The sequence below is a fragment of the Rubellimicrobium roseum genome, from assembly GCF_006152145.1.
GTDB lineage: Bacteria > Pseudomonadota > Alphaproteobacteria > Rhodobacterales > Rhodobacteraceae > Rubellimicrobium > Rubellimicrobium roseum.
In genome coordinates this window covers 57,672-165,512 of the sequence record NZ_VDFV01000001.1, presented here as the reverse complement: position 1 = coordinate 165,512, position 107,841 = coordinate 57,672, and the positions used below count along the sequence as shown (strand labels likewise).

At 71.3% G+C, this 107,841-nt stretch carries 111 protein-coding genes and 1 riboswitch (2 of these 112 running past the window's edge); of the genes, 63 read left to right on the top strand and 48 right to left on the bottom strand.

Features of this window, described 5'->3' with window-relative positions; translation table 11 throughout:
- Positions 1 to 253, top strand: partial view of a homospermidine synthase gene (locus tag FHG71_RS00785; RefSeq protein ID WP_246045286.1) — the final stretch only. The gene continues 1,214 nt to the left of window position 1, outside the view; the window shows 253 of its 1,467 coding nt (coding positions 1,215-1,467); its start codon lies off the left edge, out of view; it ends in the stop codon at positions 251 to 253.
- Here the strand turns inward: FHG71_RS00785 and FHG71_RS00780 are convergent.
- Positions 250 to 519, bottom strand: coding sequence for a WYL domain-containing protein (locus FHG71_RS00780; protein WP_139079700.1), 270 nt, complete (start codon positions 517 to 519; stop codon positions 250 to 252). The two genes, FHG71_RS00785 and FHG71_RS00780, sit on opposite strands and share 4 nt — an antisense overlap.
- 94 nt (positions 520 to 613) lie before the next feature.
- Positions 614 to 1,789: a calcium-binding protein gene (locus tag FHG71_RS00775; protein ID WP_176559222.1), complete on the bottom strand. Its 1,176-nt coding sequence runs from the start codon at positions 1,787 to 1,789 to the stop codon at positions 614 to 616.
- 207 nt (positions 1,790 to 1,996) lie between these two features.
- Between FHG71_RS00775 and FHG71_RS00770 the strand changes: the two genes are divergently transcribed.
- The 5 genes from FHG71_RS00770 to FHG71_RS00755 all read left to right on the top strand — a co-directional run bounded on the left by FHG71_RS00770 (position 1,997) and on the right by FHG71_RS00755 (position 6,423).
- Positions 1,997 to 2,593, top strand: coding sequence for an NAD(P)-dependent oxidoreductase (locus tag FHG71_RS00770; RefSeq protein ID WP_139079699.1), 597 nt, complete (start codon positions 1,997 to 1,999; stop codon positions 2,591 to 2,593).
- Between the two features lie 3 nt (positions 2,594 to 2,596).
- On the top strand, positions 2,597 to 3,199 hold the full coding sequence (locus FHG71_RS23900) for a hypothetical protein (protein ID WP_218013999.1): 603 nt from the start codon (positions 2,597 to 2,599) through the stop codon (positions 3,197 to 3,199).
- 85 nt (positions 3,200 to 3,284) lie between these two features.
- Entirely contained in the window at positions 3,285 to 4,337 is a 1,053-nt protein-coding gene (gene hisC, locus FHG71_RS00765) for a histidinol-phosphate transaminase (protein WP_218014011.1), read from the top strand.
- Complete coding sequence (locus FHG71_RS00760; RefSeq protein WP_281281927.1) at positions 4,334 to 5,248, top strand: prephenate/arogenate dehydrogenase family protein; 915 nt, start codon at positions 4,334 to 4,336, stop codon at positions 5,246 to 5,248. Before hisC ends, FHG71_RS00760 begins: the two co-directional genes overlap by 4 nt.
- Positions 5,245 to 6,423, top strand: coding sequence for an extensin family protein (locus tag FHG71_RS00755; RefSeq protein ID WP_139079696.1), 1,179 nt, complete (start codon positions 5,245 to 5,247; stop codon positions 6,421 to 6,423). Before FHG71_RS00760 ends, FHG71_RS00755 begins: the two co-directional genes overlap by 4 nt.
- Here FHG71_RS00755 and FHG71_RS00750 read toward each other — a convergent pair.
- Positions 6,420 to 7,358, bottom strand: a complete 939-nt coding sequence (locus tag FHG71_RS00750; protein ID WP_139079695.1) for a DUF2125 domain-containing protein — start codon at positions 7,356 to 7,358, stop codon at positions 6,420 to 6,422. The genes FHG71_RS00755 and FHG71_RS00750 overlap by 4 nt on opposite strands.
- A gap of 56 nt (positions 7,359 to 7,414) precedes the next feature.
- On the opposite strand from FHG71_RS00750, the gene FHG71_RS00745 reads away from it, so the two are divergent.
- The 3 genes from FHG71_RS00745 (at position 7,415) to FHG71_RS00735 (ending at position 11,443) form a co-directional block, all read left to right on the top strand.
- Positions 7,415 to 7,954 (top strand): gamma-glutamylcyclotransferase, encoded by a 540-nt coding sequence (locus FHG71_RS00745; RefSeq protein WP_139079694.1) that lies wholly within the window; start codon positions 7,415 to 7,417, stop codon positions 7,952 to 7,954.
- Between the two features lie 179 nt (positions 7,955 to 8,133).
- A complete protein-coding gene (locus FHG71_RS00740; RefSeq protein WP_139079693.1) occupies positions 8,134 to 9,309 on the top strand; it encodes a biopolymer transporter ExbB in 1,176 nt (391 codons plus the stop codon).
- A 4-nt stretch (positions 9,310 to 9,313) separates the two neighbouring features.
- Positions 9,314 to 11,443 carry a peptidoglycan -binding protein gene (locus tag FHG71_RS00735; protein WP_139079692.1) on the top strand — a complete coding sequence of 710 codons (2,130 nt, stop codon included), beginning with the start codon at positions 9,314 to 9,316 and terminating at the stop codon, positions 11,441 to 11,443.
- Positions 11,444 to 11,654: 211 nt separating this feature from the next.
- Here the strand turns inward: FHG71_RS00735 and FHG71_RS00730 are convergent, their stop codons facing one another.
- The 4 genes from FHG71_RS00730 to gloB all read right to left on the bottom strand — a co-directional run bounded on the left by FHG71_RS00730 (position 11,655) and on the right by gloB (position 17,160).
- Positions 11,655 to 12,080 carry a DUF6766 family protein gene (locus FHG71_RS00730; protein ID WP_139079691.1) on the bottom strand — a complete coding sequence of 142 codons (426 nt, stop codon included), beginning with the start codon at positions 12,078 to 12,080 and terminating at the stop codon, positions 11,655 to 11,657.
- 71 nt (positions 12,081 to 12,151) lie between these two features.
- Positions 12,152 to 13,117, bottom strand: coding sequence for a M23 family metallopeptidase (locus FHG71_RS00725; protein WP_139079690.1), 966 nt, complete (start codon positions 13,115 to 13,117; stop codon positions 12,152 to 12,154).
- 720 nt (positions 13,118 to 13,837) lie between these two features.
- Entirely contained in the window at positions 13,838 to 16,165 is a 2,328-nt protein-coding gene (gene clpA, locus FHG71_RS00720) for an ATP-dependent Clp protease ATP-binding subunit ClpA (protein WP_139079689.1), read from the bottom strand.
- 218 nt (positions 16,166 to 16,383) lie between these two features.
- A complete protein-coding gene (gene gloB, locus FHG71_RS00715) occupies positions 16,384 to 17,160 on the bottom strand; it encodes a hydroxyacylglutathione hydrolase (protein ID WP_139079688.1) in 777 nt (258 codons plus the stop codon).
- Between the two features lie 78 nt (positions 17,161 to 17,238).
- On the opposite strand from gloB, the gene FHG71_RS00710 reads away from it, so the two are divergent.
- The 7 genes from FHG71_RS00710 to FHG71_RS00680 all read left to right on the top strand — a co-directional run bounded on the left by FHG71_RS00710 (position 17,239) and on the right by FHG71_RS00680 (position 24,437).
- Positions 17,239 to 17,994 (top strand): class I SAM-dependent methyltransferase, encoded by a 756-nt coding sequence (locus FHG71_RS00710; RefSeq protein WP_139079687.1) that lies wholly within the window; start codon positions 17,239 to 17,241, stop codon positions 17,992 to 17,994.
- 178 nt (positions 17,995 to 18,172) lie between these two features.
- A complete protein-coding gene (locus tag FHG71_RS00705) occupies positions 18,173 to 18,733 on the top strand; it encodes a F0F1 ATP synthase subunit delta (protein WP_139079686.1) in 561 nt (186 codons plus the stop codon).
- A 1-nt stretch (position 18,734) separates the two neighbouring features.
- Entirely contained in the window at positions 18,735 to 20,273 is a 1,539-nt protein-coding gene (atpA, locus tag FHG71_RS00700) for a F0F1 ATP synthase subunit alpha (RefSeq protein WP_139079685.1), read from the top strand.
- A 15-nt stretch (positions 20,274 to 20,288) separates the two neighbouring features.
- Entirely contained in the window at positions 20,289 to 21,158 is an 870-nt protein-coding gene (locus FHG71_RS00695) for a F0F1 ATP synthase subunit gamma (RefSeq protein WP_139079684.1), read from the top strand.
- An 81-nt stretch (positions 21,159 to 21,239) separates the two neighbouring features.
- Complete coding sequence (atpD, locus tag FHG71_RS00690; protein WP_139079683.1) at positions 21,240 to 22,670, top strand: F0F1 ATP synthase subunit beta; 1,431 nt, start codon at positions 21,240 to 21,242, stop codon at positions 22,668 to 22,670.
- A gap of 4 nt (positions 22,671 to 22,674) precedes the next feature.
- Positions 22,675 to 23,076 carry a F0F1 ATP synthase subunit epsilon gene (locus FHG71_RS00685; RefSeq protein ID WP_139079682.1) on the top strand — a complete coding sequence of 134 codons (402 nt, stop codon included), beginning with the start codon at positions 22,675 to 22,677 and terminating at the stop codon, positions 23,074 to 23,076.
- Positions 23,077 to 23,279: 203 nt separating this feature from the next.
- Positions 23,280 to 24,437 carry a sensor histidine kinase gene (locus FHG71_RS00680; RefSeq protein ID WP_176559221.1) on the top strand — a complete coding sequence of 386 codons (1,158 nt, stop codon included), beginning with the start codon at positions 23,280 to 23,282 and terminating at the stop codon, positions 24,435 to 24,437.
- Between the two features lie 103 nt (positions 24,438 to 24,540).
- On the opposite strand, the gene FHG71_RS00675 is transcribed toward FHG71_RS00680, so the two are convergent.
- The 8 genes from FHG71_RS00675 to FHG71_RS00640 form a co-directional block, all read right to left on the bottom strand.
- Positions 24,541 to 25,560, bottom strand: coding sequence for a ribose-phosphate pyrophosphokinase (locus tag FHG71_RS00675; protein ID WP_139079680.1), 1,020 nt, complete (start codon positions 25,558 to 25,560; stop codon positions 24,541 to 24,543).
- Between the two features lie 31 nt (positions 25,561 to 25,591).
- Positions 25,592 to 26,662, bottom strand: a complete 1,071-nt coding sequence (locus tag FHG71_RS00670; protein WP_139079679.1) for a threonine aldolase family protein — start codon at positions 26,660 to 26,662, stop codon at positions 25,592 to 25,594.
- A complete protein-coding gene (locus FHG71_RS00665) occupies positions 26,659 to 27,114 on the bottom strand; it encodes a YcgN family cysteine cluster protein (protein ID WP_139079678.1) in 456 nt (151 codons plus the stop codon). The genes FHG71_RS00670 and FHG71_RS00665 overlap by 4 nt, the downstream gene beginning before the upstream one ends.
- A complete protein-coding gene (locus FHG71_RS00660; RefSeq protein ID WP_139079677.1) occupies positions 27,107 to 28,033 on the bottom strand; it encodes a bifunctional riboflavin kinase/FAD synthetase in 927 nt (308 codons plus the stop codon). Before FHG71_RS00660 ends, FHG71_RS00665 begins: the two co-directional genes overlap by 8 nt.
- Before the next feature lie 110 nt (positions 28,034 to 28,143).
- Positions 28,144 to 29,022, bottom strand: a complete 879-nt coding sequence (locus FHG71_RS00655) for a TIGR01459 family HAD-type hydrolase (protein ID WP_139079676.1) — start codon at positions 29,020 to 29,022, stop codon at positions 28,144 to 28,146.
- A gap of 3 nt (positions 29,023 to 29,025) precedes the next feature.
- The gene (locus tag FHG71_RS00650) at positions 29,026 to 29,949 is read right to left on the bottom strand and encodes a manganese-dependent inorganic pyrophosphatase (protein WP_139079675.1); all 924 of its coding nucleotides are present in this window, start codon (positions 29,947 to 29,949) and stop codon (positions 29,026 to 29,028) included.
- A gap of 55 nt (positions 29,950 to 30,004) precedes the next feature.
- The gene (locus FHG71_RS00645) at positions 30,005 to 31,045 is read right to left on the bottom strand and encodes a TraB/GumN family protein (protein ID WP_139079674.1); all 1,041 of its coding nucleotides are present in this window, start codon (positions 31,043 to 31,045) and stop codon (positions 30,005 to 30,007) included.
- A gap of 37 nt (positions 31,046 to 31,082) precedes the next feature.
- Positions 31,083 to 31,334, bottom strand: a complete 252-nt coding sequence (locus FHG71_RS00640) for a hypothetical protein (protein ID WP_139079673.1) — start codon at positions 31,332 to 31,334, stop codon at positions 31,083 to 31,085.
- Between the two features lie 407 nt (positions 31,335 to 31,741).
- On the opposite strand from FHG71_RS00640, the gene FHG71_RS24115 reads away from it, so the two are divergent.
- The 4 genes from FHG71_RS24115 to FHG71_RS00620 all read left to right on the top strand — a co-directional run bounded on the left by FHG71_RS24115 (position 31,742) and on the right by FHG71_RS00620 (position 36,411).
- Positions 31,742 to 33,262 carry a BON domain-containing protein gene (locus FHG71_RS24115; RefSeq protein WP_139079672.1) on the top strand — a complete coding sequence of 507 codons (1,521 nt, stop codon included), beginning with the start codon at positions 31,742 to 31,744 and terminating at the stop codon, positions 33,260 to 33,262.
- Positions 33,263 to 33,437: 175 nt separating this feature from the next.
- Positions 33,438 to 33,755, top strand: coding sequence for a co-chaperone GroES (gene groES, locus FHG71_RS00630; RefSeq protein ID WP_139079671.1), 318 nt, complete (start codon positions 33,438 to 33,440; stop codon positions 33,753 to 33,755).
- A gap of 34 nt (positions 33,756 to 33,789) precedes the next feature.
- Positions 33,790 to 35,427, top strand: a complete 1,638-nt coding sequence (gene groL, locus FHG71_RS00625; protein WP_139079670.1) for a chaperonin GroEL — start codon at positions 33,790 to 33,792, stop codon at positions 35,425 to 35,427.
- Between the two features lie 129 nt (positions 35,428 to 35,556).
- Positions 35,557 to 36,411 carry a GGDEF domain-containing protein gene (locus FHG71_RS00620; RefSeq protein WP_139079669.1) on the top strand — a complete coding sequence of 285 codons (855 nt, stop codon included), beginning with the start codon at positions 35,557 to 35,559 and terminating at the stop codon, positions 36,409 to 36,411.
- Between the two features lie 247 nt (positions 36,412 to 36,658).
- Here FHG71_RS00620 and FHG71_RS00615 read toward each other — a convergent pair whose 3' ends face one another.
- The 4 genes from FHG71_RS00615 to FHG71_RS00600 all read right to left on the bottom strand — a co-directional run bounded on the left by FHG71_RS00615 (position 36,659) and on the right by FHG71_RS00600 (position 39,012).
- Positions 36,659 to 37,102, bottom strand: a complete 444-nt coding sequence (locus FHG71_RS00615) for an NUDIX domain-containing protein (protein ID WP_139079668.1) — start codon at positions 37,100 to 37,102, stop codon at positions 36,659 to 36,661.
- Positions 37,103 to 37,257: 155 nt separating this feature from the next.
- Positions 37,258 to 38,322, bottom strand: coding sequence for a 5-(carboxyamino)imidazole ribonucleotide synthase (locus FHG71_RS00610; protein ID WP_139079667.1), 1,065 nt, complete (start codon positions 38,320 to 38,322; stop codon positions 37,258 to 37,260).
- Positions 38,315 to 38,794 carry a 5-(carboxyamino)imidazole ribonucleotide mutase gene (gene purE, locus FHG71_RS00605; protein ID WP_176559220.1) on the bottom strand — a complete coding sequence of 160 codons (480 nt, stop codon included), beginning with the start codon at positions 38,792 to 38,794 and terminating at the stop codon, positions 38,315 to 38,317. The genes FHG71_RS00610 and purE overlap by 8 nt, the downstream gene beginning before the upstream one ends.
- On the bottom strand, positions 38,794 to 39,012 hold the full coding sequence (locus FHG71_RS00600; protein WP_139079665.1) for a YdcH family protein: 219 nt from the start codon (positions 39,010 to 39,012) through the stop codon (positions 38,794 to 38,796). Before FHG71_RS00600 ends, purE begins: the two co-directional genes overlap by 1 nt.
- 163 nt (positions 39,013 to 39,175) lie before the next feature.
- On the opposite strand from FHG71_RS00600, the gene FHG71_RS00595 reads away from it, so the two are divergent.
- From FHG71_RS00595 to FHG71_RS00585, 3 genes are all read left to right on the top strand, one after another.
- A complete protein-coding gene (locus FHG71_RS00595; protein WP_139079664.1) occupies positions 39,176 to 39,598 on the top strand; it encodes an Hsp20 family protein in 423 nt (140 codons plus the stop codon).
- Positions 39,595 to 39,834, top strand: a complete 240-nt coding sequence (locus tag FHG71_RS00590; RefSeq protein WP_139079663.1) for a DUF1150 family protein — start codon at positions 39,595 to 39,597, stop codon at positions 39,832 to 39,834. Before FHG71_RS00595 ends, FHG71_RS00590 begins: the two co-directional genes overlap by 4 nt.
- Positions 39,835 to 39,941: 107 nt before the next feature.
- The gene (locus FHG71_RS00585) at positions 39,942 to 40,472 is read left to right on the top strand and encodes a cytochrome b (RefSeq protein ID WP_139079662.1); all 531 of its coding nucleotides are present in this window, start codon (positions 39,942 to 39,944) and stop codon (positions 40,470 to 40,472) included.
- A gap of 54 nt (positions 40,473 to 40,526) precedes the next feature.
- Here FHG71_RS00585 and FHG71_RS00580 read toward each other — a convergent pair whose 3' ends face one another.
- Positions 40,527 to 42,275 (bottom strand): bifunctional sulfate adenylyltransferase/adenylylsulfate kinase, encoded by a 1,749-nt coding sequence (locus FHG71_RS00580; RefSeq protein ID WP_246045285.1) that lies wholly within the window; start codon positions 42,273 to 42,275, stop codon positions 40,527 to 40,529.
- A gap of 126 nt (positions 42,276 to 42,401) precedes the next feature.
- Positions 42,402 to 43,397 (bottom strand): thioredoxin-disulfide reductase, encoded by a 996-nt coding sequence (gene trxB, locus FHG71_RS00575; protein ID WP_139079661.1) that lies wholly within the window; start codon positions 43,395 to 43,397, stop codon positions 42,402 to 42,404.
- A gap of 155 nt (positions 43,398 to 43,552) precedes the next feature.
- Between trxB and FHG71_RS00570 the strand changes: the two genes are divergently transcribed.
- Positions 43,553 to 44,032, top strand: a complete 480-nt coding sequence (locus FHG71_RS00570; RefSeq protein WP_139079660.1) for an Lrp/AsnC family transcriptional regulator — start codon at positions 43,553 to 43,555, stop codon at positions 44,030 to 44,032.
- 2 nt (positions 44,033 to 44,034) lie between these two features.
- Here FHG71_RS00570 and FHG71_RS00565 read toward each other — a convergent pair whose 3' ends face one another.
- The 4 genes from FHG71_RS00565 to lgt all read right to left on the bottom strand — a co-directional run bounded on the left by FHG71_RS00565 (position 44,035) and on the right by lgt (position 47,753).
- Positions 44,035 to 44,835 carry a Hint domain-containing protein gene (locus FHG71_RS00565; RefSeq protein WP_246045284.1) on the bottom strand — a complete coding sequence of 267 codons (801 nt, stop codon included), beginning with the start codon at positions 44,833 to 44,835 and terminating at the stop codon, positions 44,035 to 44,037.
- Between the two features lie 214 nt (positions 44,836 to 45,049).
- Positions 45,050 to 45,808, bottom strand: coding sequence for a peptidoglycan editing factor PgeF (gene pgeF / locus FHG71_RS00560; protein ID WP_139079659.1), 759 nt, complete (start codon positions 45,806 to 45,808; stop codon positions 45,050 to 45,052).
- Positions 45,805 to 46,863, bottom strand: coding sequence for a class I SAM-dependent methyltransferase (locus FHG71_RS00555; RefSeq protein ID WP_139079658.1), 1,059 nt, complete (start codon positions 46,861 to 46,863; stop codon positions 45,805 to 45,807). Before FHG71_RS00555 ends, pgeF begins: the two co-directional genes overlap by 4 nt.
- A complete protein-coding gene (gene lgt / locus FHG71_RS00550) occupies positions 46,860 to 47,753 on the bottom strand; it encodes a prolipoprotein diacylglyceryl transferase (RefSeq protein ID WP_139079657.1) in 894 nt (297 codons plus the stop codon). The genes FHG71_RS00555 and lgt overlap by 4 nt, the downstream gene beginning before the upstream one ends.
- A 98-nt stretch (positions 47,754 to 47,851) precedes the next feature.
- On the opposite strand from lgt, the gene FHG71_RS00545 reads away from it, so the two are divergent.
- From FHG71_RS00545 to FHG71_RS00525, 5 genes are all read left to right on the top strand, one after another.
- Positions 47,852 to 48,151 carry an accessory factor UbiK family protein gene (locus FHG71_RS00545; RefSeq protein WP_139079656.1) on the top strand — a complete coding sequence of 100 codons (300 nt, stop codon included), beginning with the start codon at positions 47,852 to 47,854 and terminating at the stop codon, positions 48,149 to 48,151.
- Positions 48,152 to 48,335: 184 nt separating this feature from the next.
- Positions 48,336 to 48,839, top strand: coding sequence for a type III secretion system chaperone family protein (locus FHG71_RS00540; protein WP_139079655.1), 504 nt, complete (start codon positions 48,336 to 48,338; stop codon positions 48,837 to 48,839).
- A 49-nt stretch (positions 48,840 to 48,888) separates the two neighbouring features.
- Positions 48,889 to 49,695: a pyrroline-5-carboxylate reductase gene (proC, locus tag FHG71_RS00535; protein ID WP_139079654.1), complete on the top strand. Its 807-nt coding sequence runs from the start codon at positions 48,889 to 48,891 to the stop codon at positions 49,693 to 49,695.
- On the top strand, positions 49,692 to 50,033 hold the full coding sequence (locus FHG71_RS00530) for a tRNA-binding protein (RefSeq protein WP_139079653.1): 342 nt from the start codon (positions 49,692 to 49,694) through the stop codon (positions 50,031 to 50,033). Before proC ends, FHG71_RS00530 begins: the two co-directional genes overlap by 4 nt.
- On the top strand, positions 50,030 to 50,986 hold the full coding sequence (locus FHG71_RS00525) for a 2-hydroxyacid dehydrogenase (RefSeq protein WP_139079652.1): 957 nt from the start codon (positions 50,030 to 50,032) through the stop codon (positions 50,984 to 50,986). The genes FHG71_RS00530 and FHG71_RS00525 overlap by 4 nt, the downstream gene beginning before the upstream one ends.
- A gap of 43 nt (positions 50,987 to 51,029) precedes the next feature.
- Here FHG71_RS00525 and FHG71_RS00520 read toward each other — a convergent pair whose 3' ends face one another.
- Positions 51,030 to 51,611 carry a thymidine kinase gene (locus FHG71_RS00520; RefSeq protein WP_139079651.1) on the bottom strand — a complete coding sequence of 194 codons (582 nt, stop codon included), beginning with the start codon at positions 51,609 to 51,611 and terminating at the stop codon, positions 51,030 to 51,032.
- A 134-nt stretch (positions 51,612 to 51,745) separates the two neighbouring features.
- Between FHG71_RS00520 and FHG71_RS00515 the strand changes: the two genes are divergently transcribed.
- The gene (locus FHG71_RS00515; protein ID WP_139079650.1) at positions 51,746 to 52,336 is read left to right on the top strand and encodes an exopolysaccharide biosynthesis protein; all 591 of its coding nucleotides are present in this window, start codon (positions 51,746 to 51,748) and stop codon (positions 52,334 to 52,336) included.
- A 586-nt stretch (positions 52,337 to 52,922) separates the two neighbouring features.
- The gene (locus FHG71_RS00510; RefSeq protein WP_139079649.1) at positions 52,923 to 53,843 is read left to right on the top strand and encodes a DMT family transporter; all 921 of its coding nucleotides are present in this window, start codon (positions 52,923 to 52,925) and stop codon (positions 53,841 to 53,843) included.
- Here FHG71_RS00510 and carB read toward each other — a convergent pair.
- Entirely contained in the window at positions 53,824 to 57,153 is a 3,330-nt protein-coding gene (gene carB / locus FHG71_RS00505) for a carbamoyl-phosphate synthase large subunit (protein WP_139079648.1), read from the bottom strand. The genes FHG71_RS00510 and carB overlap by 20 nt on opposite strands.
- Before the next feature lie 168 nt (positions 57,154 to 57,321).
- On the opposite strand from carB, the gene FHG71_RS00500 reads away from it, so the two are divergent.
- From FHG71_RS00500 to FHG71_RS00485, 4 genes are all read left to right on the top strand, one after another.
- Positions 57,322 to 58,449: an aminodeoxychorismate synthase component I gene (locus tag FHG71_RS00500; RefSeq protein WP_139079647.1), complete on the top strand. Its 1,128-nt coding sequence runs from the start codon at positions 57,322 to 57,324 to the stop codon at positions 58,447 to 58,449.
- A complete protein-coding gene (locus tag FHG71_RS00495) occupies positions 58,442 to 59,041 on the top strand; it encodes an aminotransferase class IV family protein (RefSeq protein WP_246045283.1) in 600 nt (199 codons plus the stop codon). The genes FHG71_RS00500 and FHG71_RS00495 overlap by 8 nt, the downstream gene beginning before the upstream one ends.
- A gap of 140 nt (positions 59,042 to 59,181) precedes the next feature.
- Positions 59,182 to 60,963, top strand: coding sequence for an aspartate--tRNA ligase (gene aspS / locus FHG71_RS00490; protein ID WP_139079646.1), 1,782 nt, complete (start codon positions 59,182 to 59,184; stop codon positions 60,961 to 60,963).
- Between the two features lie 313 nt (positions 60,964 to 61,276).
- Entirely contained in the window at positions 61,277 to 61,993 is a 717-nt protein-coding gene (locus FHG71_RS00485; RefSeq protein ID WP_139079645.1) for a GNAT family N-acetyltransferase, read from the top strand.
- On the opposite strand, the gene FHG71_RS00480 is transcribed toward FHG71_RS00485, so the two are convergent.
- Positions 61,990 to 62,679, bottom strand: coding sequence for a response regulator (locus FHG71_RS00480; protein ID WP_246045282.1), 690 nt, complete (start codon positions 62,677 to 62,679; stop codon positions 61,990 to 61,992). The two genes, FHG71_RS00485 and FHG71_RS00480, sit on opposite strands and share 4 nt — an antisense overlap.
- An 83-nt stretch (positions 62,680 to 62,762) precedes the next feature.
- Here FHG71_RS00480 and mce point away from each other — a divergent pair, with 83 nt between their 5' ends.
- Together mce and FHG71_RS00470 are read left to right on the top strand one after the other, a co-directional pair.
- Positions 62,763 to 63,167 carry a methylmalonyl-CoA epimerase gene (gene mce / locus FHG71_RS00475; protein WP_139079644.1) on the top strand — a complete coding sequence of 135 codons (405 nt, stop codon included), beginning with the start codon at positions 62,763 to 62,765 and terminating at the stop codon, positions 63,165 to 63,167.
- A 76-nt stretch (positions 63,168 to 63,243) separates the two neighbouring features.
- On the top strand, positions 63,244 to 63,525 hold the full coding sequence (locus tag FHG71_RS00470) for a DUF1467 family protein (RefSeq protein WP_139079643.1): 282 nt from the start codon (positions 63,244 to 63,246) through the stop codon (positions 63,523 to 63,525).
- Here the strand turns inward: FHG71_RS00470 and FHG71_RS00465 are convergent.
- Together FHG71_RS00465 and FHG71_RS00460 are read right to left on the bottom strand one after the other, a co-directional pair.
- Positions 63,513 to 64,208: an EI24 domain-containing protein gene (locus tag FHG71_RS00465; RefSeq protein ID WP_246045281.1), complete on the bottom strand. Its 696-nt coding sequence runs from the start codon at positions 64,206 to 64,208 to the stop codon at positions 63,513 to 63,515. The genes FHG71_RS00470 and FHG71_RS00465 overlap by 13 nt on opposite strands.
- Positions 64,205 to 64,783 (bottom strand): nitroreductase family protein, encoded by a 579-nt coding sequence (locus FHG71_RS00460; RefSeq protein WP_139079642.1) that lies wholly within the window; start codon positions 64,781 to 64,783, stop codon positions 64,205 to 64,207. The genes FHG71_RS00465 and FHG71_RS00460 overlap by 4 nt, the downstream gene beginning before the upstream one ends.
- 433 nt (positions 64,784 to 65,216) lie before the next feature.
- On the opposite strand from FHG71_RS00460, the gene FHG71_RS23310 reads away from it, so the two are divergent.
- On the top strand, positions 65,217 to 65,915 hold the full coding sequence (locus FHG71_RS23310; protein ID WP_246045280.1) for a CatB-related O-acetyltransferase: 699 nt from the start codon (positions 65,217 to 65,219) through the stop codon (positions 65,913 to 65,915).
- A gap of 67 nt (positions 65,916 to 65,982) precedes the next feature.
- Positions 65,983 to 67,599 carry a GMC family oxidoreductase gene (locus FHG71_RS00450; protein WP_139079640.1) on the top strand — a complete coding sequence of 539 codons (1,617 nt, stop codon included), beginning with the start codon at positions 65,983 to 65,985 and terminating at the stop codon, positions 67,597 to 67,599.
- Here the strand turns inward: FHG71_RS00450 and FHG71_RS00445 are convergent.
- Positions 67,596 to 67,829: a hypothetical protein gene (locus tag FHG71_RS00445; protein WP_139079639.1), complete on the bottom strand. Its 234-nt coding sequence runs from the start codon at positions 67,827 to 67,829 to the stop codon at positions 67,596 to 67,598. The genes FHG71_RS00450 and FHG71_RS00445 overlap by 4 nt on opposite strands.
- Before the next feature lie 142 nt (positions 67,830 to 67,971).
- Between FHG71_RS00445 and FHG71_RS00440 the strand changes: the two genes are divergently transcribed.
- Positions 67,972 to 68,682, top strand: a complete 711-nt coding sequence (locus FHG71_RS00440; RefSeq protein ID WP_139079638.1) for a M48 family metalloprotease — start codon at positions 67,972 to 67,974, stop codon at positions 68,680 to 68,682.
- Here FHG71_RS00440 and trhA read toward each other — a convergent pair.
- Both trhA and FHG71_RS00430 read right to left on the bottom strand, forming a co-directional pair.
- Positions 68,679 to 69,329 carry a PAQR family membrane homeostasis protein TrhA gene (gene trhA, locus FHG71_RS00435; protein ID WP_139079637.1) on the bottom strand — a complete coding sequence of 217 codons (651 nt, stop codon included), beginning with the start codon at positions 69,327 to 69,329 and terminating at the stop codon, positions 68,679 to 68,681. The genes FHG71_RS00440 and trhA overlap by 4 nt on opposite strands.
- Before the next feature lie 63 nt (positions 69,330 to 69,392).
- Positions 69,393 to 70,859 (bottom strand): diguanylate cyclase, encoded by a 1,467-nt coding sequence (locus tag FHG71_RS00430; protein WP_139079636.1) that lies wholly within the window; start codon positions 70,857 to 70,859, stop codon positions 69,393 to 69,395.
- Between the two features lie 95 nt (positions 70,860 to 70,954).
- On the opposite strand from FHG71_RS00430, the gene FHG71_RS00425 reads away from it, so the two are divergent.
- Entirely contained in the window at positions 70,955 to 71,233 is a 279-nt protein-coding gene (locus FHG71_RS00425) for a DUF3572 domain-containing protein (RefSeq protein WP_139079635.1), read from the top strand.
- 50 nt (positions 71,234 to 71,283) lie between these two features.
- On the top strand, positions 71,284 to 71,982 hold the full coding sequence (locus FHG71_RS00420) for an HAD family hydrolase (RefSeq protein ID WP_139079634.1): 699 nt from the start codon (positions 71,284 to 71,286) through the stop codon (positions 71,980 to 71,982).
- Here the strand turns inward: FHG71_RS00420 and FHG71_RS00415 are convergent.
- Entirely contained in the window at positions 71,973 to 72,473 is a 501-nt protein-coding gene (locus FHG71_RS00415) for a hypothetical protein (protein ID WP_139079633.1), read from the bottom strand. The two genes, FHG71_RS00420 and FHG71_RS00415, sit on opposite strands and share 10 nt — an antisense overlap.
- Before the next feature lie 128 nt (positions 72,474 to 72,601).
- Between FHG71_RS00415 and FHG71_RS00410 the strand changes: the two genes are divergently transcribed.
- On the top strand, positions 72,602 to 74,173 hold the full coding sequence (locus FHG71_RS00410) for a trimethylamine methyltransferase family protein (RefSeq protein ID WP_139079632.1): 1,572 nt from the start codon (positions 72,602 to 72,604) through the stop codon (positions 74,171 to 74,173).
- 144 nt (positions 74,174 to 74,317) lie between these two features.
- Complete coding sequence (locus FHG71_RS00405) at positions 74,318 to 74,878, top strand: fasciclin domain-containing protein (RefSeq protein ID WP_139079631.1); 561 nt, start codon at positions 74,318 to 74,320, stop codon at positions 74,876 to 74,878.
- Positions 74,879 to 74,983: 105 nt separating this feature from the next.
- Here the strand turns inward: FHG71_RS00405 and FHG71_RS00400 are convergent, their stop codons facing one another.
- Positions 74,984 to 75,892 (bottom strand): zinc ABC transporter substrate-binding protein, encoded by a 909-nt coding sequence (locus FHG71_RS00400; protein ID WP_139079630.1) that lies wholly within the window; start codon positions 75,890 to 75,892, stop codon positions 74,984 to 74,986.
- Positions 75,893 to 76,031: 139 nt separating this feature from the next.
- On the opposite strand from FHG71_RS00400, the gene FHG71_RS00395 reads away from it, so the two are divergent.
- The 3 genes from FHG71_RS00395 to FHG71_RS00385 are packed head-to-tail and all read left to right on the top strand — an operon-like array spanning position 76,032 to position 78,033.
- Complete coding sequence (locus tag FHG71_RS00395) at positions 76,032 to 76,496, top strand: Fur family transcriptional regulator (protein WP_139079629.1); 465 nt, start codon at positions 76,032 to 76,034, stop codon at positions 76,494 to 76,496.
- The gene (locus FHG71_RS00390; RefSeq protein WP_139079628.1) at positions 76,496 to 77,242 is read left to right on the top strand and encodes an ATP-binding cassette domain-containing protein; all 747 of its coding nucleotides are present in this window, start codon (positions 76,496 to 76,498) and stop codon (positions 77,240 to 77,242) included. The genes FHG71_RS00395 and FHG71_RS00390 overlap by 1 nt, the downstream gene beginning before the upstream one ends.
- Positions 77,242 to 78,033, top strand: coding sequence for a metal ABC transporter permease (locus FHG71_RS00385; RefSeq protein WP_139079627.1), 792 nt, complete (start codon positions 77,242 to 77,244; stop codon positions 78,031 to 78,033). Before FHG71_RS00390 ends, FHG71_RS00385 begins: the two co-directional genes overlap by 1 nt.
- A 15-nt stretch (positions 78,034 to 78,048) precedes the next feature.
- Here the strand turns inward: FHG71_RS00385 and FHG71_RS00380 are convergent, their stop codons facing one another.
- Positions 78,049 to 78,795 carry an EAL domain-containing protein gene (locus tag FHG71_RS00380; protein ID WP_139079626.1) on the bottom strand — a complete coding sequence of 249 codons (747 nt, stop codon included), beginning with the start codon at positions 78,793 to 78,795 and terminating at the stop codon, positions 78,049 to 78,051.
- A gap of 204 nt (positions 78,796 to 78,999) precedes the next feature.
- Here FHG71_RS00380 and FHG71_RS00375 point away from each other — a divergent pair, with 204 nt between their 5' ends.
- Positions 79,000 to 79,590: a GcrA family cell cycle regulator gene (locus FHG71_RS00375; protein WP_139079625.1), complete on the top strand. Its 591-nt coding sequence runs from the start codon at positions 79,000 to 79,002 to the stop codon at positions 79,588 to 79,590.
- A gap of 26 nt (positions 79,591 to 79,616) precedes the next feature.
- Here FHG71_RS00375 and FHG71_RS00370 read toward each other — a convergent pair whose 3' ends face one another.
- Positions 79,617 to 80,642, bottom strand: a complete 1,026-nt coding sequence (locus FHG71_RS00370) for a hydroxyacid dehydrogenase (RefSeq protein ID WP_176559218.1) — start codon at positions 80,640 to 80,642, stop codon at positions 79,617 to 79,619.
- Positions 80,643 to 80,761: 119 nt separating this feature from the next.
- Here FHG71_RS00370 and rimO point away from each other — a divergent pair, with 119 nt between their 5' ends.
- A complete protein-coding gene (gene rimO, locus FHG71_RS00365; RefSeq protein ID WP_139079624.1) occupies positions 80,762 to 82,132 on the top strand; it encodes a 30S ribosomal protein S12 methylthiotransferase RimO in 1,371 nt (456 codons plus the stop codon).
- A 77-nt stretch (positions 82,133 to 82,209) separates the two neighbouring features.
- A complete protein-coding gene (locus FHG71_RS00360; RefSeq protein WP_139079623.1) occupies positions 82,210 to 82,698 on the top strand; it encodes a DUF1993 domain-containing protein in 489 nt (162 codons plus the stop codon).
- A 3-nt stretch (positions 82,699 to 82,701) separates the two neighbouring features.
- Here FHG71_RS00360 and FHG71_RS00355 read toward each other — a convergent pair whose 3' ends face one another.
- From FHG71_RS00355 to FHG71_RS00345, 3 genes are all read right to left on the bottom strand, one after another.
- On the bottom strand, positions 82,702 to 84,525 hold the full coding sequence (locus FHG71_RS00355) for a monovalent cation:proton antiporter-2 (CPA2) family protein (RefSeq protein ID WP_139079622.1): 1,824 nt from the start codon (positions 84,523 to 84,525) through the stop codon (positions 82,702 to 82,704).
- A 54-nt stretch (positions 84,526 to 84,579) separates the two neighbouring features.
- The gene (locus FHG71_RS00350; RefSeq protein WP_139079621.1) at positions 84,580 to 85,254 is read right to left on the bottom strand and encodes an exopolysaccharide biosynthesis protein; all 675 of its coding nucleotides are present in this window, start codon (positions 85,252 to 85,254) and stop codon (positions 84,580 to 84,582) included.
- A gap of 70 nt (positions 85,255 to 85,324) precedes the next feature.
- Positions 85,325 to 85,792, bottom strand: coding sequence for an NUDIX hydrolase (locus FHG71_RS00345; RefSeq protein WP_139079620.1), 468 nt, complete (start codon positions 85,790 to 85,792; stop codon positions 85,325 to 85,327).
- Positions 85,793 to 85,979: 187 nt separating this feature from the next.
- On the opposite strand from FHG71_RS00345, the gene gndA reads away from it, so the two are divergent.
- The gene (gene gndA / locus FHG71_RS00340) at positions 85,980 to 87,431 is read left to right on the top strand and encodes an NADP-dependent phosphogluconate dehydrogenase (protein WP_246045279.1); all 1,452 of its coding nucleotides are present in this window, start codon (positions 85,980 to 85,982) and stop codon (positions 87,429 to 87,431) included.
- 2 nt (positions 87,432 to 87,433) lie between these two features.
- On the opposite strand, the gene hrpB is transcribed toward gndA, so the two are convergent.
- On the bottom strand, positions 87,434 to 89,809 hold the full coding sequence (hrpB, locus tag FHG71_RS00335; RefSeq protein WP_139079619.1) for an ATP-dependent helicase HrpB: 2,376 nt from the start codon (positions 89,807 to 89,809) through the stop codon (positions 87,434 to 87,436).
- Between the two features lie 138 nt (positions 89,810 to 89,947).
- Positions 89,948 to 90,322, bottom strand: coding sequence for a VOC family protein (locus tag FHG71_RS00330; protein WP_139079618.1), 375 nt, complete (start codon positions 90,320 to 90,322; stop codon positions 89,948 to 89,950).
- A gap of 87 nt (positions 90,323 to 90,409) precedes the next feature.
- On the opposite strand from FHG71_RS00330, the gene meaB reads away from it, so the two are divergent.
- The 5 genes from meaB to FHG71_RS00305 all read left to right on the top strand — a co-directional run bounded on the left by meaB (position 90,410) and on the right by FHG71_RS00305 (position 93,473).
- Complete coding sequence (meaB, locus tag FHG71_RS00325) at positions 90,410 to 91,366, top strand: methylmalonyl Co-A mutase-associated GTPase MeaB (protein ID WP_139079617.1); 957 nt, start codon at positions 90,410 to 90,412, stop codon at positions 91,364 to 91,366.
- Complete coding sequence (locus tag FHG71_RS00320; protein WP_139079616.1) at positions 91,363 to 92,151, top strand: alpha/beta hydrolase; 789 nt, start codon at positions 91,363 to 91,365, stop codon at positions 92,149 to 92,151. The genes meaB and FHG71_RS00320 overlap by 4 nt, the downstream gene beginning before the upstream one ends.
- Before the next feature lie 52 nt (positions 92,152 to 92,203).
- Complete coding sequence (locus FHG71_RS00315) at positions 92,204 to 92,389, top strand: hypothetical protein (protein ID WP_139079615.1); 186 nt, start codon at positions 92,204 to 92,206, stop codon at positions 92,387 to 92,389.
- Between the two features lie 112 nt (positions 92,390 to 92,501).
- Positions 92,502 to 92,789: a 50S ribosomal protein L28 gene (gene rpmB / locus FHG71_RS00310; RefSeq protein WP_139079614.1), complete on the top strand. Its 288-nt coding sequence runs from the start codon at positions 92,502 to 92,504 to the stop codon at positions 92,787 to 92,789.
- Positions 92,790 to 92,933: 144 nt separating this feature from the next.
- Positions 92,934 to 93,473, top strand: a complete 540-nt coding sequence (locus FHG71_RS00305; protein ID WP_139079613.1) for a DUF3291 domain-containing protein — start codon at positions 92,934 to 92,936, stop codon at positions 93,471 to 93,473.
- Between the two features lie 4 nt (positions 93,474 to 93,477).
- Here the strand turns inward: FHG71_RS00305 and purD are convergent, their stop codons facing one another.
- Positions 93,478 to 94,728, bottom strand: coding sequence for a phosphoribosylamine--glycine ligase (gene purD, locus FHG71_RS00300; RefSeq protein WP_139079612.1), 1,251 nt, complete (start codon positions 94,726 to 94,728; stop codon positions 93,478 to 93,480).
- A gap of 74 nt (positions 94,729 to 94,802) precedes the next feature.
- Between purD and xseA the strand changes: the two genes are divergently transcribed.
- A complete protein-coding gene (xseA, locus tag FHG71_RS00295; RefSeq protein WP_139079611.1) occupies positions 94,803 to 96,422 on the top strand; it encodes an exodeoxyribonuclease VII large subunit in 1,620 nt (539 codons plus the stop codon).
- Between the two features lie 25 nt (positions 96,423 to 96,447).
- On the opposite strand, the gene FHG71_RS00290 is transcribed toward xseA, so the two are convergent.
- Entirely contained in the window at positions 96,448 to 96,849 is a 402-nt protein-coding gene (locus FHG71_RS00290; RefSeq protein ID WP_139079610.1) for a hypothetical protein, read from the bottom strand.
- A gap of 170 nt (positions 96,850 to 97,019) precedes the next feature.
- Here FHG71_RS00290 and ftsY point away from each other — a divergent pair, with 170 nt between their 5' ends.
- Positions 97,020 to 98,078: a signal recognition particle-docking protein FtsY gene (gene ftsY / locus FHG71_RS00285; protein WP_139079609.1), complete on the top strand. Its 1,059-nt coding sequence runs from the start codon at positions 97,020 to 97,022 to the stop codon at positions 98,076 to 98,078.
- 3 nt (positions 98,079 to 98,081) lie between these two features.
- Here ftsY and FHG71_RS00280 read toward each other — a convergent pair whose 3' ends face one another.
- Positions 98,082 to 98,579 (bottom strand): MgtC/SapB family protein, encoded by a 498-nt coding sequence (locus FHG71_RS00280; protein ID WP_139079608.1) that lies wholly within the window; start codon positions 98,577 to 98,579, stop codon positions 98,082 to 98,084.
- A gap of 109 nt (positions 98,580 to 98,688) precedes the next feature.
- Here FHG71_RS00280 and FHG71_RS00275 point away from each other — a divergent pair, with 109 nt between their 5' ends.
- Complete coding sequence (locus tag FHG71_RS00275; protein ID WP_139079607.1) at positions 98,689 to 99,303, top strand: inner membrane-spanning protein YciB; 615 nt, start codon at positions 98,689 to 98,691, stop codon at positions 99,301 to 99,303.
- Between the two features lie 7 nt (positions 99,304 to 99,310).
- Here FHG71_RS00275 and FHG71_RS00270 read toward each other — a convergent pair whose 3' ends face one another.
- Positions 99,311 to 100,012 (bottom strand): glutathione S-transferase N-terminal domain-containing protein, encoded by a 702-nt coding sequence (locus FHG71_RS00270; protein WP_139079606.1) that lies wholly within the window; start codon positions 100,010 to 100,012, stop codon positions 99,311 to 99,313.
- 70 nt (positions 100,013 to 100,082) lie between these two features.
- Complete coding sequence (locus tag FHG71_RS00265; RefSeq protein ID WP_139079605.1) at positions 100,083 to 100,316, bottom strand: hypothetical protein; 234 nt, start codon at positions 100,314 to 100,316, stop codon at positions 100,083 to 100,085.
- A 148-nt stretch (positions 100,317 to 100,464) separates the two neighbouring features.
- Positions 100,465 to 100,520, top strand: a riboswitch (SAM riboswitch).
- An 11-nt stretch (positions 100,521 to 100,531) separates the two neighbouring features.
- Here FHG71_RS00265 and metZ point away from each other — a divergent pair.
- Both metZ and folE2 read left to right on the top strand, forming a co-directional pair.
- On the top strand, positions 100,532 to 101,761 hold the full coding sequence (gene metZ / locus FHG71_RS00260; protein ID WP_246045278.1) for an O-succinylhomoserine sulfhydrylase: 1,230 nt from the start codon (positions 100,532 to 100,534) through the stop codon (positions 101,759 to 101,761).
- Positions 101,762 to 101,829: 68 nt separating this feature from the next.
- Positions 101,830 to 102,933 (top strand): GTP cyclohydrolase FolE2, encoded by a 1,104-nt coding sequence (gene folE2 / locus FHG71_RS00255; RefSeq protein ID WP_139079604.1) that lies wholly within the window; start codon positions 101,830 to 101,832, stop codon positions 102,931 to 102,933.
- 94 nt (positions 102,934 to 103,027) lie between these two features.
- Here folE2 and FHG71_RS00250 read toward each other — a convergent pair whose 3' ends face one another.
- Positions 103,028 to 104,734: a trypsin-like peptidase domain-containing protein gene (locus tag FHG71_RS00250; protein WP_246045277.1), complete on the bottom strand. Its 1,707-nt coding sequence runs from the start codon at positions 104,732 to 104,734 to the stop codon at positions 103,028 to 103,030.
- Between the two features lie 162 nt (positions 104,735 to 104,896).
- Between FHG71_RS00250 and FHG71_RS00245 the strand changes: the two genes are divergently transcribed.
- Together FHG71_RS00245 and FHG71_RS00240 are read left to right on the top strand one after the other, a co-directional pair.
- Positions 104,897 to 105,823: a glycine--tRNA ligase subunit alpha gene (locus tag FHG71_RS00245; RefSeq protein WP_139079603.1), complete on the top strand. Its 927-nt coding sequence runs from the start codon at positions 104,897 to 104,899 to the stop codon at positions 105,821 to 105,823.
- A 671-nt stretch (positions 105,824 to 106,494) separates the two neighbouring features.
- Positions 106,495 to 107,841: the beginning of an Ig-like domain-containing protein gene (locus FHG71_RS00240; protein WP_139079602.1), read on the top strand. Its footprint extends 4,479 nt past the window's final position; only the first 1,347 of its 5,826 coding nucleotides appear in the window; it begins with the start codon at positions 106,495 to 106,497; its stop codon lies beyond the right edge, outside the window.

Below are 107,841 nucleotides of genomic sequence, written 5' to 3'. Positions count from 1 at the left end.
GAACGCGACCGGCCTGCAGGTCGCCTCGGCCATCATTGCGGGCATGGTCTGGGCCTTGGAGAACCCCCTGGCCGGCATCGTCGAGACCGACGAGATGGACCATGCGCGCTGCCTGGAGATCCAGAGGCCCTATCTGGGCCCGGTCGAGGCGCATTACACCGACTGGACGCCGCTCGCCACGCGATGGGATCTCTTTCCCGAGGAGCACGACTTGAAGGAGCCCTGGGCCTTCCTCAACGTGCTGGCGACCTAGACCTCGGCCAGGATGCGGTCCATGCGAGGATCGCCGCGGACATAACCCTGGCGCGGGTCGAGAAAGGTCCGCTCGGTCAGGGCCAACTCATCCATGTCCTCGACATGGAAACTGCGCCAGCCCTTGCGCGACTGCCAGCCCATGAGCCGGAGCCGCCCGCCGTCGAGCCCCAGCCGGTAGGGCTCCACGGTCCGGTGCTCGCCGTGGTAGCGGAACTCGATCACCCGCCGGTCCCGGATCGCCTGTCGGATCAGCCTGTCGTCCATGCGCGCCTCCCGCGGGAAGAAGGCGCGGACGGGCCGTCGCGTTCCCCGAACCGGCTGGGGACGGCGCCCGGAGCGGCCGGGCGCCCGGCCGCGCTCAGAGAATGAAGTCCGAGCGGTCGGGACGGAAGCCGCCGATCGTGTCGACAAGGATCTCCAGCTCGCTGGCCGAGTCGCCGTCGAGGTTCACGCGCACGTCGAAGTAGCCGCTGGTCAGCTCGACGACCCGCACCGTATTCCGGCCGCTGCCGCCGAAGCCGAGCTGACCCAGGATCAGGTCGCCGAAGTCGATGACGTCGAGTTCGGAGAAGTCCTCGATGCGGTCCTGAATGGAGCGATCGCTGGCCGGGGCTTCGCCCGGCAGGAAATGGAACGTGTCGGCGCCGCCCCCGCCATAGAGCAGGTCGAGCCCGAGGCCGCCGCGCAGGAGATCGCTTCCGTCGCCGCCATAGAGGTCGTCGGCCCCGCTGCCGCCCCAAATCGTGTCAGCGCCACGCTCACCGAGAAGAAGGTCGCTTCCGCCGCCGCCCTGGAGGTCGTCCCCGTCGGCCCCGCCATAGAGAAGGTCATTGCCGATCCCGCCCACCAGGGCGTCCTCGCCGGTCTCGCCCCGGAGCCGGTCGTTGCCGCTGCCGCCCACAAGCTCGTCTCCGCCGGATCCGCCCCTCAGCTGGTCATTGCCCGACCCCCCGACCAGGACGTCGTTGCCGCCCCTGCCGTTGATCTCGTCGTTGCCGCCCAAAGCCAGGACCCGCTGCGCGAGGTCGTTGAACGTCCGCTCGTCCCGGGCGCCCGACAGGATGAACTGCTCGGGCTGGAAGGAAGTCGAGACGTTGAAGGCGTAATCGCCCAGATCCGCGGACTGGCCGATGAACCGGAAGCCACCGTTGACGTAGTCGGTCGCGGACTGATGGACGGCCACGAAGAAGACGCCTGTCGAGGCGGCCACGAAGCTGAAGTTGGGGTCCGCTCCGGCGGTGGCTGGGTCGCTGGAGGCCACCCGCCGTCCCGCGCTGTCGATCAGGTCGACCTCCAGATTGACGTCGTTACCGTTTGTGATGTCGTCCGCGTCGAAGTAGTAGCGGCGTCCGGCCGTGAGGGTCATGGCGAAGACGTCGATGTCTCCTCTCGCCTCGATCTTCTGATTGAGGGCCGCCGCCGAGTAGAAGGACGAGTTGTCGACCCCTGCGCCTGCCCCGGTGTTGAAGTTGCCTTGGGTCAGGTAGGTCGGCTCGGCCAGCGAATTGGACGAGAAGGAAAAGCGGAAAGGCATAGTGATCCTCCGGTGCGCGCCATGGGCGCAAAGGTCGAGCCATTCGGAGGCCCGGCCGTGTGAAGCCCCAGCGATGAGCACCTAGCGCGGCATGGCCGGGCGGACAGGGCGGCCTTTCCGAGGGCGGACGCGCGGCGTGCAACGGAGGACGCCCTTGCCGAGGCGCGACAGCGTTGCCATCTGCCGAGAGCGGGAGAGGGAGTCGGGATGCAGGTCAGCGTGTTCGGAGCCCGGGGTCGCACCGGGCGGCTTGTGGTCGAGGAACTCCTGCGGGCCGGCCACACCGTGGTGGCCGCGAGCCGGCGGGGCGAGGCGGTCGGGGGCACGCGCGCGGTCGCAGCGGACCCCGTGGCCGGCACCGGCATCGCCCGGGCCCTGGAAGGCTCGGACGCGGTGATCAATGCCATGGCCAGCCGACCGGGCAATCCGGCCTGTTCGTCGCTGGCCCGCGCGCTCCTGGGGCGGACCGGGCTGCGCTACGTGAGCTTGGGCGGGGCGGCGATCAATCATCCACGGGACCGCAAGGGCCCGATCGACCGCCTCGCCACGGTCGTCGCGCGCCTCGTGGGCGGGGCGGCCGTCACCGACCGGCAGGAGGAGCTCGCGATCCTGATGGGGTCGGGGCTGCGCTGGACCATGCTGCGCGCGCCCTACCTCGTGGACGGTCCGGCGACGGGGGACGTGGAGATCTCGGACGAGCGGGTGCCGGGGCTGCGCCTGCGCCGCGGCGATTTCGCCGCCATCGCCGTCCGGGCGCTGACCGAGGACATGATGGTGGGCCGCGCGCCTTTCCTGGGGGGCTGAGACATGGCGGAACTCATCTACGGCTTCGACCCGCTCTGCGGCTGGTGCTACGGCATCGTCCCGGCGATGCGGCGCGTGGCGGAGGAACATCCCGAACTGCCGATCCGACTGGTGATGGCGGGCCTTGTCACCGACGACCGGGTCGGCCCCTACGCCGAGATGGAGGGCTACATCCGGCGCGCCTCTAGGCGGCTCAAGGAGGTGACGGGTCGAGAGCCTTCCGAGGCCTTCTTCCGGCTCATCACCACGCCGGGCGTCGAGGGCAACTCCGGTCCGCCTTCGGTCGCCATCGCGCATGTGGCCGGGATGAAGCCCGACAAGGCGATGGAGTTCGCCCACAGCGTGATCGAGGCCCACCACGGTGGCGGTCAGGACCTGAACCGCACCGAGACCTATGCCCCGCTCCTCGCGGCGGTGGGGCTCGGGCCTGAGCTGCCCGACCTCCACGATCCGCGGCTCTGGGAGGCCGTGTGGGAGCAGGGGCGACGCATCGGGCTCCAGAGCTTCCCGACCTTGGCGGTGCTCAGGGACGGGCACGCCCGAGTGCTGCCTTCGGAATACGACCCCGAGCGGCTGTCGGCGCTGGTGGGCGAGGCGGCGAAATGACGGTGGAAACCCCGGTCGCGCGCCGCTAGAAGGGCGCCCGACAGGAGGCCCCGACGTGACCCGCATCGCACCCCAGCCAGGCATCATGGACATCGCGCTCTACGAGGCGGGGGTGTCGCATCTGGAGGGCAAGGCGAACGTCCTGAAGCTGTCATCGAACGAGAACCCGCTGGGCGCCCCCGAGCCCGCGCGCGAGGCCTTCGGGCGCGCCGCCCGCGACCTCCACCGTTATCCCAACACCGACCATGCCGCCCTGCGCCGGGCCATCGGCGAGGTCTGGGGGCTCGACCCCCGGCGGATCATCTGCGGCGTGGGCTCGGACGAGATCATCACCTTTCTATGCCAGGCCTATGCCGGCCCGGGCGACGAGGTCATCCACACCGAGCACGGCTTCTCCATGTACCGCATCTCGGCGCTGGCGGTGGGCGCGACGCCCGTCGAGGTGCCCGAGCGCGAGCGGACCACGGACGTGGACGCGATCCTGGCCGCCTGCACCGAGAGGACGAAGCTCGTCTTCATCGCCAACCCCAACAATCCGACCGGCACGATGATCGGCGGATCGGAGCTGCGCCGGCTGGCCGAGGGCCTGCCGGAGCAGGCCATCCTCGTGCTGGACGGCGCCTATGCGGAATATGTCGAGGGCTATGACGCGGGCGCGGCGCTCATCGCGGAGCGCGACAACGTGGTGATGACGCGCACCTTCTCCAAGATCTACGGCCTCGGGGGCCTGCGGATCGGCTGGGGCTACGGGCCACAACCGATTATCGACGTGCTCAACCGCATCCGGGGGCCGTTCAACCTGTCCACCGCCGCGCTCCTGGCGGCCGAGGCCGCCGTTCGGGACCGGGCCTGGGTCGCGCGATGCCGGGCCGAGAACGCCCGGTGGCGGGACTGGCTGGCGCGCGTGCTGGCCGAGATGGGCGTGCCCTCGGACGTCTCGACGGCGAACTTCATCCTGGCCCGCTTCGCCGATCCGGCCGAGGCCAACGCCTGCGACGAGCATCTGCGGGGGGAGGGCATCATTGTGCGCCGTGTGGCGGGCTACAAGCTGCCCCATTGCCTGCGCATCACCGTGGGGGACGAGGCCTCGTGCCGCCGCGTCGCCCACGCCATCGGACAGTTCAAGGGCCTGCGGTGATCTACGGACGCGTCGCGCTCATCGGCCTGGGGCTGATCGCCTCCTCCATGGCCCATGCCATGCGCCGGGGAGGCTTGGCGGGCGAGATCGTGGGCTATGCCCGGACCGCCGCCACGCGGGACGTGGCGCGCGAGATCGGCCTTTGCGATCGCGTGGTCGACAGCGCCCGCGAAGCGGCCGAGGGCGCGGATCTCGTGGTGCTCTGCGTGCCCGTGGGCGCGATGGGGGTGGTGGCTGCCGAGATCGCGCCGGTGCTGAAGCCCGGAGCGACGGTCAGCGACGTGGGCTCGGTCAAGCGTGCCGTGATCGAGGCCGTGGAGCCCCACATCCCCGCGGGGGTCCACTTCGTCCCCGCCCACCCGCTGGCCGGGACCGAGTATTCGGGGCCGCGCTCGGGCTTCGCCACGCTCTTCGATAACCGCTGGTGCATCGTCGTGCCGAACGGCGCGGACCGGGCGGCGGCGGACCGGCTGGGCGACCTGTGGCGCGGGATGGGCGCGAATGTCGACGAGATGGACGCCGACCACCACGACCAGGTGCTGGCCGTCGTGAGCCACACGCCGCACCTCATCGCCTACACGATGGTGGGGGTCGCGGACCATCTGGAGAACGTGACCGACAGCGAGGTCATCAAGTATTCGGCCTCGGGCTTCCGGGACTTCACGCGGATCGCGGCCTCGGACCCCACGATGTGGCGCGACGTGTTCCTGACGAACCGCGACGCCACGCTCGACATCCTGGGCCGTTTCGCCGAGGAGCTGTTCGTGCTCCAGCGGGCGATCCGCATGGGGGACGGGCAGCACCTCTTCGACTACTTCACCCGCACCCGCGCCATCCGGCGGGGGATCGTCGAGGCCGGGCAGGACACGGCCGCCCCCGACTTCGGCCGCGTGCCGGGGCCGGTCGCGTGAGGGCGCTCCTGCCGCCGCTCCTGGCCCTGCTCGTCGGGGCCGGCGCGGTGGTGGCGGAGGCGCCGGAGAGCGCCCGGCGTCCCGAAGCCCGCGCGGTGGCGGAGCCGCCCGCCCGCCCGGAAGCGCGCTCTGGCGAGGATGGTCGTCCGGTCGTGGAGACCCGTCCCGACAGCTCGCCGGCCGCGCTCGCCGCCCCGCCGGAACTGGAGGTTCCCGACCGGACCCGGCCGGTGCCCGAGCCTGCGGAGGATGTCCGTCCGACGGTTCCGCGCCAGCCGCCGCTCATCGAGACCGAGCCGCCGCCCGCTGTGCTCGACGGGCCGCGCAACGAGGTCCGGGCCGAGGAACTGATGACCGAGCTGCCGCCAGTGCCCGTCCAGTTCGGCTTCGAGGGCGAGGCTCCGCCCGTTCGCCCGCTGCCCGAGCCGCGCCGGGCCGAGCGTCCCGGAGCCGGACGCCCGCGCGCCCGGCCCGAGCCGCCCCTGGACCCCCGGCCGCTGCTGCCTCCCGAACCCGATGCGCCGCCCGCCTATGCGCCGCCTGTGGGGCCCGAGGTGCTGCCGCTGGGGCCCGAGTATTCGCCGCTGGCCGTGGCCCGGTCGCTGCTTCCCAGCCTGCGGCCCGAGGGCATCGTCGAACGGGCCGAGGCGGCGGCGCGGGCGCTGGCGCTCGGGCAGGTCTGCGGCGATCCGCGCCTGCAGGGCGAGGTGATCGCCGCCATCCGCGGCGGCGGGGGCTGCGGCGTCGAGGAGCCGGTGCTGGTGCGGTCGGTCGATGGCGTGACGCTCTCGACGCCCGCGACCATGGACTGCGTCACCGCCGAGGCGCTTCTGGAATGGATCGTCGAGGGCGCGCGGCCGGCCGTGGGCAGCCGGGGCGGGGGCCTTGAAGGCTTCGAGATCATGGGCAGCTATTCCTGCCGGCCCCGCAACAACCAGGCTGGCGCCCGCCTGTCCGAGCACGGGCGCGGCCGCGCCGTCGATATCGGCGCGGTGATCCTTCGGGACGGCTCCCGCCTGAGCGTCGCCGGGGACTGGCCCGACCCGGCCCTGCGGGAGATGCACGACGCTGCCTGCGGCATCTTCAGCACCACCCTCGGGCCCGGCTCGGACGGGTTCCACGAGGATCACCTGCACTACGACACCACCCGCGGGCGCGGGCCCTACTGCCGCTAGAGCCGGGGCGCCTCGAAAAGGGCGAGGCCCAGCGCCTCGACCTGCCCGTCGGCGAAGGTCAGCGGAATGTCGAGGTCGTCGGAACCCTGAGCGAGTTGCTCCAGCGCGGGCTCCACGAAGGCCCGTCGCTCGAAAGGCAGGAGCCCAGCCTCGGCCAGGAGGTCGAGGAGGCCGCGCCAGTTCTCGACGGACAGGCGCAGATCGCCGGCCAGGAAGCCTTCGGCGTCCGGGACGAGGTCTCCTTGAGCCCGCAGCGCCACGGTGCCGCGCCCGAGCCGCGCCTCGCGCAGGGACAGCGCCAGCACCTCGGGACGGTCGTCGAGCCGGCGGTCGAGCGGCGCCCCTAGCGCCACCTGTCCGTCAAGCCGCAGGACGTCGAGCCCGGCTGCGGTCAGGGGGGAGCCGAGATTCGCGCCTTCGAAATAGACGTCGTAGGTGGCCGGCCCGGCCTCGCGGATGGCGGCCAGGAGCCGGTCGAGCGACAGGCTCCAGCCCTGCTCGGAGGTGACGGCGAGAGGCCCGCTTTCGAGCGCCGCATGGTCGAGCGGTAGGTCGGTCGAAAGCCGAGCCGTCCCGCTGGCCCTCAGGCCCTCGGATGTCACGGTGAGCGGCTGGCCCAGCACCGTCACCACCTGCTCGGGCGGCCAGACGGCGATCACCTGATTGGGCCGGTAGGCCAGCGCGAAGACCTGGACGAAGGGCGTCTCCCATTCGACCCGTCCGTCGGGCGAGGCGAGCCGGAGATCCGTCACCGTGGTGTCGAAGCGGGACGGGAAGCCACGGGTGGACAGGTCGGCGTAGTCCACCTCCCAGCCATGGGCCGCGAGATCCGCGAGTGCCGCCTGGGCCCGCGTCTCGACCTGCCACGAGCCCACGAACCAGTAGCCGCCATAGAGCGCCGCCAGAGCCGCCACCACGAAAAAGAGAACGCGCATCCCGTGATCCTCCTGCCGGACGATCTATAGACGAGACGAGCAAGGGAGACAGCCTCGTGACGGATTCTTCGGACCTTTGGGTCTTTGCCTATGGATCGCTGCTCTGGAGCCCCGGCTTCGAGGCCGAGGAGGCGGTTCGCGCCCGTCTGGAGGGCTGGCGGCGCGGCTTCTGCATGTGGTCGCTGCACTATCGCGGGACCGAGGCGGCGCCGGGCCTGGTGCTTGCGCTCGACGAGGACGGGGGTGCCGCCTGCGAGGGGCTGGCGCTGCGGGTAAGCGCCGGCCGCCGCGAGGAGGTGCTGGAGGGCCTTCGCTCGCGCGAGCTGGTGTCGGATGCCTATCAGGAGCGCTGGCTGCCGGTGGTCCTGCGGGACGGGCGGAAGGTCACGACGGTGACCTATGTCGTCCGGCGGGATCATCGTCAGTATGCCTGCGTCGACCTGGACACGCAGGCGCGGACCATCGCCGGGGCGCGGGGCCTGCGCGGGCCCAATATCGATTACCTGACCAGCACCGCCGAGCGGCTGGCCGACCTCGGGATCCAGGACCCGGGGATCGAGGCGCTGCTGCAGCGGACCCGGACGATGCTGGCCTGAGCCGCGCCGCCGCGCTTCGGCCCAAGTTCCGCCGCCTTGGCCCGCTTCAACCGCATTGGCCGGGGCGGGCGGGGCAGGAGGGCCTCCTCGGCGGGAGTTGACCGCGCGGGGCTTGGGTTTCGGGCGGGCGTCCTCTAGCGTGACCCCACAGCCTGCCTGGACGAGGACCTGACCGCAGCATGGATCGACGGGACGCCGAGACGACGCCGCACTTCTCCCAGCCGGTGCGGCAGATCTCCCTGATGCTGATCGCGCTCGCGGTCGTGGGGGCCGGGGCCTACCTGGGCATCCGCACGCTGTCGGCCGTCTTCTTCACCAACGTCTACCTGAACACCGCCATCGCGGCGGTCTTCGCGCTGGGCGTGCTGAGCTGCTTCCGGCAGGTCGTCCTGCTCATGCGATCGGTGTCGTGGATCGAGGGCTTCGCGCATAACGCGCCCGGCTGGGACCAGCGGGCCCCGCCGTCGCTGCTGGCGCCGCTGGCCGCCCTGCTGCGGACGCGGGGCGCGCGGATGCAACTGACTTCGACCTCGACGCGCACCATCCTCGATTCGGTGGCGACGCGCGTGGACGAGGACCAGGAGATCACGCGCTACCTGTCGAACGTCCTGATCTTCCTGGGCCTGCTCGGGACCTTCTACGGCCTTGCCACGACGGTGCCGGCGCTGGTGGACACCATCCGCTCGCTGTCGCCGCAGGAGGGCGAGACGGGCGCCGACATCTTCGGCCGCCTGCAGACCGGGCTGGAAAGCCAGCTGGGCGGCATGGGCACGGCCTTCTCGTCGTCGCTCCTGGGTCTTGCGGGATCGCTGATCGTGGGTCTGCTGGAGCTGTTCGCCGGGCATGGGCAGGGGCGCTTCTACCGCGAGATGGAGGAATGGCTGTCCTCGATGACCCGCGTGGGCCTGTCGGGCGAGGATGGCGTGACCGAGTCCTCGGTCTTCGGGCAGGTCGTGGACACGATGGCCGAGCAGATGGAGGCGCTCCAGCTCATGTTCCAGCAGTCCGACGCCGCGCGTGCCCAGACCGACCGGCGGCTGGGCGAGATCGCCGTGGCGCTGGGCCAGCTCGCGCAGCGGATCGAGGAGCGCGACAGCGCCCCCGCGCTCCTGCGCATCGCCGAGGGGCAGGAGCAGATGGTCGCCGCGCTCGACCGGATGGGCGCCCTGATGGCCGAGGGCGGCGCCGATGCCGAAAGCCGGATGCGGCTGCGGTCGATCGACGTGCAGGTCCTGCGCATCCTCGAGGAGCTGTCGGCCGGGCGGCAGGAAACCTTGGCCGAGCTGCGGGCAGACCTGACCAACCTTGCGCGATCCTTGCGCGGCCCCGCCCGGCTGCGCGACGAGATGAGGTAAGGGGATGCTGCGCGCCCGCCGCCGGATGCAGAACGGGCCGATCTGGCCGGGCTTCGTGGACGCGCTCACGAGCCTCCTGCTCGTGATGATGTTCGTGCTGACCATCTTCACCGTGGTCCAGTTCACGTTGCGCGACCAGATCAGCGGCCAGCAGGATCGCCTGGATGCGCTGTCCGTGCAGGTGGCGCAGCTCACCGAGGCGCTGGGGCTGTCGCAAGGGCGCGAAGCGGATCTGGGCGAGCGCCTGGAGGTGGCGACGCGGGCGGGCGAGGAGCAGGCCTCGGTCATCGACGCGCTTACCCGCGAACGGGACGCGCAGGCCGCCCGCATCACCGACGTCGAGGCGCAGGTCGCGGCCCTTCTTCTGGAGCGGGACGAGGCGCGGGACCGGGTCGCCAGCCTGGAGGGCGAGGCCGCCACGCTGGAGCAGGCCCTGGCGAGCGCGCGCGACGAGATCAGCGAAGGCGAGGAGCAGGCCCGCCTGGCGGCCGCGCGGCGCGAGGCGCTGGAGGCGCTGGTCCGGTCGCTCCAGAACGACACCGCCGAGGGCGGCGAGGCGCTGGCCGAGGCGCGGGCGCAGTTGTCCGAGGCCGAGCGGGCGCGCCTGGTCGAGGCCGCCGCGGCGGAAGCGCTGCGGGAGCGGCTGGCGAACTCGGAGGCCGAGCTGACGGCCATGACGCTCAGCCTGGAGGAGGAGCGCCGGAAAGCCGAGGAGACGCTGACCATGCTCGCCGCCGCCGAGGCGGCGCGGGACGACCTGGACCTGCAACTGGCCGCCGCGATCCTGGCGCGGATCCAGGCCGAGGAGCGGGCCGGGGTGGCCGAGGCGGCGGGCGAGGATCTCGACGCCCGGCTTCTGGCGGCGCTGTCCCTGCAGGACGAGACGGAGGCCGAGCTGGAGGCCGCGCGTGCGGCGCTGGAGGCGGCCGAGGCGGAGGGGGCGTCGCTGTCGACCCGCCTTGCGGCCGCTCTGTCGGCGCGCGATCTCGCGGAAGGGGATCTGGAGGCCGCCCGGCAGGCCCTGGAAGAGGCGCTGGCCACGTCCGAGGCCACGCAGCAGGAAATCGAGGAACGGCTCGCCCGGGCGATCCTCGACCGCGACGCCGCGCAGGCCGAGCGCACGGCGCTGGAAACCGAGGTCGACCGCCTGTCCGGCGAACGCGAGGACCTGTCGGCGCGCCTCGCGGAGGCGGTGCTGCGCCAGAGGCAGGCCGAGGCGGCCGCGCAGTCGGCCGGCACCTCCGACGACCTGCGGGCCCGGCTGGCCGATGCGCTGGGCCGGTTGGCCGATGCCGAGACCCAGTCGGCCGAGGCGATGACAGAGGCCGAGCGGCAGGCGGCTCTCCTGGCCACCGCGCAGGCGGAGCTGGCCCAGGAGGAGGCGATCTCCACGGAGGCGCAGCGCCAGGTGGCGGCGCTGAACCGGCAGGTGGCCGAGCTTCGGACGCAGCTATCGACGTTGCAGGCGCTGCTCGATGTGGCCGAGGAGGCGGACCAGGAGGCGCAGGTCCGCATCGAGTCGCTGGGGACGCAACTCAACACGGCGCTGGCGCGCGTGGCCGACGAACAGCGGCGGCGGGCGGAGCTGGAGGCGGCCGAGCGGCAGCGGGTGGCCGAGGAGGCCGAGCGCGCCCGCGCGGAAGCGGCACGGCTGGCCGAGGAGGCGCGCAACCTGGAGACCTACAAGTCCGAGTTCTTCGGCAACATGCGGCGGCTTCTGGAGGGGCGCGAGGGTATCCAGGTCGTGGGCGACCGCTTCGTCTTCTCCTCGGAGGTGCTGTTCGAGCAGGGCAGCGCGCAGCTTTCGTCCGAGGGCCGGGCGCAGATCGCGCGGGTGGCGGGGCTGCTGAAGGAGATCGCCGGCGAGGTGCCCGCCGGCATCGACTGGGTGATCCAGGTGGACGGCCACACCGACGACGTGCCGCTGACAGGGACGGGCCTCTTCGCCGACAACTGGGAGCTGTCGCAGGCGCGCGCGCTGTCGGTGGTGCGGCAGATGAGCGAGGTCGAGGGCATCCCGCCGGCGCGGCTGTCGGCCAATGGCTATGGCGAGTTCCAGCCGATCGACATCAGCAACACCGAGGAGGGCAAGGCCCGCAATCGGCGCATCGAGATCAAGCTGACCGAGCGGTGAGGGCGAGCCGGCCGCGCGGCGCTTCGATCCCACGGGAGCCTGGCCCGGACGGACGCTTGAGGCGCGTGGTGCTGGGCGGCATTGGCCGCGCCGTGCCTGGAGAATGCGGTCCTGCCGATGCACGCCCCGGGGCAAGGAAGGTCGGAGGTCGTCCCAAACCCGAGGGCGCTCCCCGACACGCCGGGGCTCGACCTCGGGCGCCAGGGCCGGGTCAGGCGCTGGGATGGCCGCGGTCGAAGCGGTCGTCGAGCTCGGCGATCAGGCGGTCGGCCTGCTCGGGGCTCACGGCGCGCAGGATGGCGTCGATCTTCTCCTCCAGCCGGTCGTCCTCTTCGCGCGACTGGGGGCTGCCGACGTTGAGGAGGAGGGCGAGGCCTGCGACCTGCCAGATGAGCTGGAGGAACTCGGACTGCCAGTTCTCCAGCGTGTCGCGGCCCACCTCGGTCAGGTAGTCGGCCAGGCGGGGTAGCTCGCCATGCATCTCCTGCTCGGACGCGTAGGCGTTCCAGGCCAGCCACCAGTGGCCGAGGAGCGAGACGAGGAAGAACAGGCCGGTGACCCAGGCGAAGCCGTACTTCTTCCACGTCGAGGCGTGGCGGAGCGGACGGTGGGAGTCCTTGCGAGCGTCGGCGGACATGGGTTTCTCCTTTCCAACGAGCCTGTTGGAAACAGGAGCGGGGCAGGAATGTTCCCGGTCGCGTGACCGCGTCAGCCGGGCGGCATCTCGGTGGAGGCGGCGAACCGGCCGACCTCGGCGCCGTCGCGCCGAAGCATCACAGTGCCCTCGTAGCGGCCGGGAGGCCAGCCGCCCCGGGGCGGGCGCAGGCCGGCGGCGCGGAACAGCAGCGCCTGCGTGCGGTCGAGCGGCTCGGCATGGGACAGGACGGCGACGCCGTCGGGGCCGGTGATGTCGAGGCTCACCTCGTCGCCCACACGGCCGCCGAAGAGGAGGCCGAAGAGCACCAGCGGCTGGTCCGGCGCGGGCGGGGCGTCGGCGGTGCCGGCGCGGATGATGTCATAGGCGGGCACGGCGGTGGCGAAGCCCGCGTCGGTCACGCCACCCTGCGGGAAGGCCGGGGGATCGGCCCAGAGCGTCCGGTCGGGGAGGGCGCCGCAGGTCCCGGAGGCTTCGGGGGCGAATGGATCGACGGCCGTGTCGCCCTGCCGGACGGTCAGGTGCAGGTGCGGGAACTCGGTGTCGCCCGACAAGCCGATGCGGCCGAGTCTCTGGCCGGCGGCGATGGTCTCGCCCTCCCGCACCGCGACGGAGCCCTGGGCCATGTGGCAGTACTGGGTCTGCCAGCCGTCCTCGTGGGCGAGGACGACGCCGTTGCCGCATTCGACGCCGGTCACGTCCGGCGAGTCGGGGCCGCCCTGGGGGATGTCCGGCATTCCGTCGCGCGTGCCCAGCACCACGCCGGGCGCGGCGGCGAGGACATCCACACCGCGCCGCTGGTCGGCCAGGGTGGGAAGCGCGATGTCGGTGCCGTCGTGGCCGTCATAGGCGAGGGGGCCGCAGGCGGCGTCCCGGGCGCCGGGGCCGGGGTCGTGATCGAAGAGGTTCTGGAGGTAGCAGTCCGTGCCGGGCGTGCAGGCCACGGGGAAGGCCAGATCGACGGCGGCGGCGGGTCCCGCCAGCAGGAGCGGGACGAGCAGGACGACGGGCCTCGGCATGGGATCTCCTCCTGACAGGGGCGGCGTCCGGCCAGACTAGGGCCGTGGCCCCGAGGCGGAAAGGGCATCGAGGCCTGGGCGCATCGGGCCGCGCGGGGTCGTCCCGGCCGCGAGGGCAAGGCGGAGGGATGGGAGGCGGAGCGTTTCCCCGGCCAGGGGACGGCCTCCGCAGGCTGCCCGCGGGACGCCACTCCGGGCGGGCAGGGGGCGCGTCCACGACGCGCGGCGGCTGGGGGTGGTCCCAGTGGTCCGAAGGCACTCTTTCGAAGACCTGCAAAGAGCGAGGCGGGGGTGCCTTCCGAGGACGGGAGAGTCATGCCCCGCCACCGGCCCCGCGATGTGGGACCAGTCTGGCCGGAAAGAGGTTAAGAAAACGTAGCACCACCGAACGGTCCCACCCCGTTTCGCGCAACACCTGTGAGGCCGTGCGGAGAAGGGATCGGGCGAGGCAGGGTGGGGGACTGACGGCGGGCCGGGAAGGGGACGCCGGCGGCGCCCCCTTCCAGTCCTAGCGCTTGCGCAGGAAACGCTTGGCCAGGACGATAGCCGCGAAGGCGAGAAGCCGTTTCATGGGTCCGGTCCTTGCTGGTGGCAGTCAAGGAAAGGACGCGCAGGAGGGCCAGTGGGTTCCGCCCCGCGTGGGCACGGAAACGGGAGCGGGGCCTCCCGAAACGACGGACGCCGCCCCGAAGGGCGGCGTCCGAAGGTCGTGGCAGGGGCTCACTCGGCGGTGAGCAGCGGCGGTTTGTTGTCCGTGAGGCGCGGCGGGGCGGCGGCGTCGATCTGGAGATCGAGCCGGTCGTCCTTGACGCCCACGCGGACCACGCCGCCCTTGGTCAGCTTGCCGAAGAGCAGCTCCTCGGCCAGCGGCTTCTTGAGATGCTCCTGGATCACGCGGCCCAGGGGACGCGCGCCCATGCGGTCGTCGTAGCCCTTCTCGCCCAGCCAGGCGGCGGCCTCGGGCGAGAGCTCGATATGGACGTTGCGGTCCATGAGCTGCGCCTCGAGCTGGAGGACGAACTTCTCGACCACCTGCATGATCGTCTCCTTGGCGAGCGGCGCGAAGGAGATGACGGCGTCGAGGCGGTTGCGGAACTCGGGCGTGAACATCCGCTCGATGGCGGCGGTGTCCTCGCCTTCGCGCCGGTCGCGGCCGAAGCCGATGGCGGCCTTGGCCATGTCCGCGGCGCCCGCGTTCGACGTCATGATCAGGATCACGTTGCGGAAGTCCACCGCCCGGCCGTTATGGTCGGTGAGCTTCCCGTGGTCCATCACCTGCAGGAGGATGTTGTAGACGTCCGGGTGCGCCTTCTCGATCTCGTCCAGCAGCAGCACGCAGTGCGGGTGCTGGTCCACCCCGTCCGTCAGCATCCCGCCCTGGTCGAAGCCCACATAGCCCGGAGGGGCGCCGATGAGCCGCGAGACGGCGTGCTTCTCCATGTATTCCGACATGTCGAAGCGCAGCAGCTCCACGCCCAGCGTGTCGGCGAGCTGCTTGGCCACCTCGGTCTTGCCGACGCCGGTGGGGCCGGCGAAGAGGTAGTTGCCGATGGGCTTCTCGGGCTCGCGCAGGCCGGCGCGGGCGAGCTTGATCGCCGACGACAGCGCCACGATGGCGTCGTCCTGGCCGAACACCACCCGCTTGAGGTTGCCTTCGAGATCCTTGAGCACCTCGGCGTCGTCCTTGGAGACGTTCTTGGGCGGGATGCGGGCGATCTTGGCCACGACGGCCTCGATCTCCTTGGCGCCGATGGTCTTGCGGCGCTTGCTGGAGGGCATCAGGTGCTGCGCGGCGCCCGCCTCGTCGATCACGTCGATCGCCTTGTCGGGCAGCTTGCGGTCGTTGATGTAGCGGGCGGACAGCTCCACCGCGATGCGGATCGCGTCGGAGGTGTACTTGATGTTGTGATGCTCCTCGAAGTAGGGCTTGAGGCCCGTGAGGATCTTCACGGTGTCTTCCACCGACGGCTCGTTCACGTCGATCTTCTGGAAGCGCCGCGACAGGGCGCGGTCCTTCTCGAAGTGCTGGCGGAACTCCTTGTAGGTGGTCGAGCCCATGCAGCGCAGCTTGCCGCCCTGCAGCGCGGGCTTGAGGAGGTTCGAGGCGTCCATCGCGCCGCCCGAGGTCGCCCCCGCGCCGATCACGGTGTGGATCTCGTCGATGAAGAGCACGGCGTCGGGGTGGCCTTCGAGTTCCGACACCACGGCCTTGAGGCGTTCCTCGAAGTCGCCGCGGTAGCGGGTGCCGGCCAGCAGCGCCCCCATGTCGAGGCTGAAGATGGTCGCGCCCGCGAGCACGTCCGGCACCTCGCCGTTGACGATCTTCCAGGCGAGGCCTTCCGCGATGGCGGTCTTGCCCACGCCGGGGTCGCCGACGAGGAGCGGGTTGTTCTTGCGGCGGCGGCAGAGCACCTGGATGCAGCGCTCAACCTCCTCCTCGCGGCCGATGAGGGGGTCCACGTCGCCCTTGCGGGACTTGGCGTTGAGATCGACGCAGTACTTGGACAGGGCGCTCTCCTTGTCATCGGCGGACTCGGACTTGTCGTGCTCCTCGGATTTCGAGGAGGAGCCGGCTCCCGTGATCGGCCGGGATTCCCCGAAAGCGGGGTCCTTGGCCACGCCGTGCGCGATGAAGTTCACGGCGTCGTAGCGGGTCATGTCCTGCTCTTGCAGGAAATACGCGGCGTTCGATTCCCGTTCCGCGAAAATCGCGACAAGGACGTTGGCGCCCGTCACCTCGGTGCGGCCCGAGGACTGGACATGGATGGCGGCGCGCTGGATCACGCGCTGGAAGGCGGCCGTCGGCACGGCCTCGGACCCCTCGACGTCGGTGACGAGGGTGGACAGGTCGTCGTCGATGAAGTCCTCCAGGTTCTTGCGAAGCTCCTTGAGGTCGACCGAGCAGGCGCGCATGACGCGGGCGGCGTCAGGCTCGTCGATGAGGGCGAGGAGCAGGTGCTCAAGCGTCGCGAGCTCGTGGCGCTTGGCGTTGGCGATCGCGAGCGCCTGATGGATGGACTGCTCGAGAGTGGTCGAGAAAGACGGCACTTGGCGTGCTCCTCTGTCGGGGGCCGGGATGGGCGCGGGCCCGTCCCGACCTTGGGCCTCTTGTGTTTAAAGATCGGTGTTTGCGCCCGCGCTTCAAGCGATTTTTTTGGGCAGACCGATCACGATCCCATGCAGTTGGGAGCCGGCGCCATGGCAGGGGCGCGGCGGCGGTCCGGAGAGGGCCCGGGCGTCCCGGAGCGCCCGTTTCCTGGGCGATCCTAGAACCTGTCCTTCGCGGAACGGAGAACGGCGAAGACCTCGGCGTCGGGGCGGCCGTCCATCCGCAGCGCGGACTTAAGAACGGGATCGTCGGCGCGCAAGAAGGGGTTGGTCGCGATCTCGTCCGAAAGGCGCGAGGGCACGGTGGGCTCGCCCCGGTCGCGCGCCTGACGGACGGATTCGGCGCGGGCCTGGAGCGCGGCGTTGCCCCCGTCGACGGACAGCGCGAAGCGGGCGTTGCCCTGCGTGTATTCGTGGCCCGAGCAGACGGTGGTGTCGGGCGGCAGCGCGCGCAGGCGCTTCAGCGAGTCCCACATCTGCGCGGCCGTGCCCTCGAAGAGGCGGCCGCAGCCCAGGGCCATGAGGCTGTCGGCGGTGAAGACGATGCGGGACCGGGGGAAGTGGTAGGCCACGTGGCCCACGGTGTGGCCGGGCACGTCGAGGACCTGCACCTCCTCGCCACAGACGACGAGAGGCTCGCCGGGGGTCACGGCCTGGTCGAGGGGCGGCAGCCGGTTCACGTCGGCGGCGGCGCCGATCACCTCGGCGCCCTCTCGCAGCGCCCCCACGGCCTGGACGTGGTCGTCGTGATGGTGGGTGAGAAGGATGGTGTCGAGTTGCCAGCCGCGGCGCCGGAGTTCGGCCTGGATGGGCGCGGCCTCGGGGGCGTCGACCAGGGCCGTCTCGCCGGTGGATTCGTCGTGCAGCAGGAAGGCGTAGTTGTCCTGAAGGCACGGGACCGTCACGAGCTGAAGCGGAGCGGCGTGGTTGGGCATGGCAGGGGCGCCTTTTCTTGGCTTAAGGTCGGTGCGACCCTGCCCGAGCGGCGGGCGACCCGCAATCCGACCCGGCCCATGCATCTCGACGTGACGGAGCTTCGCGACTTCTATTACCGCAGCGCGCTGGGGCGCGCGGCGCAAAGGGTCATCCGCGACGAACTCCTGGGGCTCTGGCCCGAGGCGAAGGGGCAGACGGTGGCGGGCTACGGCTTCGCGGTGCCGCTGCTGCGGCCCTATCTCCAGCAGGCGCGGCGGGTGCTGGGGCTGATGCCGGGGCCGCAGGGGGTGATGCCCTGGCCCGCGGGGCAGCCCAACGTGTCGCTTCTGTGCGAGGAGACGCTCTGGCCCGTGTCCACGGGCTTCGTGGACAAGCTGGTGGTCATGCACGGGCTGGAGGTGAGCGAGCATCCGGCGGCGCTGCTGGAGGAGTGCTGGCGCGTGCTGGGGCCGGGGGGGCGGGCGGTCTTCGTGGTGCCGAACCGCGCGGGGCTCTGGTCGCGCTCGGACGCCACGCCCTTCGGCTATGGGCGGCCCTATTCGATGGGGCAACTGGAGGTGGTGCTGCGGCGGCACCGCTTCGTCATCGAGGCGGGGCATTCGGCGCTCTACCAGCCGCCCTCGACCCGGCGGATGTGGCGGCGCGTGGGCGGCATGATGGAGCAGGCGGGCCGGCACTGGCCGGTCTTCGCGGCCGGCGGCGTGCTGATGGTCGAGGTCTCCAAGCAGGTGCCGAATCCCACGCGGCCGGGCCTTGCCGAGGCCGTGCGGCGGCCTATCCCCATCCTCGAAGGCTTTCCCGCGCCCGCCGGGCGGCGGCCCGTCCAGTCCTAGGGGCGCTGCGGCGTCCTGTATCCCAAATACACCCTTAGGCGTGTTGCGACCCCCGTGGGGCTCTGCTAGATGCGCCCGCGAACGAACGCTCCGCCGGGGCCGGGCCCTGGGCGGACGCTTGGCGCAGGAATTCTGCGCTGCGGCGACCGGGGGCCAACGACAAAACGGAAGGGTGGACGTGTCCGAACCAGCTTCGATCTCGACCGGCATCGCCAACCGCTATGCCCAGGCCGTCTTCGACCTCGCGCGAGAGGACGGAACGCTGGACGGCGTGGAGGCCGACCTCAATGCGCTCGAGGCCGCGCTGGAGGACAGCGCCGACCTGCGGATGCTCATCTCCTCTCCCATCTACTCGCGGGACGAGCAGGGCGGGGCGATCCTGGCCATCGCCGACCGCATGGGGCTGAGCCCGGTGATGCGCAACGTGCTGGGCCTGATGGCCTCGAAGCGGCGGCTCTTCGTGCTGCCGCAACTCGTCGCCGTCCTGCGCGAGCGGCTGAGCGAGGCGCGCGGCGAGATCATGGCCGAGGTCGTGACCGCCCAGCCGCTGACGGCCGAGCAGGAGCGCAACTTGGGCGAGACGCTGGCCGCCCGCGAGGGCAAGGCCGTGAGACTACGGGTCAGAGTGGACGAGTCGCTGATCGGCGGCCTCGTCGTGAGGGTGGGCTCGCGCATGATCGACACCTCGATCCGCGCGAAGCTCGGCCGTATGCAGAACATGATGAAAGAGGTCGGATAAGATGGCGATCCAAGCGGCCGAGATTTCGGCGATCCTTCGGGACCAGATCAGGAACTTCGGCCGCGAGGCGGAGGTGGCCGAGGTGGGCCGGGTGCTGTCGGTGGGCGACGGCATCGCCCGCGTCTACGGCCTCGACAACATCCAGGCCGGCGAGATGGTCGAGTTCCCCGGCGGCATCCAGGGGATGGCGCTGAACCTCGAGGCCGACAACGTCGGCTGCGTGATCTTCGGCTCGGACCGGGACATCAAGGAAGGCGACGTCGTCAAGCGCACGCAGTCCATCGTGTCCGTGCCCGCCGGTGACGCGCTGCTGGGCCGCGTCGTCGACGCGCTGGGCAACCCGCTCGACGGCAAGGGCCCGATCGCCGCGGCCGAGATGCGCGTGGCCGACGTGAAGGCCCCGGGCATCATCCCGCGCAAGTCGGTGCACGAGCCGATGGCCACCGGCCTCAAGGCCGTGGACGCCATGATCCCGATCGGCCGTGGCCAGCGCGAGCTGATCATCGGCGACCGCCAGACCGGCAAGTCGGCCATCGCGCTCGACACGATCATCAACCAGAAGGTCTACAACGAGGCCGCGGGCGACGACGAGTCGAAGAAGCTCTACTGCGTCTATGTCGCCGTGGGCCAGAAGCGCTCGACCGTGGCGCAGCTCGTCCGCCGTCTCGAGGAGACCGGCGCGATCGCCTACACCATCGTCGTGGCCGCGACCGCCTCGGACCCCGCGCCGATGCAGTTCCTCGCGCCCTACGCCGCGACCGCGATGGCGGAATACTTCCGCGACAACGGCCGCCACGCCGTGATCATCTATGACGACCTGTCCAAGCAGGCCGTGGCCTACCGCCAGATGTCGCTGCTGCTGCGCCGTCCGCCGGGCCGCGAAGCCTATCCGGGCGACGTGTTCTACCTCCACTCGCGCCTGCTGGAGCGTTCGGCCAAGCTGAACGAGGACAACGGCTCGGGCTCGCTCACCGCGCTTCCCATCGTGGAGACGCAGGCCGGCGACATCTCGGCCTACATCCCGACCAACGTGATCTCGATCACCGACGGCCAGATCTTCCTCGAGTCCGAACTGTTCTACCAAGGCATCCGCCCGGCGGTGAACACGGGTCTGTCGGTGTCGCGGGTGGGCTCCTCGGCCCAGACCAAGGCCATGAAGTCGGTCGCCGGTCCCGTGAAGCTGGAGCTCGCGCAGTACCGCGAGATGGCGGCCTTCGCGCAGTTCGGCTCGGATCTCGACGCCTCGACGCAGCAGCTCCTGAACCGGGGCGCGCGCCTGACGGAGCTGATGAAGCAGCCCCAGTACTCGCCGCTGACCAACGCCGAGATCGTGGCGGTCATCTACGCGGGCACCAAGGGCTACCTCGACAAGCTGCCCGTGGCCCAGGTCGGCCGCTTCGAGTCCGGGCTGATCGCGCACCTGCGCAACCGTCGCCGGGACGTGCTCGACTTCCTGACCACCAAGGACCCGAAGATCGCGGGCGAAGCGGAGCAGATGCTGCGCGGCGCGATCGACGAGTTCGCCCGCGACTTCGCGTAAGGGGACGGGACAGGGATGCCCAGCCTTAAGGACCTGAAGAACCGCATCGCATCGGTGAAATCCACGCGGAAGATCACCAAGGCGATGCAGATGGTCGCGGCGGCCAAGCTCCGCCGCGCCCAGGACGCGGCGGAAGCGGCGCGTCCCTACACCGAGCGCTTCAACGCCGTGATGGCGGGGCTCGCGGGCGGAACGGCGGGCTCGCCCTCCGCGCCGGCCCTCCTGGCCGGCACGGGCCGCGACGAGGTGCACCTGCTCGTCGTGATGACCTCGGAGCGCGGGCTCTGCGGCGCGTTCAACTCGTCCATCGCCCGGATGGCGCGGCTCGAGGCGCAGCGGCTGCTGGCCGCCGGCAAGACCGTGAAGATCCTGACCGTGGGCAAGAAGGGCCGGGACGCGCTGCGGCGCGACCTGGGGTCGTACTTCGTGGCTCACGTCGATCTCTCGGGCGAGCGGAAGCTGGGCTACGCGGTCGGCCAGCGGATCGCCCGCGACGTCATCGCCCGCTTCGAGGCGGGCGAGTTCGACGTGGCGACGATCTTCTACAACCGCTTCCAGTCGGTGATCAGCCAGGTCCCGACCGCGAAGCAGGTGATCCCGGCGACCTTCGAGGACACAGGGGCGGCCTCCGCGAGCTACGACTACGAGCCCGGCGAGGAACAGATCCTGGCGGACCTGCTGCCGCGCGGCGTGGCCACGCAGATCTTCGCCGCTCTTCTGGAGAACGCCGCCTCGGAGCAGGGCGCGCGGATGTCCGCCATGGACAACGCGACCCGCAACGCAGGCGACATGATCGACCGGCTGACGATCCAGTACAACCGGAGCCGCCAGGCCGCGATCACCAAGGAACTGATCGAGATCATCTCGGGGGCGGAGGCGGTCTAAGGCCCGCGCCCCCTGGCCGCCCCGGCGGCCGACCAACATATCGGGGGCCCGGGCCCCCGCCCGACACGCAGGAGAGACGCAATGGCATTGGACGCGACCCCCAGCGGCAAGATCACCCAGGTGATCGGCGCCGTCGTGGACGTTCAGTTCGAAGGGCACCTGCCCGCGATTCTGAACGCCCTCGAAACCACCAACAACGGCAGGCGCCTCATCCTTGAGGTCGCGCAGCACCTGGGCGAATCGACTGTCCGCGCCATCGCCATGGACGCGACCGACGGCCTCGTGCGCGGCGCCCGCGTCGCCGACACCGGCTCGCCGATCTCCGTCCCCGTGGGCGTGGGCACGCTGGGCCGCATCCTCAACGTCGTGGGCGAGCCCGTGGACGAGCGTGGCCCCGTCGCCGCGACCGAGACCCGGCCGATCCACGCCGAGGCTCCGGCCTTCGAGGAGCAGTCGACCGAGTCGCAGATCCTCGTGACCGGCATCAAGGTCATCGACCTGCTCGCCCCCTATTCCAAGGGCGGGAAGATCGGCCTCTTCGGCGGCGCCGGCGTGGGCAAGACCGTGCTCATCCAGGAGCTCATCAACAACATCGCCAAGGTGCACTCGGGCTTCTCCGTGTTCGCCGGCGTGGGCGAGCGGACGCGTGAGGGGAACGACCTCTACCACGAGTTCATCGAGTCCGGCGTCATCAACATGGACGACCTGGAGAAGTCCAAGGTGGCCCTGGTGTACGGCCAGATGAACGAGCCGCCGGGCGCGCGCGCCCGCGTGGCCCTGACCGGCCTGACCATCGCCGAGCAGTTCCGCGACGCCTCCGGGACGGACGTGCTGTTCTTCGTGGACAACATCTTCCGCTTCACCCAGGCCGGTTCGGAAGTGTCGGCGCTGCTGGGCCGCATCCCCTCGGCCGTGGGCTATCAGCCGACGCTCGCCACCGACATGGGCGTGCTGCAGGAGCGGATCACCTCGACCAAGAACGGGTCGATCACCTCGGTGCAGGCCATCTACGTGCCGGCCGACGACCTGACCGACCCGGCGCCCGCCGCCTCGTTCGCGCACCTCGACGCCACCACGGTGCTGTCGCGCGCGATCTCGGAACTAGGCATCTACCCGGCCGTGGACCCGCTCGACTCGACCTCGCGCATCCTCGACCCGCAAGTCGTGGGCCGCGAGCACTACGAGACCGCCCGCGCCGTGCAGGGCATCCTGCAGCGCTACAAGTCGCTCCAGGACATCATCGCCATCCTCGGGATGGACGAGTTGTCCGAGGACGACAAGCTGACCGTGTCGCGCGCCCGCAAAATCCAGCGCTTCCTGTCGCAGCCCTTCGACGTGGCGCAGGTCTTCACCGGCTCGCCCGGCGTGCAGGTCCCGATCGAGGAAACCATCGCGTCCTTCAAGGCGGTGGTGGCCGGCGAATACGACCACCTGCCGGAAGCGGCCTTCTACATGGTCGGCGGCATCAAGGAAGTGATCGCCAAGGCCGAGCGTCTGGCGCAGGCGGCCTGACACGATGGCGGACACGCTTGAGTTCAACCTCGTGAGCCCGGAGCGGAGGCTGTCCTCCGTCCAGGCCCGCGAGGTCCAGATCCCCGGCACCGACGGGGACCTCACGGCGATGGCGGGGCATGTCCCCACCATCACCACGCTGCGGCCGGGCGTGCTGCGCGTGATCCATGCGGGCGGGACCGAGGACTTCGTGGTCTCGGGCGGCTTCGCCGAGATCACGGCCGCCGGCGTCTCGGTGCTGGCGGAGCAGGCGCTCCCCCGCGCCGAGGTGACGGCGGACGTCCATGCCCGCATGGTCGCCGAGGCGCGCGAGGCCATGGAGGCCGCCCGCGCGACCGGCGACACGACCCGCGTGGACGAGGCCGCCAAGGCGCTCGCGGATGTCGAGGCGATCGGCGCCCGCTGACGGCGGCGAAGAACGTTGCCCTTCGGGGCGAGCGGGGGCCAGCCGACCAGACGTCGGCTGGCCCCTTGCCATTGGGACGCCGCATGCTAAGGAAGCGGACCGGCCGTGAAGCTCCTGCCGGCAGGTCCGCCGTGCCCCGTGCGGATCTCGGGCCCCGTCCACGGCTGGACCGGGGCGCTTTCGCCCGGAAGGACGGCTCGCCCGTGAAGATCGACGTCACCCCTGAATCCACCGTCGCGCCCCCTGGCCCCCGGGAAGAGCTGGAGCGCCGGCTGGCGCAGCAGGCGCTGGTGGCCGAGTTCGGGCGCTACGCGCTGCGCGATCCGGAACTGGACCGGCTCTTGGGCGAGGTCTGCCGGGTCGCAGCCGAGGGGCTGCGGGTCCGCTTCGCGAAGGTGCTGGAGCGGCGCAAGGGCGAGCCCGACTTCCTGCTGCGCGCGGGCGTCGGCTGGGCGCCCGAGTTGGTCGGGCGCGCGCATGTGGGCGCGGACCTGGAGAGCCCGGCGGGCTACGCCTTCCGCACCGGGGAGCCGGTGATCTCCAACCACTTGGGCCGCGAGACGCGCTTCCGCACGCCCCGGCTCCTCGCCGAGCATGGGGTGGTGCGGGCGATCAACGTCATCGTGCAGGGCGAGGGCGAGCCCTTCGGGGTGCTGGAGGCGGACAGCCGCGATCCCGGGGCCTTTTCGGCCCATGACGCGGACTTCCTGCAGGCGCTGGCGAACACCCTGGGGCTGGCCCTCGAGATCGAGCGCGCCCTGAGCGACCGGCGCCTGATGGCGCGCGAGATCGACCATCGCATCAAGAACAGCCTGATGCTGGTCAGTTCGGTCCTCGCCATGCAGCAGCGCGCGGCCTCGACCCCCGAGGCGAGCACGGCGCTGGCCGAGGCCTCGGACCGGGTGACGACCATCGCGCGCATCCACGACCAGCTCTATCGCAGCTCCACCGCCGATCGCGTGGAGTTCGGCGCCTACCTGCAGGCCCTGGCGGCGGATCTGGTGACCTCGCTGGCGCGGGACGACGTGGCGCTTCAGGTGGAGGCCCAAGGGGTGGAGCTGGCGCCCGACCTCGCGGTGCCGCTGGGGCTGATCGCGGCGGAGCTGCTGATGAACGCCTTCAAGCACGCCCGCCGCGCCGACGGGGGCTCGACGCTGCGGCTCGTGTTCCGGCACGTCGGGGGCGAGCTGGAGCTGGTGGTCGCCGACGACGGGCCGGGGCTGCCGCCCGGCTTCGACCCGGCCCAGAGCCGGGGTCTGGGGATGCGCCTGGTGGTGTCGCTGACCCAGCAGATCGAGGGACAGCTGGAGGCCGGGAACCAAGGCCCCGGTGCGCGCTTCGCCCTGCGGTGCCCGGCCTGACCGGCTCTCCTTCGTTGGACCGCGACCTCCGGAGCCTTCGTCCGCCATTCGGTCAGAAGCTGCAGCCCCGGCTGCGCGGGGCAGGCTGGCCGCGTCAGGGGCCTCAGCCCCGCGTGTACATGCCTTCGTAGATCGGCGCGAGGCTGTCGGCCTCGAAGAGCGACGAGACCGAGGTGCCGTTCCAGATGTTCAGGATCGCCTGGGCGAACATCGGCGCCGTGGGGACGATGCGGATGTTGGGCGCGTTCCGGACCGCGGCGGTGGGCTCGATCGAGTCGGTGATGACGAGGCTCTTGAGCATCGACTTCGACACCCGCTCGACCGCCGGGCCCGACAGCACGCCATGGGTGATGTAGGCGTGGACTTCCTTGGCGCCGTGCTCGCAGAGGAGCTCGGCCGCCTTGCAGAGCGTCCCGGCGGTGTCGCAGATGTCGTCCACGATCACGCAGATCTGGTCCTTCACGTCGCCGATCACCGTCATCTCGGCGATCTCGCCGGGGCGGGCGCGGCGCTTGTCGACGATGGCGAGGCCTGCGCCGATCCGCTGCGCCAGTTCCCGCGCGCGCGCCACGCCGCCCACGTCGGGCGAGACCACCGTCATCTCGCGCATCCGGCCGTTGAAGTGGTGCTCGATGTCGAGAGCGAAGACGGGCGCGGCGTAGAGGTTGTCCACCGGCACGTCGAAGAAGCCCTGGATCTGCGCGGCGTGCAGGTCGAGCGTGAGGACGCGGTCGATGCCCGCCGTCGTCATCAGGTTCGCCACCAGCTTGGCGCTGATGGGCGTGCGGGCCTTGGCGCGGCGGTCCTGGCGGGCGTAGCCGAAATAGGGGATCACGGCCGTGATGCGGTGCGCCGAGGAGCGGCGCAGCGCGTCGGTCATGATGAGCAGCTCCATCAGCGAGTCGTTCGCCGGGTTCGAGGTGCTCTGGATGACGAACATGTCCTCGCCGCGGACGTTCTCGAAGACCTCGACGAAGATCTCCTGATCGTTGAAGCGCTCCACGCGGGCGCCCACCAGCTCCACGGCGACGCCGCGATGGAGCGACATCCGCCGGGCGATCGCCTTGGCGAGCGGGACGTTCGAGTTGCCGGCGATCAGCTTGGGTTCGACATGGACGGGCATCGAGGGGGACTCCTGTGGGCGCGCGCGCGCCCTAGCACGGGCCCGGCGCGGACGGAACAGGGCGCCCCGCGGCGATCGCGAGGAAGCGGTCGACCGTGCCCGGCCCGACCGACCAGTCGCAGACGAGGCGGCAGAGCAGGGGCTCCTCGGGGTCGCCCGCGTCTAGGGGGCCTTCCCAGAGATGGTAGGTCGCGCCCGCCGCGCGCAGTCGCTGGTGCGTCGCGCGGGGCAGGCGGACGAAGACGAGGTTGGCCTCGGGCTCCCATTCAGGGGCGTGGCCCAGGGCGCGCAGCCCCTCGACGAGGAGCGAGAGCGAGGCGTTCGCGGCGCGCGCCATGTCGAGCCAGAGCCCGTCGGTCAGGTAGGCCGCCATCTGCGCGCCGAGGTAGCGGCCCTTGGAGAACAGGTGCGCCGCGCGCTTGCGGCGCAGCTCCAGCTCCCAGGACTGGGCGGGGTCGAAGATCACAACCGCCTCGACGCCCATGAGCCCGTTCTTGGTGCCGCCGAAGCTCACGGCGTCGATGCCGGCCTTCCAGGTCATCTCGGCCGGGGTGCAGCCGAGGTGGACCAGCGCATTGGCGAAGCGCGCGCCGTCGAGATGGGTGCGGACGCCGAACTCGCGTGCCAAGGCCGTGAGGGTGCGGATTTCGTCCAGCGCGTAGACGGTGCCCTTCTCGGTCGCCTGCGTGATCGACACGGGGCCGCGCTGGGGGCCGTGGACGCTGCCCAGCGCCGCCATCGCGGGGCGCAGGACCTCGGGCGTCAGCTTGGCCTGCGGGGCAGGGAGGGCGAGGAGCTTGGCGCCGCCGGAGAAGGCCTCGGGCGCGTTGCACTCGTCCTCGTGGATATGCGCCACCGCGGTGCAGAAGATGGCGTCCCAGGGCCGGGCCAGGGTGGCCAGCGCCAGCGCGTTCGCCGCCGTGCCGGTCGCCACCAGATGCACCGCCGCTTCGGGTGCCTCGAAGGCGTCGCGGATGCGCTCCACGGCGTCGGCGGTCCAGCGGTCGGCGCCGTAGGCGGGCGCGTGGCCCTCGTTGGCGTCGATCAGGGCGGAGATCACGCGCGGGTGGACGGGGCCGGCGTTGTCGGAGGCGAAGTTCACGTGCCGGGCTCCTCGATGATGTGGTCCTCCCATTCGTCGTCCGAGATCTCGACCTCGGAGACGGTGTGGCCCGCAGCCGAGACGCCCGCGCGGTGGACGCTGTCCGGGTCGCCTGACAAAAGCGGGTGCCAGTCCTCCAGGGGCCGGTTCTCGTGGCGAAGGCGGTAGGCGCAGGTCTGGGGCAGCCAGTAGAGGTTCTTGCGGATCGACTTGGGGGTCAGGACGATGCATTCGGGCACATGGTCGTGCCGGGTCTGGTACTTCGTGCAGCGGCAGGTCGTCCCGTCGAGCAGGCGGCAGGCGACGCGGGTCAGCGCCACCTCGCCCGTGTCCTCGTCCTCGAGCTTGTTGAGGCAGCACTTGCCGCAGCCGTCGCAGAGCGCCTCCCATTCGGGGCGGGTGAGGTCCTTGAGCGGCAGATTCCAGAAGCGGGGGCGCAGGTCGTCAGGCATGGGCCAGGATCTCTCGCGCGCGGGCGCAGTCGGCGTCCATCTGGGCGATGAGGCCGGGCAGGCCGTCGAACACCATCTCGGGCCGCAGGAAGTCGACGAGCGCGACGGAGAGGGTCGCGCCGTAGATGTCGGCGGAGAAGTCGAAGAGGAAAGTTTCGCAGTTAGGGGTGTTGACGCCGAACATGGGCCGCACCCCGATGGAGGCCGCGCCGTGGTAGCTGCCGGCGTGGCGCCCGTCGAGGATGTCGGCCCTGACGGCGTAGACGCCGAAGCGGGGCGGGTGGAGGCCCTGGATGCTCATGTTGGCGGTCGGATAGCCCAGCGTCCGGCCGCGCTGGTCGCCCCGGATCACCGGCCCCTCAATGCGGTGCAGGTGGCCGAGCATCCGCGTCGCGTCCCGGGGGCGGCCGTCGGCCAGCGCCTGACGGATGGCGGTCGAGGAGACCTCGTCCGTGCCCACCTCGACCATGGGGGCGATGGAGACGTCGATGCCCGCGTCGGGGCCCAGGTCCCGCAGGGTTTCCGCCGTGCCCGCCCGGCCCTGGCCGAAGCGGAAGTCGGCGCCCACGACCGCGTGCGAGAGTCCCAGGTCGCGGGCCAGCACGTCGCGCACGAAAGCCTCGGGCGAGAGCGACGCCAGCGCGCCGTCGAAGGTCAGTTCGAAGAGGCTGTCGACCCCCAGCATCTGGAGCCGGTGCGCCTTGGCCTGGGCGTTCATCAGCCGGAAGGGCGGGGAGTCCGGGGCGAACCATTCCCGGGGATGCGGCTCGAAGGTGACGACGCCCAGGGGCACGCCCGGACGGCGCGCGCGGTCTATGACGGCTTGGTGGCCCAGGTGCACGCCGTCGAAGTTCCCGATGGCGGCCGAGGCGCCCCGGGCCTCGGGCGGAATGGCGTGACGGTCGCGGAGGATGCGCATGGCGGCTGGTTAGCCCTCAAGCGGCGCAGGCGCAACCCGAGCCGGCTTCACCTTCCTTTGGTCCCAAGTATCCTCGGGAGGTCCGGGAGGGCAGGCAGCCCTCCCGGGGGTCAGCGCAGGAACCCGATCGCGTAGGTCGCGGTCAGCTTCTCGGCGGCCTCGAAGGTCGCGAGCGCCCCCGGGTCGGGCTGCCCGCCGGGGTCGGTTCCGGTCTCGCGCGCGAAGAGCCCGCCGGTCACGAGGAGGCAGTCGAGCCCTTCGCCCACGGCGCCCAGGATGTCGGTGCCGATGCCGTCGCCCACGCAGACGATGCGCTCGTCGGGCGGAAGCTCTCCCAAGGCCGCGAGGCGGCGGCGGGCGAGGTCGTAGATCGGGGGATGCGGCTTTCCGAAGTAGAGGCTTTCGCCCCCCATCTCGTCGTAGAGCTTGGCGAGCGCGCCGGCGCACCATTCGCGGTCCTCGCCCCGGTCCACGATGATGTCGGGGTTGGCGCAAAGGAGCTTCATGCCCTTGGACTTGGCGAGCAGGAAGTCCGGCCGGTTCACGTCCGGATGGGCGTGGGGGTCGAAGGGGCCGCAGCAGACGATCCCCTCGGCCTCGGCCAGGGGAACCTCCTGCACGGGGACCGGGTCCGTCACGATATTGGGCGGCTCCAGGAAGACCCGGTCATGGGGCCCGCCCATGAACCAGACCTTGGACCCGATGGCGCCCTGGAACAGCGCCACGCGCGCGGCGTCGCCCGAGGTGGCGATGGCGTCCCAGGAGTCGCGGGGGATGCCCAGGCGCTCGATCTGGGCCTCCACGCTCGCGCGGGGACGGGGGGCGTTGGTCACGAGGACCACCTTGCCGCCCCGCGCGCGGTAGGCCCGCATGGCCTCCACCGCCTCGGGATGGGCGTGCAGGCCGTTGTGCATGCAGCCCCAGAGGTCCACGAAGGCCGCGTCGTAGCGGTCCGCGATCTCCGCGAAGCTCTGGACGATCTGCGCCACGGGTCAGGCCACCTTCAGAGCCGGGATGATCTGCTTCTTGCGCGACAGGATGCCCGGCAGCACCACGGTGTCGCCCGATACGGTGGCGCCGAACGAGGCCTCGGCCACCTTCCGGGTCAGCTCGTTCGGGACGAGGAGGGTCGCCTCCTCCTTGAGGATGTCGATGACGAACAGCAGGACCTGCTGCGCGCCGTCCTCGGCCGCGACCTTGGGCATGGTCGCCACGAGCGAATCCTTGCGCGACAGGATCGTCTGGGGGGCGACGGTCTCCAGCACCGAGACGCGGAACTCCACGCCGTCGACGTTGTACTCCTTCGAGTCCATGCGCAGCAGCTCCTCGTCCGAGAAGCGCGACACGTCGGACTTGGCCGCGAACATCTCGGCCGCGTAGGAGGGGATCTCGATGCCCAGGTCCTGCGCCAGGTGCTCGGCCAGGCGGCGGTCGAAGTCGGTCGTGGTGGGCGAGCGGAACTCGAGCGTGTCGGACAGGATCGCCGACAGGATCAGGCCCTTGATGCTCTCGGGGGCGTGGCCCGCGTGGCCGCCCATGAGCTGCCACATCAGCGTGGCGGTGCAGGCCAGCGGGCGGATCGTCACCTCGATGGGGTTCTTGGTCTCGATCCCCGGCACCAGCTTGTGGTGGTCGATGATCGCCCTGATGTCGGCGCGGTTGATGTTGGCGGGCAGCTCGGCCGGGTTGTTGGTGTCCACGATGACCACCGGCTGGCCGTCCTCGACGTCGAGCATGTGCTCGGGCTCGTCGAAGCCCCAGCGCTTGAGGACGAACTGCGCCTCGGTGTTGGGGGTGCCCAGCAGCCGGGCCTCGGCTGCGCCGGGCTGGTGGTGCGACAGGAACCAGGCCCAGACGAGGGGCGAGCAGGTCGAGTCGGTGTCGGGCGACTTGTGGCCGAAGACGAAGGTGGTCATGGGGAAGTGTCCGCTGTGGAGGTCGGCTGCGTTCTAGCCCCCCCGGGCGCGCTTGTCACGGCGCGTCCCAGACCCTTGCGCAGCAGTCGGCCGCATCGAGCGGGGTCACCGTCCAGCCGCGGTCCGCGAGAAGCTGGAGGAGGCCCTCCTCGCCGGGCAGGTGCCCGGCGCCGGCGGCCACGACCAGCCGGGGATTCGCGGCGGCCGCCTCCTCGATCACGGGGACCCAGGCGCGGTTGCGGGCAAGGAGAAGGTCTTCCTCGATCGCCTCGGCGCCGGCCAGCGCACCCTCCCGCTCGTCCTCGGGGAGGAACTCGGCCGCGAGGCGGGACATCTCCAGGATCTCGCCCGTCCGTCCGGCGAAGTAGCCGTCCATCATCGCCACCGTGGCTTCCTCGTTGAGGCCGGGATCGGCCAGCGCCGCGCGAAGGGCGTCGATCTGCTCGGCCTCGGGCGTGTCCTCCATGAGGCGGAACACGGTGTCCCAGGGCTCGAGCGCGGCCATGGGCGTGCCGGCCGCCAGGGCGGCGTCGGTCAGGAGTCCGTCGAGCCCTTCGCGGCCGGCCTGCGCGTCGGCCATGGCGCAGGCGGGCAGGGACAGCGACACCAGAAGAAACCAGGGTCGAAACTTCGCGGCGAGGATGGGCGGCATCCCCCGTTCGCGCAGGGCGTCGGACATCGCAGTCCAGTCGTCGCCCAGCAGGTCTGGCAGCGTCGGGCCTTCGGTGATGAGGACGCGCGCGGGCTCCTCGACGATGGCGCGCTCCAGCGCACGTCGCTCCTCGGGCGTGGCTTCGAGGAGGAGCAGGTCGGCCGCCTCGATGGCCGGGCGCAGAGCCTCGGACAGGGGAAGGTGGCGGTCGTCGAAGAGGTGCATGGTGCCCACCACGACCGCCTGCGCCTCGCCCCTGGTCGCGGACCAGAGGAGGCCCTGACCGAAGGGCTGGGCCGCCCCGCGCGCGGCCAGTTCGGCGCGCGCGGTGGCGTCGAGGCGGTCGAGGAGGCTCGGGCCGCCTTCGCAGCCTGCGGCGGCGGCGGTGGCCCCGAGGGCAAGGACGATCGCCGGTACGGCGCGGCGGAGAAGCGAGCGGAGCATGGGCGGCAGACTAGCGCCTGCCGCCCGCGCCGCAAGCTCAGGGCCCCTGCGACGGCATGGCGAGCCGGCGGCCCCAGGCCATCAGCGCGAGCCCGATCCGCACGCGCAGCCGCGATGGGGCTCGCACAGGCGGGGCGGGGGCCAGCGCGCGGGGGGCGACCGGGGTGCCGGGCGCGGGGAGATCGAAGCGCAGCCGCTCGGGGGCCGAACGGCGCAAGGTCCGCCGCTCCTCATAGGGCAGCGACGGGGACGCGATCCGGTGGTCCACCGGAGGCAGGAACGGAGTCATGATGTGGGTCTCGCAATGAGATCCCGGCCCAGCGAAGAGGTCGGTCGATGAGTCCGGGACTGGTTGGAACGACCGCGCGGACGCGGCCGGGGGCTGCGGGCGCCTTCAGCAGGCGGCGGTGAGGGATCCTCGGTGCATGGGGCAGCCTCCGTCATCGGTGGCGAATGGTTTCCGCCACGTCCGGGCACCTAGCATGCGGCATCCCGTCGCGCCAGCGTGATCCTTCGTGAGCGGCAGGTTTTCGCTCTGCCCGGTCGCTGGGCGTCATCCGCGCATCTCTGCTCATGGGGCGGGCGCGCCTGGAACGGATGGAACAGACTTTTGGGAAGAGGGTTTTCGCCCTGCTGAGTCCGCATGGCCCCGCGTCGGGGTCTCCGGGATTCGGGCAGTCAACTCAGGAGGAGAAGATGGCCCAGAATGATCATGACAACGACCGCCGGTACGGCAGCGGTCAGAACCAGCAGGATCACAGCCAGCGCGGCGACTACGACAGCCGCACCGGCTATGGCGGCGGCCCCGGCTCGATGACGGGCGGCCAGCAGCACCAGCACGGGCAGTCGGGTGGCCAGCAGGGCCAAGGCGGCGGCTACAGCATGGGCGGGAGCTACGGGCAGTCGGGCGGCAGCTACGGCGGCTCCTATGGCGGCAGCCAGCCGCACCAGAGCCAGGGCATTGGGGGCATGGGCTCCTCGGGCGGCTACGGCTCGGGCAGCGGGATGGGCTCGGGCTTCGCGGGCTCGCAGGGCGGCGGCTCCTATGGCCAGTCGGGCTATGGCTCGGGCGGCATGGGCGGCTCGCAGAGCTACGCCGACATGGGTTCGGGCAGCTACGGCGGCAGCCAGGGCGGCTACGGCTCGCAGGGCGGGCAGGGCGGCTTCGGCATGGGCGGCTACGGCTACGGCCAGGGCGGCCAGCACAACCAGGGCAGCAGCCAGCACAACTACGGCTACGGCCAGCAGTCGGGCTCGACCTTCGGCCAAGGCGGCTACGGCCAGGGCACGGGCGGCTTCGGCGGCGCGGGGCAGGGCTCGCAGGGCGGCGGGTCCAGCTACGGCGGCCAGGGCGGCTACGGCTCCTCGGGCGGCTACGGCCATGGCGGCCACCAGCAGAGCCAGTACGGCGGCCAAGGGAGCCAGCAGCACGGCGGCTACGGCCAGAGCGGCGTCGGCATGGGCGGCTACGGTCAGGGAAGCCAGTCCCATGGCGGCTACGGGCAGCAGAGCCAGTACGGCGGTGGCTATGGCGGCCAGCAGGGCGGCTATGGCGGTCAAGGCTACGGGTCGCAGGGCGGCTATGGCCAGGGCTACGGCTCGCAGGGCCATGACCAGCAGAGCCAGTTCAGCGGCCAGTCCGGCCAGCAGGGCGGCAACTACGGCGGCGGGCTCGTCGGCGGCCTGATCGGCGCGGCGGCCTCGGCGCTGGGCTTCGGCGGCGAGCAGGGCCAAGGCCAGCAGCGCGGCCGCGGGCCCAAGGGCTACACCCGCTCCGACCAGCGCATCGAGGAGGACGTGAACGAGCGCCTGTCCTACGCGGGCATCGACGCCTCCGAGATCGACGTGTCGGTCAAGGACGGCGAGGTCACGCTCTCGGGCACCGTGAACTCGCGCTACGAGAAGCGCCGGGCCGAGGATGTCGCGGACGACGTCTCGGGCGTGAAGCACGTCCAGAACAACCTGCGCATCGAAAGCCAGTCCTCCGGCTTCGGCGGCTCGTCCGGGTCCCTCTTCGGCTCGTCGGGCAGCGGCTCGTCCGGCTCCTCGACCGGCGGAAGCTCGGGCACGACCTACGGGTCCTCGACCGGCTCGTCGCTGAGCGGCTCGGGCTCGTCGAGCACCGCCTCGTCGGGCACCTCGGGCAGCACCGGCTCCATGTCCGGGTCGACCGGCACCGGGTCGTCGGGAAGCTCGGGCTCGACCAGCCGCACCTGACCCGGCCCTTTCGGGATCGGCATGGACCGGCCGCCTTCGGGCGGCCGGTCGCGTTTCGGTGACCGACCCCGTTGACAGCCGCGAAGCGTTTTCCTATCTCGACGCCGCTAGCACTCCCGGCTGGTGAGTGCTAACACACCAGGGATCGAACACGAAGAACACTGGGAGCTTCACAATGGCCTCGTTCAAGCCGCTTCACGACCGGGTGCTGGTGCGCCGCGTGCAGAGCGAAGAGAAGACCAAGGGGGGGCTCATCATCCCCGACTCCGCCAAGGAAAAGCCGGCCGAGGGCGAAGTGATCGCCGTCGGTGAAGGCGCCCGCAAGGACTCGGGCGAGCTGATCGCGCCCGCCGTCAAGGCCGGCGACCGCATCCTCTTCGGCAAGTGGTCGGGGACCGAGGTCACCATCGATGGCCAGGAATACCTGATCATGAAGGAATCGGACATTCTCGGCATCATCGAGACCTCCGCTTCCCAAGCCGCCGCCGCCTGATTTCAACATCTGACACCCTAGGAGACAGCAGACTATGGCTGCCAAGGACGTCAAGTTCGACACCGATGCCCGCAACCGCATGCTGCGCGGCGTCAACACGCTTGCCAACGCCGTCAAGGTGACGCTGGGCCCGAAGGGCCGCAACGTCGTCATCGACAAGTCGTTCGGCGCCCCCCGGATCACCAAGGACGGCGTCACCGTCGCCAAGGAGATCGAGCTCGAGGACAAGTTCGAGAACATGGGCGCCCAGATGGTCCGCGAAGTTGCTTCGCGCACCAACGACGAGGCGGGTGACGGCACCACCACCGCCACCGTGCTCGCCCAGGCGATCGTGACCGAAGGCATGAAGTCGGTCGCCGCCGGCATGAACCCGATGGACCTCAAGCGCGGCATCGACCTCGCCGTCCAGAAGGTCATCGGCGAGATCAAGTCCGCCTCGCGTCCCGTGAAGGACTCGGACGAGGTCGCCCAGGTCGGCACCATCTCCGCCAACGGCGAAGCCCAGATCGGCCGCTTCATCGCCGACGCGATGCAGAAGGTCGGCAACGAGGGCGTCATCACCGTCGAGGAGAACAAGGGCCTCGAGACGGAAGTCGAAGTCGTCGAAGGCATGCAGTTCGACCGCGGCTACCTGTCGCCCTACTTCGTGACCAACGCCGACAAGATGACCGCCGAGCTCGACGACGCGATCATCCTGCTGCACGAGAAGAAGCTCTCGTCGCTGCAGCCGATGGTCCCGCTGCTCGAGTCCGTGATCCAATCGCAGCGTCCGCTCCTCATCATCGCCGAGGACGTGGAAGGCGAGGCGCTGGCCACGCTCGTGGTCAACAAGCTCCGTGGCGGCCTCAAAGTCGCGGCCGTCAAGGCTCCGGGCTTCGGCGACCGCCGCAAGGCCATGCTCCAGGACATCGCGATCCTCACGGGCGGCCAGGTCATCTCCGAAGACCTCGGCATGAAGCTTGAGAACGTCACGATCGACATGCTGGGCCGCGCCAAGCGGGTCATCATTAAGAAGGATGACACGACCGTCATCGACGGCGCCGGCGAGAAGGCCGAGATCGAAGCCCGCGTGGCCCAGATCCGCAACCAGATCGAGGAAACCACCTCGGACTACGACCGCGAGAAGCTGCAGGAGCGGGTCGCCAAGCTCGCTGGCGGCGTGGCCGTGATCCGCGTGGGCGGCATGACCGAGATCGAGGTCAAGGAGCGCAAGGATCGCGTCGATGACGCGCTCAACGCGACCCGCGCGGCCGTCCAGGAAGGCATCGTGGTCGGCGGCGGCGTGGCCCTCGTGCAGGCCGCGAAGCAGCTCAAGGACCTCAAGGGCGTGAACTCCGACCAGGACGCCGGCATCACCATCGTCCGTCGGGCCCTCGAAGCCCCGATGCGCCAGATCGCCGAGAACGCGGGCGTCGATGGCGCCGTGGTCGCCGGCAAGGTCCGTGAATCGGACGACAAGGCCTTTGGCTTCAACGCCCAGACCGAAGAGTACGGCGACATGTTCGCCTTCGGCGTGATCGACCCCGCCAAGGTGGTCCGCACCGCCCTCGAGGACGCCGCGTCGGTGGCGGGCCTGCTCATCACGACCGAAGCGATGGTCGCGGACAAGCCCAAGGACGACAAGGCCCCGGCGATGCCCGGCGGCGGCATGGGCGGCATGGGCGACTTCTGATCGTCCTCACGACCAGCATCCACGGAAAGGGCGCCTTCGGGCGCCCTTTCTGCATTCGGATGCGCCCGTTAACCTGCTCTTCATCCACTTCTGAGAGGCTTGCGGGAAGAGACATCCCATGAGGCTTCCATGTGGCTTTACCGCCTCTTGTCGCGCGTCTTCCCGCGCAGCTTCGGCGCCAAGATCGCCCTGGTCGCGGCCCTGGGCATCCTCGTTCCGCTCGGCGCCCTCGTGGCCCTTCTCCGTCACGACTCCGGTGCGCTCTCCGATCCCTGGCGAGCGGGCGTCGCGGCCGGGGCGGCGCTGGCCTGGACCGCCGTCGTCCTCGTCCTTCTCCAGGCCCTCCTGCAGCCGCTGCGCCTCCTGGCGGCGCATCTCGACGACTGGCAGGAGGGCTGGCACCCCGGCCACCTGCCCAAGACCTTCGGGGACGAGCCCGGCCGCCTGATGCGGCAGGTCAACCGGCTCATGGACCAGGCCAGCTTCGTCATGGGCGGGGCTCGCTCGGTGTCGGACATCGATCCCCTGACCGGCGCGCTCAACCAGCGGGGACTCGAGGCCGAGATGGCGGGCGGGGCGCCGGGCTGGGTCCTGCGCTTCGGCGTGGACGACCTGGACACGATCCGTCACCGCTGGGGCCGCGATGCCGAGGATGAGGCGCTGCGCACCCTCGTCCGGCAGGCGCGCGCGACGCTCCGTCCCGGCGACGTCCTGGCGCGGCTCGACGACCAGGATTTTGTGGCGCTCCTGCCGGCCCTCGCGCCCGAGACGGTGCGCGGGGTGGCCGAGCGCCTGCGCCGCGCCGTGGAGATGCGGGTGCGCACCAAGGGTGGCCCGGTGACGATCTCGGTGGGCTTGGCCCAGCACATGGGCGGCCCGGATGGTGACCCGGTGCTGCAGCGGGCCAAATCCGCGCTGTCCCAGGCGCGTCTGAGGACCCAGAGCCGTATCTGCGAGGCCTCGACGCTGCTCGACGCGGCCTGATGGCGAGAGTCGGGCGAGGGAGGCGCAGGTTCGCTCAGGCCGGTGTGCCCGATCCTTTGATCCGAGGACCTGTCAGCTTGCCCCAGTCGGACGGCCTGACCTCGAGCGGTTCTCTGGTTTCCAGCTGTCCGACTGGCGGAGAAGAACAGCTCGAGAGGCTTGGGAGAGCCTGACTGGCCGAGCTTGAGTTTCAGATCATCCGCCGCACGTCGCCAGACGCCGGACGAACGCCGCCTCTGCCGCCGGATCAACGAACGATGGGCTCCAAGGGGTCGTAGGTGATGGCATCGGCGCCGTCCCAGGCCACCGCCGCGAGGCTGTCCGGCTTGACCCGGAGCGACGCCATTTCGGCTCGCGTGACCCAGAGCCGGTGCGACACGACCCCCTCGGGATCGACCCAATCGCCGTCGGGAGCGCCGCTGGTGATCCGGCAGCGGAAGTAGATGTCGACCTGATGGAAGGGGCCGTGGGGATCGTGGAACTCGTTGACCAGGCAAGGCTCGCCGACCTCGATCCCCAGGCCGGTCTCTTCGCGCACCTCGCGAGCCAAGGCGTCGGTCAGGGACTGATGCAACTCGACGCCACCTCCCGGCGCGCACCACAGATGGGTGCGCCCCTTCCAGGCGTTCACGACGAGGAGGCGGTCGTCCCGCAGTATGACCGCACGGACAGCAAGGCGGGGTGTCGGCATGCCCGAAGCGTGACCGCTCAGGCCGGGGGAGGCAAGGGGTGCCTGCGACCGGGTCAGGGTTCGTGGAGCCATGACGTCCAGCCCTCAGCGCCCCCGGACTGGCCGCCATGGGGCGGGCCGGAGAGCTGGGCGAGGACAGCCCTATGGAGTGCTCGTCACCGCCGCAGGCGATTCACGTGGCCCATCTTGCGGCCATCGCGCGTCTCGGCCTTGCCATAGAGGTGAAGTCGCGCCCCCTCCTTCAGGAGGTCGGGCAAACGGTCCATGTCGTCACCGATCAGGTTTTCCATCACCACATCGGCGTGACGCGAGCCGTCGCCGAGCGGCAGGCCGCTGACCGCGCGGATGTGCTGCTCGAACTGGTCGACAAGGCAGCCGGCTTCGGTCCAGTGGCCCGAGTTGTGCACGCGCGGCGCGATCTCGTTGACGAGAAGCCCTTGCGGGGCCACGAAGAACTCCACCCCCAGCACACCCACGTAGTCGAGCGCGTTCAGGATGCGCGCCGCCGCCAGAACGGCGTCCGAGCGCATCGTGGGCGAAAGCCGCGCGGGCACGGTCGTCGTCCGCAGGATGCCACCTTCGTGAACGTTCTCACCCGGATCGTAGGCCGCCACGGACCCGTCCAGCCCGCGCGCGGCGATTACCGAGATCTCGCGGTCAAAGGACACGAATCCCTCAAGGATGGCGGGACGGCCGCCCATCTGGGCATAGGCGGAATTGGTCTCACCGGGGGACATGATCCGCGCCTGCCCCTTGCCGTCGTAGCCCAGGGTCCGGGTCTTGAGGATCGACGGGGTACCGATCACGGCCAAGGCCGCGAGGAGGTCGTCCTCGTCGTCCACCGCGGCGAAGCGCGCGGTGCCGAGGCCCAGTTCGTGCAGGAAGGTCTTTTCCGTGAGCCGGTCGCGCGAGGTGGCCAGCGCCCGGCGATTGGGCCTGATCGGCACGACGGCTTCGATCAGGTCGAGCGCTGCGGGCGGGATGTTCTCGAATTCGTAGGTCACCACGTCCACGGACTGCGCGAAGGCGCGCAGCGCATCGGCGTCCTCATAGGTCGCATGCGTCGTGCGCTGCGCCACTTCGGCCGAGGGGCAGCCTTGGTCGGGGTCGTAGATATGGACGTGGAAGCCGAGCCGGGCGGCAGCCATCGCCAGCATCCGGCCGAGCTGCCCGCCCCCGAGGATTCCGATAGTGGCGCCGGGCGCCAAGGCGTCAGTCAACGGGAACCTCCGGAACCGAGGCGGAGAGAGCCTCGCGCCAAGCGTCGAGCCGCTGAGCGAGCGCGTCGTCCGAGACGGCGAGGATGCCGGCCGCCATCAGGGCGGCGTTCACTGCCCCTGCGGCGCCGATGGCCATGGTCGCCACGGGAAAACCGCGCGGCATCTGCACGATGGAGTAGAGAGAATCGAGCCCGCCTAGCGCGCGCGTCTCGATCGGCACGCCCACCACGGGCACGGAGGTCTTGGAGGCCATCATGCCCGGCAGGTGCGCGGCGCCGCCGGCGCCTGCGATGATGACCTTGATCCCGCGCGCGCGGGCCTCCTTGCCGTAGGACCACAGCCGGTCGGGCGTGCGGTGCGCCGAGACGATGCGGACCTCGTGGCCCAGCCCCAGCTCGTCCAGGACGCGCGCGGCCTCGCGCATCGTGGGCCAGTCGGACTGGCTTCCCATGATGATGCCGATGGGAGCCATCAGGCGATGATGTCCGGCAGGAGCCGGTCCTCGATCAGGCGGATGCGATCCTTCAGGACGAGCTTCTCCTTCTTCTTGCGCCGGATCGTCAGCACGTCGCGCGACCCCTCGGCCTCGAGCGCCTGGATCGCCTCGTCGAGATCCCGGTGCTCGCGCCGGAGCACCTCAAGCTCCACGCGCAGCACCTCGGCCTCGTCCATCGCGGTGGTTATGTTCATCGGGTCCTCGCCAGGGTGAGCCGACTTTATCCGTTCAACCCTCCGGGGGCCAGCCCTCGGGAGGCCTTGCTGGACGCCCCCGCCTTCCCCATATTCCCAACGAGCGGCCGCCCATCCAGGGGGCCGCGCATGACGGTCGCTTTCGCGCAAAGGACGTGTCGCAATGACCAAACTCACCTTGGGAACCCATCCGTACCTTCTTGGCTTCGAGCAGCTCGAACGCCTGGTGGAACGGACGGCCAAGACGGGCAACGACGGATACCCCCCCTACAACATCGAGCAGACCTCGGATCGGTCGTACCGGATCACCCTCGCGGTGGCCGGCTTCACCGAAGCCGACCTGTCGATCACCGTCGAGGACCGGCAGCTCGTGATCCGCGGGCGGCAGACCGACGACGAGCAGGGCCGGGTTTTTCTGCACCGGGGCATCGCATCACGGCAATTCCAGCGGAGCTTTGTGCTGGCCGAAGGCGTTGAGGTGGGAGAGGCGGTGATGGAGAACGGACTCCTTCACGTCGACCTGACCCGCCATGTCCCCGAGACGGTCGTCCAGACCGTCCGTATCAAGAGGAGTGGGGTCAAGTGAACTATGACGCACACCGGCCCAAGCCGGACCTTCAGGCGCTAGGCGCCCACATCGTGTATGTGAAGCCCGTGGCGGTCGCCGATCTTCCCGATGAGCTGCGCGAGCAGGCGGGCGAGCTCGAGACGATCTTCGCCGTCCATGACGCGGACGGCCAGCAACTCGCTCTCGTGGCGGACCGCAACCTGGCCTATGTGCTTGCGCGCCAGTACGATCGGGTTCCGGTCACCGTTCACTGAGGAGGCCTGTCCGCGACGCAGCGGGCAGGGGGGATTGATTTAGTGGCCGGTCGTGTCAGGTTTAGCCCGACACAGGGGCGCAGGGACCCCGCCATCCGGACCTAGGCATGACCACGACACCCACGGCACCATCGGAACGAGCCGCCCACGCGCGGCACGGCTATTCCTCCTACCAGATCACGCTGCACTGGACGATCGCCGTGCTCGTGGTGGTGAACTGGCTCCTGGGCCAGGGGATGTCGGAAACCTACGAGGCCTTGGAGGCGGGGCAGTTCGTGTCGAACTACGGCGCCGCCTTCATGCACATCTGCATCGGCATCACGATCTTCCTCATCATGCTCGCGCGGCTGACGGCCCGCCTTCGCCGCCCGGTCGAGACCGCTGCGGACAGCAAGCACCCGCTTCTGGCCAAGCTCGGCATGATCAATCATTGGGCCTTCTACGTGGTGCTTCTGGCCATGCCGCCTCTGGGCCTGCTCGCGTGGTTCGCGGGCGCGGGCTGGGCGGGGGCGCTGCACAGCCTGCTGGCCTGGGTCTGGGTGGCTCTGTTCGTGCTGCACGTGGGCGGCGCGCTCGTCCATCTGGTGCTGGGCGAGAACATCATCCGCCGCATCGTCCGTCCGACCGCCGGCACCTGAGCCAGGGCATCCCGGACGGATGTGGAAAGGGGGCCTCGCGGCCCCCTTCGTCGTTCACTGGCCCTTGATGAGGCCCATGGCTTCGAGCTTCAGGATCACCTGGTGCGCGCAGGTGTCGACATCGAGGCCCTCGGTGTCGACGCGCAGCTCGGGGGCCGCCGGCACGTCGTACGGGTCCGAGATGCCGGTGAACTCCTTGATCTTGCCTTCGCGCGCGAGCTTGTAGAGGCCCTTGCGGTCGCGGCGCTCGCATTCCTCGATGGAGGTCGCGACGTGCACCTCGATGAAGGCGCCGAAGGCCTCGATCATCTCGCGGACCTCGCGGCGGGTGGCCGCGTAGGGGGCGATGGGGGCGCAGATCGCGATGCCGCCGTTCTTGGTGATCTCGCTCGCAACGTAGCCGATCCGCTTGATGTTGATGTCCCGGTGCTCCTTGGAGAAGCCGAGCTCGCTCGACAGATGCTTGCGCACAACGTCGCCGTCCAGCAACGTCACGGGACGGCCGCCCATCTCCATGAGCTTGACCATGAGCGCGTTGGCGATGGTGGATTTCCCGCTGCCCGAGAAGCCGGTGAAGAACACCGTAAAGCCCTGCTTGGACCGCTCCGGCGAGGTCTTGCGGAGTTGCTTGACCACCTCGGGGAAGGAGAACCAGTCGGGGATCTCGAGGCCCTCGCGTAGGCGACGGCGCAGCTCGGTGCCCGAGATGTCGAGCACGGTCGAGCCCTCGGGCACCTCGTCCACGGGGAAGTACTGCGCCTTCTCCTGCACGTAGACCATCTGCTTGAAGTCGACCATCTCGATGCCGACCTCGGCCTGGTGCTGGCGCACCAGCTCTTGGGCGGCATAGGGGTCGTAGAAGTCCTTGCCTTGGCTGTTCTTGCCCGGACCCGCGTGGTCGCGGCCGACGATGAAGTGCGTCAGGCCGTGGTTGCGGCGGATGATGGCGTGCCACAGCGCCTCGCGCGGGCCGCCCATGCGCATGGCGAGGTTCAGGAGCGACAGGTGAGTCGTGGAGGACGGGTACTTGTCGAGCACCGCCTCGTAGCAGCGGACGCGGGTGAAGTGGTCCACGTCGCCCGGCTTGGTCATGCCGACGACCGGGTGGATGAGGAGGTTGGCCTGAGCCTCGCGCGCCGCGCGGAAGGTCAGCTCCTGGTGGGCGCGGTGGAGCGGGTTCCGGGTCTGGAACGCCACGATGCGGCGCCAGCCCATCTTGCGGAAGAAGGCCCGCAGCTCGTTCGGCGTGTCGCGGCGGGCCTTGAAGTCGTAGTGTACGGGCTGCGTGAGGCCGGTGATCGGGCCGCCCAGGTAGACTTTGCCCGCCTTGTTGTGCAGGTAGTTCACCGCCGGATGGGCGAGGTCGTCGGCGCCGAAGACCTTCTCGGCCTCGACCGCCTTGTTGGGCACCCACTTGTCGGTCACGGACAGGATGGCGAGGATCACGCCTTCCTGGTCCCGCAGCGCGATGTCCTGGCCGACCTGGACCTTCTCGGCGAAGGACTCGGACACGTCGAGCGTGATGGGCATCGGCCAGAGCGTGCCATCCGCCAGACGCATCGTCTCCACGACCGAGTCGTAATCGGCTTGGCCCAGGAAACCCTTGAGCGGGGAGAAGCCGCCATTCATCAGGAGTTCGAGGTCGCAGATCTGGCGCGGAGTCAGGTCGTGCGACACGAGGTTCCCCGCCTCGACCTTCAGCTTCTGGGCCGAATCGGCGGACACGTAGAGCTCGGGGATCGGCGCGAGGTTGTGCATCGGGCGGGGGCCTTCGTCGGTCACGGCTTTGGAGGAGTCGAGCATGGAGACGCTTTCAGGAAATGGGGGCTGGCGGCCACGGGCGTTCCCGTAGCCGCCAGCCGGTCGCGTCGCAAGGCCAAATCATACTCGATTGGTAGGAAATTGCCGGCCGCCCCGAGCGGCGCATGATCACCAGTGCGAGAAGGCGGGGCTCGGGTCGCGCGTCTCGGACAGGGTCTCGCCCACATGGCTCATGGGCTGGGCGGCGAGCCAGCGCTCGGCGTCCAGCGCGGCCATGCAGCCCATGCCGGCCGAGGTGACGGCCTGCCGGTAGACATGGTCCGTGAGGTCGCCGGCCGCGAAGACGCCCGGGACGCTGGTCATGGTGCTGCCCGGTTCGACCTTGACGTAGCCGCCGTTGTGCAGGTCCACCTGTCCCGCGACGAGTTCGGAGGCCGGGGCATGGCCGATGGCGACGAAGAAGCCGGTGGCCGGAACGACCCGCGCCTCGCCGGTCTGGACGTGGCGGAGGCGAACGCCGGTCACGCCCTGCTCGCCCAAGACCTCCTCGACCTCGTGGTTCCAGATCACGTCGATCTTGGGGTGGCGGAACAGGCGGTCCTGCATGATCTTCTCGGCCCGCAGGGTGTCGCGGCGATGGACCAGCGTGACCCTGGAGGCGAAGTTCGTCAGGAACAGCGCCTCCTCCACGGCGGTGTTGCCGCCGCCCACGACCACGATCTCCTGGTTCTTGTAGAAGAAGCCGTCACAGGTCGCGCAGGCCGAGACGCCGAAACCCTTGTACTTCTCCTCGGACGGCAGGCCGAGCCACTTGGCCCGCGCGCCCGTGGCCAGGACGATGGCGTCGGCCGTCCAGACCTGTCCCGAGTCGGTCTCGGCCACGAAGGGGCGCCGCGACAGGTCGAGCCGGGTCACGAGGTCGGTGACGATGTCGGCCCCCATGGCGCGGGCGTGCGCCTCCATGCGCATCATCAGCTCGGGGCCCTGCACGCTGGTATCGCCGGGCCAGTTCTCCACCTCGGTCGTGGTGGTGAGCTGGCCGCCGGGCTCCATCCCCTGGATCAGCACGGGCGCAAGCATGGCACGCGCGGCATAGACGGCGGCCGTGTAGCCGGCGGGGCCGGACCCCACGATCAGAAGCCGGACGTGACGCGGATCGGCCATGGGTCATCTCCTTCGGGCGCTTGGAGAATGCATATAGCGTGCCGGACCGGCCTCCGGAACCCTCGCGCCGTGCATCCCGGGACTGTGTTGCGGGAAACATAATTGCGCGCAATCCGGCCCGCCTGTAGGGTCCGCCCGACCAACTCGGAGGACCCATGCCCGGCCAGCGGCTCGACCGGATCGATCGGCGCATCCTGGCGCTCCTGCAGGAGAATGGCCGCATGACCAATGTCGATCTGGCCCAGCGGGTGGGCATCTCGCCGCCGCCTTGCCTGCGGCGCGTGCGCGCGCTGGAGGAGGCAGGCCTGATCCGGGGCTACCACGCGGATCTCGACCCGCAGAAGCTGGGCTTCGAGGTCAAGGTCTTCGCGCAGGTCCGGCTCAAGAGCCAGGCCGAGGCGGACCTTCAGGCCTTCGAAGCGCTGGCCCGCGACCTGCCTTACGTCCGCGAGTGCCACATGCTGAACGGCGAGGTGGACTTCATACTGAAATGCGTGGCCCCCGACCTGCGTGCCTTTCAGCGATTCCTGACCGAGTCGCTCACGCCCGCGCCGAACGTGGCGAGCGTGAAGACCAGCCTTGTCATTCGCAGCGGCAAGGACGAGCCCGGCGTGCCGATCCCGGCCGAGGCCTGACCTCAGGCGACCCCGATCAGGTCGAGGTCGCGCAGCCGCAACCGGGGCAGCGCGGGGGCGCCGAAGCCCGCCAGATCGGTCACGTGCGGAAAGCAGGCCAGGAAGGGCTGCATCGTCTCGCCACGGAGCGGCAGCGCATGGAGCGGGCCGGGATGGTAGCTTTCCACCTCCACGCCATTGGCCAGCAGCCGTTCGTGCCGGTCGAAGGCCAGATGAAAGACCTCAACGGGAGAGGGGGGCGAGACCTCGACGATGCCGACCCCATCGACGAAGTCCGCAGCTGGAATGGCGGCCACCTCCTGCCCGGTCAGGCGCCGCATTCCCGGTCGGCGCATCACCAGCCGCGCGTGGGGGCCCAGAACCAAATCCTGGTAGGGTCGGCCCAGGCCCAGCGCTTCGGCCGGGATGCGGGTCAAGCGGGACATGGCCGGGTCTTGGCCATCCCCCCGCGGCACGATCACGGTTGAGCCGCGCCAGACGACGCGCGCGAGCCGGCCGTCCGCCATGCGCAGCTCGGTCCCCGGCCAAAGGTCCTCGACCGCCACCACCCCGCGCGCGCCGGCGAAGAGCGTGCCGCGAGCGAAGGCGGCAAATGCTTCGTCGAAGGCGGGCAGCGTCGGGACGAAGCGCACGGCGTCATCGACATCGCCGGGCGGCGTCAGCCATGATACGGACACCCGCCGCATCACGGAGGTGCGCCATGCCGCAGGTTCTTCGCCGCCAAGCGTCAGGGCGGGGTCGGGCGTTCCACGAGGCTCGCGGAGCGCGTGGGCCCCGATCGGGGCGCGCGAGGACAGGGTCATGCAATCACCGCCGGTCATATCAGGAGAGCAGCCGGCCCCCACCGACGGCAGCTGATTCCGGTTTCAACCTGTCGAGGTTGCCGGGTCTTCTCGGCGCCGTCAAATTTGGAAGGCGGAAGCGGACGCTCTCCACATTAATCGCTTGAACCCGACGATGATTGTTCCGTGGCAGGGGCCGAACTCGCTCGCAGCGTGTATGGGCGCGAATCGACGGTCAGATGCGGATGACGGCAATCAGGCGGCCATAGTCCGCTTCCTTGGCATGGACCGAACGGCGATAGCTGAAGAACCGGTCGGGCATGGAATAGGTGCAATGCCGCGTCCATTCCGCCTCGGCCACGCCAGCCTGCCGGAGCCGGTGCAGCCCATAGCCCGGAAGGTCGAACAGGAGCCGGTCCCCTTGGCCGTTCGCGAAGAAGCGCGCGGCCCGCGGATCGTCGTCGGTGACCTGTTCCATCAGCTCCGGCCCGACCTCGTAAGCGCGCTGGCTGATCGTGGGGCCGATGACGGCATGGATGCGATCGGCGCGGGCGCCCAGGCGCTCCATGGCGGCGACCGTTTCTTCGAGCACGCCCAGGAGCGTTCCCTTCCAGCCGGCATGGGCCGCACCAATTACTCCGGCCGCGTGGTCCGCCAGCAGCACCGGCTGACAGTCCGCCGTGAGGACCGACAGGGCGAGGCCTGGCCGGTTGGTCACCAGCGCGTCCGCCCGCGGGCGGGGGCTGGTCGCAGGGCCGTCGACGACGACGACCTCCGCCGAGTGGACCTGATGGACCCCCACCAGCGCCTCGGGCGCGACGTCCATCGCTCCGGCGACGCGGGCGCGGTTGATGGTTACGGCCTCGGCCTGGTCCGTCGAGCCCTGCCCGCAGTTGAGCCCTGCGAAGACGCCCGATGAGGCGCCGCCCGAACGGCCGAAGAAGCCGTGGCGCAGCGGATCGAGCAGGGGCGATGTGATGATGTCGAGGCTCATGGGGCGAATCCCGGCAGGGGCGGAGCGGAGGGCGGATGGAGTCCCATGGCCTTGAAGAGCGTTCCCATTTCGTCGGGGTGGGTCAAGCGGCGATAAGCGGCGGCGATCCCGTCGCGTTGCGTCCCCCCATTGGCGCGGGCGAGCACCTGTGCCCGCTGCGCGATCCCCAGACGTTCGAGCAGCGCGCCCTGTGTGGTCATCGGCGTAGCCCGGGCGGGCTGGGCGGCCCGGGCCAGCGCCTCGAAGTCGACATGAGCCGTGAGGTCGGCCGTGCCGGGGGCGTTGAGAGGGTCGGCGTAGGCGTGACGCGCGACGGCCTGGAAGGTATCGCCGGTCAGGTCCCAGCCGCCGTAGTCCACGACCAGCGCCGCGCCGCCATGGCGGGCGATCCGTCGGCCGATCTCGGCGGCGATCCCAGGCAGGGCGGGGCAGATCTCCACGACCTCGCCCTCGGGCGTGTCGGACAGCCGATGGGCCAGCGCCGGGACCTTGCCCAGCGGCCGGAGGCCCCAGGCGAGGCCCCCGTCCGCCAAGCCCACCACCCGCTCGTCCCAGCCGTGGCGGGCGCGAACGAACTGCCGGATGGGCAGGGCGTCGAAAAACTCGTTGGCGACGAGGAGGAGAGGGCCTTCGGGGAGCGCGTCGATCGTGTCGTGCCAGATCGCCCCCGGGACGCGCCGGGCCTGCTCGGCCCGCAGCACGGGCGAGGCCTCGACCAGATGGACCGACAGCGCGGCGTGGAAGCCCGGCACCGACCGGGTGGCGCGCAGGAGGTCGGCCATCAGCGTGCCGCGGCCAGGGCCAAGCTCGGCCAGGATCACCGGGGAGGGCGCGCCCTGGTCGAGCCAGGCCTGCGCGAGGGCGAGGCCCAGAAGCTCGCCGAACATCTGGCTGATCTCCGGGGCGGTGGTGAAGTCGCCGGCCGCGCCCAGGGGATCGCGGGTGGCGTAGTAGCCGTGCTGCGGATGCAGGAGGCATTCGCCCATGAACTCGGCCACGGTCAGCGGCCCCAGGGCCGCGATCCGCTCGGCCAGGAGCCGGGCCAGGGGCGTCATGCCGGCACGGCCCGGCTGCGACGCGCGCGTTCCACAAGCCAGAGACCGACCAGGATCATCGGCAGTGTCAGGACTTGCCCCATGGTAAGGCCCCAGCCGTTCCATTGCAGCGCCAAACCCAGCGGATTGCCGGGGCTGACGAACTGGGCGTCGGGCTGGCGGACGAACTCGACGAGGAAGCGGGCGATGCCGTAGCCGGCGATGAAGGTTCCCGCGAGGACCCAGGGCTGCCGCAGCGCCCCCCAGCGGAAGGCCAGGAGGATCAGAAGGCCTCCGAGGAGGAGCCCTTCGAGCCCCGCCTCATAGAGTTGGGAGGGGTGGCGGGCGCAGGCTCCGACGATGCCGGGGCAGTCCTGCGCCGCCTCGCCGGGGAAGATCACGCCCCAAGGCAGGGTGGTCGGCCGGCCCCAAAGCTCGGCGTTGATGAAGTTGGCGATGCGGCCCAGGAGGATCGCGGGCGGCGAGGCCAGCGCGATGGTGTCGGCGACGCCGCCCAAAGGGAGGCGCTCGCTGCGGCTGAAGAGCAGGATCGCCAGCATCACCCCGATGAAGCCGCCATGGAAGGACATGCCGCCCTGCCAGATCATAGGGATCTCCCACGGGTTCCGCAGGAAGTGACCAGGCTGGTAGAAGAGCACGTAGCCGATCCGCCCGCCCGCGATGATGCCCAGGATGATCCAGGTCAGCAGCGCCTCGAGTTGCGCGGGCGTCATGGGCGCCACGCCCCCGGCCCAGAGATGCGGGCGCCTGAGAGCCGCCACCGAGAGCCGCCATCCGATCAGGATGCCCACGATGTAAGCCAGTGCATACCAGCGCAGGGCGAACTGCATCCCGAAGAGGGAGACCGAAACGAGCTCGGGCGAGATGTCAGGGAAGGGGATGCCGGTCATGCGCCCTTCCTGAAAGGCGCCGCGGGGGGTGTCAACCTTGCGTGGGGGCCCCGGCGGGCGCATATCAGCCGGCAACCCGATCCCGGAAGGACCCTTCCATGCAGACCAAGAACAAGTTCCTGGACGACATCTCGCAGCTCATGACCAACGCCATGGGCGTGGCGCAGGGCGCGAAGGACGAAGCGCAGAACGCCCTCAAGTCCGTGGTGGACCGCATCCTCGCGGACCGCGACCTCGTGACCCGCGAGGAGTTCGAGGCGGTGCGCGCCATGGCCCAGGCCGCCCGCGAGGAGAACGACGCGCTCTCGGCCCGCATCGCCGCACTGGAGGCCAAGCTCGCAGGCGCCGACAAGGAGGTCGAGGCCCGCCCCGAGTGGCCCGGTTCGCCCGGCGCCTGATCCTGCAGCGCCGGCGCCGCGTCCGCGCCGGCGTTTCGGATTGTCCCCAAGAAAGAGCTTTACAGACCAGCCGGGTGCCTCACCATATCTCGTAGGGCTCGGTGGCAAGCCCACCGAACCCTGGAGCAGGCAACGCGCTCCGGACGCATTCCGCTCCGGGGCGCCAGATCAAGGGGCCCGAGCTATGACCATCTCCGAGACCTTCCTCGATGAGGGCGAGATCCACCCGATCGACGTGGTGGAAACCATCGCCACCCATTACGAGTGGGATTTCGATCGCGTGGCCGAGAACCAGATCGCCATGACCCTCGAGGGGCAATGGCGGTCCTATGCCCTGACCCTGGCCTGGTCCCCCGCCGACGAAACGCTCCGGCTCCTGTGCACCTTCGAACTCGACCCGCCCGAGGGGCGGCTGCCGGCGCTCTACGAGCTTCTCAATCGCATGAACGACCTCTGCTGGGCCGGGGCGTTTACCTGGTGGGGCGAGGAGAAGGTCATGGTCTTCCGCTACGGCCTCGTGCTGGCGGGCGACCAGATCGCCAGCCCCGAGCAGATCGACACCATGATCCACGCCGCGCTGATGAGCGCGGAGCGCTTCTACCCGGCCGTGCAACTGGCCGTCTGGGGTGGCCGGTCGCCCAAGGATGCGATGGAGGTCGCCATCGCCGAAGCCTATGGCCGCGCTTGAAGCCGGCCGGGGCGCCCCCTAGGGTCGCGCCGACTTCTGGGGGGATGCCATGGCGATGGACGACGTGGCGGCCCGGGGGCTCGTGCTCCTGGGCTGCGGAAAGATGGGATCGGCGCTGCTGAAAGGCTGGCTGGCCGGAGGGCTGCCGCCCGGCGTCATCCACGTGATTGAGCCCCGGCCGTCGGACTGGCTGCGGGGGACCGGCGTCGCGCTGAACGGGCCGCTTCCCGACGCCCCGGCCGTGGCACTGGTCGCCGTGAAGCCGCAGATGATGGGAGAGGCGCTGCCCGCGATGACGGCCCTGGGTGGCGGGCGGACGCTGGTCCTGTCCATCGCCGCGGGTACGCCACTTTCGGCCTTCGAGGCAGCTTTCGGCGCAGGGACCCCGGTCGTGCGCGCCATGCCCAACACACCGGCCGCGATCGGGCGGGGCATCACTGCGATTGTTGGAAATTCGGAAACGACCAAGCCGCAAATGGCGCTGGCCGAATCGCTGCTTGCGGCCGTGGGGGAGGTAGTGCGGCTGGAGGCCGAGTCGCAGATGGATGCGGTGACAGCCGTGTCGGGCTCGGGGCCGGCCTATGTCTTCCATCTGATCGAAGCGCTGGCCACCGCCGCCGAGACCGAGGGGCTTTCGCCCGACCTCGCACTGCGGCTGGCCCGCGCGACCGTGGGGGGCGCTGGGGCGCTGGCGCAGGAGACGGGAACGGACCCGGCCCAGTTGCGGCGCGACGTGACCTCGCCCAATGGCACGACTCAGGCAGGGCTGGAGGTGCTGATGGCCGAGCTGCCTGACCTCGTGCGCCGCACCGTGCGCGCGGCGGCCGCTCGGAGCGAGGAGCTGGGGCGGGCATGAGCGACACGATCAGCTTCGACGACTTCCTGAAGGTCGATGTCCGCGTGGGCCGGATCGTCCGGGCCGAGCCCTATCCCGAGGCGAGGAAGCCCGCGATCAAGCTCTGGATCGACTTCGGGCCCGGGATCGGTGAGAAGCGCTCCTCGGCCCAGATCACCGTGCATTACGATCCCGCGACGCTGGTGGGCCGGCAGGTGCTGGCCGTGGTCAACTTCCCGCCGCGCCAGATCGGCAGGTTCGTCTCCGAGGTGCTGGTCCTGGGCGTTCCGGACGAGGCCGGCGCCGTGGTGCTGGTCCAGCCGGGCCACGAGGTGCCGGTGGGCGGGAGGCTGCATTGAGGCTCCTCGTCACGCGGCGGCTGCCCGAGGCCAACATGGCCTTTGCGGCGGATCGGTTCGAGACCACCTTCCTTGACGGGGACGCTGGCCTTACCCCGGAGAAGGCAGGGCGGGCGCTGCGTGAGTTCGACGCGATCCTGCCGACGCTGGGAGACCGCTTCACCGCCGAGGCGTTCCTCGGTGAGCCGTTCCGCTGCCGGATCCTCGCCAATTTCGGGGTGGGCGTGAACCACATCGACGTGGCGGCCGCGCGGGCGGCGGGGATCGTCGTGACCAACACGCCGGGCGCGGTGACGGACGCGACCGCCGACATCGCGCTGACACTGATCCTGATGACCTGCCGCAGGGCGGGAGAGGGGGAGCGGCTGCTCCGGGCCGGGCGCTGGACCGGGTGGGAGCCCACGCAGATGCTGGGGACCCATGTCACCGGCCTCACGGTCGGGATCGTCGGCATGGGGCGGATCGGGCAGGCCATCGCGCGGCGCTGCCATTACGGCTTCGGGATGCCGGTGATCTTCCACAACCGCTCGCCCAAGGCGGTGGACCTGCCGGCGCGGCAGGTGAACCACCTGCACGACCTGATGCGCGAGGCCGACGTCGTCGTGCTGGCCGTGCCGGGCGGGACGGAGACGCGGAACCTCATCGGCGCGGCCGAGCTGGAGGCGATGAAGCGGTCCGCGATCCTCGTGAACATCGCGCGCGGCGACGTGGTGGACGAGGCGGCGTTGATCGAGGCGCTGGAGGCGGGGAGAATCGCCGGGGCCGGGCTCGATGTCTACGCCCGCGAGCCCGAGGTGCCGGAGCGGCTGCGCGTCCTGGAGAACGCCGTGCTGCTGCCGCATCTGGGGACGGCGGCGCTGGACGTGCGCGAGGCCATGGGGCGGATGGCGCTGGACAACCTCGTGGCCTTCGCCGAGGGGCGGGAGCCGCCGAACGTCGTTCAGGCGGCGTGACCCGCGTATTTACGCCAAGCTGATGAGAGGCGGCCGGGTGGGCTCAGCGGTCGCCCACGGCCTCGCGGTAATGGAGGCGGCAGAGGCTTTCGTAGCGCTCATTGCCTCCGATCTCGACCTGGGGGCCTTCGCGGAAGGCGCGGCCTTCGGCGTCGCGTCGCACCACCATCGTGGCCTTGCGGCCGCAGTGGCAGATGGTGCGGACCTCGCGCATCTCGTCGGCGAGCGCGAGCAGCGCGGCCGAGCCGGGGAACAGCTCGCCCCGGAAGTCGACGCGGAGGCCATAGGCCATCACCGGGACGTGGAGGTCGTCCACGGCGCGGGCCAGCTGCCAGACCTGCGCGGGGGTGAGGAACTGCGCCTCGTCCACGAAGACGCAGGCGATGGGACCTTCGTCCAAGCGGGCGGCGATCCGCGCGAAGAGGTCGTCGGCAGGGCCGTAGGTGTCGGCCGCGGCCTCGATGCCGATGCGGGAGCGGATGCGCCCCTGGCCGGCGCGGGTGTCGAGCCGCGCGGTCAGCAGGTAGGTCTGCATCCCCCGCTCGTTGTAGTTGTAGGACGCCTGGAGGAGGATCGTGCTCTTCCCCGCGTTCATGGTCGAGTAGTTGAAGTGCAGCTTGGCCATGGCGCCGCCTTAGCCGGGCAAGCCCGCGCGGGCAATCCGGCGGAGAGGCGGCGCCGAGGAGTCCCGCGGCGCACCCTTGGGCCGGAACCGGGGCGGCGCGGCCCGGGTTGGCCTGCCGCCGAAAGGAGGCACGCATGGCCGACGAGCAGACGCACGCGCTGAGCGACGTCCTCGACAAGCTCGAGGAGGCCGCGGACGGGGACAGCATCACGATCGGGAACGTGGTCGAGAAGCTGGGGCACAAGTCCTTTGCCGCTCTCATGCTGATCTTTTCGCTGATCTCGACCTCTCCCGCGAGCGCGATTCCGGGGCTCACGGCGACGGTGGCGGTGATCGTGGGGCTGCTGGTCGCGCAGATGATCTGGGGGCGCAAGTGCGTCTGGCTGCCGGGCTTCGTCACGCGGCGCGAGATGGCGACCGAGAAGCTGTGCAAGGGAATCGGCTGGATCCGCAAGCCCGTGCAGTGGGTCGAGAAGTTCCTGGGCGAACGGATGACCTGGCTGACGCACCGGCCCTGGCTGTACCTGCCGCTGGTGCTGATCCTGGGGCTGACGCTGTTCATGCCGCTGATGGAGGTGATCCCGACCTCGGGCTCCATCGCCTCGGCGGTGATCGCGCTCTTCGCGGCGGGGCTGCTCACGCGCGACGGGGCGGTGATCGCGGGGTCGCTGGTGCTGCTGCTGACGGTGCCGGTCGCGGTGTGGTGGTTCGGCTTCGCGGGATAAGGCGAACCACGAGGCGCCCCTGACGGGGCGCGGCGCGTCCACGACGCGCGGCGGCGGACCCGGGCGCCCGAGGGCGCTGTATCCGTGGGGCGCGGCGCCTGACCGGAAGGCGGGCCGCGCCTCGCGATTCCCGCCTCTCCCGCCCCCTAAAGAGCTGTCCCCGGGGGTGCCGGTCCCGGGCCAGGATGGTCGCCGCCGGAGTCTGATCACATGAGCGGCCGACCATCCGAGGGCCGCCCGGGCCTCCGGACGTGAGGGCAGGATGGCATGGGGAGGTTAAGGAGGCGTTACGGGACCGAACGGCCCACCCCCGATTCGCGCAACACCGGCCGGCCCACCGACTGGCGCCTTCGCCGGCCCGTCACGCAAGGGTCCAGACCTCGTCCGCATCTGTGTTCGCAGAGCGGGAGACGGGCGCCCGACCGACGTGCATCCGGCCGCCGATGATGGAACTAGCCAGATCACCAAGATTGACGCTGGGGAAGCGAATGTCGACAGTTCGACGCATTGAAGCCAAGGGCGCGACGGTCGGCACGGGACGCCGCGCCAGACCCCTGGGGGCGATGAGGGTCCGGGGGGCGTGGCGATGCGTGGCATCCTGCTGGTCTGTCTGGCGGCTGGCCTTTGGGGGACGGTCGGCGTGGCCACTGCCCTGATGACCACGCGGTCGGGTGCGGACCCGGCCGTCTTCGGGCTCATCCGCACCGCCCTGGGGGGCCTGTGCCTGCTGGCGGCAGCCCGTCTGCTGAGGCTGCCGCGGCCCGGCCTGCGGCAGGTTCCGCTCGGCGCTCTCGCCGTCTTCGGCCTTGCGGGGGCCGCCTTCCAGATCTGCCTGTTCGGAGCCTTTCGCGAGGTGGGCGTGACGGTCACCGTGGCCGTGACGGTCTGTGCCCCGGTTCTGATCGTGATTGCGGTCGATGCGGCCCGGACCCGAACGGCGCCCCGGCGCGCGGTGCTACTGGCCGTGACGACGGGCATGGCCGGCGTCGCGCTCGCCCTGCCCGAGGCGGACCGAGCGCCCGCCGCGACGGCTGACCTGCGAGGGATGGCGCTGCTGGTCGGAGCCTCGGGGGCCTTCGCGGCGATCGCCCTGGTCACGCGGACCATCGCCGGGCGGGTCGACCCGTTGCGTGGTGCGGGCTTGGGGCTGATGGCCTCGGCCCTGGCGCTGGCGGCGTTCCTGGGACTGCGGACCGGAGGCGCGGCCGTTGGCGCGCTGGCCGCCCTGCCTTTGCGCGACCTCGCCATCCTTCTCTATGTCGGGGTGATCGCCACCGGGGTCGCCTATCTGGCCTTCGTGCTGGGGATGCACCTGTGCAGCAGCGCGAGCGCCGGGCTGGCCGCGACGATGGTCGAGCCCGGCATCGCTGCGGTCCTGGCGGCGCTCGTGCTGCACGAGCGGTTGACCCCCCCGGAGGTGGGGGGCTGCGCGCTCATGCTGCTAGCGATGCTGATCCTGTCCCGGATCGAGCGCCGCAAGGCGGGGCTCACGCCTGCAGCGCCCTGACCCCGACCTCGCCCTCTTCCCGCGCGCGGATCGCCAATGCCGCCGCGTGGGCGCCCGCCGCCGTGGTGAAGTAGGGGATGCGCTCGGAGAGGGCCGCGGCGCGGATGTCGCGGGAGTCGGTGACCGCCTGCGTGCCCTCGGTGGTGTTCATCACCAGCGCGACCTCGCCGTCCTTCATGCGGTCCACGATGGTCCGGCCGCCCTCGTAGAGCTTGTTGACGAGGCTCCCCTCGATCCCGTGCGAGGTGAGCCAGCCCAGCGTCCCGCGCGTGGCGAGGAGCGAGAAGCCCAGGTCGCGCAGGACGCGGCAGGCCTCCAGCATCTGCGGGCCCTTGTCGGCGTCCTTGATGGACACGAAGACCCGGCCGTCCTGCGGTAGTTGCACGCCCGCGCCCATCTGCGCCTTGAGGAAGGCGCGTTCGAAGCTGCGGTCCCAGCCCATGACCTCGCCCGTGGAGCGCATCTCGGGGCCGAGGATCGTGTCCACGCCGGGGAAGCGGGCGAAGGGGAGCACCGCCTCCTTGACCGAGAACCACGGCATGTCGGGGTCCGCCAGCGTCATCGGGTCGGCGTAGGGCAGGGGTGTGTCGTAGGACACGTTCTGGTAGGGCTCGCGCAGCGGGAAAGCGTCGAGCGTCTCGCCCGCCATCAGCCGGGCGGCGATGGAGGCGATGGCCGAGTCGGTGGCCTTGGCCACGAAGGGCACGGTGCGCGAGGCGCGGGGGTTCACCTCGAGGAGGTAGACCACGTCGTCCTTGACCGCGAACTGCACGTTCATGAGGCCCACGACGTGGAGCGCCAGCGCCAGCGCCTCGGTCTGCTGGCGGATCTCCTCGATCACGGACGGAGAGAGGGAGTGGGGCGGCAGGCAGCAGGCGGAGTCGCCCGAGTGGACGCCGGCCTCCTCGATGTGCTGCATGATGCCCGCGACATGGACGCGGGTGCCGTCGGACAGGGCGTCCACGTCCACCTCGGTCGCGCCGGAGAGATAGGAGTCGAGAAGCACGGGGCTGTCGCCCGAGACGTTCACCGCCTCGCGGATGTAACGGGCGAGCTGGTCTTGGTCGCGCACGATCTCCATCGCGCGGCCGCCGAGAACATAGGAGGGGCGGATCACGAGGGGGAAGCCGATGCGCCCGGCGATCTCGAAGGCCTGCTCGGGCGAGGAGGCGATGCCATTCACGGGCTGCTTGAGGCCCAGCCGCTCCACGAGCTGCTGGAAGCGCTCGCGGTCCTCGGCGAGGTCGATGGCGTCGGGGGTGGTGCCGAGGATGGGGATGCCGGCCTCGTGCAGAGCGTTGGCGAGCTTGAGGGGCGTCTGGCCGCCGAACTGGACGATGACCCCGTGGAGGGTGCCATTCTCCTGCTCGACGCGCAGGATCTCCATGACGTGCTCGAAGGTCACCGGCTCGAAGTAGAGGCGGTCGGAAGTGTCGTAGTCCGTGCTGACTGTCTCGGGGTTGCAGTTGACCATGATGGTCTCGTAGCCCCGTTCGCTCAGCGCGAAGCAGGCGTGGCAGCAGCAGTAGTCGAACTCGATCCCCTGGCCGATGCGGTTGGGGCCGCCGCCGAGGATGACGACCTTCTTCATGTTGGAGGGGCGCGCCTCGTCCTCGACCTCGCCCATCGCGGGGGATTCGTAGGTCGAGTACATGTAGGGGGTCTGGGCCTCGAACTCGGCGCCGCAGGTGTCGATGCGCTTGAAGACGGCACGCACGCCGAGCCGTTCGCGGGCGCGGCGGACCTGGCCTTCGTCGCGGCCCGTGAGCTTGGCGAGGCGGGCGTCGGTGAAGCCCATCATCTTGAGATGGCGCAGGCCATCCTCGGTGACGGGGAGGCCCTCCTTGCGGACGCGTTCCTCGGTGTCGACGATCTCGCGGATGCGGGACAGGAACCAGGGGTCGTACTTGGTCACGGCGTTGATGTCGTCGTCCGACAGGCCGTGCCGCATCGCCTGGGCGATGGTCCGCAGCCGGTCGGGCGTGGCCTTGGAGAGCGCGGCGACGATGGCCGAGTTCTCGGGCGCGCCGGGGATCTGGACCTCGTCGAAGCCGGTGAGGCCCGTCTCCATGGAGGCGAGCGCCTTCTGGAGCGATTCGTGGATCGTGCGGCCGATGGCCATGGCCTCGCCCACCGACTTCATGGCGGTGGTCAGGAGCGGCTGGGCGCCGGGGAACTTCTCGAAGGCGAAGCGGGGGATCTTGGTGACGACGTAGTCGATGGTCGGCTCGAAGGAGGCGGGCGTCACCTTGGTGATGTCGTTGTCGAGCTCGTCCAGCGTGTAGCCCACGGCGAGCTTGGCGGCGACCTTGGCGATGGGGAAGCCCGTGGCCTTGGAGGCGAGCGCGGAGGAGCGCGACACGCGGGGGTTCATCTCGATCACGACCATGCGGCCGTCGGCGGGGTTGATGGCCCACTGGACGTTGGAGCCGCCGGTCTCCACCCCGATCTCGCGCAGGACGGCGATGGAGCCGTTCCGCATCTCCTGGTATTCCTTGTCGGTCAGCGTGAGCGCGGGGGCCACGGTGATCGAGTCGCCGGTGTGGACGCCCATCGGGTCCACGTTCTCGATGGAGCAGACGATGATGGCGTTATCCGCGCGGTCGCGGACCACCTCCATCTCGTACTCCTTCCAGCCGAGGAGCGATTCATCGACGAGGATCTGGCCCACGGGCGAGGCGTCCATGCCGGTGCGGCAGAAGTGCTCGTATTCCGCGCGGTTGTAGGCGACGCCGCCGCCGGTGCCGCCCAGGGTGAAGGCGGGGCGGATGATCGCGGGCAGGCCGATATGCTCCAGCGCCTCCATGGCGAGGCGGACGCCCTCGGCCAGGTCGCGCTTGCCGGACGCCGTCTTGGGGGCGGTGATGATCTCGGCCTTGGGGTTCTCGATGCCGATGCGGTCCATCGCCTCGCGGAAGAGCTTGCGGTCCTCGGCCATCTCGATGGCCTCGCGCTTGGCGCCGATCAGCTCCACGCCGAACTTCTCCAACACGCCCATGTCGGCGAGCGCGAGCGAGGTGTTGAGGCCCGTCTGGCCGCCCATGGTGGGCAGCAGCGCGTCGGGGCGCTCCTTCTCGATGATCTTGGCCACGACCTCGGGGGTGATGGGCTCGATGTAGGTGGCGTCGGCGAGGCCCGGGTCGGTCATGATGGTGGCGGGGTTCGAGTTCACCAGGATGACCCGGTAGCCTTCCTCCCGCAAGGCCTTGCAGGCCTGGGCGCCGGAATAGTCGAACTCGCAGGCCTGCCCGATGACGATGGGGCCTGCTCCGATGATCATGATGCTCTTGATGTCGGTCCGCTTCGGCATAATCCCCACCCCTCGCGCAAATTGACGGCGCTTATAGACGCGGGACGCCGCGCCGCAAGGCCACGCGGGACACGAAACGGGGGGCAGGCCGTCGCAGGCCCGCGCGGCCGCTTGACCTTGGCGGCGCGGCGGGCTTTCACGGCGCGCCCCACGGAATTGGCCAGCCTCATGACCCAGAGCACACGCGTGATCCTTCAGCATGGCCCCGGCGGGCCCGCCGCCTTCGACGCGGCGCAGGAGGTGGTCGTGGCCCGCACCCCCGCCGGGATCGCCCCGGCGCTGGCGCGGCTCGATGCCGCGCGGGCGGCGGGGGCCTGGGTCGCGGGCTGGATCGGCTACGAGGCGGGCGCGGCCTTCGAGCCGCGGCTCGCGGGCATCGCGCGGGGCGACGAGCCGCTGCTCGTCATGGGGATCTTCCCCGAGGGGCCGCGTGCGCCGGACTGGCCCGAGCCGGCGGGCGAGGCCTGGCTCACCCGGCCCGAGCCCGTGGTCACGCGCGCGGCCTATGACGCCGCCATCCGTCGGGTGCTCGACTACATCGCGGCGGGCGACTGCTATCAGGTGAACCTGACCTTCCCGCTGACCTGCCGGCTGACGGGCGATCCGCTCGACCTGTTCCGCCGGCTACGCGGGGCGGGGGGGCCGGGGCACGCGGCCTATGTCGAGCTGGGCGTGGGTCCGACCGTCGTGTCGCTGTCGCCCGAGCTGTTCTTCACGGTGGACGGGGCGGGGCGCATCGCCTCGCGTCCCATGAAGGGGACCGCGCCGCGCGACCCCGATCCCGCGCGCGACGCCGCGCTGGCCGCCGAGCTGCGCGCGAGCGAGAAGGCGCAGGCCGAGAACCTGATGATCGTGGACCTGCTGCGCAACGATATCGGGCGCCTGTCGCGGCCGGGCAGCGTCCGGGTGCCCGCGCTCTACGCCATCGAGCCCTATCCGACGGTGCACCAGATGACCTCGACGGTGGAGGGGAGTCTGGCCTTCCCTGCGTCCCTGTTGCGGCTGATGCCCGCGCTCTTTCCCTGCGGGTCGGTCACGGGGGCGCCCAAGATCCGGGCCATGCAGATCATCCGCGAGATCGAGCCCCATCCCCGTGGCGTCTATTGCGGCGCGGTGGGATGGATGGCCCCGGACGGGTCCTGCGACTTCTCGGTGGCGATCCGCACGCTGCGGATCGAGGGCGAGGCGGTGACGGTCAACGTGGGCGGCGGGGTCGTGGCGGACTCGACGGCGGAGGGCGAGTGGGAGGAGGCGCTGTGGAAGACGCGCTTCCTGGGGCCCGCGCTTCGTGACTGAGCTGCGGCTGATCGAGACGCTGGCCTGGGACGGCGCGGCGCCCGTCCGCGAGGAGCGGCATCTGGCGCGCATGGCGCGGTCGACGGCGGCGCTGGGCTGGGGCTTCGACCCGGCGGCGGCGCGGCGGGCGCTGCGCGAGGGGCGGGGCGCGCCCGCGCGGCTGCGGCTGACACTGGACGCGGAGGGGCGGTTCGAGGCGACGGAAGGGCCGCTGCCCGCGCCTGTCGGGCTCTGGCGCGTGAGGCTGCATCCCCGGCGGCTCGACCCCGACGATTTCTGGCTGCGGCACAAGACCACGAACCGGGCGCTGTACGACGAGGCGCGGGCGAGGCTGCCCCCGGACGTGGACGAGTGGATCTTCGCCAACACGAGGGGCGAGGTCTGCGAAGGGACGATCACGAGCCTGTTCTTCGACCGGGGCGAGGGCTGGCGGACGCCGCCGCTCGGCTGCGGGCTGCTGCCCGGCATCCTGCGCGATGAGATGCTGGAGCGGGGTGCGCGCGAGGAGGTGCTGCGGGTCGAGGACCTGGGGACCGTGCGGCTCGCGGTGGGGAACGCGCTCCGGGGGCTCGTGCCGGCGCGCCTCGACTGAGCGTCGCGGCGTATTTGGGCCAAGTTGAAGCGCATCCCCTCAACTTGGCCCAAATACGCATGGGACCTCGGGGCCAGAGCGCCGCTTGACTTCCCCGCCCCTTTGCGATGGATCGGCCCGACCGCTTCGGAGGACCGCCCATGCATCGCTATCGCACCCACACCTGCGCCGAGCTTCGCGCCTCCGACGTGGGCCAGAATGTCCGGCTTGCCGGCTGGGTCCACCGGGTGCGCGACCACGGGGGCATCCTTTTCGTGGACCTGCGCGACCATTACGGCACGACGCAGGTGCTGGCCGACCCCGACTCGCCCGCCTTCAAGGACGTGGAGAAGCTGCGGTCGGAATGGTGCGTGCGCATCGACGGCGTGGTGAAGGCGCGGGACGCGAGCCTCGTGAACCACAAGCTCGCCACCGGCGAGATCGAGGTCTTCGCGCGCGAGGTCGAGGTGCTGGGTCCCGCCGGGGAGCTGCCGCTGCAAGTGTTCGGGGATCAGGAATACCCGGAGGAGACGCGGCTGCGCTTCCGCTTCCTCGACCTGCGGCGCGAGCAGATGCAGCGCAAGATGACGCTGCGGAGCGACGTGGTGCGGTCCCTGCGCCAGCGGATGTGGGACCAGGACTTCCGCGAGTACCAGACGCCGATCATCACCGCGTCCTCGCCCGAAGGCGCGCGTGACTTCCTCGTGCCGTCGCGGCTCCATCCCGGCAAGTTCTACGCGCTGCCGCAGGCGCCGCAGCAGTTCAAGCAACTCCTGATGGTGTCGGGCTTCGACAAGTACTTCCAGATCGCGCCCTGTTTCCGCGACGAGGACCCGCGCGCCGACCGCTCGCCCACCGATTTCTACCAGCTTGATCTGGAGATGAGCTTCGTCACGCAGGAGGACGTGTTCCGCACCGTCCAGCCGGTGATCCGGGGCGTGTTCGAGGAGTTCGGCGGGGGCCGCAAGGTCGATGCCGACTGGCCGCTGATCTCCTACCGGGACGCCGCGCTCTGGTACGGCACCGACAAGCCGGACCTGCGCAACCCGATCAAGATGCAGGTCGTCTCCGACCACTTCCGGGGCGGTGGCTTCGGCATCTTCGCGAAGCTCCTGGAGCAGGAGGGGACCGAGGTCCGCGCCATCCCCGCGCCCAAGGGCGGGTCGCGCAAGTTCGCGGACCGCATGAACGCCTGGGCGCAGAAGGAAGGGCTGCCGGGGATGGGCTACATCTTCTGGCGCGAGGCCGAGGGCGGGACGGGCACGGAAGCGGCCGGCCCCATCGCCAAGGCTCTGGGTCCCGAGCGGACGGAGGCCATCCGGGAGCAACTGGGCCTCGGGCTCGGCGATGCGGCGTTCTTCCTCGGCGGCAAGCCCGACACCTTCGAGAAGATCGCGGGGCGCGCGCGGACCGTCATCGGGGACGAGCTGGGGCTCACCGACAAGGACCGCTTCGCCTTCTGCTGGATCGTCGACTTCCCGATGTACGAGAAGACCGACGACGGGAAGATCGACTTCTCGCACAACCCCTTCTCCATGCCGCAGGGGGGGCTGGAGGCGCTCAACGGCGATCCCTTGCAGGTCGTCGCCTACCAGTACGATCTCGCCTGCAACGGCTACGAGCTGATCTCGGGCGGCATCCGCAACCACCGGCCGGACATCATGTTCCGGGCCTTCGAGATCGCGGGATACCCGCCCGAGGAGGTCGAGAAGCGGTTCGGCGGCATGGTCAACGCCTTCCGCTATGGCGCCCCTCCGCACGGCGGCTGCGCGGCGGGCATCGACCGGATGGTCATGCTGCTGGCCGACGAGCAGAACATCCGCGAGGTCATCCTCTTCCCGATGAACCAGCGGGCCGAGGACCTGCTCATGGGCGCGCCCTCCGAGCCCACGCCCGCGCAACTGCGCGAACTGGGGCTGCGGGTCGTCGCGGAGACCAAGTAGGACCTCCCAGGCCTGGCGCTCCTCGTCGGGGTAGTGCGCGAGGGCCTGCGTGAGGCGCTGGCGCCGTCCGCAACGGCGGACGGCGAGGAGGAACTCGGCGTCGCAGCCGTAGGCTTCCATCCAGGAGAGGTCGTCGCGGGGCATCGGGCGGGTCCTTCGGGTCGTGTCGAAGGACAGGATGCCGGGCGGAGTTAACGAGTTCTTCGACCACCGAACGGTCCTCCCCCGATTCGCGCAACACCCCCGCGGTGGGCCTTGCCTCCGGGCCGCGCATGGGGATGGTGCGGGCGAGCACGCCATTCCCGAGGCCCCCATGACCGCCCAACCCCGCCGATTCGGCGACCCCGTCCCGAACTGGACCCCGCCGCCCCGGCCGGGGCCGGAGGTGATGGACGGGCATCGGGTGCGGCTCGAACGGCTCGATCCGGTCCGGCACGGGCCGCAGGTCCACGCGGCCAACCGCGCCTCGGACGCGATCTGGGATTACCTGCCCTATGGGCCGTTCCCGTCGGAAGCCGAGTGGATGACCTGGGCCGAGGGCGTGGCGAAGGGGAGCGATCCGTTCTTCTACGCCATCCGGGACCTCGACACGGGCCGGGCGGGTGGCGTGGCGAGCTTCCTGCGGATCGCGCCCGAAGCGGGGTCGATCGAGGTGGGGCACATCAACCTGTCGCCTGCGTTGCAGCAGACGCCCGCCGCTACCGAGGCGATGGCGCTGATGATGGGCTGGGCCTTCGGGGCGGGCTACCGGCGCTACGAATGGAAGTGCGACGCGCTGAATGCGCCCAGTCGCCGGGCGGCGCAAAGGCTGGGGCTGTCCTACGAGGGCGTGTTCCGGCAGGCGACGGTCGTGAAGGGCCGCAACCGCGACACCGCGTGGTTCGCGGCCATCGACAAGGACTGGCCCAAGCTGAAGGCGGCCTTCGACGAGTGGCTCGCGCCCGCGAACTTCGACGGGGGCGGGCGGCAGAAGGTGGCGCTGTCGGCGCTGACGGCCGGGGTGCTCGTGCAGCGGGACCCGAGCCTCTAGAGCGCGGCGGGCCGTGAGAGCCGGTCGTGGAGCGCCTGCGCGAGCGGGCGCGCGCCCAGGTGCGCCGCCTGCGCGAGCGCGCGGTCTCCGGCGCTGCGAGCCACGCCCGTGACGAAGCGCCTGACGTAGTCGAAGGGCGCGGGGTCCTGGCCCAGGAGGGCGGCCGCGTGCTCCAGATCCTCGCGCAGGGCGCGGGGGTCGGGGGAGGGCTCGGCCGCGGGAACGGGGCGGCGGGCGGGTGGCTGGCGGTGGGCGGGCAGGTGGGCCAGCAGCGCCGACTGGAAGGCGGCGAGGCCCAGCGGCTTGAGGAGGACCGCGTCAGCGCCGGCGGCGAGGGCGGCGTCGGCCGAGTCGGGGTCGCCGGTCAGCGCGACCAGCACGTCGAGGCGCGGGCGCGCGGCGGCAAGGCGCGCGAGCAGGTCGAGCCCGGAGCCGTCGGGGAGGTGGAGGTCCACCATCGCCGCGTCGGGCCGGTAGCCGCGCAGGTGGCGTTCGGCCGCCGCCAGCGAATCGGCCCGTCGCAGCCGCGCCCCCGAACGACGGCAGAGGAGGCGCATCCCTTCGGAGGCGAGGCGGCTGTCCTCCACCAGAAGGAGGGTGAGGCCGGCGAGCGGCTGGTCGGCCGTGGGGGTCGCGAGCGGGAGGAGGTCGTCGAGGCTGCCCATGGTGATCCCTGATCTGTCCATTCGCGAGATTCGCGCAGATGGGTGAACAGGGCGTTAATCACGCCGCGCTTGCCTTGGATTTTTTCGCGCGCGACAAGGGCGGCATGATCGGACGTCTGAACCATGTGGCCATCGTCGTGCCCGACCTCCCCGAGGCCGTGGCCCGCTACCGCGACGCGCTGGGGGCCGAGGTCGGCCCGCCCCAGGACCTGCCTGAGCACGGGGTGCGGGTCGTCTTCGTGACGCTGCCCAACACCAAGGTGGAGCTGCTGGAGCCCCTGGGCGAGGGGAGCCCCGTGGAGGGCTTCCTGGGCAGGAACGCGGCGGGCGGCATCCACCATGTCTGCTACGAGGTCGAGGACCTGCTGGCGGCGCGGGACCGGCTGGTGGCGAGCGGCGCGCGGGTGCTGGGGGGCGGGGAGCCCAAGGTCGGCGCGCATGGCAAGCCGGTGCTGTTCCTGCATCCCAAGGACTTCAACGGCACGCTGATCGAGCTGGAGCAGGTCTGAGCCTGCGGCGCCGCGGCGTCTTGGAGCGGCGCGCGCGAGGGCCTATGTGCCGGGCAAGCCCAAGGAGCGCCCCCGCATGACCGTCACCGCCGCCATCGTCCTCTATTCCGTCACCTGGTTCATGGTGTTCTTCGTGGTCCTGCCGCTGCGGATGGTCACGCAGGGCGAGGCGGGCGAGGTGGTGCCGGGGACCCATGCCTCGTCGCCCCATGACCCGCAGCTGAAGCGCAAGGCGGTCATCACGACGATCTGGGCCACCGCGCTCTGGGCCGCGATGGCCGCCGTGATCGTCTGGGGGCCCTGGGGCGTGCGCGACCTCGACTGGTTCGGGCGGATGGCCCCGGTTCAGGCGGACTGAGCCCGCCGGACCCGGTGGTAGAGATGCGTGAAGGCCGCCGCGCCGAGCGTCGGCACCAGAAGGTTCACCACCGGGATCAGGAGCGGCAGCGCCATGAGCGCGCCCGACAGCCAGACGCGGCCCAGGTTGGCGCGCAGGAGGCGCTTGGCCTCGGCCCGGTCGTGGCGGCGCAGCGCGGCCACCAAGAAGTATTCGCGCCCGAGCAGGTAGCCGTTGAGGATCACGAAGATCAGCGGCGCGAGCGGCGCGAGGAGCAGGTAGGCTACCAGCGCCAGCGCGTTGGCGAGCAGCACCACGCCAAAGGCAGAGCCGGCCTCGCGCAGCGCCTCGCCCCAGCCCTGCGGGCGCACGCGGGGCAGGCCCGGGTAGTGGCGGTCCTCGACGGCCTCGGCCACCTCGTCGAGGAAGAGCGAGGTCATGGCCGAGGCGACGGGGACCATCAGGAGCACCGACAGCACCAGGAGGACCGGCACGGCCGCCCAGCTCGCGAGGCTGTCGAGCCAGGCGACGGGGCCCAGCCAGGGGAGCGTCACCACGTCAGGCAGCGCCCAGGCGAGCAGCCACAGCAGCGCCCCCGCCGTGGCCGCCAGCAGCAGGAGCGACAGGCCCACGCCGCGCCGCACGACCCGGCGGAAGCGCGGGTCGGGCATCTGCCCCAGCGCGAGGGCGACGTCGCGGATCACGTCTCGACCCAGGTGACGAGCCGCGCGAGGTCGGGGCGCGGGCGGTCGGGCGTGTCGGCCTTGGGCGTTCCGATGTGGATGACGCCGGCCACGCGCTCGTCCTCGGACAGGCCCAGCCCCTCGCGCCGGAAGGTCTCGTTGTAGACGGGCCAGCCGGTGAGCCAGTTGGCGCCCCAGCCCGAGGCGATGGCGGCGTTCAGGAGCTGGAGGCAGACGGCGCCGGTCGAATAGGTCTGCTCGATCGCGGGGACCTTCTCGGTGGGGCGGGGGACCTGCACGACGACCACGGCGAGGTCGGCCATGGCATACTGCGAGGCGGCCTTGGCGATCTTCTCGGGCTCGATTCCGAGGTTCGGGCCGATCTCCTCGACCAGCCGGGCGAGGCGGTCGGTGGCGGGCCGCGTGAGGACGAGGAAGCGCCAGGGTTCGAGCTTGCCGTGATCGGGCACGCGCGTCGCGGCGGTGAGAAGGCGCGCCAGCTCCTCGGGCGCGGGGACGGGCAGGCCCAGGGTCCGCGCGGGACGCGAGCGGCGCGTGAGGAGGAAGTCGAGCGCGGCGGAGGTCGGGTCGGGCATGAAGTGTCCTTCGGGTGGCGTCCCGGCTAGTTAGGCGTTCGACGCCGCCGATGCCAGCGGCGGCCGGCCGCCGGTCGCGTCCGGGCGTCGGCAGGGAGTCGCCGCTGGCCGTGGGCGGAATCGGACAACCGCCGCCGATGACCTCGGGTCATATAGGGTCGACTTGAAACCGGATCGTGTTCCATTGGAGTTGGTTCGGCGAGGATGGAGGACGGGCATGAACCTGCGTCGGGGCCAGGCGAGACCGGCCCCCGTCGACTCGCTGACCGAGGACCCCCCCTGGGTTCCCGGACCTCGGGCAGGAACTTCGGGCCGCCCGGCCCCGGCGAACCCTCGCCGGGCCGATCTGGCGAGCCTTGATGGCGACCTGATCGCTCCGGCCGCGGAGGTCCGGCCGGCGATGGAGCCCGGTTCGGTTGAGACAGGAGGCGACATGGTCCCCAGGTCCCCGGAGGCCGTCGCCTGGCAGGCCGACGCGCCGGACAGGGCCCGCGCGCGCGATGCGCGCAGCCGCAGCCCGCTCGGTCCGCTGCTCCTGCGGCTTTACAGGGTCCGGCGGATGCGGCGCCTGACGCGGCGGCTCTGCGAGCGGCTGGAAGGCGGGGGCATGTATTCGGCCACCTGGCGCGAGATCCTGCGCGAGCGCCACGGGGTCGAGGTCGGCCGCTACAGCTATGGCGCCATTCTGGAGCCCGGCGTGCTGCCGCCGGGGACGGTGGTGGGCGGCTACTGCTCGGTGGGGGCGCAGCTCGTGGTGCGCCGACGCGACCATCCGACCGACCGGCCGGTGCTGCATCCGTTCTTCTACAACAGCCGCCTGGGCTTCCTGTCCCGCGACACCATCCCCGCCGATGCGGACAACCCGCTGACCATCGGCCACGACGTCTGGATCGGCGACCGGGTCACCATCCTGAGCGGCTGCAAGCGCATCGGCAACGGCGCGGTGATCGCGGCCGGGGCGGTGGTCACGAAGGACGTGGCGCCCTACACGATCGTGGCGGGGGTGCCGGCGCGGCCCCTCCGCAAGCGGCTGGACGACGAGACCATCGCGCGGCTGGAGAACAGCCGCTGGTGGGAGGAGCCCCTGTCGGAGCTGATCGAGCGGCCCCCCGTCTCCGGCCTTCTGGGCTGAGACGAAGGCGACACGGCATGTCGCCCCTGTGGCGTCCCGGCCCCCGGCCGGGCGCTAGGCAGGGGGCATGGACGGGACCTGGGACATCATCATCGTGGGCGCGGGCTCGGCGGGCTGCGCGCTGGCCTACCGGCTGAGCGAGGACCCGGGCCTTCGGGTTCTGGTGATCGAGGCGGGCAGGCACGACCGGCGGCTCTTCGTGCAGATGCCCTTGGGCTACGGCAAGCTCTTCCACGACCCCCGCGTGAACTGGTGCTTTCGCACCGAGCCCGATCCGGGCCTGAACGGCGTGGCCGACCACTGGCCTCGGGGGAAGCTGCTGGGCGGGTCGTCCTCGATCAACGCGATGGTCTGGGTCCGGGGGCATCCGTCGGACTACGACGACTGGAAGGCGGCCGGGAACCCCGGATGGGGCTGGGAGGACGTGCGGCCCGACTTCCGCGCGCTGGAGGACAACGAGGCGGGCGCAGACGAGTGGCGCGGCACGGGCGGGCCCTTGCACGTGAGCGCGGGGACGCGGGACGTGCATCCGCTGATCCGGCGGGCGCTGAAGGCCTGCGAGATGGCCGGGCTGCCCTTCAACCCCGACTTCAACGGCGCCACGCAGGAGGGGGCGGGGCTTTACCAGATGACGATCCGGGGCGGGCGCCGGAACAGCGCGGCGCGCGCCTTCCTGCGGCCCGCGCAGCGGCGGGGGCAGGTCGAGGTCGTGACGGGGGCGCCGGTCACGCGCGTCCTGCTGGAGGGCCGCCGGGCGGTGGGGGTGGAGGTGTTCCTCAAGGGTCGGCGCCAGGAGCTGCGGGCCGCGCGCGAGGTGGTGCTGTCGGCGGGCGCGGTGGGGACGCCGCAACTCCTGATGCTGTCGGGGATCGGGGACGGGGCGGCGCTGCAGGGGCTGGGCCTGCCCGTGGCGCTGGACAATCCCAATGTGGGGCGGCATCTCTGCGACCACCAGGGCATCAACTACACCTGGCGGATGAAGGAGCCCACCTACAACGACGTGCTGCGGCCCTGGTGGGGCAAGGCCTTCGCGGGCGCGCGATGGCTGCTGACCGGGCGCGGGCCGCTGTCGCTGTCGATCAATCACGGGGGCGGGTTCTTCCGCACCGATCCGGGTCGCAACCGGCCCAACATGCAGCTCTACATGCAGGCGTTCAGCACGCTGATCCCGCGCGAGGGCGAGCGGCCGGTGCTGAACCCCGACCCGTTCCCGGGGATGTCGCTGGGGCTGTCGAACTGCCGGCCCACCAGCCGGGGCGAGATCGGGTTGCGCTCGCCCGATCCCTTTGCGCCGCCCCGGATCGTCGCCAACGCCTATTCGACGCCCGAGGACGTGGCCGAGATGCTGGCGGCGGTGAAGATGCTGCGGAGAATCGCCGCGCAGCCGCCCTTCGCGGAGGTCGCGGCCGAGGAGCTGCGCCCCGGCCCCGAGGTCCGGTCGGACGAGGCGCTGGTCCACGACCTGCGGGCGCGGTCGGGTACCGTCTACCACCCGTCCTGCACGGCGCGGATGGGCCCCGATCCCCGGACGAGCGTGGTGGACGCCCGCCTGCGGGTGCACGGGATGGAGGGGCTGCGCGTCGCGGACGCCAGCGCCTTTCCGACGCTGCCCGGCGGCAACACCAACGCCCCCGCCATCCTGATGGGCTGGCGGGCGGGCGGCTTCCTGCGGGCGGGGGCCTAGAGGCTGCGCACCTTGTAGATGCCCTCGGGCAGGTCCAGGGCCGCGCGAAGGTCGCGGATCTGGGCGAGGGAGAAGGTGACCTTCACCACCTCGTCCCGGCGCTCGTCGTACTGCTCGACGGTGATGCAGTCCTCGAAGAGGTTGATGGCCACGTCCTCCTGGAGGGGGGCGGGGCCGTCGTCCACCAGGGTGATGACGGTGGCGTCGAAGTCGTGCTCGATGGTGACCATGGCGGGAGGGTAGGCCGGAGGCCCGGCGGCGGCAACCGGGCCGTGGGATGCCGATCCCGTGATCGCCGTCCTTTGGTCGCTGGCCCGCCCCGGCCGGGCCGCGTAGGCTGGGCCACGTCCGTCCCTGTCCCGAGCCGACCCGATGCGCCTGCGCCCCCTCGCCGTCCTCGCGGCCTGCCTTCTCCTTGCCGCCTGCGGCGTCCCCGGGGGACGTCCCGTGCCCGTCCGGCCCGATCCGGCCGTCGTGGCGGACGGGCAGGGGCAGGCGCGGGCCTTCCTGGAGGTGGTGGACCGGGTGGAGCCGGTGGCCGAGGCCGAATGCGCCCGGCGCAACCGGTCGGCCAACTGCGACTTCCTGATCCTCGTGGACGACCGGCCGGGGATGCCGCCCAACGCCTTCCAGACGCTCGACCCGCAGGGGCGGCCGGTGCTGGCCTTCACGGTGGCGCTGATCGCGCAGGTGCGGAACGCCGACGAGCTGGCGCTGGTGATGGCGCACGAGGCCTCGCACCACATTGCGGGGCATCTGGCGCGGCAGGACCGCTACGCGAGCGTGGGGGCGGCGGTCTTCGGGCAGCTCGCCAGCCGGCAGGCGGGGGCCACGGCCGAGTCGATCCGGCAGGCGCAGCTCGTCGGGGCGCAGGTCGCGGCGCGGAGCTATTCCAAGGAGTTCGAGCTGGAGGCCGACCGGCTGGGCACCCGCGTCACGGCGCAGGCGGGCTTCGACCCGCTGCGGGGCGCGCTGTTCTTCCTGCGGCTGCCCGATCCGGGGAACCGCTTCCTGGGGACCCACCCCTCGAACGGCGAGCGCATGGCGGTGATCCAGGCCGAGGCGGCGGCGCTGGGGCTCTAGACGAAGGTCCCCATCGCGATGGCGGCGAAGAAGCAGCCCGAGGCCAGGAGCACGAAGGCGTGCCAGATGGCGTTGGAGAACTTGAGCGAGTCCCAGGCGAAGAAGATCACGCCGAAGGTGTAGAGGAGTCCCCCCGCCGCCGTGAGCAGGAGCGCGGGCGGCGGCAGCGTGGCGGCGAGCGGCCACAGGAGCAGCACCCCGAGCCAGCCCAGCGCGAGGTAGAGCGCGAAGCCCCAGCGGCCGGGCTCGCGCCAGAACAGGAGCTTGGCGAAGGCGCCCAGGAGCGCCAGGGCCCAGACGAGCCCGAGCACCGCCCAGGAGAAGGCGCTGCCTTCCAGCACCGCGAGCGGCGTGAAGGTCCCCGCGATCTTGAGGTAGATCGCCGCGTGGTCGATCCGGCGCAGCGTGGGGCGCAGCCCTTCCCAGGGAGTCATGTGGTAGAAGGCCGAGGCCACGAAGGTGCCGGCCAGCGCCGCCCCGTAGACCGCCACCGCGACGGCCCGCGCGCCGTCGGCATGGGAGGCGGCCTGCATCGTCAGCATCGTCGCCCCCGTCAGCGCGAAGGCCACGCCCAGGGCGTGGATCACGCCGTCGGCGATCCGCTCGGAGCGGGCATAGGCGGGGTAGGAGAAGGTCGGACGGTCCATGGCGGGTGGCGGCTCGGGGCAAGGGCTCGCCCTTTCAACGCGCGAGCGGCCCGCTTGGGTCCCTCAGCCGGCCATCGCCACCCGGTCGCGGCCGGCGGCCTTGGCCGCGTAGAGCGCCTCGTCCGCGCGGTCCACGAGGTCGAAGGGCCCAAGCCCCGCCGTGAACTCTGCGGCCGTCGCGGCGGCGACGCCGATGGAGACGGTGACGCGCACGAGCATGGCGTCCTTGGCCCGTTCGACCACGCAGGCGGGGCCGGCGAAGGCCGCTTGGCGCGGCGGGCTGCGGCGGTCGTCGATCCGGCAGGGCCGGGACGCGACGTCACGGCGCAGACGCTCGGCCACCTGCCGCGCCTGGGCGGGCGTGGCGCCGGGCAGGACGGCGCGGAACTCCTCGCCCCCGACGCGGGCGAGCAGGTCGCCGGGCCGCAGGCCGGCCCGGAGCTGGCGCGCCACCTGCACGAGCACCTGATCGCCCGCCGCATGGCCCAGGCGGTCGTTGATCGACTTGAAATGGTCGATGTCCAGCATCAGCACCGCGAGGCCCGTGCCCGCGGCCTGCGCCTCCTCGGCCAGTTGGCGGAGCGCGGGGTTGGCGTGGTGGAGGTTGGCGAGCCCGGTGAGCGGGTCCGTGACCGCCGCCAGCAGCCGCGAGCGGACCTGGACGCGCAGCCGTTCGGCGCGCGCCTTGCGGGCCAGGAGGATCCCGGCGCGGAGGGCCAGCTCCTCGGGCGAGACGGGCCCGGTCACCACGTCGCCCGCGCCCAGGTCGAGCGCGAGGGCCGCCGTCTCGGTCGCGCAGGCGGGCAGGAGGACGAGCGTCGCCGCCTCGCGCGTGAGGTCGTGGCCGCGCAGTTCGGCCAGACGCGCGAGCAGGGCCGCGCCTTCGGCGAGGTCGCCCCGGACCGCCGTGCCATCAAGGATCACGAGGTCGGGCGCGGCCTCGGCTTGGGGGTCGAGCGGGGCGACGGTGGCGCAGGGGCTGAGCCGGCCCGGCAGCGCGGCCAGGGCGGGCGAGGGCGCGCGGCCCGGGTCGCGCAGGACCGCGACGCCCGCGGGGGCGTGCGGCGGGTCGAGCGTCGCGGCGCCGGCCCAGGCCTGGGCGGGTTCCGACAGGCCGGGGAGGGTGGGGTCGCCCTCGGCGCGTGCGGCGAGGTCGGCGGCCTCGACGGCGCGCAGGAGGCTGCGGACCTGGGCCTGGAGGAAGCGGGGCGCCATCCCGCGGGAGGCGACGCCCTGGGCCCCGGCGCGGAGCGCGGCGAGCCGGAGGTCGGGCCGGTCCGGCGCCAGGAGCGCCAGCACGGGCCGCGGCGGTCCGGAGCGCGGATTACGCGCGCCCAGCGCGTCGAGCGCCGGGGCCGTGTCCCCGTCCAGGTCGAGCAGGACGAGGTCGAAGCGCCGCGCCGCCAGTTCCCCGGCGATGCGCTGCGGCGAGTCGCATTCGGCAGTGCGGAACCCCGCCGCGGCGAGGTCGGCCGCAAGCCCCGCCCGCCGCGCAGCGTCCCTATCGACAATCAAGACGTGGCCACCCATGATCCCTCTTCAGACTCTGGCCGCCGCCTGCCCCTCTTTTGGCCAATGTCTCCTACAATCGTTAACAAACCCTTTCCAAGCGGACAGCATCCCCGATGACACCCGACCGTGCCGAGACCGTGGCATTGCAGGCCCTGGCCTGGATCGCCGCCGACGAGGAGCTTCTGCCGCAGCTCGCGGGCGCCACGGGCATGAGCCTGGGCGACGCCAAGGATCGTGCGCAAGATCCTGTTTTCCTTGCCGGAATTCTGGAGTTCCTGTGCATGGAGGATCGCTGGATCCGGCGGTTCTGCGACGACAACGACCTGCCCTACGACCTGCCGATGAAGGCGCTGATGAGCCTGCCGGGCCAGCAGCGGGACGAATGGCCCTAACCAAAGTATAAGGTCGCGGCCAAGGGATGAACGAACAGGGGCAGAACGGAATGCGGCAGATTCGCGGTGTCGTGCTGGACAAGGACGGCACGCTCTTCGACTTCCAGGCGACCTGGGGCGCCTGGAGCCGCGGGATGATCGAGGCCGAGGCGGGGGGCGACGAGGCGCTCGCCGCGCGGTTGGCCGAGGCGCTGGGCTACGACCTGGACTCGGGGCGGTTCCGGCCCGACAGCGTGGTGATCGCCTCGACCGTCGAGACCGTCGCCGAGGCGATGCTGGCCGTCCTTCCGCCCACCGACAGGGCGGCCCTGATCGACCGGATGAACGCCCGCGCGGCCGGGGCGCCGCAGGTCGCGGTGCCGGGGCTGCGCCCCGCGCTGGAGCGGCTTGCGGGGCAGGGCGTCGCCTTGGGGATCGCCACCAACGACACCGAGGCGCCGGCGCGCGTCCACCTGCGCGAGGCGGGGGTGGACGACCTGTTCCCCTTTGTCGCGGGCTATGACAGCGGCTGGGGCGGCAAACCGGAGGCCGGGCAGCTCCTGGCCTTTGCCGAGGCCCAGGGGCTCGATCCCGCGGACTGCGCCATGGTGGGGGACAGCCTGCACGACCTTCATGCCGCGCGGGTGGCGGGGATGCGGGCCGTGGCCGTGCTGACCGGTGTGGCGGATCGCGCCGAGCTGGCGCCCGCGGCCGACGTGGTGCTGGAGAGCCTGGCCGACCTGCCGGACTGGGTGGCGGCTCAGGGCTGAAGGGCCGCGCGGAGGCGCGCGGCGAGCGCTTCGATCTCGGCCCGCGCCTCGATCGGGCGGGACATCAGGACGAGAGGCCGCCGCCGCCCCCGGAGCCGCAGGACGAGCTGGAGCCGGTCGGGGCCGTCGGTGGCCCTGTCGCGGAGGACGGCGACCTCCTCGACGGCGTCGAAGGGCGTGCGGCGGTCGAGGGAGCCCAGCCCGCGCACCCGGCCGCTATCGCGGATCTCGCGCCGGAGGGGGTCGACATGGACCTCGCGCTCGGGTGCGAGGAGGGCCGCGCCGAGGAGCGCCGTCCCGAGGCCCAGGGCCACGAGCCCCATGAGAAGAGCGGGAAGGCCTGCGGCCGTCAGGGCGGCCGGCCAGGGGCGGACCACGAGATCCCACGCGCCCCAGAGCGGCGGAAGGCCGAACAGGCCCATGAGGACGCGCGGCAGGGGTTCGGGGGCCTCGCGGGTCAGGAGCCAGGGGCGGTCGGGGGCGTCGGTCATGGCCCGAGGCTCGCCGGTGGCTGCGGCCGTTGCATGGCCCGAAAGCGACCTTTCCTGTCGCCGCGGGGTCCGACCGGGGGCGTCGGGCGCGGCAGGCTGGCCCCGTGAGGCGACGAGGGGAGGGGTCCATGGCAAACGATCTGGCCGAGGCGGGCGCGCGGCGGAAACGGTCCGGCGGGCGGGCGGGCAATGCGGCCCGGCGCGGGACGGCCGTGATGGAGCAGATGCCCTGGCGCATCCCCCTCAACCACGACCGGCCCACCGAACCCCTGCCGCCCGAGGGCGTGGAGGCGATCCACGACGGGGCCATGCGCATCCTGGAGGAGATCGGGATCGAGTTCCTCAACGAGGAGGCGCTGGGGCTCTTCCGCGAGGCGGGCTGCCGGGTCGAGGGCACCAACGTCCGCATGGGCCGCGACTGGGTGATGGAGATGGTGCGCCGCGCGCCCCATGAGTTCACCATCACCCCGCGCAACCCCGACCGGACCCTGCCCATCGGCGGCAAGGCGATCCTGTTCGGGAACGTGAGTTCGCCGCCCAACTACTGGGACATGGAGACCGGGCGGAAGGTGCCCGGCACGCGGGCGCATTGCGCGAACCTGTTCCGGCTCACGCAGCACTTCAACTGCATCCACTTCGCGGGCGGCTATCCGGTCGAGCCCGTGGACATCCACGCGAGCGTGCGGCACCTCGACGTGCTGTTCGACAAGCTCATGATCACCGACAAGGTCGCGCACGCCTATGCCTTGGGCAAGGAGCGCATCGAGGACGCGATGGAGATGGTGCGGATCGCGGGAAACCTGAGCGAGGAGGAGTTCCGCGCCACGCCCCGGATGTACACCAACATCAACTCGACCTCGCCGCTCAAGCACGACCAGCCGATGATCGACGGCTGCCTGCGGATGATCCGGCGCGGGCAGGCGGTGGTGGTCACGCCCTTCACGCTCGCGGGGGCGATGGCGCCGGTGACGATGGCGGGGGCCGTGGCGCTGTCCATCGCCGAGGCGCTGTCGGCCATCGCGCTGTTCCAGTGGGTCGCGCCCGGCTGCCCCTGCGTGATCGGGACCTTCACCAGCAACGTGGACATGAAGTCGGGGGCGCCGGCCTTCGGCACGCCGGAATACATGCGCGCCACGCAGATGACGGGGCAGATGGCGCGGTTCTACGGGCTGCCGATGCGCGCCTCGGGGGTCTGCGCGGCGAACGTGCCGGATGGGCAGGCGATGTGGGAAACTTCGAACAGCCTGTGGTCGGCGGTGCAGTCGGGCACGAACATGGTCTACCACGCGGCGGGCTGGCTGGAGGGTGGGCTGATCGCCAGCCCCGAGAAGTTCGTCATGGACTGCGAGGTGCTGCAGATGATCCAGCGCTACATGGAGCCCGCCGTCTGGGACACGGGGCCCGACAGCATCGCGCTGGAGGCGATCCGCGAGGTGGGCGCGGGCGGGCACTACTTCGGCATCCCCCACACGCAGGACCGCTACGCCACGGCCTTCTACCAGCCCATCGTGTCCGACTGGCGCAACTACGAGGCCTGGGAGATCGCGGGCGGGGTCTGGACGCAGGAGCGGGCGCACCGCCTGTTCAAGGAGATCGTGGGGAGCTTCGAGGAGCCCCCCATGGACGCGGGCGCGCGCGAGGCGCTGGCAGACTTCGTGGCGCGGAGGAAGCGCGAAGGGGGGGCGCCAACGGACTTCTGACGCGCCATTGGGCGGGTGCTGAGATCACGACCTCGTGATGCGGAAAAATCCGGTGCCCGCTGAAACTTCCGGCTGCCGGCCTTCGTGGCTTTGGGCGTCCCCGGCACGATGCCCGGACCCGAACCAATGCCACGGAGACGACACATGAAGACGCTGTTCGCCGCCACCGCCCTTTCCCTTGTCGCGGGTGCCGCCGCCGCCCAGATGGCCAACCCGATGGTCGGGGGCGCCGAGATGCCCGCGACGAACAACATCGTCGAGAACGCCGTGAACTCGGCCGACCACACCACGCTGGTCGCCGCCGTGCAGGCCGCGGAACTCGTGGAGACGCTGTCGGGCGAAGGGCCCTTCACGGTCTTCGCGCCGACCAACGACGCCTTTGCCGCGCTGCCCGCCGGCACCGTCGAGTCGCTGGTCGAGCCGCAGAACAAGGACCGCCTGACCCAGATCCTGACCTGCCACGTCGTGGCGGGCGAGGTCTTCTCGACCGACCTCGTGGCGATGATCGAGGCCGACGGCGGCAGCCACGCCATCGAGACGGTGGGCGGCTGCACGATCACGGCCAGCGTGCAGGACGGGATGGTGATGCTGACGGACGAGCAGGGCCGGATGTCCACCGTCACCATCGCGGACGTGGACCAGTCGAACGGCGTCATCCATGTCATCGACGACGTGATCCTGCCCGCCGCCGACGCGCAGAACTGACGGGAGGCCGGCCCGTTCCCGTCCCCGCGGGGCGGGCCGCCGGCCGGGACCTGACCCTCGCCCGGCCATGGACGCCGGACCGTTTCCCAACGGTCCGGCGTTTCCTCATGGGGCGAGGCAGGCCTCGATCTCGCGCGAGAGGCCGTCCATCAGCGCCGGGTAGAGGTCGGGGCCGGGCTCCAGGTTGACGCCGTCCGGATCGACGGAGGCGGTGCGCAGGTCGGCGCCTTCGCCCAGGGTGCCGGCCCAGGCGGGGTCGGTCTCGGCGTCCACGAGCAGGCAGCGCAGCTCGCCCGCGAGGACCGCGTCGCGCAGCGCCGTCACGGCCGAGGGCGCAGCGGCGGCGCCGTCGGCGGCCGAGATCGCGCGGCTGGGGCCCAGGCCCAGCGCGCGCTCCAGATAGCGGTAGGCGTCGTGGCCGACCGCGACCGAGGTGCCGGCGTGTGGCGCGAACCGCGTCGAGAGGTCGGCGCGCAAGGCGTCGAGCCTTTGGGCGGCGGCCTCGGCGTTGGCGCGGTAGGTCGCGGCGTTCTCCGGGTCCTGTCCGGCCAGCGCCTCGGCGATGGTGCCGGTCCAGGCGGCGGCCACGGCCGGGTCGAGCCAGGCATGGGGGTCGATGCCCTCCGCGGCGTGCTCGTGGGCGTGATCGTGTTCGTCGGCGTGGTCGTGGTGCGCCCCGGCGTCGAGGAGCAGGGGCTCCCAGCCCTCGCTTTCCAGCAGGCTCACCACCGTCGCCTGCGGAGCGAGCGAGTCGATCGAATCCCCGAGCCAGGGCAGGAGCGCGTCGCCGGTCCAGAGGATCAGGTCGGCCTCGGTCAGCGCCCGCGCCTCGGAGGGCGACAGGCTCGCGTCGTGGGGCGAGGTGCCGGGGGGCACGATCAGGGTGGGCGGCCCGAGATCGCCCATGACCATGCTGACGAGGCTGTGGAGCGGCGCGGTGTCGGCCAGCACCGACGGCACCTCGGCCGAGGCCGGGGCGGCGAGAAGGACAAGGGCGGCGGTGAGGCGGGTCATGCAGGCTCCTTCCGAAGGTTGGGTCGGGTCCTAGCGCGGACGTTATACTATAACAAGAGGGATCGTTATGTTGTAACGAGCCCTTGCGGGGCGGACCTTGCCGGTGCTAGGCCGCGTTACCTTGTAACGGAGGGGACCCATGCCCCAGGCCTTCGAGCGACACGATCACGGGACCTGCATCAGCGCCGCGCTGCGCGCGGCCGAGGACGCCTGCGCGGGGCGGGGGCTCTCGCTCACGCCGCTCCGGCGGCGGACGCTGGAGATCCTGCTCGAATCCCATGCGGCGCTGGGGGCCTACGACGTGCTGGCGCGGCTGGAGGCGGAGGGGTTCGGGTCGAAGCCGCCAGTGGCCTACCGGGCGCTGAACTTCCTTGTGGAGCACGGCTTCGCGCACCGGATCGAGGCGCTGTCGGCCTATGTCGCCTGCGCGCGGCCGGGCGCGGAGCATGCGCCGTCGTTCCTCGTGTGCCGGTCCTGCCGCCGCGTGGCCGAGGAGGCCATCGCCGTGCCGCTGGCCCCCGAGGCCGAGGCCGAGGGCTTCGCCATCGAGCGGACGGTGGTCGAGGCGCAGGGGCTCTGCCCCGCCTGCCGGGGAGCGAGCTGATGGCGCTGATCGCGGCCGAGGGCCTTGGGGTGCGGTTCGGGGCGGTGCAGGTGCTGCACGACGTCTCCCTGCGCATCGAAAAGGGCGAGATCGTCACGCTGGTCGGACCCAACGGGTCGGGCAAGTCGACGCTGCTGCGCTGCCTGATCGGGGTGCAGCGGCCCACGCGGGGGCGCATCCTCAAGGCGGCGGGGCTGCGGGTGGGCTACGTGCCGCAGAAGCTGCATATCGACGCGACACTGCCGCTGACGGTGCGCCGCTTCCTCGACCTGCCCCACCGCGTGCCCGAGGCCGAGGCGCGGGCGGCGCTGGAGGAGGCGGGGGCGGGCCATGTCATGGGGCGGCAGATGGCCGACCTGTCCGGCGGGCAGTTCCAGCGGGTGCTGCTGGCGCGCGCGATCCTGTCCGAGCCCGACATCCTGATGCTGGACGAGCCCACGCAGGGGCTGGACCAGCCCGGCGCGGCGGGATTCTATCAAAGCCTGGAGGCGATCCGGGGGCGGCTGGGCTGCGCGGTCCTGCTGGTGAGCCACGACCTGCATGTGGTGATGAGCGCCTCCGACCGGGTGATCTGCCTGAACGGCCATGTCTGCTGCGAGGGCACGCCCGCCGTCGTCTCGGCCGCGCCCGCCTACCGGGAGCTGTTCGGGACGGGGACCAAGGGAGCGCTGGCGCTGTACCGGCACCAGCACGACCATGCCGATCACGCGGCGCATCCCCATCACCATCATCACGAGGAGGCGTGATGCTCGAGTCGTTCCTGGTCCGCGCGGCGCTGGCCGGCGTGGGCGTGGCGCTGGCGGCGGGGCTCTTGGGCTGCTTCGTCGTCTGGCGGCGCATGGCCTATTTCGGGGACGCGACGGCGCATGCCTCGATCCTGGGAGTGGCGCTGAGCCTTGTCTTCGGGCTGCCGGTGACGCTGGCGATCCTTGTGGTGGCGGGGGCCGTGGCGCTCCTGGTCTTCGTGCTGACGGACCGGAGCCTCGCGGCGGACACGGCGCTGGGGGTGCTGGCGCATGGGGCGCTGGGGCTGGGGCTGTTTGCCGTGGCGCTGACGCCGGGGCCGCGCGTGGACATGGAGGCGTTCCTGTTCGGCGACGTGCTGACGGTGGGGCGGGGGGACCTCCTGCTCATCTGGGGGGGCGCGGTCGTGGTCGCGCTGGTCGTCTGGCGGAACTGGGGGCTTCTCCTGATCTCCACGCTGTCGCCCGACCTGGCGCGGGCGGGGGGGATGGACCCGCGCCGGGCCTCGCTGCTGCTGGCGCTGATGCTGGCGGGGGTGGTGGCAGTGGCGATCCAGGTCGTGGGGGCGCTGCTCATCACCGCGCTCCTCATCATCCCGGCGGCGGCGGCGCGCAACCTGGCCACCACGCCCGAGCGCATGGCGTTCGCGGCCTGCGCGATCGGGGCGGGGGCGGCGCTGGGGGGCTTGGGGCTGGCGGTGGCGGCGGATGCCGGGGTCGGGCCGGCGACCGTGACCGTGGCTCTCGGGGCCTTTGCCGTCCTGACGGCGGCGGGGCGGCTGCGGCGGGGCTGAAGGGCTGCCTGCGGCTCAGACGGGCCAGGCGATCTCGGGCAGGGCGGCGGTGCGGGGCCTGGCGAAGAGATAGCCCTGCTGGAGCGGGATGCCGATCTCCCGCAGGGTGCGCATCTCCTCCGCGGTCTCCACGCCTTCGGCGATGGGGGTGATCGAGAGGGCGCGGCAGACCTGGACGATGGCGGCGACGATGGCCTGCCGAGCGCGATGGCCGTCGATCCCGCGCGTGAGGTTCATGTCGAGCTTGATGATGTCGGGCTGATACTCGGCCAGGAGGTTGAGCCCCGAATAGCCTGCCCCGAAGTCGTCGATGGCGGTGACGAGGCCCGAGCGCTTGTAGGTGTCGAGGATGCGCCGGAGGTGGCCGGCGTCGGCGACGCGCTCGCCCTCGGTCACCTCGAGGATGATGCGGTCGAGCGCCATCCCCGTGCTCCGTGCGGCGGCGAGCGTGGTGCCCAGGCAATGCGCGGGTTCGTACACGGCGTTGGGCATGAAGTTGATGGACACCGCCCCGGGCAAGGACAGGGCGGCGGCGAGTTCCACCGCGCGGACGCGGCAGAGCTGGTCGAAGGCGAAGCGCGTGTCGTCGGTGACGCGGGCGAGGACGGCGCCCGCCCCTTCGCCGTCCGTGCCGCGCACCAGCGCCTCATGGGCGAAGACGTGGCCCCGGTCCAGGTCGAGGATGGGCTGGAAGGCCATGGTGATGTCGAAGCCGAGCGGGGTCCGGCAGCCTGCGCAGGAGGGCGAAAGGGCCGAGGTCATGGGAAAGCCGTGCTCCGTCGTCGTGTTGCGGGACGTGTCATCCTGTAGGCCCGAAACGTTAAGAAGGAGTCACCGGCGCCGGGGTCGGACACCGGGCCTGCGACGTTTCGGACACGCGTGCGGCCCCCCGTGGGGCGGTCCATGTCTTGAACTCCGGGCGCGGGACCGGTATCTCGGTGCGTCACGGATTTCGGAGGGCCCGCAATGTCCTGGGACGACCAGCGCGTCGAGACGCTGAAACGGATGTGGGCGGAGGGCGCCTCGGCGAGCCAGATCGCCAAGGAACTGGGCGGCGTCACGCGCAATGCCGTCATCGGCAAGGTGCATCGCCTGGGCCTGTCGAACCGGGTGGTCCCGGCCGGCCGCGAGGACGGGGCCGAGACGGCCGAGGACCTGATCGTCGAGGCGCCGCCCGTCGAGCCCGAAGAGGCCGAGCCGGAACCGCAGCCCGAGCCGGAGCTGGTCGCCGCCGGCGCCGACGACGAGGAGGGCGACGAGAACGGCTCGTCCTTCCGCCGGCAGATCATTCCTGCGGGCCAGCCCCTGCCGCCGCAGCCTTCGGCCAACGAGATCAGCCCCGAGGCGCAGGCCGCGGCGCTGGCGGTGGAGAAGACCGCCCGCCGGCTGTCGCTGATGGAGCTGACCGAGAAGACCTGCAAGTGGCCGGTGGGCGACCCCGCGACGCCGAACTTCTGGTTCTGCGGGATGCCCGTGCAGCCGGGCAAGCCCTATTGCGAGGCGCATGTGGGCGTGGCGTTCCAGCCCATGAGCGCGCGGCGCGACCGGAGGCGGTGAGGGAAGGGGGCCAACGGGCCCCCTTTTCAGTTCACGCTGACGGGCCTGGACCGGAAGCGCGCGACCGTTTCGCGCTCGGCCCGCTTGCAGACCTGCGGGGGCAGGCCGCGGTCGAGGAGCGCGAGGTCTTCCAGCACCATCTCGCCCATGCGCTTGAAGGCGAGGTCCAGCGCCCCCGCGCGATGGGCGGAGAGCAGGAAGCCGGGCAGCGAGCGGACCGGGTGGTCGGGGGGCAGGGGCTCTTCGGGGAAGACGTCGCTGGCGGCGGTGATGTGGCCGGCGCGGACGGCCTCCATCAGAGCGTCGAAGTCCACCACGCCCGCGCGGGACAGGAGGATCAGCGCCGCGCCGGGGCGCATCTTCAGGAAGGCCTGCGCGCCGAGGAAGCCCTGGTTCTCGGAGGTCACGGCCGCGGTGACGAAGAGCGTCTCGGACTGCGCGAGCAGCGCGTCGAGGTCCACGGGCTCGGCCCCGTGGGCGCGCGTGACGGACGGCGCCTGCCAGGGATCGTGGGCGAGCAGCCGGGGGCGGAAGCCCTGGAGGACCCGCGCGACGGCCTGGCCGAGCGTGCCCAAGCCGAGGATGCCGATGGTGGAGCCGGTCAGGAGCCGCGCGGTCGCGTTCCCCTCGCCGCCCCACTTCTCCTCGCCCTGGCGGAAGTCCGCATCGGCGCCGTGGATGTTGCGGGCGAGCGAGAGCGCGAAGCCCAGGCCGATCTCGGCCACGGGCTCGGCGAAGACGGCGCCGGTGGTGACGACGTGGATGCCGCGGGCGAAGGCCTCCTCGTAGGGCATGTTGGGCAGGAGGTTCGATTCGACGTTGAAGATGCAGCGCAGCGATTCGAGCCGCGCCAGCAGCTCGGGCGTCAGCGGCGGCTGGCCGATGACGTAGCGCGCCTCGCGCAGGGTCTCGTCGGGCAACGAGGGCAGCGTCTCGTCGGTGGTCTCGATGACGTCGTAGCGGTCGAACAGGGCGCGCAGGTGGTCGGGCGCGAAGAGGAGCGGCAGCGTGCGCGGCAGCGGGCAGGCGAGGATCACGGGACGGTCGGTCATGGGGGCTCCCTTGTTGGGGCGCATCTGGCCCGGCGCGGGCGGGCGTGGCAAGGCGCCCCACTTTTCAGGCCGGCGACAAGTCGCTATGTCCGCCCATCCCCGATCCCGAGGCCCGACGCATGACGCTGAACCCGCCGAACCTCCGCCCCGACCTCGCGCCTAAGCCGAAGCTGGCGGACGTCGCCCGTCCCGGCCAGCCGACCATCGGCATGGTGAGCCTCGGTTGCCCCAAGGCGCTGGTGGACAGCGAACGCATCCTGACGCGGCTGCGGGCCGAGGGCTACGCGATCTCGCCCGACTACGCGGGGGCGGACGCGGTGATCGTGAACACCTGCGGCTTCCTCGACAGCGCCAAGGCCGAGAGCTTGGAGGCCATCGGCGAGGCCATCGCGCAGAACGGCAAGGTGGTGGTGACGGGCTGCCTGGGGGCCGAGCCCGAGTACATCACCGGGGCCCATCCCAAGGTGCTGGCCGTCACGGGGCCGCACCAGTACGAGCAGGTGCTGGACGCGGTGCATGCCGCCGTGCCGCCCGCGCCGAACCCGTTCATCGACCTTCTGCCGGCGCAGCAGGTGTCGCTGACCCCCCGGCATTACAGCTACCTCAAGATTTCCGAGGGCTGTAACCACAAGTGCAAGTTCTGCATCATCCCCGACATGCGCGGGCGCCTCGTGTCGCGCCCCGCCTTTGCGGTGGTGAAGGAGGCCGAGCGGCTGGTGGCGGCGGGGGTGAAGGAGCTGCTGGTCATCTCGCAGGACACCTCGGCCTACGGGGTGGACCTGAGGCACGCCGAGGAGCGGGGGCACCGGGCGCACATCACCGACCTCGCGCGCGACCTTGGCAGCTTGGGCGCCTGGGTGCGGCTGCACTACGTCTACCCTTACCCGCACGTGCGCGACCTGATCCCGCTGATGGCCGAGGGGCTGGTGCTGCCCTACCTCGACATCCCGTTCCAGCATGCGCATCCCGACACGCTGAAGCGCATGGCCCGGCCCGCAGCGGCGGCGCGGACGCTGGACGAGATCGCGGCCTGGCGCGCGACCTGCCCGGAGATCGTGCTGCGATCCACCTTCATCGTGGGCTACCCCGGCGAGACGGAGGCGGAGTTCCAGACGCTGCTGGACTGGCTGGACGAGGCGCAATTGGACCGCGTGGGCTGCTTCCAGTACGAGGACGTGAAAGGCGCGCGGTCGAACGACCTGCCGGACCATATCGCGCCCGAGGTGAAGCAGGAGCGCTGGGATCGCTTCATGGAGAAGGCGCAGGCCATTTCGGAAGCGAAGCTCTCGGCCAAGGTCGGCACCCGGATGGAGGTGCTGGTGGACGAGGTGGACGAGGACGGCGCGACCTGCCGCACCAAGGGCGACGCGCCCGAGATCGACGGTAACCTGTTCATCGACGAAGGTTTCGAGGGGCTGAAGGCGGGCGACCTCGTGACGGTGGAGGTCGAGGAGGCGGGGGAATACGACCTCTGGGGCGCGCGGGTGTGATGCGGCTCCTTTCGGGGGTTTGACTGTTCCGGCTCGCTTGTGTCTGGTCCGCGCGACCAAGTCCAAGGAGCCGCCCCATGCAATCCCCCGTTCCCGCGCTGGCCCATTCGCTGCGCGCCCTCGACCGCATCCTCCAGAAGGCCGAGGCCTATTGCGAGGCGCGGAGGATCGACCCGGCCGTGCTGGTCAACGATCGGCTCGCCCCCGACATGCTGCCCCTGCGCCGGCAGGTCGGCATGGCCTGCGACCATGCCAAGTTCGTGGCCGCGCGGCTTTCGGGCCAGGAGGCACCGCGCTTCGAGGACACCGAGCAGACCTTCGCGGAACTCCGGGAGCGGATCGCCAGGACGCTGGCCTTCGTCGAGGCCGTGCCGGAGGCCGCCTTCGAGGGCGCCGAGGCGCGGACGATCACCGTGAAGGCGGGGCCGCGCGAGCTGACTTTCCCGGCGCCGGTCTATCTGGGCAGCTTCGCCCTGCCAAACTTCTATTTCCACATGACGACGGCCTACAACATTCTGCGCCATGACGGCGTGGAACTGGGCAAGCTCGACTTCCTGGGCGGCTGAGGCTCAGGTCCGCTCGCTCACCCCCTGCAGCGCCCCTGCCAGGCCCGGCGGGGCCGAGGCGCGGGCCGCGTCGCGCAGGTGGTCGGGGAGGTTCGACAGCAGAAGCTCGCGTCCGCTCGTGATGTCGCCCGCCATCTGCGCGGCCAGGCGGTCGGCGTCGCGCTTGCGGACCTCCTCCAGAACCTGCTCGACCACCTCGGGCGCCTCGCCCAGGTCGTCGAGCGCGCGGGCGCCGAAGGTCAGGGCGCTCTCGAACATCTCGCGAATCTGGAAGTCCACCCCCGCGCGCACCAGCGCCAGAGCGTGGGCGCGGTCGTAGGCGCGGGCGAGGACGGGGACGAGCGGGAACTCGGCCTTGCAGATCTCGGCGATGCGGGTGGCGGCCTCGGGCCTGTCCACGCAGATCAGGATCGCGCGGGCCTCGGAGGCGCCCGCCGCATGCAGGATGTCGAGCCGCGCGCCGTCGCCAAAATGGACCTTCATCCCCATGAAGCCCGCGACGCGGATCATGTCGGTGTCGGTGTCGATGATGGAGATCGACCAGCCGCGCGTGAGGAGGACCTGGCTCGCGATCTGGCCGAAGCGGCCGTAGCCGATCAGCAGCACCGAGTTCCTGAGGCCATCGGGCGCCTCCATGTCGCTGTCGTCCGCGGCCGCCGCGCCGCTGGCGAAGCGGTCGTGCAGGTAGAGGCCGAGTGGCGTGAGGATCATCGACAGGATGATGATCGCCGTCAGCATCGCCGAGCCGCGGGCGTCGATCAGCCCCACCGCCAGCGCCGCGCCGTAGAGGACGAAGGCGAACTCGCCCCCCTGCGCCATCAGCACCGTGCGCTCCAGCGCCTCGGGGTGGGAGGCGCGGAAGGCGCGGGCGACGACGTAGATGCCGAGCGACTTGAGGAGGATGTAGAGGACCACCGTCAGCAGGATCGCCGGCCATTCCTGGGCGATCACCGACAGGTCGAGCGACATGCCCACGGCGAGGAAGAAGAGGCCGAGGAGAAGGCCCCGGAAGGGCTCGATGTCGGCTTCGAGCTGGTGGCGGAAGGTGGATTCGGACAGGAGCACCCCCGCGAGGAAGGCCCCCATCGCGGCCGAAAGGCCCCCGGCCTGGAGGAGGAGCGCCGAGCCTAGGACCACGAGCAGCGCCCCGGCCGTCATCACCTCGCGCCCGCCGAAGGTGGCGAGACCCCGGAACAGGGGGTTCAGGAGATAGCGTCCCGCGAGGATCAGGAGCGCGATGGCCCCGAGGCCCAGGGCGATGGACCAGGCCCGGTCGGAGCCGCCCACCTCCGCGCCGCCGGGGGCGAGGAAGGCCACCAGCGCCAGGAGCGGCACGATGGCCAGATCCTCGAGCAGCAGGATCGAGACGATGTGCTGCCCCTTGGGCCGATGGAGGTCGCCGCGCTCGTTCAGCATCTGCATGACGATGGCGGTCGAGGTCAGCACGAAGCCCGTGCCGGCGACCAGGGAGGTGGCGAGCGAGTAGCCCAGCGCCACGCCCACCCAGCTCAGGAGTGCCATGCAGAGGAGCACCTGCGCGAGGCCCAGCCCGAAGATGTCGCGGCGCATCGACCAGAGCCGGCGCGGCTCCATTTCCAGGCCGATGATGAAGAGGAAGAGCACCACGCCCAGCTCGGCGACGTGGAGCATCGCCTCGGGGTCCTGGATGACGTGGAAGCCGAAGGGACCCATCACCAGCCCGGCGGCGAGGTAGCCCAGCACGGAGCCCAGCCCCGCGCGGCGGAAGAGCGGCACCGCCACCACCGCCGCGCCCAGGAGCGTCACGGCGGCGGCGAGGTCGGGACCGGCGGCGGCTTCGGTGGCCATGGGCGGCACCTCGCGATTGGGATCGGGAAAGCCTAGCGGGCCGGGAGCCCGGCGTCAAAAGGCGTTCAGGACCAGGAACCAGACCGTGCGGGCGATGGCGTAGACCACGCCCCAGGCGATGACGAGCGCGATCACCCCCACCAGAGTACCGCCGGCGATCCAGACCCCGTCGCGTTCCAGCACGCCCAGCGCGATCAGACAGAGCGCGATGCCTGGAAGCATGTTGCCCAGCGGGATGGGCAGCACGAGGACGATGGAAAGGATCAGGCAGAAGGCGCCGAGCGCCCGCAGCGCCCAGGGGTCGCTGAGCGCGAGGAGCCGCGGCTCGGTGAACTTGTCGGCCCATTCGAGCCAGGGATTCACCCGCTCCACGAGATTGCCGAAGTCGTCGCGGGACATGGAGCGCAGCGCGATCACCTTGGGCAGCCAGACGGGCTTGCCCAGCATCATCTGCGTGGCGAGGAACAGGAGCGGCAGGCCCAGGATGCTTGAGGTGCCGGGGATCGCCGGAAGCGCATTCGGGAAGGCGAAGATCAGCAGGAGCGCCCCGAAGGCCCGGCCGTGCATCGCCAGCACGAGATCGGCGAGCGACACCCGTGCGCGCGAGGCGTCGGCCGCGAGCTCGTCGAGGATCTGCGCGAGCTTCTTGCGCGAGCGGTTCTTGCGCAGGCGACGCCGGGTCGAGCCGGGGAAGTTCTCGGTCTCGTCCCAGAGGGGATCGTCCTGCATCGTCATCCATCCCCCGCGGGCCCGCCCGATGATTAGGGGCGCGGCCGCGGCCCCGCAAGGGCGGGGGCGGTCACAGCAGGCGGTGCAGGTTCCGCAGGATCTCGCGCAGGCCGTCCTCGTCGACCATGCGGGCGGCTTTCTCGGGCGTGACCCAGATCCGGTCGCGGCGATGCGCCTCGGGGTAGTCGTCCACGGCCTGCTGCACCTTGATCGCGTAGACGCGATGCACGCAGGGCAGGTCGTCGCCCGCGCCGGTGCGCTTGATGGCGATGTAGCTGCCGACGGGCTTGCGCGAGGCCTTGCCGCGGCTGACGCCGGCTTCCTCCCAGGCCTCGGTCAGGGCGGCCTCGGCCGGGCTCTTGCCCTGGATGGGCCACCCCTTGGGCAGGATCCAGCGTCCGGTGGAGGAGGTCACGAGGAGAACCTCGGGTCCTTCGGCGCCCTTGCGCCAGCACAGCGCGGCAAGCTGGACGAAGCGGGGTTCGGTGTATCGGCTTCGGTGGTGAGTCGGGAGGAAATTAAGTTTCGGAATTGTCATGAAAAGGAACGCTCGTGACGGAACCCGGTTCCTCGGGTCCTAAAGCCATAAATGGGGCGCAACCGTGACATAGGTTATAGTGCTGCCATCTTTGTGAAGCCTGCGGCCCCGCGGTCACGGCCGGGTGGTTGCCGATACCGCTAGCATGCCGCTAACTGTCGGGACGCGCACCATACGGGAGGACGGGATGCGGGAGATGACGGCGAGCCTTGGGCTCTATGGCCTGGGGGTGATGGGGTCGGCCCTGGCGCTGAACATCCTCGAGAAGGGCTTTCCGCTGCATGTGGCGAACCGGACCGCGGCCAAGGTGCCGCCGTTCCTGGAGGTCGCGGGACCCTTGGCGGCGAAGGCCACGGGGCATGACGGGTTGGCCGCGATGGCGGCTGCGATGACGCCGCCCCGCGCGATCATCCTGATGGTGGACGCAGGCCCCGCCGTGGACGCGGCCATCGAGGCGCTGTTGCCGCATCTGGAGGCTGGCGACACGATCGTGGATTGCGGCAACGCCGACTTCCACGACACGCGCCGCCGCTCGGCCGAGATCGAGGCGCGGGGGCTCACCTATCTGGGCGTGGGCGTCTCGGGCGGCGAGGAGGGGGCGCGCCACGGGCCGGCGATCATGGCGGGCGGGCGGCCGGAGGCCTGGGCGCATCTCGCCCCGGTCTTCGAGGCCATCGCGGCGACCTACGAGGGGCAGCCCTGCGCGGCGCTGATGGGGCCGGACGGGGCGGGGCACTTCGTCAAGACGGTGCACAACGGCATCGAATACGCGGACATGCAGCTCATCGCCGAGGTCTACGGGCTGCTGCGCCACGGGCAGGACAAGTCGCCCGCCGAGATTGGGGCGCTGTTCGGGCGCTGGGACGGGGGGCGGCTCAAGAGCTACCTCGTGGAGATCACGGCGGCGGTGCTGTCGGCGGTGGACCCGGCCACGGGCCTGCCGGTGGTGGACGTGATCCTGGATCAGGCGGGGCAGAAGGGGACGGGCCGCTGGACCGTCGTGGAGGCTCTGGCGCTGGGACAATCGGCATCGACCATCGAGGCCGCCGTGGGCGCGCGCGGCTGGTCGGCCGAGAAGACGACGCGGGAGGTCGGGGAGCGCATCCTCGGAACCGAAAGGAAGCCCGTAGAGCTTTCCGAAGCGGAACTGGAGGGCGCGCTGCTGGCCGGGCGGATCGTGGCCTATGCGCAGGGCTTCCGAATCCTGCAGGCGGCCTCCGAGAGCTACGGCTGGGCCCTCGACCAGGCGCGGGTGGCCGAGACCTGGCGGGCGGGCTGCATCATCCGCTCGGCGCTCCTGGGCGACATCGCGGCGGCGTTCCGGGGGGAGATGCCGGAGGGGCAGCTCATCCTCGCTCCCGCCTTCGCGGCGGACCTGCGGGCGTCGCTCCCGTCGCTCCGGCGCGTGGTCGCGGCGGCGGCTTTGGGCGGGCACCCGGTTCCTGCGCTGTCGGCGGCGCTCGCCTTCGCGGACACCTTCGCGCAGGGGCGGGGGACGACGGACCTCGTGCAGGGGCAGCGGGACTACTTCGGGCGGCACGGCTTCGTGCGGCTCGACACCGGCGCGGTGCACCAGCACGGGCCCTGGGCGGACGCGCCCGTGGACAAGGTGGCCGACCCCGATCCGCGGCTGTCCTGACCTCAGGTGCCGCGGGGCTTGGCGCGGAGCGTGGGCTCCGCCTCCCATGGGCTTTCGGGCCAGGGGTGGCGGGGGTAGCGGCCGCGCATCTCCTTGCGGACCTCGGGGTAGCTGCTCCGCCAGAAGCCCGGCAGGTCGGAGACGACCGCGATGGGCTTCTGGCCGGGCGACAGGAGCGTGACGCGGATGGGCCGGCCCGCCGCCAGGGGGTGCGCGGTCACGCCCAGCATCTCCTGAAGGCGCACCTCGATGGCGGGACCTTCGGAGGCGTAGTCGATGGGGATGCTGCGTCCCAAGGGCGTGGTGAAATGGCCCGGCACGAGGCGGTCGATCTCCTGCATCTGGCCGTGCGAGAGCATGTCGCGCAGGGCGGGCAGCAGGTCCAGCTTTCGCCACTCGCCCTCCGTCCGCACGCCGTCGAGCCAGGGGAGGAGCCAGTCCCCGGCCGTCTCCAGCAGTGCGGCATCCGACAGGTCGGGCAGGTCGCCGCCCGCGCCGCGCGCCAGCGCCACGCGGGCGCGGAACCGCTCGGCGGCGTCGGAGAAGCGGAAGCCCAGGGCGCGCGCGCCGTCGAGCATGGCCTCGGCGATGGCCTCGGGCGGGGTGTTCTCCCAGGGGCGGTCGGACAGGACCAGTGCGCCGAGTCGCTCTTGCCGCCGGGCCTGCACGCGGCCGTCGCGGGGGAACCAGACGGCCTCCTCGACCGTGCGGAGGCGGTCCTTGAGGACGGCGCGGAGGTCGGTTTCGTCGATGGGCAGGGCCGCGCGGATGCGGGCCTCCTCGCCCGCGCCGTCGAGATCGGTGACGACGAGAAGGCGCTGCCCCCCGATGGGGTCGCCGGGCGAGGCGACGGCGCCCCGGCCTCCCGACAGGAGGAAGCGGGACGCGTCGCCGGGGCGGCGCAGCGCGATGCGATCGGGATAGGCGAGCGCCGCCATCGCGCCCACATCCATCGCGGGGCGGTCGGGGGCGAGGCGGGCGAGGCGCTGGGACTCGCGCTTCAGCCGGTCGCGGGACTCGGGGCGGAGCCGGCCGTCCAGCAGCGGCGACAGGTCGCCGGAGCCGGGCGAGGGGCGCTCGCCCTCGGACAGAAGCGCGGCCAGAAGCGCCGCGCCTTTCCCGGCGCGCAGCAGCATGTGGGCGAGGCGGGGATGGACGGCCATCGCCGCCATCTCGCGCCCATGCGGCGTGATGCGGCCGCCGTCCAGCGCGCCCAGGTCGGCCAGGAGGCGGCGGGCCTCGGCCATGGCGCCCTCGGGCGGGCGGGTCAGGAAGGGGAGGTCGTCCGAGCCCCAGAGCGCGAGGTCGAGCGCGAAGGGGGCGAGATCGGCGGCCAGGATCTCGGGCGGGGGGAAGGGCTGGAGGCCGCCTTCCTCGCCCCGCGTCCAGAGGCGGTAGGCGATGCCGGGGGCCACGCGACCGGCGCGGCCGGCGCGCTGGGTGGCCTCGGCCTTGGTGACCCGCTCGGTCACCAGCGCGGACATGCCGGAGCCGGGGTCGAAGCGGGAGCGGCGGGCGCGGCCGGCGTCCACCACCGCGCGGATGCCGGGGATGGTCAGCGAGGTTTCCGCGATGGAGGTGGCCAGCACCACCTTGCGGCCTTGGGCGGGCTCCAGGGCGAGGCGCTGCGCGGGGGCGGGGAGGGCGGAAAAGAGGGGACGGACCTCGGCGGCGAGGCCGAAGAGGAGCGACTCCGTGCGGCGGATCTCGCCCTCGCCGGGAAGGAAGGCGAGGATGTCGCCGTCGGTTTCCTCCAAAGCCTCGCGGATGGCGGCGGCGGTCGCAGTCTCGATCCGGGTGTCGCCCAAGGGGCGGGGCAGCCAGCGAAGGTCGACGGGATAGGCGCGGCCCTCGGCAGTCACGACCGGCGCGCCCATCAGGTCGGCCACGGGCTGGGCGTCGAGCGTCGCCGACATGACGAGAAGGCGCAGGTCGCGGCGCAGCGCGGCGCGGGATTCGATGGCCAGCGCCAACCCGAGGTCGGCGGCGAGGCTGCGCTCGTGGAACTCGTCGAAGAGGAGCGCGCCCACGCCGGGGAGGTCGGGATCGGCCTGGATCATCCGGGAGAGGATGCCCTCGGTCAGGACCTCGATCCGGGTCTCGGGCGAGACCTTGGACTCGCCGCGCATCCGGTAGCCGACGGTGCGGCCCACGGGCTCGCCCAGGGTCTGGGCCATGCGCTCGGCCGCAGCGCGGGCGGCGAGGCGGCGGGGCTCCAGCATGACGATCCGGCCGGGCGTGCCGGCGGCCAGCAGCGCCAGCGGCACGCGCGTCGTCTTGCCGGCGCCGGGCGGGGCCTGGAGCACGGCCTGGCCGTGGCGGTCGAGGGCCGCGAGGAGATCGGGCAGGACGGCGTCGATGGGCAGGGCGTCGGACATGGGGCGCATATGCGGGAACGGCGGGCGGATGTGTAGGGCGGGGCGCATGAGAGGAAGGATGCGCGCGGGAGGTTAACGAATCCTTCGACCACCGAACGGTGGTCCGCGTTTCGCGCAACACCCCCAGGGACGCCCGCCCTACGAGGCCGTGGTCATCCCGAGGGGCGACAGGCAGCGCAGCAGGTTTCCGTCCGGGTCCACCAGCGCGAAGACGCGCCAGCCGAAGGGCTGGTCCTCGGGCGCGGTCAGGCGGGGGATGCCCTCGGCGGGAAGGCCCGTCGCGCTCCAGTCGGCGTGGAGCCGGTCGGCGTCGGCCACGCGGACGCAGGCGCTGGCGGCCGAGGTGGCGGGGTCGAGGCCGGGATGAGGGAAGATTTCCAGCTCCAGCGGGCCCCGGCGCAGGATGAGCCAGCCCTCGTCGCGGAACTCCGTCTCGAACCCGAGCCGGGCGTAGAAGGACTGCGCCGCGTCGAGGCTGCGGGCCGGCAGGTTGGCGGTGATCCGTTCGCGCATGGGACGCCCTCCCCTGGGGGCAGGGGAGCATCGCGCGCGGCCCCGGTCAAGCTGGACAGGCGCCGGGGGTCATTGTCTAAGGACGGCATGGACCTGACCGACCCCCAGACCCTGGCCCGCGCCGTCGCGGAGGGCGACCGCCGCGCGCTGGCCCGCGCCATCACGCTGGTGGAAAGCGCGCGCGAGGACCACCGCCCGCGCGCCGAGGCGCTGCTGACGGCGCTGCCGCGGCGGGAGGCCCTGCGGCTGGGGCTGTCGGGAACCCCGGGCGCCGGAAAATCCACGCTGATCGAGGCGCTGGGGATGCATCTGATCGGGCAGGGGCATCGCGTGGCCGTGCTGGCGGTGGACCCGTCCTCGCAGCGGTCGGGCGGGTCGATCCTAGGGGACAAGACGCGGATGGAGCTTCTGTCGCGCGAGGACGCGGCCTTCATCCGGCCTTCGCCCGCCGGGGGGCAGTTGGGCGGCGTCGCGCGACGCACGCGCGAGGCGATGATGCTCTGCGAAGCGGCGGGCTACGGCGTGGTGATCGTCGAGACGGTGGGCGTGGGGCAATCCGAGACGACGGTGGCCGACATGACCGACGTCTTCGCGCTGGTGCTGGCGCCGCACGGGGGCGACGACCTGCAAGGGGTCAAGCGCGGCGTGATGGAGGCGGCGGACCTGATCCTGGTGAACAAGGCCGACCGCGATCCGACGGCGGCCACGCATACCCAGGCCGACTACGCGGCGGCGCTGCGGCTCATGCGGCGGCGGGCGCAGGACCCGGAGGGATTCCCGCAGGTGTTGAAGGTCTCGGCCCTGACCGGCGAGGGGCTGGGGGAAGCCTGGGTGGCGGTCGAGGCGCTCTGGCGCTGGCGGCGCGAGACGGGGCATCTGGAGCGGACGCGGGCGGCGCAGCGGCTGCGCTGGTTCGAGGAGGAGTTCGTCGCGCAGGCGCTGGCGCGGCTGGGGCACGATCCCCGCCGGGGCGCGCTGCGGGCCGAGGTCGAGGCCGGGCGGCTCTCGCCCCCCGAGGCGGCGCGGCGGGCGCTGGAGGCGTGACGCCCGAGGTCGTGTTCGACGGCGACCGGCTGCGGGCGGTGCTGTTCCGCGGGCGGTCGGACCGGACGATCGTCACCTTCGACTACCGGCAGGACGGGCGCGACGGCTTCACGCCGGACAGCCATTCGACGGGCTTCGCGCGGCAGGGCTTCGGGCAGCTCTGCCTCAAGACGCGGGCCAACGACTGGTACGTGAACGACGAGACGGCGGCGCTGGAAGCCGTGCTGGCGGGGCTGGCGCTGGGCCGGACGCAGGCGCTGGGGTTCTCGATGGGGGGCTACGGGGCGCTGCGCTTCGCCCGCGCGCTGCGGCTGGCGCAGGCGGTGGTCGTGTCGCCGCAGGTCTCGCCGGTGGCGGCCTGGGACGGGCGGTACCGGGCGGAGGTCCCCGGCTGGGACGAGGCGCTGGGGGCGCTCCCGCCCTTGCCGGGGCTGAAGGGGTTGATCGTTTTCGACCCCTTCGTGGCCGAGGATCTGGTCCATGTCCGCGCGATCCGGGCGTCGGCGCCGGGGCTGACGCCGGTGCGGCTGCCCTTCGGGGGGCATCCGGCGATCCGCACGCTCCGGGGCGCGGGCGGGATGCGGGTCGTGCAGGCCGAGGCGGGGGCGCGGACGGCAAGGGGCGCGGCGATCCGGGCGGCGCACCGGGCGGCGCGGGAGGGGTCGCGGGGCTGGTGGCTGCGGCTTGGGGACGCGGCCGGGGCGCGGCATCCGGGCTGCGCGGCGGCGGCGCGGGCAAGGGCCGAGGGGCTGCCTGTCCGGCCGGGCGACCTCGACGGGGCCTGACGGGGGCCGCGCGGGCCCTATCTGGCAGGAAGGGGTAGCCGGGGAGAGCGAGATGGCAAGCAAGATGGGTGGCGATCCGCGCGAGGAGGGCCGGATCGCCTGCGAGACGGGCGGGGCGCGGGGCGACTGCCCCTATCCGGCCGGGACGCCCGAGCACGAGGCCTGGGCCGAAGGCTGGGACGAAGCCGAGGAAATGAAGGTCATCTCGGGCGAGGAGGACGGGGCCGCACCGGCTTGACCCGGGGCGCGATTCCCCATAAAGCCCACGGACCAAATTCCGGCGCCTCCGGGCGGGGCGCCATCCATGACGCGCCGCGGTCCCGCGGCCCTTATGACAAAGGACGATTGCCATGTCGCGCAAGTGCGAACTGACCAGGAAAGGCCCCATGGTGGGCAACAACGTGTCCCATGCCAATAACAAGACCAAGCGCCGCTTCCTGCCGAACCTCCAGGACGTGACGCTCGAGTCCGAGACGCTGGGCCGCTCGTTCCGCCTGCGGATCTCGAACCACGCGCTGCGCTCGGTCGACCACCGCGGCGGGCTCGACGCCTTCCTTGCCAAGGCGAAGGACGAGGAACTGTCCTCGGACGCGCTGGCGATCAAGAAGGACATCGCCAAGGCGCAGGCTGCCGCCTGATCGCCTGACGGGTCGAATGATGCAGGGCCTCGCCGTCGGGCGGGGCCTTCTGCGTTTTGAGGCCGGGCCGGGACCGGATGGCCCTTGGCCTTGGGCATGGGACGGGGGCAGAATGGCGCGACGCCCCGAATTAGGTCGCCCCAAATGTCCGCAGCTCGTCCCTGCCTTGCGCTCTACACCTTCGGCATCTTCTCGCGGCCGGCGGACGACCCGGCCAACGACGGCTTCCGGGAGCGCAACGACCCGATCTTCGCCGCCGTGGACGCCACGCCCGGCCTGATCGCGCGGTCGGGCTACGTCACCGATCCCGGCCCGTTGTCCTGGGGCGAGCAGGTCCATCCCCGCTTCTTCACGGACGAGCATGGGGACGGATGGTCTCCGGCCACGCTGTCGCTCTGGCGCGACCTAGAGGCGGCTTTCGCCTTCACCTACTTCGGTCGACACGCCGAGGCGATGGCGCGCGGGCGGGAGTGGTTCCGGGAGCCCGCCTGGCCTCCGCTCGTGCTGTGGTGGCACGCGGAGGAGGGCTATCCGCAATGGGCCGAAGGTGTCCGGCGGCACCAGCTCCTGCACGACCACGGGCCGGGGCCGGACGCCTTCACCTTCGCGCGGGCCTACGATCCGGCGGGGGCGCGGGTCCGGATCGACAAGACGCGCGTGCGAGCCTCCGCTCCGCCGGGCTGATGCATCAGAGAGCGCGCCAGCCGATGTCGCGGCGGCAGAAAAGGCTCGGGGCCTCAATGCGGTCCACCATCGCATAGGCGCGGTCGCGCGCCTCCTGCAGGGTCGCGCCCCGGGCGGTGACGTTGAGGACGCGCCCGCCGTTCGCGACGATCCGGCCGTCCCGCTCGGCGGTGCCGGCATGGAAGACCATGGCTTCGGAGGTCTCGGGCATGTCGCCCAAGCCGCCGATCACGCCGCCCTTCTCGGGCGTGCCGGGGTAGCCCTGCGCCGCCAGCACCACGGTCAGCGCGTGGTCGTCGGCCCAGTGGGCCTCCATCTCGGAGAGCCGCCCCTCGGCGCAGGCCTGGATGAGGTCGAGCGCCTGGCCGCCCAGCCGCATCATCAGGACCTGGCACTCCGGATCGCCGAAGCGCACGTTGTATTCGATGAGCTTGGGCGCGCCGTCCGCGATTATCAGGCCCGCGTAGAGCACGCCCTGGTAGGGCGCGCCGCGCCGCGCCATCTCGCGCAGGGTAGGTGCCACGATCTCGTCGAGGGCGCGGCGCTGCACGGCCTCGGACAGGACGGGGGCGGGGGAATAGGCGCCCATGCCGCCGGTGTTGGGGCCGGTGTCGCCCTCGCCCACGCGCTTGTGGTCCTGCGCCGTGCCGAGGGGGAGCACCTGCTCTCCGTCACAGAGGAGGAAGAAGGAGGCCTCCTCGCCCTGGAGGCATTCCTCGATGACGACGCTGCCGTTCCCGTCCGCGAAGATCGCGTCGAGTGCGGCCAGCCCCTCGGGGACGGTCTGCGCCACCGTCACGCCCTTGCCGGCGGCAAGGCCGTCGGCCTTGACGACGATGGGGGCACCCTGCGCCTGCACGTAGGCGCGCGCCGGGGCGAGGTCGGAGAAGGCCGCGTAGGCCGCCGTGGGCGCGCCGCAGGCGTCGCAGACCGCCTTGGTGAAGCCCTTGGACGCCTCCAGCCGCGCGGCCTCCTGCGACGGCCCGAAGACCAGCACGCCCGCCCCGCGCAGCCGGTCCGCGACCCCGGCGGCCAGCGGGGCCTCGGGGCCCACGATCACGAGGTCGATCGCGTTCTCGCCCACGAACCCCGCCACCGCGTCGCCATCGAGGATGTCGAGCGCGGCGCATTCGGCCAGTTGCGCGATCCCCGGATTGCCCGGCGCGGCGATGAGCCGGTCGCACTTGGGGTTCTGCTTCACGGCCCAGGCCAGCGCGTGCTCGCGGCCGCCGGAGCCCAGGATCAGGATGTTCATGCGGGCGCCCCCCGTTGGCCTCGTTCGCGGGGCGTTCTAAGGTCAGGTCCCAGGCCGCACAAGGACGCCGCTCCATGGACCTCCTCGACGACGACGACGCCCCGCCGCGCCGCGCCAACGTCCCCGAATACTCGGTCTCCGAGATCTCGGGCGCCGTGAAGCGCATGGTCGAAGGCGAGTTCGCCTTTGTCCGCGTGCGCGGCGAGATCGGGCGCGTGTCGCGGCCCGCCTCGGGGCACCTGTACTTCGACCTCAAGGACGGCAATTCCGTGCTGGCGGCGGTGTCCTGGAAGGGCAATGCCGCGCGGCTGTCGGCGCGGCCCGAGGAGGGGATGGAGATGGTGGCCGTGGGGCGCCTGACGACCTTCCCCGGTCAGTCCAAGTACCAGATGATCGTCGAGGACCTTGCCCCTGCCGGGGTGGGGGCGCTGATGGCGCAACTGGAGGCGCGGCGGAAGGCGCTGGGGGCCGAGGGGCTGTTCGACCCCGCGCGCAAGAAGCCGATCCCCTACCTGCCGGACGTGATCGGCGTCGTGACCTCGCCTTCGGGCGCGGTGATCCGGGACATCCTGCACCGGCTGCGCGACCGATTCCCGCGGCAGGTGCTGGTCTGGCCCGTGGCGGTGCAGGGCGCGGCCTGCGCGCCCGAGGTGGCGCGGGCCGTGAAGGGCTTCAACGCGCTACCCGAGGGCGGGCCGATTCCGCGCCCCGACCTCCTGATCGTCGCGCGGGGCGGCGGCTCCATCGAGGATCTCTGGGGTTTCAACGAGGAGGCCGTGGTCCGCGCGGTGGCGGCGTCGAAGATCCCGGTGATCTCGGCCGTGGGGCACGAGACGGACACGACGCTCTGCGACTTTGCCGCCGACCTGCGCGCGCCCACGCCCACGGCGGCGGCCGAGATGGCGGTGCCTGTGCGGGCCGAGCTGGTGGAGCGCGTGGCGGTGCTGGGCGCGCGCGCGGGCCGGGCGCTGCGCTTCGGCGTGGACCGGCGGCGGCAGCGGCTGGGGGACCTCGCCCGCGCCCTGCCGCGCGGCGAGGCGATCATCGGGCAGGCGCAGCAGCGGGTGGACTTCCTGGGGGCGCGGCTGCCGCTGGCGTTGCGGAGCGTGACCGGGCGGCGGCGGGTGCAGCTTGCCGACCTGCGGATCGGGACGGGGGTGCTGGTGCGGGCGCTTCGCGACGGGCGGCGGCGCGTGGATGTGGCTGGGGAAAGCCTTGCCCCGGCGCTCGCCCGCACGGCGCGGGACGCGCAGCGGGAGCTGGAGGACCTGTCGGCGCGGCTCGACCGGGCGCAGGCGGCGCGGCTGCGATTCCGTAGCGACACGCTCGGGCGGCTCGGGCCCCGGCTCGACCCGGCAGCGCGGCGGGCGCTGGGCGAGAGCGCCACAGACTTCGCGCGCGTCGCGGGGGGGCTGACGCCGGCGCTGCCGCTCGGTCGCATCGCGCGGTTGCGCGAAGGGCTGTCCGCGCTCGATCGCCTGCGCGAGACCTTGGGCTACAAGGAGACGCTGAAGCGCGGCTTCGCGGTGGTGCGGGCCGAGGGGCAGGTGGTCACGAGCGCCGAGGCTGCGGCCAAGGCCGCTGCGCTGGAGATCGAGTTCGCGGATGGGCGGATGACGGTCGGCGGCAAGCCCGCCGCGCCGCCGAAGAAGCGCCCGCCCGAGCCGCCGCCCGAGCAGGGAAGCCTGCTGTAGGCGAAAGCGCCGCCTCAGGGGCGTCTCACACCCCCACGCCCCCGCAGACGAGGCCGCCCTCGGGCTCCTCCAACTGGTAAAGGACGCTGGGGCCGCCTTCGCCGATGAACTCGGCGCGCAGGTCGTCGCCCTCGCGGTAGACGTGCCAGCACTGGGGGCCGAGATCGTCTTGGTACTCGAAGCAGATCGCGGGGCCGGTGGCGGTCGGCTCCTCGCGCCAGGTGCCTTCCCGGCATTCGTCGCTGCCCAGGAAGGCCCAGGTGACGCGGCGGTTCGGGTAGTAATGCTCGATCCCGTAGGGCTCCTGCCCCGGCGCGCCGTAGGTGAGGGTCCGGCCCGTCACCAGGTCCTCGAACTCGGCGGCCCCGATCGGGCCTTCGGCGGCGGCGGGGGTGGCGAGGGCGAGGAGGAGAAGCAGCGTGCGCATGGGCCGGTACGGTGCCAGAGCGCGCGGCCCAAGGCCAGTGGAGGATTTTCGGACCGGCCGTCTGGGCCGAAATCCGTCGCCGGAGGCGGCTACGGGGCGATTGCTCCCCCTGCGCGCTTTGCAAGGCCCGCCGCACGTATTACGTGACGGGGACGCAACGCGAGGGTTTCATGTCCTTCTTCGGCAAGCTCAAGGACCGGCTGTTCAAGACCTCCTCCAGGCTCGACGAAGGGCTATCGGAGATCGTGGGGGAGGGCGAGCCCGCGCCCGCCGCGCCCGAACCCGCCGCCGACCCGGTCCCGAACCTCGTCACGCCCGCGCTCGACTCGCCGGCCCCGGCCGCGCCCCGAACCGGCTTCCTGGGCCGCCTCTTCGGTCGAGAGGAGGTGGAGGTCCCGCGCCGGACGCTCGACGACGCGATGCTGGAGGAGATCGAGGACCTGCTCGTGGCCTCGGACATGGGCGTGGAGACGGCGCTGCGGGTGACGGCGAACCTGGCCGAAGGACGCATGGGCCGCCGCCTGTCCGTGCCCGAGATCAAGGAGATCCTGGCCGGCGAGGTCGCGCGAATCATGGAGGGGGTGGCCCGGCCCATGCCGCTCTATCCCAAGCGGCCGCAGGTCGTGCTGGTCGTGGGCGTGAACGGCTCGGGCAAGACCACGACCATCGGCAAGCTCGCGTCCCAGTTCCGCGCCGCCGGCAAGACGGTGGTGATCGCCGCCGGCGACACCTTCCGCGCCGCGGCCGTGGAGCAGCTCCAGGTCTGGGGGCAGCGGGCAGGGGTGCCGGTGCTGACCGCCGCGCAGGGATCGGACCCCGCGTCGCTCGCCTTCGACGCGATGGAGCGGGCGGGGCGGGACGGGGCGGACCTCCTCCTCATCGACACGGCGGGGCGTTTGCAGAACCGGCAGGACCTGATGGAGGAACTGGCCAAGATCGTCCGCGTGATCCGCAAGAAGGACCCCTCGGCGCCCCACAACACGCTGCTGGTGATCGACGCCACCACGGGCCAGAACGCGCTGAGCCAGGTCGAGATCTTCCAGAAGATCGCGGACGTGTCGGGCCTCGTCATGACCAAGCTCGACGGGACCGCGAAGGGCGGCGTGCTGGTCGCGCTCGCCGACCGCTTCGGCCTGCCCATCCACGCCATCGGCGTGGGCGAGCAGATCGATGACCTCGCCCCCTTCGACCCCCAGGAGTTCGCCCGTGCGCTGACCGGCGCGGCCTGACGCTCAGTCGTCCACGCCTTCCGCGTCCGTCGGCTTCTCCAGGGCGGTCACGACCAGCAGCACCGCCAGCACGACGCCGGTGGCCAGCGCGGCGAGCGCGAGCTGCCCCGCGCCCACGGCCAGCCCGACGGCCCCGGCCAGCCAGAGCGACGCGCCGGTGGTGATGTTGTGGACCCGGCCGCCCGAGGTGATGATGATTCCCGCGACCAGAAAGGCCACGCCGGCCGTCACCGCCTCGATCAGGCGCAGCGGGTCCACCCGCAGGTCCCCTGTGCCGTCGGTGAAGTCGATGGCGCCCAGCTCGCGCCCGACGAGCACGTAGAGGCAGGCCGCGAGCGACACGAGCATGTGCGTCCGCAGCCCCGCGGGCTTCCTGCGCCATTCCCGTTCGGCCCCGATCAGGCCCGCGAGGATCAGGGCGGCCGTGATGCGAAGGAACGCCACATCGAAGGGAACCTCGGTGAAGGAAGCTCTGAACTCTCCGATGATCAGGTCGCGCATGGTCACCCCTTGTTGTCCCGTCGGCGCTTGCCGGTCCGCCGCAAGGGCGGCACAGTGGCCCGACCGTCCAATAAAAAGGCGGTTGTCACAAAACTGTTCCAGAGCCGTCATGAACCAGCGACCCGTCAACCCCTTCCTCAAGCAGGCCCTGGAGCTGGGGCCCACGCTCCTGTTCTTCGTGGTCTACCTGCGGATCAAGGACCGGAGCTTCGAGATCGGCGGGGCCGAGTACTCCGGCTTCATCGTCGCCACCCTGCTGCTGGTGCCGCTGCTCCTGGGCGCGATGGCGGCGCTGTGGTGGCTGACGGGCAAGCTGTCGCGGATGCAGGTCTTCACCGCCGTCACCGTGGTCCTGTTCGGCGGGCTGACGGCCTGGTTCAACGACGAGAGCTTCTTCAAGATGAAGACGACGATCGTCTACGGGCTCTTCGCGACGCTCCTGGGCGGGGGGCTCATCTGGGGCCGCTCGACGCTCGAATGGGTCATGGGCGAGCTGCTGCCGATGCGGCACGAGGGCTGGATGATCCTGACGCGCCGCCTGGCGCTGATGTTCGCGGGGCTTGCCGTCGCCAACGAGGTCATCTGGCGGACCCAGTCGACCGAGCTTTGGGTCACGCTGGAGACCTTCGCCTTCCCGGCGGCGCTGATGGTGTTCCTGTGGCTCCAGATCATGGCGCTGCAGGCCTACATGATCGAGGAGCCCAAGGAGGGCGGCCCGAGCTGAGCCCGCCCTAGCGCTTGCCGAAGAGGACCTTCATCTCCTCGGCGCTCATCTTCGGGGCCCGCGCCTCGGCCGCCACGGCCATGCCGCGCTGGACGCAGGGGCGGCTCGCGCACTCCTCCAGCCAGCGGGCGAAGTGCGGCTTGTCGTCGAGCCTCTGCTCCTGCCGCTCCCACCCCGAGGCCCAGGGATAGATGGCCATGTCGGCGATGGTGAAGTCGTCGGTGGCGGCGAAGCGGCGGGTGGCCAGTTGCCGGTCCAGCACGCCGTAGAGCCGCCCGACCTCGGCCCGGTAGCGGTCCTGCGCGTAGGGCAGCACCTGCGGCGGGTCCATCTGGGGGGCGTAGCGCAGGAAGTGGTTGGCCTGGCCCGCCATGGGCCCCACGCCGCCCATCTGCCACATGAGCCACTGGTCGACCGCGATGCGCTCGCGCTCGGTGCGGCCGCAGAACTGGCCGGTCTTGCGGGCGAGGTATTGGAGGATCGCGCCCGATTCGAAGATGGCCACGGACTGTCCGTCCGGGCCGTCCGGGTCCTCGATGGCGGGCATCCGGTTGTTCGGCGCGATCTTCAGGAAGTCCGGCTGGAACTGGTCGCCCTTGCCGATGTCGACGAGCCGGACCTCATAGGGCAGGCCCATCTCCTCGAGCGCGATGGTGATCTTGTGGCCGTTGGGCGTGGGCCAGTAGTGCAGCACGATGGGCGCGGGCATCGGACCTCTCCTTGTCGCTGCCGCCCAGAATGGCGCAGCGGGCGGCAAGGGCAAGGCCCGCGGGCCCGGCTCAGGTCAGGAGGTGCAGGAGGCCCCAGGCCAGGCCGCCGGTCATCAGGAGGCCGGCGAGGAGCGACGCCCCCAGCATCCGGGCGAGGGCGCGGTCGTCGGCGGGCGGGCCGGGCAGGCGCCCCTGGGCGAGGGCGTCGCGGACGCGCGCGATCTCGGCGAGGTCGGGTCCGGCGGTGGAGGACCCCCGCAGATTGCCTTCGGTCCCTGCGAACCCGATGCTGATGTCGGCCACGATGTCCCCCTGAGAAGTTCCCCCATCGTTCAACGAAGCTAGGGCAAGAAAGTTCCTGGAAAGTTAACGCGACCGGGGAAATAGTTGCCCGCCTTGGGGAACCGCCGCCGCCTTGACCCGAGGGACACGCGGGACTAGAGGCGGCGGGCGTGGCGATTTGGGCGACCCTGATTGCGGGCCACGGTAAACAAGCCGCTAAAGTGGGGACTCTCCCCATGTTCGGGCCGATGGAAGGGGACGAGATGGACCACTGGAAGAAACGCACCCGCGCCGTTCATTCGGGCATCCGCCGCAGCCAATACAACGAAGTGTCCGAGGCCATCTTCCTCACGCAGGGCTTCGTGTACGACACCGCCGAGGACGCCGAGGCGCGCTTCGTCGAATGCGGGCCCGACGAGTTCATCTACGCCCGCTACGGCAACCCGACCACCTCCATGTTCGAGCAGCGGATGGCCGCGCTGGAGGGGGCCGAGGATGGCTTCGCCACGGCCTCCGGGATGGCCGCCGTATCGGGCGCGCTGACGGCGATGCTGCGGGCGGGGGACCATGTCGTGTCCTCGCGCGCGCTGTTCGGCTCCTGCCTCTACATCCTGGAGGAGGTGCTGCGCCGCTACGGGGTGGAGGTCACCTTCGTGGACGGCACCGACCTCGACCAGTGGCGCGCCGCCGTGCGGCCGGGCACCAAGGCCGTGTTCTTCGAGACGGTGTCGAATCCGACGCTGGAGGTCATCGACATTGCCGGCGTGGCCGAGATCGCGCATTCCGTGGGCGCCCTCGTCGTGGCCGACAACGTCTTCGCCACGCCCGTCTTCTCGCGCGCGGTCGAGCTGGGCGCCGACGTGGTGATCTATTCGACGACCAAGCACGTGGACGGGCAGGGACGCGCCCTGGGCGGGATCGTCCTCGGGACGAAGCAGTTCGTCCGCAAGACCCTGGAACCCTACATGAAGCACACGGGCGGGGCGATGTCGCCCTTCACCGCCTGGATCATGCTCAAGGGGCTGGAGACGATGGACCTGCGCGTGCGGGCGCAGGCGGCCTCGGCCCTCGCGGTGGCGCAGGCGCTGGAGGGGCGACTGTCCCGCGTCCTCTATCCCGGGCTCGAATCCCACCCGCAGCACGCGCTGGCCATGGCGCAGACCGGCTCGGGCGGGACGGTGCTGAGCTTCGACGTGGGCAGCCGAGAGGCGGCCTTCGCCTTCCTCAACGCGTTGGAGATCGTCGTCATCTCCAACAACCTCGGGGACGCCAAGTCGATCGCCACGCACCCGGCCTCGACCACGCACCAGCGCCTGCCGGCCGAGCAGAAGGTCACGCTCGGGATCACGCCGGGCCTCATCCGCCTGAGCTGCGGCCTGGAGGATCCCGAGGACCTGGTCGCGGACGTGCTTCGGGCGCTAGAGGCTGCGCAAGCGTCGTATCCCGCCCGCGACGCGGCCGAATAGATCGGCTATCGTTGCAGGAACGTCATGCGGATCCCATATCAGGGGCCGCGTGACGGAGGGGAACCGCCATGAACCTGCACTCGCCCGATCTGGACCGGGACCTGTCGCGCGCCGAGGCCGCCGACGCCCTGGCCGTGCTGCGCCGCTGGGCCAAGGCCGCCACGCCCGAGGAGGTCGCCGACCTCGACCCGGCGGTGGCGCGCCTCCTGCCGGGGCGCGAGGTGTCGAACTATCCCGACCTCGCCCGCGCCTATCCGGACGGCTTCGCGCCCGACGCGCTTTACCGTGCGGGGCTGCCGGACCTTCAGAACGGCCCCGCCTCGCTGATCCGTGGGGCCAAGGCGCCGATCCAGCATGTCGGCATCTCGGGGTTCCGGCTGCCCATCCGCTACCGCCTGCGCGACGGCGGAGAGATCCTGCTCGAAACCTCGGTCACCGGCACGGTGAGCCTGGAGGCGGGCAAGAAGGGCATCAACATGTCCCGCCTGATGCGCAGCTTCTACCTTTACGCCGAGGAGACCTTCTCCTTCGACGTGATGGAGCGGGCGCTCGACAGCTACAAGGCGGACCTCGGCTCCTGCGACGCGCGCATCCAGATGCGCTTCCGCTTCCCGGTCAAGGTGCCCTCCCTGCGCTCGGGCCTCTGGGGTTACCAGTACTACGACATCGCGCTGGAGCTGGTGGACCAGGGCGGCGTGCGCAAGAAGATCTTCCACCTCGACTACGTCTACGCCTCGACCTGCCCCTGCTCCCTGGAGCTGTCCGAGCACGCCCGCCAGACGCGCGGCCAGCTTGCGGTGCCCCATGCGCAGCGGTCGGTCGCGCGCCTTTCGGTCGAGGTGGTGCCGGGCCACCAGCGGCTCTGGTTCGAGGATCTGATCGAGATGGCCCGCCGCGCGGTGCCGACCGAGACGCAGGTCATGGTCAAGCGCGAGGACGAGCAGGCCTTTGCCGAGCTCAACGCCGCGCATCCCATCTTCGTCGAGGACGCCGCGCGGCTCTTCGCGGCGGAGTTCCTGCGGGACGAGCGCATCGGCGACTTCCGCGTGATCGCGAGTCACCAGGAGTCGCTCCACAGCCATGACGCCGTGAGCCTGCTGATCGAGGGCGAGACCTTCAAGGCCGAAAGCCTCGACCCGCGGCTCTTCGCCTCGCTGATCCATACTGGCTAGGGCAGGGAGGCGGCCTGCGCGTGGAACGGCGAAAGGGCGGGCCTGGGCCCGCCCTTGTCACGTCCGGGGCGCGATCACGTGCGCCCCAAGCCCCTCACCAGCAGCTCACCAGCACCGTCAGGCCGCCCGCGTCGCGCACCAGCCCTTCGGCGCCCTTGGCCTCGCCGGCCTGCGCGAGCGTGGGCTCCACCCCGGCCGAGGCCAGCACGCCCCGGATCGCCTCGGCGTCCAGCGCATAGGCTACGTCCTCGGGCAGCACCTGCCGTGTCCCCTCGCGCGGGAGCATCATGCCGATCACCGCGCCGTCCTCGGCCAGCACGGGCCCGCCCGCGTCGCCGGGCTGGGTCGAGATGTCGAGCCGGCGCACCTGCTCCTCGCCGTTCAGGCCCCGGACGTCCGCCAGCGTCCCGAAGGTCACTGCCGGCCGCGACAGCGCCCCGCCATAGGGGTAGCCCGCGACCGCGACCTCGGCCCCGATGCGGGGGGCGCCGGGCAGGAACCCGGCCACCGCGCGGGGCGCGAGCTCGGCCTGCGGCTGCAGCACCGCGAGGTTCAGCGTCGGGTCCGTGGTGACGACCCGCGCCGGGGTCGATTCGTCCAGCGTCACCTCCCGGCACTCGGCCACGGCGTCGGCGGTCGTCACCACCGTCCCCCGCGCGTCCACGTAGAAGCCCGTGGCCGTCCGCTCGGGCACCCGCACCTGAAGCCCCGACACGAGGTCCACCGCCTGATCCTCGCCCGCGTCGGCCGCGGGCTCCAGCACCCCCGGCAGGCGACGGAAGCTCGCCCGCATCGTCTCGATGAGGCGCGCGCGCCGGTCCTCGTCGCCCGCGGGCCAGACCAGCGTGAAGCCCTTGATCTGCCCGTCCACCAACCAGGCATAGGTGGTCGAGTGGATCTCTCCATTCCGGCCCTCGATGGCGAAGGCCTCCTCGGTACGCTGCCGCTCGCCCTCCTCGGGGACGATCTCCAGCGTCTGCAGGATCTCGTAGAGCCCCGCGAGCCGGTCGGCGTCGCCGGGCTGCGAGATCAGCACGACCTGCGGCCCGCCGGGCTCCTGCGCGTCGAAGCGGGCGAAGGGGGGCTCGTAGACCGGGCCCTGCAGCACCGCCATCGGCAGGTCGATCTGGATGCCCGTCCTTTCGTCGCGCACCGTCTCGATCCCCAGCCCGTCGAGGATGGCGTTGAAGGCGCCCAGGAGTTCGGCCCGCTGGCGGGCGGTCAGGATGCCCGTGGGCTCGTGGCCGTTCTGGGCCTGCCACAGCGCCATGGCGTTGCGGGTGCCGGGCCCGAAGGCGCCGTCGATGCCGCCCTCGTAGACGCCCGCCCACTGGAGCGCGGTCTGGAGCTGCTGCTTCTCGCCTAGCGACAGCGCGGCCTCGCTGGCCTGGGCCTGGGCGGGGGTCTCGTCGGGGATCGCGGGGTCGGCGGGTTGTGCGGTCACGTCGGGCTCGACGGGGGCCTGCGGCGCCGCGCCGGCCGGATACACGCGCTCGGCAAACTCCGCGCCGTCCGAGATTACGGAATCGACCGGGATCACGCCCTCGGCCAGGAGGTTCAGGAGCACCGCCTCGGCCTCGGCCTGCGAATAGGGGCCCAGCGCCACGGCGTAGCCGCCCGACTCCAGCTCGTAGCCCGCCACGTCGTCGGGAAGCTGCTCGGAGTAGCCCTGCGCGGCCAGTTGCGCGCCGTCGAGCGTGGGCAGCAGCTCCACGCGGACCCAAAGCCCGCCGTCCTGCGCCAGGGCCGCCCCCGTCATCGCCGCCATCAGGGCGATTCCCGCCACAGTCCGTCTCAGCATTCCGCCACTCCCCTTCCGTCGCGGGCCCGGTTTGCCCCGCCCGCCCGGCCGCCGCATCACAAATCGGCGTGTTGCGCCCCCGCGCCCGCGCCGACCGTGGCCCCCTTGCCCCGCCGGGGGGCGGCGACTAGACGAAGGGCCGACTGTTCCCAGGGGTGCCCCATGGCCGATAGCCCGCGTTCCTTCCAGGAGATCATCCTGCGCCTCCAGAGCTACTGGGGCGCCCAGGGCTGCGCGATCCTCCAGCCCTATGACATGGAGGTGGGGGCGGGGACCTTCCATCCGGCCACCACGCTGCGCGCTCTGGGCTCGCGTCCCTGGGCGGCCGCCTATGTCCAGCCCTCGCGCCGGCCCACCGACGGGCGGTATGGGGAGAACCCGAACCGGCTCCAGCACTACTACCAGTATCAGGTGCTCATCAAACCGAGCCCGCCGAACCTGCAGGAGCTGTATCTCGGCTCCCTCGACGCCATCGGCATCGACACGTCGCTGCACGACATCCGCTTCGTCGAGGACGACTGGGAGAGCCCGACCCTCGGCGCCTGGGGCCTGGGCTGGGAGGTCTGGTGCGACGGCATGGAGGTGTCGCAGTTCACCTATTTCCAGCAGGTCGGCGGCCACGACTGCCGCCCGGTGTCGGGCGAGCTGACCTACGGCCTCGAACGGCTCGCCATGTACGTGCTGGGCGTGGCGCATGTCATGGAGATGCCCTTCAACGACCCGTCATCCCCGATCCCTTTGACCTACGGCGACGTGTTCCGTCAAACCGAGGAGGAGTATTCGCGTCACAATTTCGACGCGGCGGACACCGAGCGCCTGTTCCGCCATTTCGAGGACGCGGAGCGGGAATGCCGCCGTCTCCTCGACAACGAGGATGTCGATCCGAAGACCGGCAAGCGCATCGTCATGGCGCATCCGGCCTATGACCAGTGCATCAAGGCCAGCCACCTCTTCAACCTGCTCGACGCACGCGGCGTGATCTCGGTGACCGAGCGGCAGGCCTTTATCGGCCGGGTCCGCGCGCTTGCCAAGCTTTGCGCCGACGCCTTCGTGCGCACCGAGGCCGGAGGCTTCGCGCCCGCCGCCTGAGCGACGGCCCGAACCGTTCGGGTCACGTCGCCATCACGGCCCGCCGGTCTGCGGCGCGGCCGCCGGTCGCGCGCGCCGAACGACGGGTCTGCTGCGGAAAAGGACGGAATAGCCGGGCTTCCATGATCGGCCACCTGCTCCGAAAAGGGGCGGTCCCGATGCGACCGCATTCCTGAAGCGAGCCTTCACTCAACTTACGCGGTATTATTAGCGCGACGAGCCGCATCCCAGTTGAAAAGGCCGTCCCCTTGCCTGGAAAGACAATCTCTCACGATTGTGTCAGAACTTTGTCCTTTTCGCGGCGCGTCTCTTGTGGTCTCAAGAAGTGCCAGTGGCCCGGCGAATGGCTCGTTTGGAATGGCGAAGGGGAAGTGACCGTCCATGGAAACGTCGGGATGGAAATGCGTCGGAAACGGTCCGTCGCGCTCGTCTCGTTCCGCGCCATGGCTTGGTCGCCATCCCGACGCGACGGACGTCGTTGCCGGCAGGCTGGCCGAAGCCCAGGGCCTGTGGCGCGCAGGTCCAGGACCCTGGCAGGGACGATCGCGGCGGCCCGGCGCGGACCTTTCAGAATGGCCGAAACCCGGCCTTACGGAAGCGCCCCGGGCCTGCATTGGTGAAGCGTGACGGCCGGCCCTGCCGCGCCGAAGTGGTGATGAACGGAGAACGGCATGGCGACGTCCGGTGAAGCCAAGTTGAGCGTGACGCTGAATGGCGGAATTCAGAGCTCCAATTTCAACAACAATGCGTTCCGGATCGAGAACACCGGAATCAAGGCCATTTCCAAGGTCGAGATCGACGTCACCGGCGCCCTGTTCCCCGACGCGGTCTTCGACCCGTTCGGGCTGGCGGGCGACACGGCGTTCAAGAAGCTCACGATCAACACCAACGGGCTGACCGGGGTCGTCGCCCCGTCGGACCAGACCTCCTACATCGGCACGGGGGGCAAGTCCGGCTACGAGACCATCCAGATCCTCTTCGACCCGGCGGTGAACGGGGGATTCCAGCCCGGCGAGGCCCTGGGCTTCTCGATCGACATGGACCCCAATTCCGTCGCGGGCAGCCTCAAGGCTACGTTGGACGCCGGCTCGACGCCCACCTGGGACGTGGGGGGCGTCAGCGGGGCCGAACTCGTCGGCTCGACGTTCACCGTCACCTTCACGGACGGGACGACCGCGCGGGGGCAACTCCAGGCGGTGGCCAACACCGCCACCTCCAACAGCCAAGGCGGCGCGCAGGCGCTGGCGACCGAGGTGGCGCCCGTGGGCTCGGTGACGCTGACCGTCGACGGGCTCGCGCCCGGCGCGGCGGGCACCTACGACGACGCGCCGCAGGTGATCGTGTCCGGGCCCGCCGGGCAAGTGGCGCGGGTCGTCCTGGCCAAGGGCATGGCCCAGCCGCTGGAGAACCTCTTCGATGGCGCCTATGCCGCGCAGTTCGATGCGCAGATGACGGCCCTGCAGGCCTCGGCATTCCCTGCGAACAACGCGGTCTCGTTCCAGGTCCACGACGTCGTGCTGACCGGAGCGCCGCAGAACATCACGTCGCTGTTCAACTTCACCAGCGTGCCCGTCGCCGGGGTCCTGAACGGGGACCGCCTGCCGCTCGGCTTCGTCGCCGGCCTGATCGACAAGGCCAACGGCGATCTTCCGGTCGGGCCGGTCACGGCCCCGATCCACCTTCGCGCGGTGAACGCGGCGCCCCTCGCCGACGACGACACGGTGACCGTCGCGGCGGGCGAGTCCGGCACCCTGGCGGTGCTGGCCGACGACACCGATGCGGACGGCGACACCCTGAGCCTCTGGTCCTTCACCCAGGGCGCCAACGGCAGCGTGGTCCGCAACGCGGACGGCACGCTGACCTACACGCCCCGGGCGGGCTTCAGCGGGACGGACAGCTTCGGCTACACCGCGATCGACGGTCTGGGGGGGCGGGACGCCGGCACGGTCTCCGTCAACGTCCAGGCCGCCGCGGCCGCGGCCGTGGAGATGTGGCTGATCGATCCCCTGACCGACCAG

What these genes read in the sequence shown, in the direction of transcription:
- FHG71_RS00780 (WP_139079700.1), bottom strand. Translation starts at nt 519, where the DNA reads ATGGACGACAGGCTGATCCGACAGGCGATCCGGGACCGGCGGGTGATC.
- FHG71_RS00775 (WP_176559222.1), bottom strand. Translation starts at nt 1,789, where the DNA reads ATGCCTTTCCGCTTTTCCTTCTCGTCCAATTCGCTGGCCGAGCCGACC.
- FHG71_RS00770 (WP_139079699.1), top strand. Translation starts at nt 1,997, where the DNA reads ATGCAGGTCAGCGTGTTCGGAGCCCGGGGTCGCACCGGGCGGCTTGTG.
- FHG71_RS23900 (WP_218013999.1), top strand. Translation starts at nt 2,597, where the DNA reads ATGGCGGAACTCATCTACGGCTTCGACCCGCTCTGCGGCTGGTGCTAC.
- hisC (WP_218014011.1), top strand. Translation starts at nt 3,285, where the DNA reads ATGGACATCGCGCTCTACGAGGCGGGGGTGTCGCATCTGGAGGGCAAG.
- FHG71_RS00750 (WP_139079695.1), bottom strand. Translation starts at nt 7,358, where the DNA reads ATGCGCGTTCTCTTTTTCGTGGTGGCGGCTCTGGCGGCGCTCTATGGC.
- FHG71_RS00740 (WP_139079693.1), top strand. Translation starts at nt 8,134, where the DNA reads ATGGATCGACGGGACGCCGAGACGACGCCGCACTTCTCCCAGCCGGTG.
- FHG71_RS00735 (WP_139079692.1), top strand. Translation starts at nt 9,314, where the DNA reads ATGCTGCGCGCCCGCCGCCGGATGCAGAACGGGCCGATCTGGCCGGGC.
- FHG71_RS00730 (WP_139079691.1), bottom strand. Translation starts at nt 12,080, where the DNA reads ATGTCCGCCGACGCTCGCAAGGACTCCCACCGTCCGCTCCGCCACGCC.
- FHG71_RS00725 (WP_139079690.1), bottom strand. Translation starts at nt 13,117, where the DNA reads ATGCCGAGGCCCGTCGTCCTGCTCGTCCCGCTCCTGCTGGCGGGACCC.
- gloB (WP_139079688.1), bottom strand. Translation starts at nt 17,160, where the DNA reads ATGCCCAACCACGCCGCTCCGCTTCAGCTCGTGACGGTCCCGTGCCTT.
- FHG71_RS00710 (WP_139079687.1), top strand. Translation starts at nt 17,239, where the DNA reads ATGCATCTCGACGTGACGGAGCTTCGCGACTTCTATTACCGCAGCGCG.
- atpA (WP_139079685.1), top strand. Translation starts at nt 18,735, where the DNA reads ATGGCGATCCAAGCGGCCGAGATTTCGGCGATCCTTCGGGACCAGATC.
- FHG71_RS00695 (WP_139079684.1), top strand. Translation starts at nt 20,289, where the DNA reads ATGCCCAGCCTTAAGGACCTGAAGAACCGCATCGCATCGGTGAAATCC.
- atpD (WP_139079683.1), top strand. Translation starts at nt 21,240, where the DNA reads ATGGCATTGGACGCGACCCCCAGCGGCAAGATCACCCAGGTGATCGGC.
- FHG71_RS00685 (WP_139079682.1), top strand. Translation starts at nt 22,675, where the DNA reads ATGGCGGACACGCTTGAGTTCAACCTCGTGAGCCCGGAGCGGAGGCTG.
- FHG71_RS00675 (WP_139079680.1), bottom strand. Translation starts at nt 25,560, where the DNA reads ATGCCCGTCCATGTCGAACCCAAGCTGATCGCCGGCAACTCGAACGTC.
- FHG71_RS00665 (WP_139079678.1), bottom strand. Translation starts at nt 27,114, where the DNA reads ATGCCTGACGACCTGCGCCCCCGCTTCTGGAATCTGCCGCTCAAGGAC.
- FHG71_RS00660 (WP_139079677.1), bottom strand. Translation starts at nt 28,033, where the DNA reads ATGCGCATCCTCCGCGACCGTCACGCCATTCCGCCCGAGGCCCGGGGC.
- FHG71_RS00650 (WP_139079675.1), bottom strand. Translation starts at nt 29,949, where the DNA reads ATGACCACCTTCGTCTTCGGCCACAAGTCGCCCGACACCGACTCGACC.
- FHG71_RS00645 (WP_139079674.1), bottom strand. Translation starts at nt 31,045, where the DNA reads ATGCTCCGCTCGCTTCTCCGCCGCGCCGTACCGGCGATCGTCCTTGCC.
- FHG71_RS00640 (WP_139079673.1), bottom strand. Translation starts at nt 31,334, where the DNA reads ATGACTCCGTTCCTGCCTCCGGTGGACCACCGGATCGCGTCCCCGTCG.
- FHG71_RS24115 (WP_139079672.1), top strand. Translation starts at nt 31,742, where the DNA reads ATGGCCCAGAATGATCATGACAACGACCGCCGGTACGGCAGCGGTCAG.
- groES (WP_139079671.1), top strand. Translation starts at nt 33,438, where the DNA reads ATGGCCTCGTTCAAGCCGCTTCACGACCGGGTGCTGGTGCGCCGCGTG.
- groL (WP_139079670.1), top strand. Translation starts at nt 33,790, where the DNA reads ATGGCTGCCAAGGACGTCAAGTTCGACACCGATGCCCGCAACCGCATG.
- FHG71_RS00620 (WP_139079669.1), top strand. Translation starts at nt 35,557, where the DNA reads ATGTGGCTTTACCGCCTCTTGTCGCGCGTCTTCCCGCGCAGCTTCGGC.
- FHG71_RS00615 (WP_139079668.1), bottom strand. Translation starts at nt 37,102, where the DNA reads ATGCCGACACCCCGCCTTGCTGTCCGTGCGGTCATACTGCGGGACGAC.
- purE (WP_176559220.1), bottom strand. Translation starts at nt 38,794, where the DNA reads ATGGCTCCCATCGGCATCATCATGGGAAGCCAGTCCGACTGGCCCACG.
- FHG71_RS00600 (WP_139079665.1), bottom strand. Translation starts at nt 39,012, where the DNA reads ATGAACATAACCACCGCGATGGACGAGGCCGAGGTGCTGCGCGTGGAG.
- FHG71_RS00595 (WP_139079664.1), top strand. Translation starts at nt 39,176, where the DNA reads ATGACCAAACTCACCTTGGGAACCCATCCGTACCTTCTTGGCTTCGAG.
- FHG71_RS00585 (WP_139079662.1), top strand. Translation starts at nt 39,942, where the DNA reads ATGACCACGACACCCACGGCACCATCGGAACGAGCCGCCCACGCGCGG.
- FHG71_RS00580 (WP_246045285.1), bottom strand. Translation starts at nt 42,275, where the DNA reads ATGCTCGACTCCTCCAAAGCCGTGACCGACGAAGGCCCCCGCCCGATG.
- trxB (WP_139079661.1), bottom strand. Translation starts at nt 43,397, where the DNA reads ATGGCCGATCCGCGTCACGTCCGGCTTCTGATCGTGGGGTCCGGCCCC.
- FHG71_RS00570 (WP_139079660.1), top strand. Translation starts at nt 43,553, where the DNA reads ATGCCCGGCCAGCGGCTCGACCGGATCGATCGGCGCATCCTGGCGCTC.
- FHG71_RS00565 (WP_246045284.1), bottom strand. Translation starts at nt 44,835, where the DNA reads ATGACCCTGTCCTCGCGCGCCCCGATCGGGGCCCACGCGCTCCGCGAG.
- pgeF (WP_139079659.1), bottom strand. Translation starts at nt 45,808, where the DNA reads ATGAGCCTCGACATCATCACATCGCCCCTGCTCGATCCGCTGCGCCAC.
- FHG71_RS00555 (WP_139079658.1), bottom strand. Translation starts at nt 46,863, where the DNA reads ATGACGCCCCTGGCCCGGCTCCTGGCCGAGCGGATCGCGGCCCTGGGG.
- lgt (WP_139079657.1), bottom strand. Translation starts at nt 47,753, where the DNA reads ATGACCGGCATCCCCTTCCCTGACATCTCGCCCGAGCTCGTTTCGGTC.
- FHG71_RS00545 (WP_139079656.1), top strand. Translation starts at nt 47,852, where the DNA reads ATGCAGACCAAGAACAAGTTCCTGGACGACATCTCGCAGCTCATGACC.
- FHG71_RS00540 (WP_139079655.1), top strand. Translation starts at nt 48,336, where the DNA reads ATGACCATCTCCGAGACCTTCCTCGATGAGGGCGAGATCCACCCGATC.
- proC (WP_139079654.1), top strand. Translation starts at nt 48,889, where the DNA reads ATGGCGATGGACGACGTGGCGGCCCGGGGGCTCGTGCTCCTGGGCTGC.
- FHG71_RS00530 (WP_139079653.1), top strand. Translation starts at nt 49,692, where the DNA reads ATGAGCGACACGATCAGCTTCGACGACTTCCTGAAGGTCGATGTCCGC.
- FHG71_RS00520 (WP_139079651.1), bottom strand. Translation starts at nt 51,611, where the DNA reads ATGGCCAAGCTGCACTTCAACTACTCGACCATGAACGCGGGGAAGAGC.
- FHG71_RS00515 (WP_139079650.1), top strand. Translation starts at nt 51,746, where the DNA reads ATGGCCGACGAGCAGACGCACGCGCTGAGCGACGTCCTCGACAAGCTC.
- FHG71_RS00510 (WP_139079649.1), top strand. Translation starts at nt 52,923, where the DNA reads ATGCGTGGCATCCTGCTGGTCTGTCTGGCGGCTGGCCTTTGGGGGACG.
- carB (WP_139079648.1), bottom strand. Translation starts at nt 57,153, where the DNA reads ATGCCGAAGCGGACCGACATCAAGAGCATCATGATCATCGGAGCAGGC.
- FHG71_RS00500 (WP_139079647.1), top strand. Translation starts at nt 57,322, where the DNA reads ATGACCCAGAGCACACGCGTGATCCTTCAGCATGGCCCCGGCGGGCCC.
- aspS (WP_139079646.1), top strand. Translation starts at nt 59,182, where the DNA reads ATGCATCGCTATCGCACCCACACCTGCGCCGAGCTTCGCGCCTCCGAC.
- FHG71_RS00485 (WP_139079645.1), top strand. Translation starts at nt 61,277, where the DNA reads ATGACCGCCCAACCCCGCCGATTCGGCGACCCCGTCCCGAACTGGACC.
- FHG71_RS00480 (WP_246045282.1), bottom strand. Translation starts at nt 62,679, where the DNA reads ATGGACAGATCAGGGATCACCATGGGCAGCCTCGACGACCTCCTCCCG.
- mce (WP_139079644.1), top strand. Translation starts at nt 62,763, where the DNA reads ATGATCGGACGTCTGAACCATGTGGCCATCGTCGTGCCCGACCTCCCC.
- FHG71_RS00470 (WP_139079643.1), top strand. Translation starts at nt 63,244, where the DNA reads ATGACCGTCACCGCCGCCATCGTCCTCTATTCCGTCACCTGGTTCATG.
- FHG71_RS00460 (WP_139079642.1), bottom strand. Translation starts at nt 64,783, where the DNA reads ATGCCCGACCCGACCTCCGCCGCGCTCGACTTCCTCCTCACGCGCCGC.
- FHG71_RS23310 (WP_246045280.1), top strand. Translation starts at nt 65,217, where the DNA reads ATGGTCCCCAGGTCCCCGGAGGCCGTCGCCTGGCAGGCCGACGCGCCG.
- FHG71_RS00450 (WP_139079640.1), top strand. Translation starts at nt 65,983, where the DNA reads ATGGACGGGACCTGGGACATCATCATCGTGGGCGCGGGCTCGGCGGGC.
- FHG71_RS00445 (WP_139079639.1), bottom strand. Translation starts at nt 67,829, where the DNA reads ATGGTCACCATCGAGCACGACTTCGACGCCACCGTCATCACCCTGGTG.
- FHG71_RS00440 (WP_139079638.1), top strand. Translation starts at nt 67,972, where the DNA reads ATGCGCCTGCGCCCCCTCGCCGTCCTCGCGGCCTGCCTTCTCCTTGCC.
- trhA (WP_139079637.1), bottom strand. Translation starts at nt 69,329, where the DNA reads ATGGACCGTCCGACCTTCTCCTACCCCGCCTATGCCCGCTCCGAGCGG.
- FHG71_RS00430 (WP_139079636.1), bottom strand. Translation starts at nt 70,859, where the DNA reads ATGGGTGGCCACGTCTTGATTGTCGATAGGGACGCTGCGCGGCGGGCG.
- FHG71_RS00425 (WP_139079635.1), top strand. Translation starts at nt 70,955, where the DNA reads ATGACACCCGACCGTGCCGAGACCGTGGCATTGCAGGCCCTGGCCTGG.
- FHG71_RS00420 (WP_139079634.1), top strand. Translation starts at nt 71,284, where the DNA reads ATGCGGCAGATTCGCGGTGTCGTGCTGGACAAGGACGGCACGCTCTTC.
- FHG71_RS00415 (WP_139079633.1), bottom strand. Translation starts at nt 72,473, where the DNA reads ATGACCGACGCCCCCGACCGCCCCTGGCTCCTGACCCGCGAGGCCCCC.
- FHG71_RS00410 (WP_139079632.1), top strand. Translation starts at nt 72,602, where the DNA reads ATGGCAAACGATCTGGCCGAGGCGGGCGCGCGGCGGAAACGGTCCGGC.
- FHG71_RS00405 (WP_139079631.1), top strand. Translation starts at nt 74,318, where the DNA reads ATGAAGACGCTGTTCGCCGCCACCGCCCTTTCCCTTGTCGCGGGTGCC.
- FHG71_RS00400 (WP_139079630.1), bottom strand. Translation starts at nt 75,892, where the DNA reads ATGACCCGCCTCACCGCCGCCCTTGTCCTTCTCGCCGCCCCGGCCTCG.
- FHG71_RS00395 (WP_139079629.1), top strand. Translation starts at nt 76,032, where the DNA reads ATGCCCCAGGCCTTCGAGCGACACGATCACGGGACCTGCATCAGCGCC.
- FHG71_RS00390 (WP_139079628.1), top strand. Translation starts at nt 76,496, where the DNA reads ATGGCGCTGATCGCGGCCGAGGGCCTTGGGGTGCGGTTCGGGGCGGTG.
- FHG71_RS00385 (WP_139079627.1), top strand. Translation starts at nt 77,242, where the DNA reads ATGCTCGAGTCGTTCCTGGTCCGCGCGGCGCTGGCCGGCGTGGGCGTG.
- FHG71_RS00380 (WP_139079626.1), bottom strand. Translation starts at nt 78,795, where the DNA reads ATGACCTCGGCCCTTTCGCCCTCCTGCGCAGGCTGCCGGACCCCGCTC.
- FHG71_RS00375 (WP_139079625.1), top strand. Translation starts at nt 79,000, where the DNA reads ATGTCCTGGGACGACCAGCGCGTCGAGACGCTGAAACGGATGTGGGCG.
- FHG71_RS00370 (WP_176559218.1), bottom strand. Translation starts at nt 80,642, where the DNA reads ATGACCGACCGTCCCGTGATCCTCGCCTGCCCGCTGCCGCGCACGCTG.
- rimO (WP_139079624.1), top strand. Translation starts at nt 80,762, where the DNA reads ATGACGCTGAACCCGCCGAACCTCCGCCCCGACCTCGCGCCTAAGCCG.
- FHG71_RS00360 (WP_139079623.1), top strand. Translation starts at nt 82,210, where the DNA reads ATGCAATCCCCCGTTCCCGCGCTGGCCCATTCGCTGCGCGCCCTCGAC.
- FHG71_RS00355 (WP_139079622.1), bottom strand. Translation starts at nt 84,525, where the DNA reads ATGGCCACCGAAGCCGCCGCCGGTCCCGACCTCGCCGCCGCCGTGACG.
- FHG71_RS00350 (WP_139079621.1), bottom strand. Translation starts at nt 85,254, where the DNA reads ATGCAGGACGATCCCCTCTGGGACGAGACCGAGAACTTCCCCGGCTCG.
- FHG71_RS00345 (WP_139079620.1), bottom strand. Translation starts at nt 85,792, where the DNA reads ATGACAATTCCGAAACTTAATTTCCTCCCGACTCACCACCGAAGCCGA.
- gndA (WP_246045279.1), top strand. Translation starts at nt 85,980, where the DNA reads ATGCGGGAGATGACGGCGAGCCTTGGGCTCTATGGCCTGGGGGTGATG.
- hrpB (WP_139079619.1), bottom strand. Translation starts at nt 89,809, where the DNA reads ATGTCCGACGCCCTGCCCATCGACGCCGTCCTGCCCGATCTCCTCGCG.
- FHG71_RS00330 (WP_139079618.1), bottom strand. Translation starts at nt 90,322, where the DNA reads ATGCGCGAACGGATCACCGCCAACCTGCCGGCCCGCAGCCTCGACGCG.
- meaB (WP_139079617.1), top strand. Translation starts at nt 90,410, where the DNA reads ATGGACCTGACCGACCCCCAGACCCTGGCCCGCGCCGTCGCGGAGGGC.
- FHG71_RS00315 (WP_139079615.1), top strand. Translation starts at nt 92,204, where the DNA reads ATGGCAAGCAAGATGGGTGGCGATCCGCGCGAGGAGGGCCGGATCGCC.
- rpmB (WP_139079614.1), top strand. Translation starts at nt 92,502, where the DNA reads ATGTCGCGCAAGTGCGAACTGACCAGGAAAGGCCCCATGGTGGGCAAC.
- FHG71_RS00305 (WP_139079613.1), top strand. Translation starts at nt 92,934, where the DNA reads ATGTCCGCAGCTCGTCCCTGCCTTGCGCTCTACACCTTCGGCATCTTC.
- purD (WP_139079612.1), bottom strand. Translation starts at nt 94,728, where the DNA reads ATGAACATCCTGATCCTGGGCTCCGGCGGCCGCGAGCACGCGCTGGCC.
- xseA (WP_139079611.1), top strand. Translation starts at nt 94,803, where the DNA reads ATGGACCTCCTCGACGACGACGACGCCCCGCCGCGCCGCGCCAACGTC.
- FHG71_RS00290 (WP_139079610.1), bottom strand. Translation starts at nt 96,849, where the DNA reads ATGCGCACGCTGCTTCTCCTCCTCGCCCTCGCCACCCCCGCCGCCGCC.
- ftsY (WP_139079609.1), top strand. Translation starts at nt 97,020, where the DNA reads ATGTCCTTCTTCGGCAAGCTCAAGGACCGGCTGTTCAAGACCTCCTCC.
- FHG71_RS00280 (WP_139079608.1), bottom strand. Translation starts at nt 98,579, where the DNA reads ATGCGCGACCTGATCATCGGAGAGTTCAGAGCTTCCTTCACCGAGGTT.
- FHG71_RS00275 (WP_139079607.1), top strand. Translation starts at nt 98,689, where the DNA reads ATGAACCAGCGACCCGTCAACCCCTTCCTCAAGCAGGCCCTGGAGCTG.
- FHG71_RS00270 (WP_139079606.1), bottom strand. Translation starts at nt 100,012, where the DNA reads ATGCCCGCGCCCATCGTGCTGCACTACTGGCCCACGCCCAACGGCCAC.
- metZ (WP_246045278.1), top strand. Translation starts at nt 100,532, where the DNA reads ATGTTCGGGCCGATGGAAGGGGACGAGATGGACCACTGGAAGAAACGC.
- folE2 (WP_139079604.1), top strand. Translation starts at nt 101,830, where the DNA reads ATGAACCTGCACTCGCCCGATCTGGACCGGGACCTGTCGCGCGCCGAG.
- FHG71_RS00250 (WP_246045277.1), bottom strand. Translation starts at nt 104,734, where the DNA reads ATGCTGAGACGGACTGTGGCGGGAATCGCCCTGATGGCGGCGATGACG.
- FHG71_RS00245 (WP_139079603.1), top strand. Translation starts at nt 104,897, where the DNA reads ATGGCCGATAGCCCGCGTTCCTTCCAGGAGATCATCCTGCGCCTCCAG.